The organism is Kribbella catacumbae DSM 19601 (genome assembly GCF_000372465.1).
GTDB classification, from domain to species: Bacteria; Actinomycetota; Actinomycetes; order Propionibacteriales; family Kribbellaceae; genus Kribbella; species Kribbella catacumbae.
Window position 1 is genome coordinate 56,933 of record NZ_AQUZ01000019.1, and the last position, 90,460, is coordinate 147,392.

68 protein-coding genes and 1 pseudogene (1 of these 69 only partly in view) are annotated in these 90,460 nt (G+C 66.0%); 33 read left to right on the forward strand and 36 right to left on the reverse strand.

Translation table 11 applies throughout. The annotated features are described in order from the left end of the window. Nucleotides 1–416: the 5' portion of an aconitase X gene (locus A3ES_RS0120580; protein WP_020388732.1), read on the reverse strand. The gene continues 883 nt to the left of window position 1, outside the view; the window shows 416 of its 1,299 coding nt (coding positions 1–416); it begins with the start codon at nucleotides 414–416; the stop codon falls past the left edge of the window. 197 nt (nucleotides 417–613) lie between these two features. Between A3ES_RS0120580 and A3ES_RS0120585 the strand changes: the two genes are divergently transcribed. Then, nucleotides 614–1,030, forward strand: a complete 417-nt coding sequence (locus A3ES_RS0120585; protein ID WP_020388733.1) for a DoxX family protein — start codon at nucleotides 614–616, stop codon at nucleotides 1,028–1,030. 17 nt (nucleotides 1,031–1,047) lie between these two features. Here A3ES_RS0120585 and A3ES_RS0120590 read toward each other — a convergent pair whose 3' ends face one another. From A3ES_RS0120590 to A3ES_RS0120640, 11 genes are all read right to left on the reverse strand, one after another. Beyond that, nucleotides 1,048–2,739 carry a fibronectin type III domain-containing protein gene (locus A3ES_RS0120590; protein WP_020388734.1) on the reverse strand — a complete coding sequence of 564 codons (1,692 nt, stop codon included), beginning with the start codon at nucleotides 2,737–2,739 and terminating at the stop codon, nucleotides 1,048–1,050. A 69-nt stretch (nucleotides 2,740–2,808) separates the two neighbouring features. Continuing rightward, nucleotides 2,809–3,501 carry a hypothetical protein gene (locus tag A3ES_RS51400; RefSeq protein ID WP_020388735.1) on the reverse strand — a complete coding sequence of 231 codons (693 nt, stop codon included), beginning with the start codon at nucleotides 3,499–3,501 and terminating at the stop codon, nucleotides 2,809–2,811. Continuing rightward, the gene (locus tag A3ES_RS0120600; RefSeq protein ID WP_020388736.1) at nucleotides 3,494–4,045 is read right to left on the reverse strand and encodes an RNA polymerase sigma factor; all 552 of its coding nucleotides are present in this window, start codon (nucleotides 4,043–4,045) and stop codon (nucleotides 3,494–3,496) included. The genes A3ES_RS51400 and A3ES_RS0120600 overlap by 8 nt, the downstream gene beginning before the upstream one ends. A gap of 43 nt (nucleotides 4,046–4,088) precedes the next feature. After that, nucleotides 4,089–7,778 (reverse strand): 5'-nucleotidase C-terminal domain-containing protein, encoded by a 3,690-nt coding sequence (locus A3ES_RS51405; protein WP_020388737.1) that lies wholly within the window; start codon nucleotides 7,776–7,778, stop codon nucleotides 4,089–4,091. 165 nt (nucleotides 7,779–7,943) lie between these two features. Continuing rightward, on the reverse strand, nucleotides 7,944–8,276 hold the full coding sequence (locus tag A3ES_RS0120610) for a hypothetical protein (protein WP_020388738.1): 333 nt from the start codon (nucleotides 8,274–8,276) through the stop codon (nucleotides 7,944–7,946). Beyond that, on the reverse strand, nucleotides 8,276–9,658 hold the full coding sequence (locus A3ES_RS0120615) for a DUF4331 domain-containing protein (RefSeq protein WP_020388739.1): 1,383 nt from the start codon (nucleotides 9,656–9,658) through the stop codon (nucleotides 8,276–8,278). Before A3ES_RS0120615 ends, A3ES_RS0120610 begins: the two co-directional genes overlap by 1 nt. Nucleotides 9,659–9,668: 10 nt before the next feature. Then, a complete protein-coding gene (locus A3ES_RS0120620) occupies nucleotides 9,669–9,923 on the reverse strand; it encodes a twin-arginine translocation signal domain-containing protein (RefSeq protein WP_020388740.1) in 255 nt (84 codons plus the stop codon). Between the two features lie 212 nt (nucleotides 9,924–10,135). Next, on the reverse strand, nucleotides 10,136–10,540 hold the full coding sequence (locus A3ES_RS0120625) for a hypothetical protein (RefSeq protein ID WP_020388741.1): 405 nt from the start codon (nucleotides 10,538–10,540) through the stop codon (nucleotides 10,136–10,138). Between the two features lie 66 nt (nucleotides 10,541–10,606). Continuing rightward, a complete protein-coding gene (locus A3ES_RS0120630; RefSeq protein ID WP_020388742.1) occupies nucleotides 10,607–11,695 on the reverse strand; it encodes a class I SAM-dependent methyltransferase in 1,089 nt (362 codons plus the stop codon). After that, complete coding sequence (locus A3ES_RS0120635) at nucleotides 11,692–11,919, reverse strand: hypothetical protein (RefSeq protein WP_020388743.1); 228 nt, start codon at nucleotides 11,917–11,919, stop codon at nucleotides 11,692–11,694. Before A3ES_RS0120635 ends, A3ES_RS0120630 begins: the two co-directional genes overlap by 4 nt. A gap of 41 nt (nucleotides 11,920–11,960) precedes the next feature. Further along, on the reverse strand, nucleotides 11,961–12,731 hold the full coding sequence (locus A3ES_RS0120640) for a methyltransferase domain-containing protein (protein ID WP_020388744.1): 771 nt from the start codon (nucleotides 12,729–12,731) through the stop codon (nucleotides 11,961–11,963). Between the two features lie 134 nt (nucleotides 12,732–12,865). Between A3ES_RS0120640 and A3ES_RS0120645 the strand changes: the two genes are divergently transcribed. The 9 genes from A3ES_RS0120645 (at nucleotide 12,866) to A3ES_RS0120685 (ending at nucleotide 24,747) form a co-directional block, all read left to right on the forward strand. Beyond that, a complete protein-coding gene (locus A3ES_RS0120645) occupies nucleotides 12,866–13,447 on the forward strand; it encodes an RNA polymerase sigma factor (protein WP_020388745.1) in 582 nt (193 codons plus the stop codon). Beyond that, nucleotides 13,444–13,671, forward strand: a complete 228-nt coding sequence (locus A3ES_RS0120650; protein ID WP_020388746.1) for an anti-sigma factor family protein — start codon at nucleotides 13,444–13,446, stop codon at nucleotides 13,669–13,671. The genes A3ES_RS0120645 and A3ES_RS0120650 overlap by 4 nt, the downstream gene beginning before the upstream one ends. Continuing rightward, nucleotides 13,671–14,465, forward strand: coding sequence for a methyltransferase domain-containing protein (locus A3ES_RS0120655; RefSeq protein ID WP_020388747.1), 795 nt, complete (start codon nucleotides 13,671–13,673; stop codon nucleotides 14,463–14,465). The genes A3ES_RS0120650 and A3ES_RS0120655 overlap by 1 nt, the downstream gene beginning before the upstream one ends. Before the next feature lie 166 nt (nucleotides 14,466–14,631). Beyond that, the gene (locus A3ES_RS47825; protein WP_020388748.1) at nucleotides 14,632–15,453 is read left to right on the forward strand and encodes an alpha/beta fold hydrolase; all 822 of its coding nucleotides are present in this window, start codon (nucleotides 14,632–14,634) and stop codon (nucleotides 15,451–15,453) included. A gap of 258 nt (nucleotides 15,454–15,711) precedes the next feature. Beyond that, nucleotides 15,712–17,097 carry an LVIVD repeat-containing protein gene (locus A3ES_RS47830; protein WP_020388749.1) on the forward strand — a complete coding sequence of 462 codons (1,386 nt, stop codon included), beginning with the start codon at nucleotides 15,712–15,714 and terminating at the stop codon, nucleotides 17,095–17,097. A gap of 84 nt (nucleotides 17,098–17,181) precedes the next feature. Then, on the forward strand, nucleotides 17,182–18,561 hold the full coding sequence (locus A3ES_RS0120670; RefSeq protein WP_020388750.1) for an LVIVD repeat-containing protein: 1,380 nt from the start codon (nucleotides 17,182–17,184) through the stop codon (nucleotides 18,559–18,561). 102 nt (nucleotides 18,562–18,663) lie between these two features. After that, a complete protein-coding gene (locus A3ES_RS0120675) occupies nucleotides 18,664–20,229 on the forward strand; it encodes a PQQ-dependent sugar dehydrogenase (protein ID WP_020388751.1) in 1,566 nt (521 codons plus the stop codon). A gap of 72 nt (nucleotides 20,230–20,301) precedes the next feature. Beyond that, the gene (locus A3ES_RS0120680) at nucleotides 20,302–23,235 is read left to right on the forward strand and encodes a M36 family metallopeptidase (RefSeq protein WP_026163054.1); all 2,934 of its coding nucleotides are present in this window, start codon (nucleotides 20,302–20,304) and stop codon (nucleotides 23,233–23,235) included. Between the two features lie 12 nt (nucleotides 23,236–23,247). Further along, complete coding sequence (locus tag A3ES_RS0120685; protein ID WP_157630644.1) at nucleotides 23,248–24,747, forward strand: LVIVD repeat-containing protein; 1,500 nt, start codon at nucleotides 23,248–23,250, stop codon at nucleotides 24,745–24,747. Between the two features lie 71 nt (nucleotides 24,748–24,818). Here the strand turns inward: A3ES_RS0120685 and A3ES_RS54140 are convergent, their stop codons facing one another. Continuing rightward, nucleotides 24,819–24,983, reverse strand: a complete 165-nt coding sequence (locus A3ES_RS54140; protein WP_020388754.1) for a hypothetical protein — start codon at nucleotides 24,981–24,983, stop codon at nucleotides 24,819–24,821. 83 nt (nucleotides 24,984–25,066) lie between these two features. On the opposite strand from A3ES_RS54140, the gene groEL reads away from it, so the two are divergent. The 4 genes from groEL (at nucleotide 25,067) to A3ES_RS0120710 (ending at nucleotide 29,991) form a co-directional block, all read left to right on the forward strand. Continuing rightward, entirely contained in the window at nucleotides 25,067–26,665 is a 1,599-nt protein-coding gene (groEL, locus tag A3ES_RS0120695; protein ID WP_020388755.1) for a chaperonin GroEL, read from the forward strand. Beyond that, complete coding sequence (locus tag A3ES_RS0120700; RefSeq protein WP_020388756.1) at nucleotides 26,662–27,846, forward strand: hypothetical protein; 1,185 nt, start codon at nucleotides 26,662–26,664, stop codon at nucleotides 27,844–27,846. Before groEL ends, A3ES_RS0120700 begins: the two co-directional genes overlap by 4 nt. 324 nt (nucleotides 27,847–28,170) lie before the next feature. Beyond that, on the forward strand, nucleotides 28,171–28,695 hold the full coding sequence (locus A3ES_RS0120705) for a hypothetical protein (protein WP_157630645.1): 525 nt from the start codon (nucleotides 28,171–28,173) through the stop codon (nucleotides 28,693–28,695). Nucleotides 28,696–28,911: 216 nt separating this feature from the next. Beyond that, nucleotides 28,912–29,991 (forward strand): alpha/beta hydrolase family protein, encoded by a 1,080-nt coding sequence (locus A3ES_RS0120710; protein ID WP_157630646.1) that lies wholly within the window; start codon nucleotides 28,912–28,914, stop codon nucleotides 29,989–29,991. Here A3ES_RS0120710 and A3ES_RS0120715 read toward each other — a convergent pair whose 3' ends face one another. After that, nucleotides 29,992–30,279, reverse strand: coding sequence for a hypothetical protein (locus tag A3ES_RS0120715; protein WP_020388759.1), 288 nt, complete (start codon nucleotides 30,277–30,279; stop codon nucleotides 29,992–29,994). A gap of 540 nt (nucleotides 30,280–30,819) precedes the next feature. Further along, a complete protein-coding gene (locus tag A3ES_RS0120720) occupies nucleotides 30,820–32,457 on the reverse strand; it encodes a LuxR C-terminal-related transcriptional regulator (protein ID WP_020388760.1) in 1,638 nt (545 codons plus the stop codon). A 107-nt stretch (nucleotides 32,458–32,564) separates the two neighbouring features. On the opposite strand from A3ES_RS0120720, the gene A3ES_RS0120725 reads away from it, so the two are divergent. The 4 genes from A3ES_RS0120725 to A3ES_RS0120740 all read left to right on the forward strand — a co-directional run bounded on the left by A3ES_RS0120725 (nucleotide 32,565) and on the right by A3ES_RS0120740 (nucleotide 34,563). Then, nucleotides 32,565–33,359, forward strand: coding sequence for a class I SAM-dependent methyltransferase (locus A3ES_RS0120725; protein ID WP_020388761.1), 795 nt, complete (start codon nucleotides 32,565–32,567; stop codon nucleotides 33,357–33,359). Between the two features lie 171 nt (nucleotides 33,360–33,530). Beyond that, the gene (locus tag A3ES_RS0120730) at nucleotides 33,531–33,749 is read left to right on the forward strand and encodes a hypothetical protein (protein ID WP_157630647.1); all 219 of its coding nucleotides are present in this window, start codon (nucleotides 33,531–33,533) and stop codon (nucleotides 33,747–33,749) included. 57 nt (nucleotides 33,750–33,806) lie between these two features. Next, entirely contained in the window at nucleotides 33,807–34,100 is a 294-nt protein-coding gene (locus tag A3ES_RS47835; RefSeq protein WP_083933565.1) for an SRPBCC family protein, read from the forward strand. A gap of 109 nt (nucleotides 34,101–34,209) precedes the next feature. Continuing rightward, a complete protein-coding gene (locus A3ES_RS0120740; RefSeq protein WP_020388763.1) occupies nucleotides 34,210–34,563 on the forward strand; it encodes a hypothetical protein in 354 nt (117 codons plus the stop codon). Nucleotides 34,564–34,708: 145 nt separating this feature from the next. Here A3ES_RS0120740 and A3ES_RS47840 read toward each other — a convergent pair whose 3' ends face one another. The 3 genes from A3ES_RS47840 to A3ES_RS51410 form a co-directional block, all read right to left on the reverse strand. After that, on the reverse strand, nucleotides 34,709–37,501 hold the full coding sequence (locus A3ES_RS47840; protein ID WP_020388764.1) for an AfsR/SARP family transcriptional regulator: 2,793 nt from the start codon (nucleotides 37,499–37,501) through the stop codon (nucleotides 34,709–34,711). Nucleotides 37,502–38,778: 1,277 nt separating this feature from the next. Continuing rightward, nucleotides 38,779–40,419, reverse strand: coding sequence for a copper resistance CopC/CopD family protein (locus A3ES_RS0120755; protein WP_020388766.1), 1,641 nt, complete (start codon nucleotides 40,417–40,419; stop codon nucleotides 38,779–38,781). 140 nt (nucleotides 40,420–40,559) lie between these two features. After that, on the reverse strand, nucleotides 40,560–41,327 hold the full coding sequence (locus A3ES_RS51410; protein WP_020388767.1) for a YcnI family copper-binding membrane protein: 768 nt from the start codon (nucleotides 41,325–41,327) through the stop codon (nucleotides 40,560–40,562). Nucleotides 41,328–41,547: 220 nt separating this feature from the next. On the opposite strand from A3ES_RS51410, the gene A3ES_RS0120765 reads away from it, so the two are divergent. Continuing rightward, entirely contained in the window at nucleotides 41,548–41,772 is a 225-nt protein-coding gene (locus A3ES_RS0120765) for a tautomerase family protein (RefSeq protein ID WP_020388768.1), read from the forward strand. Nucleotides 41,773–41,832: 60 nt separating this feature from the next. Here the strand turns inward: A3ES_RS0120765 and A3ES_RS0120770 are convergent, their stop codons facing one another. The 8 genes from A3ES_RS0120770 to kduI all read right to left on the reverse strand — a co-directional run bounded on the left by A3ES_RS0120770 (nucleotide 41,833) and on the right by kduI (nucleotide 55,526). Next, a complete protein-coding gene (locus A3ES_RS0120770) occupies nucleotides 41,833–47,628 on the reverse strand; it encodes a LamG-like jellyroll fold domain-containing protein (protein ID WP_020388769.1) in 5,796 nt (1,931 codons plus the stop codon). Nucleotides 47,629–47,678: 50 nt separating this feature from the next. Then, nucleotides 47,679–49,175 carry an aldehyde dehydrogenase family protein gene (locus A3ES_RS0120775; RefSeq protein WP_020388770.1) on the reverse strand — a complete coding sequence of 499 codons (1,497 nt, stop codon included), beginning with the start codon at nucleotides 49,173–49,175 and terminating at the stop codon, nucleotides 47,679–47,681. 60 nt (nucleotides 49,176–49,235) lie between these two features. Then, nucleotides 49,236–50,231 carry an ABC transporter permease gene (locus A3ES_RS0120780; protein WP_020388771.1) on the reverse strand — a complete coding sequence of 332 codons (996 nt, stop codon included), beginning with the start codon at nucleotides 50,229–50,231 and terminating at the stop codon, nucleotides 49,236–49,238. Continuing rightward, complete coding sequence (locus A3ES_RS0120785; RefSeq protein WP_020388772.1) at nucleotides 50,228–51,787, reverse strand: sugar ABC transporter ATP-binding protein; 1,560 nt, start codon at nucleotides 51,785–51,787, stop codon at nucleotides 50,228–50,230. The genes A3ES_RS0120780 and A3ES_RS0120785 overlap by 4 nt, the downstream gene beginning before the upstream one ends. Then, entirely contained in the window at nucleotides 51,784–52,785 is a 1,002-nt protein-coding gene (locus A3ES_RS0120790) for an ABC transporter permease (protein ID WP_040455122.1), read from the reverse strand. Before A3ES_RS0120790 ends, A3ES_RS0120785 begins: the two co-directional genes overlap by 4 nt. Then, nucleotides 52,782–53,867 carry a sugar ABC transporter substrate-binding protein gene (locus A3ES_RS0120795; protein ID WP_020388774.1) on the reverse strand — a complete coding sequence of 362 codons (1,086 nt, stop codon included), beginning with the start codon at nucleotides 53,865–53,867 and terminating at the stop codon, nucleotides 52,782–52,784. Before A3ES_RS0120795 ends, A3ES_RS0120790 begins: the two co-directional genes overlap by 4 nt. Nucleotides 53,868–53,934: 67 nt before the next feature. Continuing rightward, nucleotides 53,935–54,714, reverse strand: a complete 780-nt coding sequence (kduD, locus tag A3ES_RS0120800) for a 2-dehydro-3-deoxy-D-gluconate 5-dehydrogenase KduD (RefSeq protein WP_020388775.1) — start codon at nucleotides 54,712–54,714, stop codon at nucleotides 53,935–53,937. Beyond that, nucleotides 54,711–55,526, reverse strand: coding sequence for a 5-dehydro-4-deoxy-D-glucuronate isomerase (kduI, locus tag A3ES_RS0120805; protein WP_020388776.1), 816 nt, complete (start codon nucleotides 55,524–55,526; stop codon nucleotides 54,711–54,713). Before kduI ends, kduD begins: the two co-directional genes overlap by 4 nt. Before the next feature lie 168 nt (nucleotides 55,527–55,694). Between kduI and A3ES_RS0120810 the strand changes: the two genes are divergently transcribed. Beyond that, nucleotides 55,695–56,486: an IclR family transcriptional regulator gene (locus A3ES_RS0120810; RefSeq protein WP_026163057.1), complete on the forward strand. Its 792-nt coding sequence runs from the start codon at nucleotides 55,695–55,697 to the stop codon at nucleotides 56,484–56,486. A gap of 387 nt (nucleotides 56,487–56,873) precedes the next feature. Here the strand turns inward: A3ES_RS0120810 and A3ES_RS0120815 are convergent, their stop codons facing one another. The 3 genes from A3ES_RS0120815 to A3ES_RS51415 are packed head-to-tail and all read right to left on the reverse strand — an operon-like array spanning nucleotide 56,874 to nucleotide 61,524. Continuing rightward, nucleotides 56,874–57,311 (reverse strand): tetratricopeptide repeat protein, encoded by a 438-nt coding sequence (locus tag A3ES_RS0120815; RefSeq protein WP_020388778.1) that lies wholly within the window; start codon nucleotides 57,309–57,311, stop codon nucleotides 56,874–56,876. After that, nucleotides 57,308–59,014 (reverse strand): toxin TcdB middle/C-terminal domain-containing protein, encoded by a 1,707-nt coding sequence (locus tag A3ES_RS56140; RefSeq protein ID WP_237745009.1) that lies wholly within the window; start codon nucleotides 59,012–59,014, stop codon nucleotides 57,308–57,310. The genes A3ES_RS0120815 and A3ES_RS56140 overlap by 4 nt, the downstream gene beginning before the upstream one ends. Continuing rightward, on the reverse strand, nucleotides 58,906–61,524 hold the full coding sequence (locus tag A3ES_RS51415; RefSeq protein ID WP_157630650.1) for a SpvB/TcaC N-terminal domain-containing protein: 2,619 nt from the start codon (nucleotides 61,522–61,524) through the stop codon (nucleotides 58,906–58,908). Before A3ES_RS51415 ends, A3ES_RS56140 begins: the two co-directional genes overlap by 109 nt. A 309-nt stretch (nucleotides 61,525–61,833) precedes the next feature. Between A3ES_RS51415 and A3ES_RS51420 the strand changes: the two genes are divergently transcribed. From A3ES_RS51420 to A3ES_RS0120870, 9 genes are all read left to right on the forward strand, one after another. Next, complete coding sequence (locus tag A3ES_RS51420) at nucleotides 61,834–63,030, forward strand: helix-turn-helix domain-containing protein (RefSeq protein ID WP_020388779.1); 1,197 nt, start codon at nucleotides 61,834–61,836, stop codon at nucleotides 63,028–63,030. A gap of 858 nt (nucleotides 63,031–63,888) precedes the next feature. Next, nucleotides 63,889–67,125, forward strand: a complete 3,237-nt coding sequence (gene dpdE, locus A3ES_RS0120835; RefSeq protein WP_026163060.1) for a protein DpdE — start codon at nucleotides 63,889–63,891, stop codon at nucleotides 67,123–67,125. After that, complete coding sequence (gene dpdF, locus A3ES_RS0120840; RefSeq protein WP_020388781.1) at nucleotides 67,118–69,691, forward strand: protein DpdF; 2,574 nt, start codon at nucleotides 67,118–67,120, stop codon at nucleotides 69,689–69,691. The genes dpdE and dpdF overlap by 8 nt, the downstream gene beginning before the upstream one ends. Before the next feature lie 195 nt (nucleotides 69,692–69,886). Then, entirely contained in the window at nucleotides 69,887–70,543 is a 657-nt protein-coding gene (locus A3ES_RS0120845) for a hypothetical protein (protein ID WP_237745005.1), read from the forward strand. Between the two features lie 4 nt (nucleotides 70,544–70,547). Continuing rightward, nucleotides 70,548–73,565, forward strand: a complete 3,018-nt coding sequence (dpdH, locus tag A3ES_RS0120850) for a protein DpdH (RefSeq protein ID WP_020388783.1) — start codon at nucleotides 70,548–70,550, stop codon at nucleotides 73,563–73,565. Further along, nucleotides 73,562–74,248, forward strand: coding sequence for a hypothetical protein (locus A3ES_RS0120855; RefSeq protein WP_020388784.1), 687 nt, complete (start codon nucleotides 73,562–73,564; stop codon nucleotides 74,246–74,248). The genes dpdH and A3ES_RS0120855 overlap by 4 nt, the downstream gene beginning before the upstream one ends. Continuing rightward, entirely contained in the window at nucleotides 74,245–78,633 is a 4,389-nt protein-coding gene (gene dpdJ, locus A3ES_RS0120860; RefSeq protein WP_020388785.1) for a protein DpdJ, read from the forward strand. Before A3ES_RS0120855 ends, dpdJ begins: the two co-directional genes overlap by 4 nt. Continuing rightward, complete coding sequence (gene dpdK, locus A3ES_RS0120865) at nucleotides 78,630–79,148, forward strand: phospholipase D-like domain-containing protein DpdK (protein WP_020388786.1); 519 nt, start codon at nucleotides 78,630–78,632, stop codon at nucleotides 79,146–79,148. The genes dpdJ and dpdK overlap by 4 nt, the downstream gene beginning before the upstream one ends. After that, nucleotides 79,145–81,106, forward strand: a complete 1,962-nt coding sequence (locus A3ES_RS0120870; protein WP_020388787.1) for a hypothetical protein — start codon at nucleotides 79,145–79,147, stop codon at nucleotides 81,104–81,106. The genes dpdK and A3ES_RS0120870 overlap by 4 nt, the downstream gene beginning before the upstream one ends. 179 nt (nucleotides 81,107–81,285) lie before the next feature. Here the strand turns inward: A3ES_RS0120870 and A3ES_RS0120875 are convergent, their stop codons facing one another. From A3ES_RS0120875 to queC, 4 genes are read right to left on the reverse strand one after another with little or no spacing between them, the layout of a single operon-like run. Next, nucleotides 81,286–82,056: a GTP cyclohydrolase I FolE2 gene (locus A3ES_RS0120875; protein WP_020388788.1), complete on the reverse strand. Its 771-nt coding sequence runs from the start codon at nucleotides 82,054–82,056 to the stop codon at nucleotides 81,286–81,288. Beyond that, on the reverse strand, nucleotides 82,049–82,417 hold the full coding sequence (gene queD / locus A3ES_RS0120880; RefSeq protein WP_020388789.1) for a 6-carboxytetrahydropterin synthase QueD: 369 nt from the start codon (nucleotides 82,415–82,417) through the stop codon (nucleotides 82,049–82,051). Before queD ends, A3ES_RS0120875 begins: the two co-directional genes overlap by 8 nt. Continuing rightward, entirely contained in the window at nucleotides 82,414–83,049 is a 636-nt protein-coding gene (gene queE, locus A3ES_RS0120885) for a 7-carboxy-7-deazaguanine synthase (RefSeq protein ID WP_020388790.1), read from the reverse strand. The genes queD and queE overlap by 4 nt, the downstream gene beginning before the upstream one ends. Nucleotide 83,050: 1 nt before the next feature. Continuing rightward, nucleotides 83,051–83,758 carry a 7-cyano-7-deazaguanine synthase QueC gene (gene queC, locus A3ES_RS0120890; protein ID WP_202806552.1) on the reverse strand — a complete coding sequence of 236 codons (708 nt, stop codon included), beginning with the start codon at nucleotides 83,756–83,758 and terminating at the stop codon, nucleotides 83,051–83,053. 983 nt (nucleotides 83,759–84,741) lie between these two features. Between queC and dbpB (A3ES_RS0120895) the strand changes: the two genes are divergently transcribed. Genes dbpB (A3ES_RS0120895) through dbpB (A3ES_RS52700) form a run of 3 tightly spaced genes read left to right on the forward strand, consistent with a single transcriptional unit; the run spans nucleotide 84,742 to nucleotide 88,212 of the window. Continuing rightward, nucleotides 84,742–85,875 (forward strand): DGQHR domain-containing protein DpdB, encoded by a 1,134-nt coding sequence (gene dbpB, locus A3ES_RS0120895; protein WP_026163062.1) that lies wholly within the window; start codon nucleotides 84,742–84,744, stop codon nucleotides 85,873–85,875. Then, a complete protein-coding gene (gene dpdA, locus A3ES_RS52695) occupies nucleotides 85,872–87,110 on the forward strand; it encodes a tRNA-guanine transglycosylase DpdA (RefSeq protein WP_083933571.1) in 1,239 nt (412 codons plus the stop codon). Before dbpB (A3ES_RS0120895) ends, dpdA begins: the two co-directional genes overlap by 4 nt. After that, nucleotides 87,103–88,212: a DGQHR domain-containing protein DpdB gene (gene dbpB / locus A3ES_RS52700; protein WP_083933573.1), complete on the forward strand. Its 1,110-nt coding sequence runs from the start codon at nucleotides 87,103–87,105 to the stop codon at nucleotides 88,210–88,212. Before dpdA ends, dbpB (A3ES_RS52700) begins: the two co-directional genes overlap by 8 nt. 206 nt (nucleotides 88,213–88,418) lie before the next feature. On the opposite strand, the pseudogene A3ES_RS57125 reads toward dbpB (A3ES_RS52700), so the two are convergent. Continuing rightward, a pseudogene (locus A3ES_RS57125) lies at nucleotides 88,419–89,410 on the reverse strand (IS630 family transposase). A gap of 117 nt (nucleotides 89,411–89,527) precedes the next feature. After that, complete coding sequence (locus tag A3ES_RS57130) at nucleotides 89,528–89,938, reverse strand: creatininase family protein (RefSeq protein ID WP_083933575.1); 411 nt, start codon at nucleotides 89,936–89,938, stop codon at nucleotides 89,528–89,530. Here A3ES_RS57130 and A3ES_RS54145 point away from each other — a divergent pair. Next, entirely contained in the window at nucleotides 89,918–90,079 is a 162-nt protein-coding gene (locus A3ES_RS54145) for a hypothetical protein (protein WP_157630651.1), read from the forward strand. The two genes, A3ES_RS57130 and A3ES_RS54145, sit on opposite strands and share 21 nt — an antisense overlap. A 132-nt stretch (nucleotides 90,080–90,211) precedes the next feature. Here the strand turns inward: A3ES_RS54145 and A3ES_RS0120925 are convergent. Continuing rightward, nucleotides 90,212–90,460, reverse strand: a 249-nt coding sequence (locus A3ES_RS0120925; RefSeq protein ID WP_020388797.1) for an integrase core domain-containing protein, incomplete at its 5' end; no start/stop codon positions are given.

Here is a 90,460-nt window from a genome sequence, read left to right on the forward strand (position 1 = left end):
TCGCCCACTGCGGGACGCCCCGCCAACTGGTACGGCGCGCAGGTCCAGGTGGCCTTACACCCGAGCGCCAGGTACGCCGACATCAACTGTCGCCCCTTCAGTGCGACCTCCCGCTCGGCGTCGGTCTTCGTGCGAACCAGACCCGGGTGGAGCAGATCCACCGACCCGACATTCAGCGTGGTGGGCACCCGCACGGACGCGCCGAGCTCGACCAGGCGAGTGGCGAAGTCGAGGCTGACCTTGCCGTGGTACAGACACGAGTCGACATGCGCCGAGGTGACCTCGACGAGGCGCGACGCCCCAGCGGCCCGGCTGAGGCCGACCACAACCCGCATGGCCAGAGCGACCCCGTCGCCATCCGCGCCGTGCAGCATCCGCCCTTCATCGGCCGTGAGGACCAGCTGAGTCCTGGACATCCGCGTCCCATCGTCAGGTTCAGCGCGCCAGCCAGGCACGATGCTTGCGCACAGCACCCTTTTTACGCCATCCAAGTCGCGAACTGGCGGTTCGAGCGGGATCATGGGAGTTGACACCTCGCGACTGCAGCGATCGACCGTCTGGCCTGGACGCGTGTCGCGGATGCCGGCGTCCCTGCGAACACCTGGAGGTTGTCATGGATGTCGTCGTACTGATCGGGCGGATCCTGTTCGCCGCACTCTTCGCGGTCTCCGCCTACGCGCACTTCGGACAGACCGAAGCGATGACGAACTACGCACGCAGCAAGGGCGTCCCGGCTGCGAAACTCGCCGTGCTACTCGGTGGCGTCCTCCTCACGCTGGGTGCGTTGTCGATCCTTCTCGGGTTGTGGCCGGACCTCGGCGCTCTGCTGCTGGTGGTCTTCCTCGTCCCGACCGCGCTGCTCATGCACCCGTTCTGGAAGGAGACGGACGCCTCTGCGAAGCAAATGGAACAGGTCCAATTCACCAAGGACACCGCGCTGGCCGGCGCGTCCCTGATGCTGTTCGCGCTGTTCGCACAGGTCGGTGACGACCTCGGCCTGGTGATCGTCGGTCCTCTGTTCAACCTCTGATCTGCCAGCGAGTGCGGTCAGCGTCGTCGGGTCTTGCCGGTGGCCGTGTTCGAGTACGTCGAGACCTCGTCGGCGTCGAAGGCGCGGACCCGGTAGCTGTACTGGGTGTTCCGTGCCAGCCCGCCGTCGATGTACGCCGTGACATCGTGCCCGACCGTCGCGACCTGCGCGAACCCCGTGCAGCCGATGCCCTGGCAGCGCTCGATCCGGAACCCGTCCTCAGTACCCGCGTTGTCCTGCCAGGTCAGCCGAATCTGGCTGACCGACACCCCGGTCGCGGCCAGGTTGCTGGGGGCAACCAACGCGGGCGCGGCCGCTGCGGGGAACTGCAGCGTCACGATGTCGTCGGCTGTGCCCTTGGACGACAGGTAGTCGTTCCAAGAGGTACCGGTCACCACGGCGGTGTCGGCACCGTCGACGACAAGCCCGGCGACCCGGTCGTCGCCACCGACTGGGCCATTGAATCGGTGCCGCCACAGCTCCCGGCCGTCCGGGGCGTAGCGAACGGTGAGGTAGTCGTCGTTGTGCACGAAGACGTTCCTGGCGGTACCGGCCAGCGTCACCGCCCCCGTCGAATCCGCCCGGACCGACAGCGCGGAGAGCGCGTCCTCCGCGTTCACCGTGAGCGGGGTCGACCACACCCGTGCGCCAGTCGCGTCGTACCGGGAGACCGACGACACCCCCGGCGGCTCGAGGAAGAACCCAGCGAGCACGAACCCGCCGGAAGTGTCGGCGTCCACGCTCGCCCCGCCGGCCCGGATCGTCTGCAGCAGATTCCCGCTGCGGTCGTAGCGCAGTGTGATCGGCGTCGGCACGGCGTACGGGCTGGCGCTCTCGGCTGTTGTACCGGTCACCGTGATCCGGCCCGCGGCATCGAGGTCGAGGTCGGCCGGTGTCTCATGGCTTCCGGCGGTGTCGGTCCAGCGGGCCTGCCAGACGACGTTCCCGGCCGGGTCATAGGTGAGCGTCTCCAGGTCGTTCGTCAGCCCATCGCCGGCGTTCTTGGTAAAGCCGGTGACGACGAGATTGCCATCCGGCGCAAGCATCAGGTCGGCGACCCGGTCGTCGTTCGTCCCCGGTCCGCTGTGCCGGCGTTCCCACAGCAGCGCGCCTGCGGCGCTGTACTTGTGGGTCGTCCAGTCGAAGGCCTGGTTCTGGTTCTGGCCGTAGGAGAACCCGCTGACGTAGACGCTCCCAGTTCCGTCGACCGCCACCTCGGTGGCCTGGTCGAAGCCCCGGGCCGGGCCGTCGTACCGCTGTGCCCAGCGCTCGACACCGTCGGGCCCGAGCTTCACCACCAGGTAGTCGATGTTGTTGTTGAAGATGACGCCGTCGCCGGTCCATCCAGCGGCGTACACGTTGCCGGCGCCATCGGCGGTGACGGCCAGGGCGCTGCCGCCGACTCCGCCGCGGGACCCGCTATACCGGCCGGTCCACAGCACGGTGCCCTGCGGGCTCAACTTGACCACCGCGAACGTAGATCCGCCGCTGGCGCTGTCCACGGAGCCTCCGACGTACACGTTGCCGGCGGGGTCAACCGCGATCGAGTCGGCCCGGTCGTAGCCCCCGCCGTGGAAGCGAACCACCTGCGGGGTCTCGGTGGCTGTGACCTCCGAGGCGGCCATCGCCATCCCGCCGGGTACGACGCCGAGCACCATCACCGCCGCCAGCAAGAGTCGGGACACGGGCAGGTTTGGTGTACGGCGCATGGCGACCACCCCACTGTGGATGAGAGCTCCTTAGGTAGTACGGCGTGGCCGCCCGCGCGGATTGGTCGGTCAGCGGGTCAGTCGGGCCGACAGCACCAGCCGGCCGTCGCCGTCGATGATCCGCAGCAGCCTGGCGTCGTGCACGGCCACTGGAATCGCCGCGCCCCAACCGCGCGATCGGGTCAGGTCGACACCGGCGGCGAGCCGACGGGCGCTGCCGTCGCGGATCACCAACTCGACCGCGTACCCGCCGGCCGGTAGCCCCTCGGTCACCGTGACAAACATCCAGGCCGGATTGCCTTGGTAGCCGAACACCGCACCTCGCTGTACGCCGCCGAGATCGCGCAGCGCGAACGCGACGAAGTACTGGCCGTTCGCCGTCTGCAGGCTGCTCCGCAGGCCGGCCGCAACCTCCCGGTCGTCACGGCCGGACCAGTACACCGCCCCGCCGGACGCCGACGCGACCAGCAACAGGGCGGCGGCCAGTCCGAGCAGTCGGCGCTGCACCCGGCGGGGCGGGGCCGCCGCGGGGCCGCCGAGCCGACTCAGCACCGTCGTCTCGAACCCGTTCGGCGGCTCACCCGGCGGCACCAGGGTGAGCAGGTCGTCGGCGAGAGTGGACAGGTCAGCCAGATGAGACCGGCACTCCGCGCACGAGGTGGCGTGCACGAGCACGAACGCGCGGTCCTCGACCGACGCCACGCCGAGCGCCACCTCGGGCGCAAGCTCCCGCACCTGCACGCACCGCCGGGTGTCAGTCATCGCGCACCTCCAGAGCTGACCGAAGCGTGACCAGCGCAGTTCGGATCCTGGTCTTCACCGTGCCCAGCGGTACGCCGTCCAGCTCGCTGATCTCGCGGCCGGACAGGCCGTGGAACAGCGAGAGCAACAGGCACCGCCGCTGCGCCGCCGGGAGCCGATCGAGCGCCCGACGCAGCCGGTCCAGTTCGGCGGGGCTGGTCAGCTCCTCGCCGGGTGCAGGCTCGGTGCTCGGCAGCTGCAACGCGCTCAGCACCATCGGGTCGACCGGCACCGTGCGCCGCAGCCGGACCGCGTCCACCGCAAGGTTGCGGGTGATGGTCAGCAGCCAGGTGGCGACCGTTCCGCGACGTGCGTCATACACCGCCCCGTGCCGCCAGGCCCGGATGAACGCCTCCTGCGCCACCTCCGTCGCCGCCTCCCGATCCCCAAGGATCGCGTACGCCAGGCCGAACACCCGGCCCTGGAACCTCCGGACAAACGCCGCGGCCGTGTCCGGGTCGGCCGAAGCAAGGCCTGCCAGCAGCGACTCGTCGGAGAGACCCACACTGGTAGTACGCGCCGGAGGGCGCCGCGGATTCAACGGGTTGTCAGCCGGTTGGAACCGGGCAGGCGGTCGCGCCGCTCGTCGTACACACGATCCGGCCCTGGGTCGCCGGCGAGATGGTGCCTGCGGCGGCGAGATGGTCCGCGACGACCTGGTCCATGACGTCGCGAGTCGTCGCCCGGCTGCGGAAGTCGGGGTAGCCGTCGCCACCGGCGGCCATGAAGTCGTTCTCGGCGATGGTGTACGTCGATGCGGCGCTGAGGTCCAGCGTCGCGCCGCTGCACGACCCGTCGGCGGCTTGACGAACCGCGCCGATCACACGGCTGCCCGCAGGCCGGGCGATGTTGTAGCCGACGCACAGGCCCGACACCTGCGGGAACCGGCCCGACACGGCAGGCATCGCGGAGACGCCGTTCTCCAGCATGGTCCTCAGCTCGGCGCCGTTGACCTGCAGGGTGACGGCGACGTTTCCGAACGGCAGCACCCCCAGCACCTGCCCGCGGGTGATCGGGAACGGTGGCGGCGTGTACGCCGGGCAGAAGTCGTCGGGACTGTCGGTCGTCGGGCAGGTGAGGTCAGCGCGCAGACCGCCGGAGTTGGTGATCGCGAAGTCCACACCGTACGTCGCCCGCATGGCGTCGGTGACCACATTGCCGACCAGCGATTCGCAGGTACGGCCTGCCGTGTTGCCGCAGGAGTCCGTGCGCGGCACGAACACGGTCGAGTTCCCGATGATTGTGCCGAGGACGGGTCGCAGCTGGGCGTTGAGCTCGTCCAGGCGAGCCTGGATCCGGGCGTCCGGCGTCACTCCGATGTTCCATGGCTGGTGGAAGTCGGCGGTCTGGTAGACGACGTTGCCGGTGGCAACATCGATGACGAGGCGGACCCGGGTGAACCGGACACCCTTGCTGCGGTTCTCCACCACAAGAACGCCGTTGGTGCGGGTCGACACCACCTGGAAGTCGGTGTGGTCGCCGATCACGGTGTCGACCTTGCGAGCCGCGTCGGCCAGGTCGACGAGCGGACCGGACGGGCTGGTCAGCGTGCCCGAGGTGGCACCCAGGTGGCCGAGGGCAACGATCGCCTTGATCCCCTGCTTCTCGAGCTGGGCGGCGCGCTGGTTCACCGCGGCGACCGGGTCGGTGACGACGAACGGCCCGAGCGCGCCCGGCTTGGTCAGCTCGGGGATGTCGGGGTTGGAGAACCCGACGAAGGCGACCTTCACGTCGCCGAACCGGAGTACGCGGGACTTCGACCACTCTTCTGGAGTGTCACCGGTCCGGGAGTCGAGGATGTTCGCGGACACGTACTTGAAGTCGGCGAGCGGGATGAGCTGCTCCCGCAGGTACTGCTCGCCGCGGTCGAAGTTGTGGTTGCCGAGGCCGTCGAGCCCGAACCCCATCAGGTTCATCATCTCGATCGTCGGCTTGTCGCCGAAGAAGGCCGAGATCGGTGGAGTCGCGCCGACCGCGTCCCCCGCGGTCAGCGTGACGTGCCCGTTCCGGGCCTCGGCCCGGTAGGCGTCGAACCACGGCTTGAGGAACGCGGCCCCACCGATCGCGAAGGACGGGTTGCTCGCGCCGCCGCCGGACAGGGTGTCGGCCGTCTCGGAGAGCGGCACCAGCTGGCCGTGGTAGTCGCTGATGTCGAGCACCGTGACCTCGCGTAACGCCCCGGAGCCTTGGATGGCGTCATAGAGAACCTTCCCGCGCGCGTTGTGCGGTCCGGGGATGCCGAGCAGGAAGGCGACCGTGGGCGCGACGTCGATCGCCCGTACGCCGGGCAGTGGCGCGCGTGAGCGTATCCCCGGCCCTGAGGCGATGAAAGTGCCATGCATGTTGACGTTGTGCGCCAGGTCGACCAGGTTCGGCAGGTAGCCGTGCTGACCGAAGAACTGCGAGAACGAGAAGGTCTGCCCGGGAGTCGCCGCATCGGTCTGGTACGGCGGCCGGAACACCACGACCACGTCGCCGCTGCGGCTGGGGTGCAACGAGTCGGAGCCGTCGACATTGCGCAGCTCCTCCTTGCGCATCACCTTGGCGACCACCTGCTTGCCTGGGTTCTCCGCATCGCTCAGACCCTGGAAGGCCGCGACGATCTGGTCGCGCACAGCGTCGTACTGGCTGGCCGGGATCACACCGCCCGGGTCACGGCCGGCCACGCTGAGGTAGATCTGCACGGTCCCGCCGGCGTGGCACTCCTTCGCCTTGGCACCCGGCGCCGCACGGCAGTTGCTGATCTGCTCGGCGCCCAGCCCGAGATTGGCGAGCACCTTGCTGACGTTGACGGCCCTCCACTGCGGGGCGAAGCCGTGGTCGCTCGACACCACCGTCGTCGGGTCGCCACCCATCAGCGACCTGGCCAGCGCGAGCGTGTCGTCCGCCTCGCCATACGCCGACCGGATGTAGCCCTCCCGCACCGCGAGCCGCCCGTCGGGAATGCCGTCGCCGGTCACGTCGTCGAAGTACGGGTTGGGGTCGCCGTCCATGTCGGTCGGTGTCACGAGCCCCATGAACTGGTGGCTGAACTCGTCGGTCACCGGGGTACCGGCGAGCAGCAGGTCCGGCCGAACGCCGAGGTCCTCGATGATGAACCGCAGATACCCGAAATGGGCGTCCTTCCACATCAGGCCCTGCTGGACGTAAGTGTCCTCGTCGACGATCCCTGCCTCCAGCGGCGCGAAGTCGGCGGCGGTGGAGCTGGGGAACCGGGCGTTGAGCGTCTCCTCGAAGCCGCTCGGCGCCGAGCACCCCGGCGCGTAGGTGCAGCCGTTGTACGTGGCGTTGGAGCGGGCGATGGAGGTGAAGTAGATCCGGAACCTCGACAGGTCGGGCGCCAGGTCGACTGCCTTGAGGTAGAACCCCGCGGTGAGCCCGGCACGGCCGCCGGTGAGGCTGACCTTGACGTCGGCCCACTCCCCCTGACCCAGATCGGCTGCCGCCGCGTCGCCGTCCTTTCCGGCAGTGGCCGGTACGACGAGCACGTGGTCGTAGTTGGTCGTGGCGTCGTCGGTGGAGTCGAAGATGTACAGGTCGTAGAACCGGTCGACGTTGTCGGCGGACGGGAAAGCCGTGTTCGTCAGCTTGAGCCGCTCCTGCCTGGCGGGGCTGTACGACGCCGGTACGCCGGTCCAGCCGGTCGCCGCGTCAAGGTCGACCCGGTTGTAGGTGACACCGAACGCGTTCGCGCCCGCGGGCTGACCGGGCAGGTCGTAATTGAGCAACACCCCGCGGTCGGAGAAGAAGGTGCGGAAGTCGACGACCGGACCCCGCAGAGCTGGTGCATAGCTGCGAGCGCCGACCCACTCGACCGCGGCAACCGTCTTCCCGGCTCGCTCCGCCGCCTGGGCGATGGTGTCGCTCTGCAGGATCCCGGTCGCGGCGAACGACGTACGGTTGTTGAAGTTGCCCTCGCCGGTGCGGTGGAAGGTGTTGTTCGTCGAACCGTGCTCACCGGGCCAGGTACCAGTCGAGAGCGTAGCCCAGCCGACACCGGTGTTCGGCGGGAAGCCCTGCGTGAGGCCGTTGGCACCCTTCACCCCCGCCGCCTGCAGCGCCGCCATCGTCGGAACCGCGCCCTCCGCGGCGTACCGGTCGACCAGATCCGGCCGCATGCCGTCGGCGGCGAAGAGCACCACGCGGCGGTCAGCCACCTCCGCCGCGGACCGCTCCAACTGTGTCGCCCCGGCGGGCACCCCCAGCCACGAAATCGACACGGCCAGGGTCGTCGTCATAGCCATCAAGACAGCAATATTTCGGCGCATCTCCGACCTCCGCAGGACGCCCACCCCGAGCTACCCACCTACTCGTGACGGTAACCCCACCACAGACGTCTGCAAAGCCCTGGCGACCCAGCCGACCGGGCGCGCAGCCCCGCTACGGTTCTATCTCTCGTCCCGTCAATCGGGCGGACGGGCCTCTGGCCATGTTGCGTCGGTGACTTCGCCCCCGGTGACGGTTACCCGCAGCTCGACCTCGCCTGAGGGTCGCCGGTACAGCTCGTAGTCGCCTTCGGCCAGTTCTGAGAACACTGCTGAACAGACCGGCCCCGCCGGCGTCGGCCGCCGCAGTACCTCGACGTGCGGGAGATGGCCCGCAGACGGCACCATCGGGCGCGCCTCGATCTCGGTGCCCAGCAGTTCCTCGGGCATCGCGATGAGCAGCGCACCGACCTGGCCGCCGATGTCGAGCAGCACCGCGCCCTGCCCGGCGTACGGGTTCTCCTCGGACATCAGGCCGCCGGGATCCCCGGCTTGGTCTGGTACCCGCCGGCCGGCGTGCCCAGGTACGGGAAATGCGCCAGGTACGGCGCGTTCGTGTTCGACGTGCCATCCTTGATCGCGCTCGCTGCGCCGTCCGGGGTGAACGACGGGTCGACGAGCGGGATGGTCAGCCCCGCGACGGCGCGGAGCTCGACGGTCACGACGTCGTCGAAAACCCTTCTCCCATTGGGGAATCCTGCCGCGTCGCCCGCGACCAGGCCGAGCGGGTGCGGGGTCGTCGCCGGCGGTACGGCGAGATTCAGCCTGAGCATGTCCGCCTGCACCGGGCCGGTGAAGTTCTGGAAGCCGGGTACGACGCCGCTCGGGATGCCGGTGAGCAGGATCGCGGCGAGGTCGGCCCGTGGTTTGGTGTAGGCGGCCAGGTTCGGGAACACGCCCGGGTACAGCACCGGCAACAGCCCGGCCAGCTCCGGCTTGGTGACGTACTTCGCGAACTCGCTGTCGGTGTACGGCGGGAGTGAGTTCCAGCGGTCCTTGGACGCCATCGGCACGATCACCTCGTTGAACAGCGGATTGCCCAGCCGGGAGACCTGCTGGAACGGGCCGTGTCCGCTGGTGCGGCCCTTCTTCGCGTCGAAGATCCGCGACTTGTGCCGACTCGCCGTCGCCCAGACCCCGATCACCGACTTCGGGCTCAGCACGTCGGTCGGGGTCTGGCCGTCGCGGGTCAGCTCCCGCCTCGGCACCTGGATCGCGATGGTGTGCACGTTGAGGCCCTGGGTACCGTTGACGCCGACCGCGGCCGCGGACGGGATCAGGTGCAGGTGCTGGAACGGGCGCAGGGTGCCCAGGTCGAAAATGCTGCCCAGGTCGACGAAGAACCCCTCGGCCCGCTGCCCCGCGAACACTCGTCGGCCACCCGACAGGTGGTGCGTGGCCTGCGGCGTGAATCGGGCATAGTCCGGCGTACTGCGAGGGCCGATGTTCACCGGTGGCGTCAGCAGCCCGGCGCCGAGCACCTGTGGCTCGTCATCGCCGCGGGTCACCTTGGTCACCGAGTACAACTGCGGCCGGTTCCAGTTCGGATCACCGATCGAGCCGATCGGGCCGGTGTTGTACAGGAACGTGTTCTGGTTCCGGATCCGGGTGCGGAACCGGAACAGATAGCTGACGTCCGCCCGCGCGTCCCCGCGGTTGGAGACATGAATCCCGTACAGCACATCATCGCCGAACTCGTAAAAGTTCGGCCCGCCCTGCGGCGACTGGAACGGGATGAAGTTGGCGATCAGCGTGACCGTGTCCGGCCGGTCCGGGCTGACGAACGCGTAGACATCGGTGTTGTCGGCCACCGGGTCCTTCGAGATCTCCGGTGCCTCGCGATGCGACGACATCGCCGGCCCCTCAGTCCCGGCCCACAACGCGACCGGACGCACGAACGAGCCGGGCGACCAGGTCGGCATCATGGACGACGACCTCCTGCTCGCCGACCATGATCGACACCTCCGAGCGGCCGACGTTACCGACATAGGCGACGAGCGGGCCGCTCGACTCAGTGGTGAATGTCGCCGGTTGTGCGACCGCCCCCGGTGTCGCGACGGCAGCGGCACCCGCTCCCGCCATCACCAGGAAGCCGCGGCGCGTGGCATCGCTCCTCATGACTCACCCTCCCTATCGGAAGTCCTTGCCGGACCTGGCCCCTTCCGAACACCATCCACCCAACGGAGCCGGCCGTAAACCCGCCGAGCCCCTCATCTTCACGGCGTGATCGACACAGAACGCAGCGCGGTCTCTAGCTAGGCGGGCGGTTCCATGTGGCCGAGCTGAACCAGCATGCTAGTGGCGTCGTAGTAGATCGCACCTTCCAACAGTCAGCGCTGGATGGGGCACTTGAAGTCGTTGTCAGGAACGAGGCTGATCGTGACGTGACCCGCCGCCGCGGCGGCGAGCACCGCCCCTTCGGAAGTCAGCAGATACGGTGCGACGTTCCACGTGACGGCGTGGAACTTCCAGTCGCCGCCGTGGTAGCCAGCCGATCCTGGACCGACGGCGACAACCCCCTTCTGGCCCTCGACTCCGCCCATCACGGCGTAGAAGTTGTCGCGACCGGCGTCGGGTGAGGCCGCCGGCGGTACGACGGTGCGCACGACGACTCCATCCAGGTAGCAGCAGCCGTCGGGGAACACGAAGGGTGGGCGATCGGCCTGTGCGGTGGCTGGGAGCCAGAACAGGAAGACGATCACGGTGGATAACAGTGACGACACGCGGAGTTTCATAGTGCCTCTCCCCTCACGATGTGTGTGGGGCCAACGCTAGGCGCGGCGTTACTCCTGCTCCGTTGGTCATGGGTCGAGGCGGTAGAACCGCCAGAAGTCGTGCTCGATAGGTAATACGGTGGTGGTCGCGAAGCCAGCGTCATCCGCGTAGCTGCGCAGGGTGTCCGGCCTCATGACCGTTCCGGTACCGGCCGAGTCGGCCTCCGTGAGCGCTGCGGGAAGACAGTGCAGGGCACTCCAGCCGTAGTTGAACCTCTCCAGGTCGTCGCCGGGCGCTGTAAAGGACTCCGCCACCTTCTCGTCGCCCACAAGCACCGCCCCACCCGGCGCGAGCAAGGCCCTCCCGGCTCGCAACGCGGCGACCGGGTCGGCCATGTCGTGCACGGTCTCGAAGAACGTCACCAGGTCGTACCGTCCGGCCAGGTCAGGGCTGCCGGCGTCCCGGTAGCCGAAGCTGACGCGGTCCGCGACGCCTGCGGCCTCGGCGTTGTGCCTGGCCTCGGCTACCGACGCCTCGTCGAGATCGATGCCGTCGACATGTACAGCGGGATAAGCCCGCGCGATGGCGATGCTGGACCAGCCGGCGCCACAGCCGAGATCGGCGACGTGCGCGGGACTCGTCGTCAGCCGCGCCTCGATATCCGGCAGCGCCGGGATCCAGTCCGCGGCCAGCTGATGGAGGAACATCGGCCGGTTGAGCCGCGCGATGCCGCCGCGCAGATCCTCGCCGTACGCTGCGTACGGCACCCCTCCCCCGCTCCGGAACGCTTCGAGTACTGCGGGCAAACTCTGTCCGATGCTCGCGAACAGAGGCGCCAACGGCACCAGGTAGTTCAGGCTGTCGGGGTCCGTCATCACCTCGGCGACCTCGTCCGGCAACCGGTAGCGCCTAGCACCCGGGTCCTCATCGTCGGCTGTGACATCGACGAACCCGGCGACCGCCTGCTCCTCCAGCCACTCGCGTGCGTAGCGTTCGGCAATCCCCGCGCGGGCTGCCAGGTCGGCAGGGGTTGTTTCGGACGCCTCGCTCAGGGCCGTGTACAGCCCCAGCCGGTCGCCGACGTACACGTGCAGCAGCTCAAGCGCGCCGATCGTCGCCTGGAACAGTTGCTCAACAACTGCGTCCCGCCGTCCGGTCTCGACAGTCGCGGTCATGCTCCCTCCCCTCCGCGCTTCGTCAGCAGTGGCTTCAGGGCCAAGGCGGCGCCGACGACGAGAATCGCGGTGGCCAGGTAGATCAGGCCGGTGAAGTTGCGGACGAAGAAGATCACCGCGTACCCGATGGATGCCAGGCCGGCGACCGCCATCAGCGCCGAACCCATGCGCAGCGCGGGCGATTCCGCCGCGGTCGATGCTCGATGACCACCGATCGTTGCCATGATTGTTGCCTCCTTCAACTAATGAATCCGGGTTTCGTGCCTCAGGCAACGGACTTGACGGCGAGCAGTGAGATGCTCTTCACGCCGTACCGGACGCTGGCGTCCCGAGCCCGCTGAGAGATGAACTCGTAGGGATTGCGCCACATCGCGGTGACCACGAGGCCGGCCGCCTCGATCGCCTCCTGGTACGCGTCCTGTTGCGCGGCGCCGCCGATACACGCCGCCCACAGGTCGGCGTCGCAGACGATCGAGTCCGTGAGCTGTCGCTCGGTGACGATGTCCGCGACCACCAGCCGACCACCAGGCCGCAGGACCCGAGCCGCCTCGCGGAACACCCGTGCCTTGTCCGGCGCCAGATTGATGACTCCGTTCGAGACGACGCAATCCACGGTCTGGTCGCCGCACGGCAGACTCTCGATTCTGCCCTCGCGGAACTCGACCTGGTCCAGTCCGGCTGCAGCGGCGAGCCGCCGGGCTCGAGCGAGCTGCTGAGGCGTGAAGTCGATCCCGACGACACGACCCCGCGGCCCGACCGAAAGAGCCGCGTAGCAGGCATCCATCCCCGAGCCACTACCCATGTCGATCACCCGCTCGCCGGCGAGGAGACCGGCCAGACCGAAGAGATAACCGACCCCCGCGAACGACTCCACCGCCCCGACCGGTACCCGATCGAGCAGGTCCGGGTCGTACCCGAGCCGCTCGGCGAGCACCCGCCCCATCTCGAAGTGGTACGCGCCATGCGGCTCCTCGGCCACAAGGCGGTACATCTCCTTCACCTTGACTTCCAGCGTCCCAGCGTCGACGGTCACCATGTCAGGCTCCTCTCCCTTGGCTAGGTAGACGCCGACGCATTCGCAGCTATTGCATGTGGAGGACAATGCAATAAAGCGCTCACCAAAGGCGTCTACACGATGTGGCACCGCTGGATGTCAGGCCGAGGGGAACGGTGGATGACTCCCGAACCAAGCTGAGGGAGAGCTTCCGTGTGCTCGCATCCGGCCAGCTTCCCCGGCTCTACTCGATCGCCAGACGCCTCGTCGGTGACGCCGCCGAGGACGCTGTACAGGACTGCCTGCTGAAAGGCTTCGAGCGATACGGCCAACTCAAGACCGCGGAGTCCGGCCCCGCCTGGCTGACCAGCATCCTGGTGAACTGCTGCCGCGATCGCGGCCGAACCGAGTCCCGGCGACCGCAACAGATCGACTTCGAGGAGGCCGAACGGTTCTCCCTCTACCGCAAGATCGCCTACGAGGACCCCTTCCCGTACTCGGACTCTCTCCACCTGGACTTCCTCGAAGAGTTCGGCCCCGAGGATGTCCGAGCCGTGCTCCTGCGGCTACCGCCGCTCTACCGGATTCCCTTGGTGCTGGTTCACATGGACGGCTTCCTGGCCAAGGAGGTTGCCCGGTTGCTCGACGTACCGCTGGGAACCGTACTGGCTCGCCTGCACCGCGGTCGCAAGTTGTTCGAGGTCCAGATGTGGGCCTACGCCGAGGAAACCGGCCTACTCCGGAAAGGTGCACGATGATCAGCTGCCATGAAGCCGTCAGGCACCTCTGGGAGTACCTCGACGACACCCTCGACGAGGCCGATCGTGCGCTCGTCGAGCAACACCTCGCGCGCTGCCGCCGCTGCTGCGGTGAAGTCGAATTCGCCGGAGAGCTCCGGCAGGTTCTCGCCCGATCGGCCACCACTGACATCCCGGTAGACGTCCTGCACCGGCTCAACCAGACGCTCGAGGAGATGGACTGATGAACCGCGACCTGATGTACGGCGCCGAGGTGAAGGCGCTGGTCCGCGACGCCTACCGCCACGTGCCCCCCACCACCGCCGCGGTCGCGCACAAGATCTACAGCGAATCCGAACTCGCCGCCGTCCCCCGCGCGGCCGTCGACCGCGCACTCGGCGTCGCGAACCATCTACGGTTCGCCGACATCCAGCCGGGTGAGACCATCCTCGACATCGGCTGCGGGGGCGGCATCGACAGCGTCCTCGCCGCGCAACGAACCGGGCCATCCGGCCGGGTAGTCGCGCTCGACTTCCTCCCCGAAATGCTCGACCGCACCACGTCAGCAGCACACCAGGCCGGGCTATCCAACATCGAGCCACTCGAAGGGGAGATGGAGTCGATCCCGCTCCCCGACGACACCGTCGACCTGGTCATCTCCAACGGCGTCATCAACCTGTCCGCCCGGAAAGCACGGGTGATGGCCGAATGCGCCCGCGTACTCCGGCCGGGCGGGCGGCTCTGTGTCTCGGACCTGACGGTCGAACAAGACGACCTTCCCCCGGAGATCCTGACCCAGCCGGCCGCCTGGGCTGGATGCATTGCCGGCGCACTCGCCGAGGACGACTTCGTCAAACGCCTCGAGAAGTCCGGATTCAACGGGGTAGGAGTGCTATCCAGGGAGCCGCTCAGCATCGACGACTGCGCGCTCTACCCCCTCTTCTCCCCCGACGTGATCCACCTGATGCGAAACCTCATCCCGGCCGACCGGCACGCCCACGTCGCCGTCGCCGTCGTCGTACGAGCAGACCTGGCCTAGCCGAGTGTCGCGTCCAGCCGGACCGCGGGCGCGGCGTCCAGCCGTGTGGCGGCTGCCCTGTTGGCGGAGCATCACCTGCTCGCGAACAAGGGATGGGTAGCCCTACCGATGCGTGCCCCGGCGCCGCCGGAGGAGCGTGGCAGTACTGGACGAAGGAGTGGTTGCCATGACACGCACGGAGGAACCCACCATCACGCGGGTGGTGTCCCGCGACGGCACCGAGATCGCCTACTGGACGAGCGGCGACGGTCCGCCGCTCGTGCTGGTGCACGGCACGACGGCCGACCACACTCGTTGGGCACCCGTGTTGCAGTACCTGGAGCCGCACGCCACGGTGCACGCCATGGACCGCCGCGGCCGAGGTGGCAGCGGAGACGCGGCCGAGTACGACGGGGTCCGCGAGTTCGGGGACGTCGCCGCCGTGGTGGATGACGTGGCCGACACGTCCGGTGCGGCGGTCGACCTGCTCGGCCACTCGTTCGGCGGGTTCTGCGCGTTCGGCGCCGCGACACTGACCTCGAACATCCGCAAGCTGGTGCTCTACGAGGGTTGGCCCGCGCCGAACCCGGAGGCGCTGGCCATCCCTCCGGCGGTTCAGGAGCGGATGGACGCGTTGCTGGCCGAGGGCGAGCGTGAGCGGGCGCTGGAGGTGTTCTTCCGCGATATCGTGCGAATGCCCGACCACGAGTTCGAGCGGTATCGCGCCCTGCCCGCCTGGCAGGCGCGCATCGCCGCGGCGCACACGATCACCCGTGAGGACCGCGGGCATGGCGAGCGACGCCTCGATCCCGAGGAGGCGAAGAAGATCACGGTGCCGGTGCTGCTCATGGTCGGCGGCGACAGCCCGCCCGCGATGCAGGCAGACTACGAGACCGTCGCCGCCGCCCTTCCCGATGCGCGGGTCACCGTCATGGACGGCCAGCAGCACATCGCGATCGACCTGATTCCGGAGGACTTCTCGCAGCGCGTGCTCACCTTCCTGCGCTGAGACGCCGCACGTGTTCGCCGAACGGTTGCCTTGAGCCGTTGACATCGAGCGAAGGGCTGCGGATCGTCGGTAGAGGTCGCGCATCCTCGGGGGGCGTCCGGGTAGTCGAGCGATCACCGGGACATCAACTGCCCGCTGGTCAGGCCAGCCGGCGTGCTGAGGTGCAGGCAGATTCGCCGGTCGACACTCCGGCCCGATCACGGCCGCTTCACGGGCAGTGGCAACACGGCTACTGCGCGTCTCTCGAAAGGAGTGGACATGAGGCGGCACTGGCGCCTCCTGTCGATCGGGACGACGGTGGCGGGCCTGATGCTCGTCCCGCTCGCGGCGGGCGCACATGATCCGGAAGATGGTCACGGAACCCATCCGCCCACAGGCGGTGGTGCACCGGACCTGCACAGCGACAACATGACGCTGCTGAAGAACCTCCCGAAGGTCGGCACCGCGACCCAGTCCGACCTGGCGTTCGAAGGCCGGTACGCCTATGCGGGAGCGTTCACGGGATTCCGCATCATCGACATCTCGAACCCAGCGGCCGCACAGCAGGTCACGTTCTTCCCCTGTAACGGCGGGCAAGGCGACGTGTCGATCTACAACGGCCTGTTGTTCTCGTCCGTCGACACACCGCAAACCAAGCCGGCCTGCGACAGCGCCAACACCACGGCCGCGAACCCGGCCGCCTGGGAAGGCGTTCGGATCTTCGACGTGCGAGATCCGGGCAACGTCAAGCACCTCGCGTCGGTACGCACCGACTGCGGCTCGCACACCAACACGCTCGCACCAGCCGGCAAGGGCAGCTTGTTCGTCTACGTGTCGTCATTCGGGTTGACGGCGACGTCGATCGGACCGCACTGCCAGCCTGACCACGGCAAGATCTCGATCATCCACGTCCCGCTGCGGAACCCGGAGAAGGCAAAGGTCGTAGCGACCCCAGCGACGACCGGCGTGCCGGTCTTCGACGCATCCCGGTTGGAGCTCGACGATCTCGTACCGCCCGGCTTCCTGCTGGACACCAGAGGTTGCCACGACATCACGGTGCTGCAACCGCTCGAGCTCGCGGCGGCGGCATGTCTCAGCGTCGGCCAGATCTGGGACATCAGCGACCGCAGTGCGCCGAAGGTGTTGCACACCTTGACCACCGAGGAGGTTCGGGCCTGGCACTCGGCGCAGTTCACCTGGGACGGGGAGCGCGTCGTGTTCGGTGACGAGGCGGGCGGCGGCAATCTCGCGCGGTGCCGCGCGCAGGACCCACCGACGACCGGTGCCGTCTGGATCTACGACGTCGCCTCGGGCGCGGAGCTCGGGCACTACAAGCTGCCCCGCGCCGAGACGGGTATCTGCACGATGCACAACTTCAACCTCGTACCCGGTGTGAGCCGAGACATCCTGGTGTCGGCGGCCTACACGGGCGGTACGACGGTGGCCGACCTCACCGACCCGGCCAACCCGGTGGAGATCGGCTTCTACCGAGCCGGTGACCCGATCGCCGCGAACACCTGGTCGACGTACTGGCACAACGGGTTCATCTACGGAAACGACATCACCCGTGGGTTCGACGTCTTCTCCATCAACCATCCGGCGGTGGCCGGCGCGGCGAGCCTGAACCGCGACAACCCGCAGACCCAGGAAGTTCTTTTCCGCTGACGGCCGACGGTCGGCCCCGGAACCGTCGGGGCCGACCGCACCGGTCTGTGCCTGACAGCCCTATCACCAGTCAGGAGGAAGTTCATGTCACGGCACATTCGTCTTGTCCTCGGCGCGATCGTGAGCGCCGGGATCCTCGTGGTTCCTGTGACGGCGGTCGCCGACCACGCGACCGACCCGCACACACCGAACATGCATGCAAAGGGACACAGCCCACACCCGGCGACATTCCTGGGGGAACCGGACGGCGTGCGCCACATCAGCTCAGACATCGCCTTCCAAGGCAGGCTGGCATTCCACGGCAACTACGACGGCTTCCGGGTGATCGACATCGCCGACCCGGACAACCCGCAGGAACTGCTGCACCAGCGGTGCAACGGGGACCAGGGAGACATCTACGTCCGGGGCGACATCCTGGTCCGGTCATGGAACTCGAAGAAGACCACTCCTAGGCTCTGCGACGGCCAGACCGTCCCGGCCGGCTGGGAAGGCGTGCACATCTTCGACATCAGCAACCTCTCGGACCCCGCGCTCGTGGCCTCTGTCTCGCTACCGTGCGGCTCACACACCCTCACCGGCGCCGGAGTCTCCGCGGGACGGCTGATTATCTACAGCAACAACTCGAGCAGCGCAGGCTGCGTCGACGGCACGCGGGCCAACGACGACCCGGTCGGTGACTTCATGGACGTCATCGCCGTTCCGGTCGACAATCCGGCAGCCGCGAGCCTCATCCACCGCGAACCACTCGCCGGACCGACGACGAACGTGCGCACCGGGTGTCACGACGCGGGCGCGATCCTCGGCACGGTCAACAAGGTGGTCTGCGCCAGCGCCGACACCATCAACGTCTTCGACATCGGCGCGAACAGTACGCCGGGCGGCAGCCCCGAGGACCCGGTCCTTCTGCTGACCATCACCGAACCAGGCGTCGGCCAGGCCGGCACGAACGGACGCTGGCACTCGAGCATCTTCACCTGGGACGGCAAGGTCATCGCGGCCGGCTGGGAACCCGGCGGCGGTGCCGACACCGAATGCCAGACCACCGACCCAGCGGTCGACAAGAGCATGTTCTTCTACGACGCCACTACTGGCGCAAAACTCGGTCAATGGACCCTGCCACGAGGCCAGGACGGCGTCGGCGAGAACTGCACGATCCACAACTACAACATCGTGCCGCTTCGCAGCGGCCGGTACGTCGCTGTCGGTGGCCACTACCAGGCCGGCACCTGGGTGACCGACTTCACCGATCCAGCCAACCCGACCACCGTGGGCTGGTCCGACCCACCTGTCATCGCACCACCCGACCTGGGCGGGGTCTGGTCGTCGTACTGGTACAACAACTTCATCTACGAATCGAGCATCACTGAGGGCCTGAACCTCTTCAGGCTCAGCGCAGCGGTAACCGGCGGCGCGCTGCGCCTCGGCCACCTCAACCCGCAAACCCAGGAATTCTCACTCCCGTAATCGCAACCGCATCCGCCGGCCTGGGCCCGCCAACAGCACCCGGGCTCCGGCCGGCGGCCCTTACACGTTATCCCGCTGGTGTTCGATCGAGGGAGGTACCTCATGAACCGATTGCGTGCGACGGCTTCACGGCTCGTGGTGGTGGTCGCCTTGGCTGGGCTGGCAGCTTCCGTGGGAGCCGCACCGTCACCGGTGGCGGCGCAAACCGGGCCGACGGTGGTGGACCCCGATCTCGGCGTCAGGACCGTGATCAGCGGGCTGGTGACCCCGAGCACCATGGCGTTCCTGGGCCCGAACGACTTCCTGGTGCTCGAGAAGAACACGGGCAACGTGAAGCGCGTTGTCGACGGGGCGGCGCCGGGGGTTGTGCTCGACCTCGCGGTGAACTCCGCGTCCGAGCGAGGGCTGCTGGGCATCGCGTTACACCCGGACTTCCCGGACGATCCGGGTGTCTACCTGTACTGGAGCTGCACGGCTCCACCTCCGGACGCGAGCAGTCCGTTCATCCCAGCGCGCGAGCGATGCGCCGAGACTCCGGACGCGGGGGTTGACAGCGCGAACATTCTGGCCGTCCCGCTGCTCGGAAACCGCGTCGACCGCTTCGAGTGGACGGGGTCGGCGCTGGTGTTCGATCGCAATCTGGTCATGCTGCGGTCGTTCCAGCACGACGGCGCACCGGAGCCCGCCGGCCAGAACGACAGTGCTCAGCCGGCGCGCGGGAACCACGACGGCGGCTCCATAGCCTTCGGGGCCGACGGGAAGCTGTACATCCCGGTCGGGGATCTGGGCCGCCGCGGCCAGATGCAGAACCTCCCCCTGGGGCCGACGCCGCCGACGGCTGACGACCAGTTCGGCGGACCTGCTCCCGACAACGCCCACCTGAGTGGTGTGATCCTCCGGGTGAACGATGACGGGTCGACGCCTTCGGACAACCCGTTCTTCGGCGTAGGGGCCCAGGTCGGCGGGGAAGCGGGCGCGAACATCCAACGGGTGTTTGCGTACGGTCTGCGCAACACCTTCGGGATCGCGGTCGACCCAGTCTCGGGGAACCTGTGGGACCAGCAGAACGCCGACGACGCGTTCGACGAGCTGAACCGGGTCGAGCGGGGCATGAACGGCGGGTGGATCCAGACCATGGGTCCGGTGTCCCGGATCGCGCAGTTCAAGGAGATCGAGCTCACGCTGCCACCATCGGGTGGGCTCGCGGGTGCGCAGTTGCAGCAGATCAGGTGGCCGGCGACCAACACCGCGGACAGTCCGGCGGAGGCCCTGTCACGGCTGTTCGTGCTGCCCGGCTCGCGGTACAGCGATCCGGAGTTCAGCTGGAAGTTCGCCGTACCCCCGGCGGCCATCGGCTTCCTGTCGAGTCGCGCGCTCGGTCCGCAGTACGCCAACGACCTGTTCGTCAGTGCGGCCACGCCGCTGACCGTCGGCGGCCATCTGTTCCGCTTCAACCTGACCGGCAACCGGCGCATGATCGCGGTCGACGATCCACGCCTGGAAGACCGCGTCGCGGACAACAACGCGAAACACGACATCACCGAGAGCGAGAGCCTGCTGTTCGGCAGCGGCTTCGGCGTCAGCACCGACATCGAGACCGGCCCGAACGGCAACCTGTTCGTGGTGTCACTCTCGACCGGCACCGTCTACGAGATCTTCAGGAAGTAACACGATCTACGAGATCTTCAGCAAGCTGGAACGGATCCACGGTGGCAAAGGCGCCACCCGGAGGTGAGGAACGTGCGCAGATCATCCCGTGCGTTAGTGGCGGCAACCGGGTTGTTGACGGTAACCGCCCTTGCGCTTGCGGCGGGGCCGGCTGGCTACGCAGCTAGTTCCGACGCGCAAGACGCCGTACCCAGCGGCGCCATCCAGGGGGATCATCAATCCACGAAGGAGAAGGACAACAGGTTGGGCGTGGTCGCGCCGACCGCCCGCCAGCTAGCGCGCGCCGCCGCTTTGGCTGCCCGAGCTCGCTGGAACCGCCTGGGCACACCGGCCGTGCTCGCCAAGACCGGGGCGCCATTGGCCACCGGCCTCGGTGCGGACCCGGTCCAGGCAGCCAAGGCCTATGTCGCGGCCAACCGCGATCTGCTCGGTCTCACGAAGCGCGGAACGGACGCCCTCGAGGTTCTCACCGTCGCACCAATCGGCACCGGTGCGGCGGTTGTCTTCCGGCAACGGTTCGGCGACCTCGTCGCCGGTCGCGACGGCCTGCTGTCGGTGGGCGTGCGCGACGGCAAGGTGTGGTATCTGAGTTCGTCCCTCGCCCGCGACGCCGACGCACCGCAGCCGGCAACGATCTCCGCAGCCGACGCAGAGCGCATTGCAGCAACCGATGCCGGTATCTCGAACACGAGGATCATGGAGACCCGCCTGGTCGCGGTTCCAACGCCGGATCGCGGTGCGCGCGCCGCGTACGAAGTCACGCTGGGTTCTGACCTCAACGGCGCCGAGCCAGTCGCGTACACGACCCACGTCGACGCCAGGGACGGCAGCGTTCTCGTCCGGGAGAGCCTCGTCGACTCGGACAGCGACAACCCAGAGTGGCAGGTGTTCCCCAACACGCCGCCGACCGACTATTCCTCGGCCGACACCAGGCAGCGCTGGTGCTTCGCCGCCGGGCCGGGCTGTGACGAGATCGTCGGTACCTCCGCATCACCGCTCGCCTGGGACATCAAGCCCGAGAACGGCAAGCCAAGCGAGACCACGGACGGCAACAACGCCTTCGCCGTTCACAACTGGTTCACCAACAATCCGTTCAAGGTCGGGCATGAGATGGCGACGCCAAGCCCGACACGTGAGTACGTCTATCCCTGGACCAACCAATGGCTCAGGGAGAGGTGTTCACCTGCCGTCTTCGAAACGGCCGCGCGCAACGACATCGATGCTGCCCGGGCCAACCTCCTCGCGATGCACAACCGCATGCACGACTGGTCGTACCACCTCGGCTTCACTGAGACCACCTTCAACTTGCAGGACGACAACTTCAAGCTGGGCGGCAAGGCGAACGACCCCGAGCAGGGCAACGCGCAAGCCGGTGGCGTCACGGGTGGACCGCCGACGTTCGCCGCGCGGGACAACGCCAACCAGATCACGCCACGTGACGGGCATCGGCCCATCACCAACATGTACCTGTGGCAGCCGATCGCGGGCGCCTTCTACGCACCGTGTGTAGACGGCGACTTCGATATGTCGGTCATCGGCCACGAGTACACCCACGCCATCACCAACCGGATGGTCGCCGGCCCGGACATGGGCCTCAGCTCACCTCAAGGCATGAGCGAGAGCTGGTCGGACCTGATGGCGATGGAGTACCTCACCGAGCACGGCTACGCGCCGGCCGGCATCCGGGCGTTCACGATCGGCGAGTACGTCACGTCCGACCCGATCGCCGGTATCCGCAACTACAACATGAGCGACAGCCCGCTCAACTACAGCAGCGTCGACTACGACTTCGTCGGGCTGCAGGTCCATGCCTCGGGCGAGCTGTGGAGCGCGACGAACTTCGACATCCGGTCTGCGATGGTTCAGCGGTACGGCGCCGGAACACCGGCGTTGCAGAAGTCGTGCGCCAACGGCCAGACTCCGGTGACGTCCTGCCCGGGCAACCGGCGGTGGGCCCAGCTCGTGTTCGACTCGTTCCTCCTCATGGCGAACAGCGCCAACAGCATGGTCGACGCGCGGGACGCGCTGCTCGGGGCGGACCAGATCCGCTTCGGCGGGACCAACCAGGACATCCTGTGGAACGCGTTCGCCAAGCGCGGCCTCGGCGAGGCGGCGATGAGCAACGGCGCCGGTGACCCCAACCCTAGGCCCGGCTTCACCTCGCCGTTCGCAACCGAGGCGACAATCACCTTCCGTCCGGTGGACGAGAATGGACAGGCCGTACCCGGTGCGAGGCTGTACGTCGGCGGCTACCAGGCACGGGCTGTCCCGGTGGCCGATACCGACCCTGCCACGCCTCTCACCAGCCAGGTGCGGCTGGCGCCCGGCTCGTACACCTTCATCGCTCAGGCCCCCGGATTCGGGCATGCGCGACTCGGTGCGACCTCGTTCGGCCCGGGGCAGGCAAGCGACCTGGTCGTACCGATGCCGCGCAACCTCGCATCGAGCGCCGGCGGCGCCACCGCGAGCGGCGACGGGGTCAACCTGGCCAGGATCGTCGACGACGACGAAGCGACCAACTGGGCGTCGCTGGGCAGCTCGGTAGCCGGCAAGCAGGTCACCGTCGACCTGGCTGGTGGTGTCCAAGAGGTAAGGCACATCCAGGTCAGCGCGTTGCTGCGGCCGCCGAGCGCTACGGACCCCGATGCCGCGACTCAGAGCCGGTTCTCCGCACTGCGGCAGTTCCGGGTGCTGGCGTGCACGGCAGGTGGCGCGGTCGCCTGCTCTGACCCGACACAGTTCCAAGTCGTCTTCACCAGTCCAGCGGACCCGTTCCCGTCGATCGCGCCGCGGCCGCGGGCGCCGGAGCTGACGATCAGGTCCTTCGACATACCAGATGTCACGGCGACGCACCTGCGGCTCGAGGTGCTGACCAACCAGTGCACGGGCGCGCCGGAGTACGCAGGTGAGCAGGACGCCGACCCACGGGCGAACACAGACTGCGCCACCGCCAGCCCGCAGGCGCGCAACGTGCGAGTGGCCGAGTTCCAGGCCTTCGCGCAGTAGAAGGGAGCACTCATGTATGCCTCGAAACGACGGTACTTCGCGGCGCTCGTCTGCGGTGTCGTTACTGCCCTGGCCATTCCATCGTGGGCTACGGCTACGCCGCCAGACGATACGCCCGACCGCCCGCACAGCCAGAACATGCACCTACTCGGTTCCAGCCTCCGTGCAGGTGCCGTCACCGGTCCGCCGCCTGTCGGTCCTGGCGATGTTCCATGGGACACCCGGAACACCGATCTGGCGTTCTGGGGCGACACCGTGATCCAGGGGCGCTACGACGGCTTCCGGGTCATCAACGCCCGAGCACCGGGGAACCCGGTGGAACGGGCGTTCTTCACCTGCGTCAGCCCACAAGGTGACGTCGGAGTCTACGGGAACCTCGTGTTCCGTTCGGTCGATTCGCCGCAGCGAACGAATCAGTGCTCCGATGTAGCGCAGTCGGGGAATCCGCCCGACGTCGACTGCGCACCCGTGTCTGCGCCATGTACGGGCTTCGAAGGCATCCAGATCTTCGACATCAGCGACCTGAGCAACATCGAACTCGTCGCGTCGGTCCCACTCGACTGTGGATCTCACACCCATACAGTGGTCCCTGATCCAGAAGGCGACCGAGTCCTGATCTATAACAGTGTCAGCGGAGCGGGTCTCCAAGCGAATCCCGGTAAGTACGGCAATCGTTGTCCGGGCTTGCCGTTCAACCGCGAGGACATCGTCGAGGTTCCCTTGTCCGACCCGGGCTCGGCGAGCGTCATCGGCTCGTTCTCCCTTGGCCAGATGCCCGACGGCCGGGTCATCACCACCTGCCACGACCTGGGCGTGATCCTTGGCTCGGTGAACAGGGCAGCCTGCGCGGGCAACCCCGGGGTTCCGGTCTTCGATATCTCCGATCTCGAGAACCCGGTATTCCTCTACGCGACTTCGGCTCCGACGGTCACGGGCTTCCACTCCGCGGCCTGGAGTTGGGATGGCTCGATCCTCGTCACCGGCTGGGAGCCTGGCGGCGGCACGCTGCCGCGCTGCCAGGCGACCGGGACCCCGATCAGCCCGCCCACAGCCGGCAGCTCGGTACAGACGGACGAGATGAAGACGATCTTCTTCCATGACGGCGCAACGGGTGAGATCATCGGCCGGCACGTCCTGCCCCGCCCGCAGTCCCAGTACGAGAACTGCACAATGCACAACTACAACGTCGTCGCGCATCCGACGAGGAATCTCCTCGTGCATGGCTCATACCAGTCGGGCACGGCGCTTGTGGACTTCACCGACCCGGCGAACGCCTACGAGGTCGCCTGGATGGATCCCGACCCGCTCGATCCACCGTCAGACACGAGCCCAGGCGGCCGTATCAACTTCCGCGGCGGCGACTGGTCGTCGTACTGGTACAACGGGCGCATCTACGAAAGCGACACGAGGCGCGGCCTCTACATCTGGGACGTGAGCGCGCCTGAAGTCCGCGGGCCCGTGGTGAAGCTCGACCACCTCAACCCGCAGACCAACCACGTATCGATCCCCTAGGAAGCCGGGCCCCAGCTGACCGGCTTGTTGGCTCTGGGGCGCCCTGTGGGCGCCCCAGAGCCTTGCGTTGTTCAGTCGGTGGTTGGGTCGGTCAGGGCGCTGCCCCAGATGTCGGTGTTGCCGAACGTCGGCGGACAGGCGGTCGCAGGCGCCGGCCGTGCGATCGGCGTACCGGTGACCAGGGACTGCCGATAGGCGTCGATCGCCGGACAGTCCGCTGCGGCGGGCCAGGGCACTAGGCATCGGTCTTTCGTTCTGAGACGCTTGGCTGGCACAGCGCGATGGGGACGATCGTGTGGGCAGGGGTGGGGTGGCTGGAATGCCGGGAACTCAGCCTCCGGGCGAGCAGGGCCGCGGTTCCGAGCGAGGGCTGGACGCCCTTGCCGATGCGGTCAGGGTGACGCTTGGACCGACGGGCCGCGACGTGGAATTCGAGGGCCCGTACGAGAACCTCGGCGCCAAGCTGCTCGAGCAGGCCGCAGTACGGACCGATGAGGCCGCCGGCAGTGGCGGCGCCACAAGCATCGTGCTGGCCCAGGCGCTGGTTCGGGATGCGACGCGGGCCGTCGCCCGTGGCGCTCACCCTGAGATGCTGAAGAGCGGCATAGACAAGGCTGTCAGGGCCATCGTGGATGAGCTCGGTGCCGGGGCGGTAAGCCTTACCTCCAAGCAGCAGCTAGCGGCTGTGGTCAGCACCGCGCTGGCGTTGGGCCGGCCGCCCGGTGACCCGACAGATCCTCCAGAGGACCCCGACGAGGACCTGGACGAAGCCGGCGCTCAGGTCGGCGCGCTCGTCGCCGAGGCGATGGACAAGGTCGGCAAGGACGGTGTCATCACCGTCGAGGAGAGCGACACCTTCGGCCTCGAGCTCGAGCTCGCCCACGGCATGCGCTTTGACCAGGGCTACCTCTCGCCGTACTTCGTGACCGACACCGATCGGACGGAAGCGGTGCTCGAGGATCCCTATGTCCTGCTGACCAACACCACGATCTCCAGCGCCAGTCAGCTGATCCCGCTGCTGGAACGCGTGATGGGATCGGGCAGGCCGCTGTTGATCGTGGCCGAAGACGTTCAAGGTGAGGCCATGGCCACGCTGGTCGTCAACAAGATTCGTGGCACGTTCTCGGCCGCCTCGGTGAGAGCTCCCAGCTCCGGTGCCCGCCGCGTCGCAGTACTGCAGGATCTCGCGATCCTGACCGGCGGTGAGGTGATCTCTGGCCCGCTCGACACCGTGGATCTGGAGCTGCTCGGCCAGGCCCGCAAGGTCGTCGTCACCAAGGACGAGACCACCATCGTCGGGGGTTCGGGCGACGCCGACCGGATCTCCGGCCGGGTGAACCAGATCCGCTCCGAGATCGAGAATGCCGACACTGACTACGCCCGGGAGAAGCTGCAGCAGCGGCTGGCCAAGCTGGCCGGCGGCGTGGCGGTGATCAAAATCGGTGCGATGACCGATACAGGGCTGAACAAGCAGAAGCAGCGCATCGAGGCAGCTGTCCGCATCGCGAGGGCCGCCGTCGAAGAGGGCATCGTCGCCGGTGGTGGCGTCGGGCTGCTACGGGCGAGCGCGGCCGCGTTCGAGAAGCTGGAGCTCGAGGGTGACGAAGCCACCGGTGCCGCCATCGTGCGGTTCGCGGTCGAGGCCCCGCTCAAGCAGATTGCCGCGAACGTCGGCCTCGAGGCTGACGTCGTGCTGGAAAGGGTTCGCAGCCTCGCGCCCGGTTGGGGTCTGAATGCCGCAACGGGTGAGTATGTGGATCTGATGGCGACCGGCATCATCGACCCGGCCAAGGTGTCCCGTTCGGCGCTGCAGAACGCGGCGTCCTTCGCGACGCTGTTCCTGACCACCGAGGCAGCCACCGCCGATAGGCCGGAGGGTACCCGGCTGGCGAGCTCCGGGCAGGAGGATCCGGGGTGACCAGCGAGGTTTTCAAGTCGATCGCCTCGGCCAAGGGGATCGCATTCGTACTGGTCGCCTGGGGCGTCCCGGCCGCAATCGGTATGGCGGCATGGTGGATCGTTGCGCTGCCTGCATGGCAGGAGCGGCTCGTTCCGGACTCGGTCAGAGATCGTCTGGCCGAGGCCAACCTGTCGGGACTGTGGATGTTCCTGCTGGCGTGGTTGTTGATCACGCTCGTGCTCGGCCTGAACTCGACGTTCTTCTTCCGGTTGTTCGAGGGGTACTACCTGTGGAAGCCGCTGGCCGAGCGCCGGAGGACGAGCCACTGGCTCCATCGGGAGAACCTCCGGCTGGCCGAGCGGCTCACAGTGGCCGAGCAGCGCGCGAAGGCTTCCGGTACCTCCGATCCGAAGCGAGCCGACCGGCTGAGGTTGCTGCGCTCGGAGGCGGCCGAGGCGCGGAGGGCCGCCCGCGCCCGCGTCCTGCCAGTACGACGTCTGTACACCGACCGGCCGCTGGGTGGTCTGCCGAACTGGCGCGACTATCCGGCAGAGGGATTGTTGCCAACGGCCCTCGGCAACCGGATCCGCGCGTTCGAACGGTACGGGAATGCCAGGTTCGGCCTCGACATCATCATCTTGTGGTACGAGTTCGTCGGTGTGGCAGAAGACCAGGTCCGCGACCAGATCGAGGCTGCCCGACAGGAAGTCGAGGTCTTCCTCGCCGGCAGCGTGGTCTTTGCCCTGTTCACCGTGGCTACGCTCGCACCGCTCGCGAGTCCAGGCTCCTGGCCGGATCACGGCCGGCCGCTGGTCATTGCGGGCTTGATCGGCGTACTGATCTCGCTCCTCATCTACCGCCGGGCCGTCAATCAAGCAGGCGACTGGGGTGCAGCTGTCACTGCTCTGGTTAACACGCACCGGGTCGAGGTGGCCCGGGCGTTCGGCCTGGTGCTGCCGGACACGCTCGAGGCCGAGCGAAGGTTCTGGCGAGCACTCAATGGCTTCGTCCGCACCGGATCGACCGGGTGGGACGCGAAGTACGACAGCCTCACCAGGCTCCGCCCCCTGCCCGGCAACCGCGCCGAGCCGCCGGACCCCACTCTCGCCGAATCGCTGCAGACCCCTCAGGTCCTGCCGAACTCACCGATGCCAGGACTCGTCGCGATCAAAGCCGTCCGCGCGTTCTTCCGCCGCTGAGACGGCCTCGAAGGTTCCGTCAATCGCATCGGAAGGGCCGGGTCTGCCCCATAGCAGCCCGACCGGATACGCCCGCGAGCCACTGTGGAGGGCTGTCTGATCCCCGGTTTTGCGTACGAGCGTTGCCAGGTAGCTGTCGAGGATGCGGAGCTGTCGTTCAGGCGGGAAGTCCGGTCCCCCTCATCGAGCCCGCTCCGCGGCCTACCGGGCGCGCATGAATCGGGCGCCGTGCGGTCAGGGCCAGCCCTGATTCGAAGACCAGGGCCCACCCCGACGCAGGCGGACAGCGCGCGCCGGAACTCGGTTGCGTACCTGGCTATGGCCATGAGCTGCGTGGCGCTGCTGTTCTTCGCCGCCGCCGTCCGGGCCGCGCTCCGCAGGAGAGGGCGCGGCACGTCGTACTCCTGCGTGGCGTACGGCGCGGCCGTGGTGGTCGCCGCCTCCAAGGCGACCGACGCCCTGCTGCTCAAGGCGGGCCTGGACGCCGCCGAGGAAAAAGACCTGACGGCACTGCACACTCTCGCGTACGTGGGCGGCACCTCGTGGCTGCCGTGGGTCGCGGCCTCGGCTGCGCTCTACCTCGCCCTCGGCCTGGGCGGCCTGGACACCCGAGGCATTGCCCCGATGACTCTGCATCGTCACCGTCGTTCTCGGCATCTCCTGCTTGCTGGGCCCGCTCGGCATCGCACCAGCCGGATTCCGTCGCCTACCTCGCAACCCCACCGTGGCTCATCGTCACCGAAGTCGTCCTCGCCCCGAGGAAACGATCGAGCAAGTCCCGGTCGACGAGGAGGTCGTGACCAACCTCCGCGACGTCCGGCGATGAGCCCCGATCAAGGCGTCGCATGAGCCGCGCGCCGCCCCCGCACTGCTATCCACACACCGGACGATCCGCTTGGTCGGTGTGGCAGTGCTTTACTGCTGTCAGGATGTGGTGAAGGGGGTGGCGCTGTGGGCCCTGGGGAGACGCGGTCTTGGTCCTCGCGGCGCGGACGTGTTCGCCGGTTCGCCGCCGCGGTCTCGTTGGTCTTCGTGGCGGTGCTCGCCGTGGCCGGTGTGTCGACCATGGCGTCCCTGGAGGTGCCCGATCCGACGGGAGTGCATCCTGTCGGGCGCCAGCGGGTGATGCTGGTTGACCAGCAGCGACCCGAGCCGCACACAGCCGAGCTCAACGACCGACGCGAGGTCCACCTCGTGCTCTGGTATCCCGCCCGGCCAGGTACCGGCCGCCCCGCGCAGTACCTCGACAACCTCGACGTGCTCGGTCCGGGCCTGCGGGCAGGTGGGGACCTCAGCACGGTCGCCGTCCGTGGCCTGCGGTATGTACGTGACGGCGCGATGGCCGACGCCGTGATCGCCGATGCGCAGCCGTCGTACCCGCTGGTCCTGCTCTCTCCAGGTAACGCGACCAACGTCGAGTTCTATGCGTCGCTGGCCGAGGAGCTTGCCAGCCATGGGTACGTCGTTGCCGGGGTCAATCACCCGTACCAGGTGGCGGCCGTGGTCCGGCGCGACCACGCACTCGCTATCTACCAAGAGCCGCCGAGACCCGTGTCGCCGCGCGAGGCCGGCGAGCAACTGTCGGCGAGGATCGACGAGCGGACACAGGACCTCCGCTTCGTTCTCACCGAGCTTCTGCGGAGCGCGGCCGCCGGGTCGCTGCTGGCCGGAAGGCTCGACCCGACCCGGGTGGCCGTGATCGGTCATTCCAACGGCGGCGTCGCGGCGGCCGAGATGTGCCGTGCCAACCAGCGCATCGCCGGGTGCGTCAACCTCGACGGGCTACAGGCCGGAGGCCCGTTCTCGTCGCGTGCCGGTGCCGAGGCGCCCGCGCAGCCGTTCCTCTTCCTCACCAAGGAACGGCAACTGCGCGACACAGACGAAGCGGCGCTCCAGCGGGCCGGGCACGGCGCGTACAAGGTGGTCGTCCCGTCCGCGAGCCACGACGAGTTCGCGGACGGTGCACTCTTCGAGCAGGCGTGGTGGCCGTTCGCCGGCTCCGCCGACGACACCATCACGGTGACAAGAGGCGTCGTGACGGCATTCCTTCGCAAGACCCTGACCGGCGACACGAGCGACGTGTTCGACAACCTACCGGCGCCGACGGACATCCACGTCTACGGCTACCCCCTACCAGGCAAGTAATCAGGACTTGTGTGGTCCCCGGCCCACGGGCGAATTACGCCGGTCCGTCGGCGGTGGGTCGAGCCGGTCGTAGATCCGGATGATCAAGGTGCGGGCCACATCTCCGATCGGGTCGGCTCTCCGGGCCTCGATCAGGTCCTCCAGCAGATGAGTCACCACGAGCGCTTCGGCCTCCGTGAGCAGCGGCAGCCGGGCGGCATCACGCTCATCGGCCAGCAGGGCGGCAAACCGGGCCGCGCGTGCTGCCCGCTCTGCCTGCCGAGCAGCCCTGAGTCGCCTACTGATCATCAACTCGTGCCTCCCTGCTCCTTCGGGCCGGAGTCGGGAAGGAGAACCCGCGATGCTCAACGGAGTGCGCGGACCGATGCTGGAAATTCTGTTAGCAGCTCCGGCGACCCTGGGTAGGCTCATCCGAGGCCTGCCCGGGCCGGGCCCGGCACCCCACACCATGGTAGGTCGACCTGCTCGATCACGTTGCGTGCCTGGTGGCACCTTCAGCGTCAAAGACCAGGCTTGAGATGTTGATCGTCTCGCACTCGGCCAGCGGGACTGTAGCTTTCGGATCGAGACCGTCGACGACATACCATCCGTCGGCCCTCAGGGTGAGCCTGGTGCGGGGAAGATCGTCAACACCCTGCTGCTGCAGACGTTCTCGCCGAAGAGCAGTGGACCAACGTGCTGACCGACCACGACCGGCGCGGCCTGACACCCCCGTTCTGGCAGCACATCCTGCCCTACGGCGAAGTCGAACTCGACATGACCACCCGCCTAGACATTCGCGCCGACGCTCCGCCGGCCGTCCGCAAGGGGATCCTCGATCGGAGCCCTTCAGTCCCGTGTCCGCGCGGCGTAGGCGGCGGCCTCTGCGCGGGAACGGAGGGCCAGCTTTGCGAGGATGCTGCTGACGTGGTGTGCCACTGTCTTGCGGCTCAGGAACAGCCGCTCGGCGATCTCCGGGTTGCTCAGTCCATCGGCGACCAGGGTGAGGACGTCTTGCTCGCGTCGGGTGAGGACCCCGGGGTCCCGGGGTTCCGGTCCGGGGACGACGCCGAGCTCGCGGAGGAGTGCGGCCGCCGCGGCCGACTCGTCGGCCGCTCCAAGCCGCCTGAGGTTGCGGAGCGCCTCAGAGGCGTGGCCCGCAGCCGCTTCGGGATCGGCGGTGGCGAGGGTCCTGGCCAGATCCAGTCGCGTCCGGGCGGCCTCGAAGGGGAGGTCGTGCCGCTCGAAGGCGGCGAGCGCCTCGGCCAGCCGTCGTCCCGCTGTCGTCGCGTCTCCGGATGCCGCCGCGACGAGCCCCGCGCTGCGGGTCAGCTGGGCTCTGCCACGGGGGAGGGCGGACCTCGGCGGGGCGGCCCGACGACCAACCAGGGTCGCCTCGGCGTCGGGCGTGTCGCCGGCGGCTAGATACGCCTCGGTGAGGGCGGCCGCGAGCAGGTCGCCCTGCGGGTCGTCGGGATGGAGCAGCCCGAGCCCCGCGCGGAGCAGTGCCGTTGCCTCGTCTGGCCTGCCAGCGGCGAGCCGCACCTCCGCGCTGACTAGGGCGGCGGCGGGGAAGCTGGTGTCGAGCGCCTCGGCCAGCTGGGTGGCCTCGGCCAGCCGACCCTGCCGGAGCCGAAGGACAGCAAGTGCCGTCCTCGCCTCGATCAGGGGCTGGCGCCCGATGTCTTCCGACATCGCCAGGGCTCGCCGGAGCTCGGGGTCCGCAAGTGCCCAGTTGCCGGTGGCGACCAGGATCGAGCCGTAGTGGGCTCGGCATCTGGCCTGGAGGAAGGGGCAGCCGTAGGTCTGGGTGAACTCCTCGGCCACCCGGCACCACTGCGTGGCACGTCGCAGGTCGTCGGCCAGGCTGCACGCGGCGAGCATGTTGCAGCTCGACCAGACCACGATCTCGAGCCGACCGTCGTAGGCACCGAGCGCGGTGGCCATCGCTTCGTCGAGGAGCGCCATCCCGTCTTCCACCTCGCCGGCGGCTACGAGAAGCAGGCCCAGGTCGGCGAGTGCCATCGCGTGCAGCCCGTCGTCGGATGCCTCGGCCGCCAGGCGTAGGGCCTGCTCGAGCCCGTCGCGTTGCTCGGTGGCGTCGGAGGACAGGTAGGCGCTTGTCAGCACCAGCCAGCCCCGGACCACCGAGTCCGTCGTGCGCTCGGCAGCGCGTTCGGCGCGGGCCAGCCAGCCGCCGGCTGCCGCGTCGTTCTCGAGGTTTGTGAGGTACCAGATGCACAGGTCGAGGGCGGCGATGACCGCCTCGTCGTCGCGGCCGGTCTGGCGCAGGAGCGTGAAGGCACGCTCTCGGTGGCGGATCGCGGAGCGTACGTCGCCCAGCCACCAACATGCCCGGCCGAGACCGTCGACCGCGTCGGCGGACTCATCCGCGGCGGCCGCCGCTGCGAAGGCTGCCCGTGCCTCTTCCCAGCGTCCGGCCTCGGCGGCGGCACGCGCGGACGCGAGGCGTTCGGTGGTGGCCACTCGTCCATGATTGCCACCGATCGCGCCGGTGGATAGGTCAGCTGACCGATGTCCCGAACGTCCGCCCGGTCGATGCTGGTTTCCCGACTCCAGGAGGTGGCTTGGCGATGACCGAGACGTTCCAGCTCACCCGCGAGCAGGCGCAGGTATACGACGACCTGTTCGTTCCTGCCCTGTTCGGGCAGTGGGCACCCCAGTTGGTGGACTGCGCTCGGGTGCACCACGGCCAATCCGTGCTTGACGTGGCCTGCGGCACCGGGGTGGTGGCACGGGCGGCACGGGACGTCGTGGGACACGGCGGCCGCGTCGTGGGGGTGGACCTCAACCCGGCGATGCTCGAGGTGGCGCAGGGTGCGAGGCCCGACCTCGAGTGGGTGCACGGCGACGCCGAGGACCTGCCGTTCGAGAATGCCGAGTTCGACGTGGCGCTCTGCCAGTCCGCGCTGTTCTTCTTCGCGGACCCGGGCCGGGCAGTGGCCGAGATGGCGCGCGTGGTCGTTCCCGGCGGTGTGGTCGCGCTGCAGACCTACGCGCCCCTGGCTGAACAGCCGGCGTATGGCCCCTTCGTCGAACTGGTCGCCGGACACGCCGGACCCGAGGCGCGGGTCCTGCTCGGCACGTACTGGTCCCAGGGCGCTGTAGACGGCCTGATCGGGCTCGCCGCCGCGGCCGGACTGTCCCTGTTGGAGTCGCGTTCGAGCCTTGGGGTCGCCGTCTTTCCCTCCGCGGCCGCAGTCGCCCAGACCGAGATCCAGGCCACGCCCCTCGCCGAGCAGATCAGGCCGGAGACGTATGAGCGGATCGTCGCCGGCACCGAGGAACTGTTCGGCGAGTACGCCGACGAGTCCGGCCTCGTGCGCCTCCCGATCCGGGCCACTCTTCTCGCTGCCCGCCGAGGCTAGGATGGCGCCGCCGCTGCCCGTACTGTCGTCAGGCGGGCCCGCGATCGTGGTGAGATGGAGGGATGGGCCCGCCAGCCGATCTGCGGCTATCCGGCGTGCTTGCCGCGCTGTCGGTGGCGACGGACCTGGGGATGGGACAGCACCCGGAGAAGGCGGTCCGGTTCTGCCTGCTTGAGACGGGTGGAGGCGTCGCTGTTCGGGCTGGCCTACGCCTTGGCCTCGCTGGGCTGCACCATCGGCCCGTTCCTCGTCAATGTGGTCGCGACCTTCCGGACCGGGTCGACTGTCGAGGGCGTCACTCTTCGCGGCCGATGCCGCCGGCATGGGTTGTCGTTGTCGCCGCCGTGTCACTCGCCGCTGCCCTCGGCTGGCTCGGTGGTGGCCGCGTGACGGCCGTCCGCCCGGCGTGCTCCTCGTTCTGGCAGGCCTGTAGGTCGCGTAGTACGGCTGGCACGAGATCCACGTGCTGCGCGGCTTGGCGCCGCCGATCCGCCGTACCGGGTGGGGTTCACCTGGGGATTCGAAGGAAACACCTCGGTCCCGCCGGGAGCCAGCACCGTCACCATCGAACTGCACCCCGATGGCAACGGAACCAGGCTGCGGCTGGTCCACACCGGGCTTCCACATCCGATGCTCGCACCCCACGATCAAGGCTGGCGCGGCTACCTCGCGCAACTCCAGTCCGCGGCACAAGCCCGCAGCGCCCTCGCCGAGCGGATGGCTGTCGGGGCCTCAAGGTAATCCGAAGCTTCTCCGAAGCGCCAAATGTTTGAGTTGCCGCACTCGCCAGCGGCGCCCGGCCGCTGTCACCACCGCGCACGAATCAACGGCGCTGAAAAAGGAGAGCAACATGATCAAGTTGGCATCGGTTGGCCGCGTGGTCGCGGGGGCGGCCCTCGTGGGTTCGTCACTTGCGGTCGTCAACATCGGCGCGGCACACGCCATCGACTGCAGCCAGTCCTTCCCCGACCGCGACACGAACAGCGTCCTGTGGACGGACGGAGCTGCGCCCTACCACACCGGCCCGGCCGGTCAATGTGGCGTCATCGCCAACCGATCCGGCCACGCGAACATCTACTGCTACAAGCACAACGAGTTCGGCAATCTCTGGTATTACGCGAAGGACACCAGCTCCGGCACCAAGGGCTGGGTGTGGAGCGGCAATGTTGCCAGCACCGCCGGCGGCCCGCACGCGCACTGCTGACAACCCGTCCGTGGGGTGGCGCCTGACGACCCGGCCCGCTGTACGGACAAGACTACGGCTAGCTGAGCCGTTCGCCTCGCGTGGTCGTCGGTCCGCCGACGGCCACGCGAGTTGCTCAGTGCTCAGTTCGCGCGCAACGGGAATGCTAAGTGGATGTCCCAGGTGCTGGCTGGTCAGTAGCGGTCATGCGGTCGAGGAGCTTCGTCCTGGCTTGACCAACTGCCACGTGGTCGAGACTGTCCAGAACATTGAGAGCTTGCTGCCAGGTTCGCCGTGCGGCGTCGCGGTCGCCGGCGGCGAGCTGGGTCTCGCCGAGGTCGGTGAGGCTGCTCACTTCGAAGTAGCCGTGGCCGATCTGGCGCCACAGATCCAGGGCGTATCGGTAGCACGCGTGAGCTCGTTGATGATTGCCGAGCTGATGGTGCACGTAGCCAAGGGTGTCCCAGGTGGCGCCCTGACCTTTGCGGTCGCCTACTTCCTCGAGCAGGGCGATGGAGCGCTCGCCGTCACTGATGGCCTGCTGGAAGTTCCCCAGCTTGGCGTTGTGCCAGGCCATATTGCTGAGTGCGCGGCCCTGACCGGTCCGGTTCCCGACCGCCGTCTGCAGAACGAGCGCCCTGCTGCTGTGTTCGAGCGCCTCGGCATACCTGTTCTGCCGGCCCAGGTGGTGAGCGAGGATCAGGCATGTTTTGGCCTCCCCGCCGTGGTCCCCGGCGGCTCGGTACAGGTTGAGCGCGCCTTCGAGAGCGGCCGTGGCCTCGGTGAAACGGTCCAGCCGGGAGTAGGCGAGGCCGAGTCCGCGGCGGGCCAGGCCCTCGGCCGGCCGATTCCCCAGTCGCTGAGCAGCAGCCAAGCTGGCGTATTCCATGGTGATCCAGTCATGCCATCGGCCTTGCTGGTCGAGAAACGTAGCGAATGCTTCGACCAACTGAGTCACGTGGAGGTCGAATCCGCTCTTCGCCGCCAGGTCAACAGTCGCAAGCAGGACGCGATGCTCGGCGGCGAACCATGCCAGCGCAGGCCCGGCATCGCCGGGGTCCTCGGGCAACACGTCCGGTTGACATGCCGCTGGTGTGGCTGGGTCGCGGTGAGGAGCGAGAATACGCTCCGCTGCGTGAGCGGTATGGAGATAGTGATCGAGTACCCGATGGATGGCCGATTGGTCGGGCTCGGCGACAGACAGATCGGTGGCGTATGCGCGCAGGAGGTCGTGGAACGTGTACCGGCCGGGGGCGCACTCGATCAGCATGCTCGCGTAGCACAGCTCGCCCAGTAGCCGCGTAACCGCCGGCCGCGTGACGCCGGCGAGGCTGGCTGCGGCGGCGACCGAAATGTCGGGACCGGGATGAACGCCGAGCAGTCGGAACAACCGCTGCCCTGGAGGGGCCAGCGCGTTATAAGACGACACGAACACCGCCCGTAACGTGGTGCGCCGGTCGTGTGTGTCCAGGGCGTCCAACCGCTTCCGCTTGTCCGCGAGGTCAGCCGCGATGGCAGCCAGGCTTACGTATCGGTCAACCGCTGCTCGCCCGGCGACAATCGCCAGGGCAAGGGGTAGCCGTGCACAGTGCTGGACCAGTTCGGTGGTTGCCGCTGGCTCTGCGGCCAGGCGGTCGGCTCCGAGTCGCTCTCGCAGTAGCTGTTCGGCATCGGGGCCTGAGAGCAGATCAAGATGGATCGAGTGGGCCCCATGCTCAGCGACCAGCCCGGTCAGCCGGTTGCGGCTTGTCACCAGTACGAGAGATCCTGGCGCGCCCGGCAAGAGTGGACGAACCTGGTCGACATCGCGCGCATTGTCCAGCAGCACAAGCATTCTCCGCTTGGCGAGGAGGCTGCGAAACATGGCGATCTGAGCGTCCTGCTGCTGCGGGATGTCTCCTGGGGAGGTCCCTAGCGTCTCGAGGAAACCGCGGACCGCATCGATGGCCGACAGCGGCTCCGCGCCCGGATCGAAACCGCGGAGGTTCACGAAAAGCTGGCCGTCCGGAAACTGATCGGCAACGCGGTGTGCCCAGTGCAGCGCCGTGGCGGTTTTTCCAATCCCAGCTGTACCCGCGATCGCCGATATCACCACTGCGGTCGCGTTCTCCGAGGATCCGATCAGTTCGTCGAGCACCCCCAGTTCGCGTTCGCGGCCGGTGAAACAACGCGTTGAGGCCGGCAGCTGACGGGGAACGACGCGAACCGATTCGCCCTGTGCTGAGGCGGCTCCCAACCCCGGGTCCCGACGCAGAAGCCGCAGATGCAGGTCCCGCAAGTCATCGCCGGGCTCCTCGCCGAGTTGGTCGGCCAGGTACTCGCGAAGCTTCGCGTAATAGTCGAGAGCTTCAAGCCGCCGCCCGTCCACGATCAGTGCACGAATCACATAGCCGGCCAGCGGCTCGGACAACGGATAATCACCGGCGACCGCCCGCAGACCATCCACAAGCGAGGCGAGGTCACCACTTTCAAGGCGGTGCCGAGCGAGCAACAGCCAGGCCGACAGTCGTTCCTGGCTCAACGTGTCGCGAAACCGGATCACCCAGTCGCCGCTCAGGCCCGCCAGCGGCACGCCACGCCACAGCGACAGCGCCTCACCGAGCAACTCGACCGACGCAGCGGTGTCGGCTGCTTTAGCCGCGCGAAGCCGGTCACGAAAACGCACCACATCCACGCACTCCGGTGCGACCTCACATGCGTAGCCGCCGGCACGCCGTACGATTCGGGGCCCGCTGGCGTACAGCATGCCACGAAGCTGACTCAAGTACGGGTAGAGCGTCGCCGCCGGGCGAGCGGGCGGGTCCTCACCCCAGACCCGATCGATCAGCACATCGAGCGGCACGACCTGACCCGGCGTCGCTGCCAGCGCCGCTAACACCAGACGCTGCTTCGGCGAACCAACGTCCAGGCCCACACCGTCGGCTGTGACCTCGACCGCACCCAGCAGTTGAATCTCCATCAAGACCAAAGGCTAACTCAGGGATCGAGGGAACGCTGATCGCTAAAGGTCGCGCTACTTGGCTACCCAACAGTCGACCGGCTCCTGATCCCTTCGACTGTTGGTTACCCACTTCAAGGGGGTGCGCGCACGCGTCGCCAAGGACACTGACGTGGTTATCCCTATCGCGCCCTCGAACAACCGCTGCAACACATCCGGACAAAGGATTCGACGGGGTTCGAACTGCTGGAGGCGCTTGCACGTGACGGCAGAATCGACGGCAGCGGCCGGCTCGGGGCCGCGCGACGCCTTGTAAATCTAGAAGATCCGAGCGGCTTCGGACCTGCTGGAGGACTTGGCACACGACAGCGGCCTCGAAGGGCGGTACAGGGTAGAGGCTGCGGGCCGCCTGCTCTCAATCGGGACTTCGCGCGCGAGGACTCTACTCGTCCGCCTTGCACGCGACCCGAAACTTAACGGCGAAGTCCGCGAGAGCGCGGCCTGGATGCTCAGAATCAGCCGGCGACCCTACTGACAGAGGCCGTGGCGAGCTGTACCCACTCGGCCGGCCGCGGCCCGGGGACATCTACGTCAACGAGCAGCGCCAGAACCGACCCGTACCTGCGTACAGGAATCCTTCCCACCGCACCCCTTCGAGACGAGGACGAACCCGATCATGAACGGCCCTTGGTTCGCTTCGAAATGACCGAACCGATCCAGGATCGGGCGTTGACGCTGTACTCCCAGCAAGGCGCCCGATTCGCTCTCGACCCGACACTGATCCAGCTCGATCACGCCGCAGGCCTGGCCGCCGCAGCCGCGGTCGGAGCCTGCGAGCTGACACAAGAGACACTGGGTCCGGTGCCCGCCGGGCACCGGACCCAGATCGTTCTCACCCAAGGAACCGACGTGCTCTCAGCTCTGCCCCGCTCCGTGCGGACCCTGCCAGCAGCCGCCGACCTCTTGAAGGACGCGTCGTCCCCACGAGCTATACCCAGCACCCCAACCGCGATTCCGCCTACTCGCATTACCTTCGCGGAGGCCAAATCCCTTTGCCTGGAGCCTAGATCCGGTGATGTCGTGGCTGAGCGGCCATCGGTTTCCAGTTCAGATCTGAGCCAGGAACGCCACCGAGACGGAGATCAGTTTCGCGATGTCGTCGTGGCCACTGAACGTGTGACCGGCTCCCTTGACCGGCAGGAACGTTGAACGTGAACTCCTCGGCAGCAGCTCGCAGACAGGCCAACGCGGCCTTGACGTCGTCGAGGGAGTCAGCGCGTCGCGGTTCTCGGTAGCGGTCAGCCTTTGGTGACGAACTCCAGTTCGCTTACGGGGTTGGCGAACTGGCTGACTCGTAGGGAGATCTGCATTCGCCAGGCTCCGGGGGCCGGCAGGACGACTCGTGCTGTGTAGAGGCCGGGTGACACCTGTGTCAGCGGGACTTCGCCCAGGGCTACCTGGTCGGAGGACAGGCGTACCAAGGGCGGCGCGACGCCCTCGGTGGGTTCGCCGGTCGCCGTGGTCAGCTTGATGGTGACGGTGTTGGGGCCCCGAGTGAGGGGTGCGAGGGTGGCCTGTAGCTGGATCTCGCCCAGCGTCGTACTGCGGGTGCCGGGCTCGGTCTTGGCTACCGTGCTCGCCGGCGCGGGGTCGCCCTCGGGGCTCTTGTCGACGAGGAAGCCGGTGACGAGCAGGACGGTCACGAGGACCGCAGCCTCGATCGCGGTGGCACGCAGCACCGGTCGGGAGTGCGCCCGCCGGTCTTGCTGCTTGGTTGCTCGCTTGAGTCGTGGGAGAAGCGACCACCGATTCCAGGCCGCGATGGCGATGGCGACCAGCACGATGCCTATCTTGACCAGGAGAAGCTGTCCGTACGTCGTATCGAGCAGAGGGCCCCAGGAGCCGAGGATCCGCCAGGCCAGCACGAAACCGGCTGCGACCAGTGCGGCGAGCACGCCGGCCGCTGTGGTGGAGAAGCGGGTGAGTACCTCTGCCGCAACGGCGCCACGGCCCGAGAGGTCGGGCAAGGTCATCGCCAGGGCTGCGAGCCCTCCGAGCCAGATGCTGCCCGCAAGCAGGTGGAGCATGTCCACACCGACAACGAGGATCTCCGGGCTCGCCGCGCGGGTGTGCCCGGTCAGCGCGGGGGCCATGACCGCGGCCGCGGCTGCCACTACCGCTGCGCCGCGTCGCAGGCGTGGTCGACCATCGGCGCGCTCGCCGGCCGGCGGCGGCAGGCCGCGACCAAGCAGGGCTACGGCCAGCAACAACCCGGCGACGACGATCGCGGGTACGGCGTACTCGGTCAGCGGCAAGGAGGACCAAGTGCTGCCGCGGGTCAGTAAGGTCGGGCCGCCGTCGAGTAGGTAGATCCCGGTGAGCGGCAGTCCTGCCAGCCATGCCACGGCCGCGACGGCAGCGGCTGCCCGCGCGGAGACGGCGAGACGACGTCTTGCGCCGTTGACTTGCTGGTCTCCGGGTAGGAACAGTGCGGCGAACGCTACGAGTCCGGCCGCGAGGAAGAGGGCTAGGTAGCTCAGCCAGCGGGCCAGGGTCAGTGCCCAGGGGACTTCCGGAGTGCCGGCCGAGTCGCTCGGAGGTGGGGTGGCGCCGGCAGTGGGCGCGCCGACAGAGAAGGTGAGCGAGCCGCCGATGGGATGGCCGTCCTCGGAGACGACCCGCCAGACGATCACCGTCGTGCCGTTGCGCGGCGGTTTGGACAGAGCCACCTTGAGTTCAACGCCGCTGACGGTCGCGCTCGCTTCCACCGGCCCACCACTGGAGTCGAAGACTTGAACACCGTCCGGTACGCCGCGCACGGCCTCGTCGAACGTGAAGCGGATCTGCTTGGGTGCGACCTGCAGAACCGCACCTTCACCCGGGTCGGTGCTGACGAGGTTGGCGTGCGCACTCGCCGGCTGAGCAAGCCCGAACAGCATTGCCACAGCTAACGCCAGGACCAGAAGCGCGGCTGCCGCGCGGCGTCGCGCTCGCGGGCCTGGATGGCCCCGGCCGTCGCCGCCAGCCGGACGCGCGAGGCGGCCCGCAAGGTCCGGAAAGCCCGGGAGGTCCGGGCTGGTCATGTTCGGCGGCGTTGCCGAAGGAGTACTGTGCCGCCGAGAACGGAGCCGAGGACGCCGGCGGCCAGGGCGGCGTACGTCAGGGGCTTGTCATCGTTCGCCTCCGGCGCTGCCGCAGTTGCCTTGCCGGACTGTGAGTCACCGGTGGTGGAGGTGGCGCCGTGGTGGCCGCTGTCGGCTGGCATGGAGATGACGAGGGCGGGCGCGGGCAACGCGAGTTCCTTGATGTTCTGGCCGTTCTGCGGGACCTCGATCCAGGCCGACTCGCCTACCTGGCAGGTCTGGATGGTTGGGAACACGAGGTTCTTGCCTTCGGCGTCGGGCAGCTGGACCGCAAGCTCGAAGACCTCGCGCTGGCCGTCCGGGAGCGGGGTGCCGGTGCTGAACGTCACCGAGCCGACCCGCTCGACAATCTTGTTGCCGTGGGCATCGACCACGGGCGGGTCGAGCTTCTCCAGTTTCTTCTCCACCTTCCACAGCGCCGTCCGGGTCGGAGTCACCGAGTTGATCCCGGGCGGCAGCTGGATGGTGAGCTTGGTGGTCGGTGAGTTCTTGCAGCCGTGCCCGACGCTGAACTCGAGGACGGCGTGCGCGCCCGCGGCCGTCGTTGAGGGCGTGACGATGACGTGAGCGCTCGACGGGGTGGCAACGCCGGCCCAAGCGACCAGTGCGACAGCGCCGACCTGTACGACGCGCCGCGACCATGTCCGAGCTGGATCGCGAGCGGGCCGACCGACCTGGGTGTAGTCCACATCATCGCGCCACATGTCTGCATCCTCGGGTGCTCGGGGCGGGCAGGAAGTTCGCCCATGTGAACGTAGTACGAGTTGGTGAATACCGGAGTGAATCAGCGGGCTGAATCCTTGTCAAGGATGCGAACTCCTCCCCCGTCATCCATTGCGACGGCTCGCAACGACGCGCTACCGTAGCGTTCACATCAGTGAACCTTGATCGCCCATGTGGATGACTTCAGTAGAAAGGGCCGCCATGCCCAACATCACCGTCGAACTGCTCGCCGGCCGGACCCTGGAACAGCGCCGGGCCTTCGCCCAGGCCGTGGCCGACAGTGCGGTCGAGATCCTCGGTGCCCGCCGCCAGGACGTCCGGATGGTCTTCAGCGAGATCACGCCGGACATCGTGGCCAACGGTGGCGTGCTCGCCAGCGAGGACGAGAGCCGCGCCGGGGTGGTGGCCGCGCTGGACCAGGGCTGATCAGCAGCGCACGAGTAGTCAACACGGGCCCGGGGCATCCCCCGGGCCCGTGTTGTCGCGCTACCTGCCGACCTTGACGGTGCGCTCCACGTTCACCGCCTCGACCAGGTCACTTCCGAGGTAGGCCGCCGCGACTGTCAACTGACCGCCCTTGGGAATCCTGGGCCACTCGAATTCCGCCCGGCCCTCGCTGACGGTGTCGACGAGCGTCGCGCCACCATCGATCCTCACCCTGACCTCGCCGGTCACCGGTACGCCGCCGGCGGCCGACAGCTGGACCGTGATCAGCGCCCGGTTGCCGGGCAGCTTCTTCGCGGTGACCTCCATGGTCGGCACCACCTTCGCCACAACCACTTCCACTGTCGAAGAGGAGGGCAGGTGGCCGGCGTCCCCGCCGTACCGCAGGGTCAGGTCATGCGAACCGGGCAAGAGTGCCTTGGCGGGAAGCACCAGCGTCCCCTTCCCATTGGCGATCGTGGCCGTTGCCAGGACGGTTGCCCCGCGCAACAGTTCGACCTTTCCAGTAGCCTCCGCCGGGGAGACCGCGACCGACACGGTGCCGGTAGCGCCGTACGTGGTGGGTAGTGCGACACCGGCCACCGCTGTGGTCGCCAGACCGCCACCCTCGTCCTTCACCGTGATGATCACCTTCGTGGCGGCGGAGACGTCCTTCCCGTCGTTGGCCCGGTAGGTGAACACGTCCTTGCCGACGAATCCGGCGTCGGGCGTGTAGGTGAACGACCCGTTGGCAGCCAGCGCCACCGTGCCGTTGCTGGGCTGGGTCACCCCGGTGGCCGTGAGGACATCGCCGTCGCCGTCGGTGTCGTTCGCCAGGACGCCGGGCGCCGGTAGTACGAGGGGCTGTTCCTCAATGGCGTCGTAAGCGTCTTCGCCGGCGACCGGGGCGATGTTGACCGGTGGCTCCTCACCCGGCTCTACAGTGATGGTCACCGTCGTGTTCGCCGAGGCGGCGATCCCGTCGGAGGCCGTGTAGCTGAAGGTGTCCGTCCCCGAGAACCCGGCCTTCGGGGTGTAGGTGAAGGACCCGTTGGCCGCCAGTACGACGGTGCCGTTGGCCGGCTGGGTAACGCCGCCCGCGGTCAGAGCATCACCGTTGGCGTCCGTGTCGTTGGCGAGCACACCGGGCGCGTTGACCGTGAGGGGCTTGTCCTCCACGGTGCCGTAGGCGTCGGCTGCCCCCACGGGGGCGGCGTTCACCGGCGGACCCGCGTGCAGCTCGGCTACCTGCTCGGAGGTGAGCTCGTAGCCGTACATCCGGAAGTCGTCGACCAAGCCGTCGAACCTCGGGTCTCCCCAGCTCGTCCCACCGATGGAGTTCGCTGCGGTGTTGCCACCCACGCCGATGTCACCGATGCCGATGGTGAAGTCGGTGCGGGTGGCCTGCAGCTTGCCATCGAAGTAGATCTTGCCGGTCGAGCCACTCATCGTGAACACCACGTGCGTCCACGCGTTGAGAGGCAGGTCATTGCCTGCACCGAGAGTGAGTCGTTCCTGTGTCGCATTGCCGGGTGCCTTGAACGTGGCGGCGAACCCGGTGGCCCCGGCAGCCTGCGTGGAGGACTGGAGCAGGAAGAACGTGTCCGTACTACTGCCGATCTGGACCAGCGGCACCCAGTTCGGCAGCGCGTCCGGACGCGCCCACAACGACACGGTGAACTCCTCGTCCATACCGGCCTCGATGTTGTCCGGGAGCCGGACCTGGTTACCCGTGCTCGCGGCACCGCCCGGCAGCGACACCGCGCTGCCGAATCGGCCGCCGGCAACCCAGGACGTCGCGCCCTGGAGGGTTGCCGCGCCGACCGACGGATCGTTGCCTGTGTTGGCCGCAGTGGTGCCCTGACCCTCGTTGAAGGTGTAGTGGATCGGGACTCCCACGCCCGGCGGTGGACGCTGGACCGTGTGGCTCACCTTGGCCGACGAGTCGCGCCAGCCCTCGGCCGCGAGGAAGCGGACCTCGATCTCGTGCGCTCCCGGGGACAGCGTGAGCGCAGGGAACGACACGGCTCCCTCGACCACGTCCGCCGTCGAGCCGACGCTGGAACCGTCGACCCACAGTTGGGCAGTACCCTTGGCCTTCGCCGCGGCCTCGTCGGCGACGACCGCCGAGACCGTCACCGGCTGGGCGAACGGCGACGGCGAGACCGGCTCGACCTTGACCGTCGTGGTCGTGCGCAGCGCCGAACCAGCGGCGTACATCGCAGCCACGTCTGCCGCGTTCAGCGTGGACGTGTAGAGACGGACGTCGTCCATCAGGCCGTCGTACGCCGGGTCCGGGAACCCGTTGCGACCCAGCCAGTTGTTGGCGGTCGGACCGATGTCGGTCATGTCGATGGTCAGGTCGTTCCGCGACGCGATCGCCACGCCGTTGAGGTAGAGCGTGCCGACCTGGCCCTGACGCGTGAAGGCCACGTGGTTCCACTGGTTGACCGCCACATCCTTGACCGGACTGGCGTAGACCCGCTCTTGCAGAGCATTGCCCTTCGCCTTGAAGGTGGCCGCGAGCCCAGTGTTGCCCGCCGCCTGGGTCTGCATCTGGATCTGGAAGAAGCTCCCGGCGTCGCCGAGCCCGTCACCGAGGTGGAACAGACCGATCCAGTCGTTCTTCGTCTCGGGGCGCACCCAGAAGGCGGTGGTGAAGTCCGCCGCACCCTGGAGCAGGTTGTCCGGCAGGTCCACCGCGTTGGCGTTGCTGCCACCAGGCAGGTTGATCGCCTTGCCGAAGACACCGCTGTCGGACCAACTGGTGGTACCGGTCAGGGTCGCGGACCCGATGCCGGCGGCATCGCCGGTGTTGGCGGCCGTCGTACCCTGCCCTTCCTCGAACTCGTAGTGGATGGGGACGTCGGACGCGCCCGGGTCCGTGCCGATGATCACGAGGTTGTCGATCATCAGGCCGGCGCCGGTTCCCGGGGCCCGCAGGCTGAGCGTCTGCGAACGGGCCGCCGCCGTGAAGGTACCGACATAGGTGCCGAAGGCCCCTGTTGACGGGAGGTCAGTCGTGGCGGTGAGCGTGGCGTTCAGGTCAGCGACCGACAGTGCGGCCGTTGCCGTGCCAGTCCCAGCAGCCGATCTGCTGTCGCGGGCGTACCGCAGGGAGATCCGGTACTCCCGCCCCGGGTCGAGCCCCTTGAGCGTGCGCTCGATACTTCCCAAGTTGCCGAGGCCGAGGTGGTAGCCGGTGAGGCCGAGGCCACCCTGGCCGGCAGCGGTACCGCGGACCAGCTGGACCTGGCTCTTGACAGTCCACGGGGTCATCCGAGCGTTGCCCGGGGCAACATCGACGACCGGGGCCGGGTTACCGCCCCGCCAGTCGGTGGGCAGCCGCGGGTACTCGAACTGGTCGACGACCTGCGGGGTCCGCTGGTCCATTGTGACCTTCGGGTCGATGTCCACGATCTTCGCGACCGACGGGGTGCCGTCGGCGTCGAAGACGAACAGCATGTAGGCACCGGGAGGTGCGAACGTGCCGTCGACCGGCGAGGTGATGTTCACCGTTCCACCGGACTGGCTGAACTTCAGGTCCTGGAAGTTCTGGTCGTTGTTGAAGCCGTGCGTCACCGAGCCGTTGCGGACCAGCGTGACGCGCGAGACGGGACCGGACGCGGTGATCTGGAAGTCGCCGTTGTAGCCGATCTTCTTCGGCGCGTTGCTGATCACCGGCCGTACTGCGGGCTGGCTGCCGTCGAACAGGTACGACGGGGAGTAGTACTCCACGTCCGTGTAGTTCCGCGGACCAGGAGCACCGCCGCCGCCGATCATCACGCGACCATCGGGTAGCAGCAAGGCTGTGGAGTGGTAGAGCCGGGCGTGCTCGTGCGGCACGGCGACCTCGGTCCACTTACCTGTTTCGGGGTCCCAGATCTCGGCGGTCGTGGTGTAGCCACCGTTGCCGTTGTTCTCCCGGCCGCCGCCGGTCACCAGGACGTCGCCGTCGGGGAGAACTGTCGAGGTCGCCCAGTGGCGCTGGTGCTTCATCGGCTCGGTGGCCGCGATGACCGGGCCGGCCGTGCCACCGGTGATGTCGACCGTGAAGCCGGCCCGGGCGCCGTCGGGGCCGCCGCCGTTACCCCACCAACCGCCTCCGACCTGGAGGATCTTGCCGGGGCGGTACATCGTGGCCGTGGACGTCGCGCCCACCGGGTTGCCGTTCGTGCCCTGGTTGGCGATACCGGCCGGCAGCGTGCCCCGCAGGGTCAGCTGTCCCTCACCGTTGTTGCCCTGCGGGTCGAGCTCGAACATCTGCGTGCCGCTGATGTTGAACAGGTTGCCGCTGCCCGGCGCGACGAACGCCCGCGGGTACCACCAGCGGTTCTCGTCCGCACCCGGGTGATCGGCTCCGCCGTCGCCGTACGCCGCTGAACTCTTGGCGCCGTCGAGCGTCTTCCAGCCCGAGCCCTTGTCCGGGGTGTAGATCTCCGGGGTGAGCACACCGGGTCCGCCCGGTCCGCCGCGCAGACTGCCACCCTGGACGACGATGTCACCGTTGGGCATCGTGGTGCCGGTCGGGTACCACCGGGGGAAATTCATCGGCGCTTCGTTCTGCAGCCCGTTGTTGGTCGAGTAGCTGGTGACACCGATGGCACCGTCGTTGGGAGCGTTGCCTCCCAGATTGTCGTCACCGCCGACCGTCATCGTGGAGTGATTGTGAGGGCTCTGTACCTGCATGGAGCAGAACAGATCTGTATAGGTGGTGTTCGGCAGGATGCCGTTGCGGAGGTTCGCCAGAGTTCGCGGCTGTGCCGGGTCCCAGACGTCGACCTCCATCTGGCCGCCCTGCGTGATCGAGCTGTTGCCGGTCCAGTCGAACGGCGTGGTGTCGTTGCCCCAACCGCCGACGCTGCCGAAGGACTGCACCTTGCCGTCCGAGGTCAGCGCCATGTTGATCGGCATCAGCGGCCACGGCGTGACGCCGCTCCAGGCGCCTGCCTTGTCCTTCACCGGCGGCGAGCAGTCCGCGGCCAGCAGCCCGGCGGCGTACGCGATGCCGTTCTTCATCTGGGCGCGGATCGGAGCTTCGGCGTACGCCGTGCCCTCGTGACCCATGCCGGTGTACCAGGACCGCCCGGCGTCGATCTCCTGGCACCAGGTGATCGGGTGTGAGGTGCCCTGGCGACCCATCCCGTACGACGTCTCGTCGACCTCGAGCAGGGTGCGGACGTGAGGCGCCGGGTTGACGACCCAGTCGTACCACTCGTCGCTGCGGGTGAAGCTGGCCGGCAGGCCCTGCGCGAGCGGATGGCCGGTGTCCTTGACGACCACCCGGCCCGGCCGGACGGCGGGGTTCTCCGGGTGGCCCTCGGAAACCGCACCGACGAGGCGGGCGTAGAACGGGTTGACGTCGTGCTCGCTCTCACCGACCGACCAGCCGGTGTAGTGCAGGCCGAGGTAACCGCCGCCGCCGCGGATGTACGCCTCGAGCGCGGTGCGCTGTGCCGCGTTGAAGAGCACACCGCCCGTCTGCGCGAAGAGCACGGCGTCCTTGGTGGCGAGGTTCTCGGTGGTGAAGGCCGACGGGTCTTCGGTCTCCTGGATGTTCACCGGCTGGTTGTACTGCGTCCCCAGTTCGGTGGCCAGGTCACGGATGGCCTGCCGCGCCTGCACGTGCGAGGCGTGGAAGTTGGGCTTGTAGAACAACAACACGTTGAGCTGGCCATCAGCAGCGGCGGCCAGGGCGGCCGCGCCCGGGAGCGCGGCAGCCTTGGCCGGAACGGCGTCTGCTGAGGTGGCCCCACCGAGACCGACCGCCAGCGCCACGAACACGGCGAGGAAGCGGACGAACCATCGCGGGAACCGTGCGCTGAGCGGCACGGGGGCTGATTTGCTGGTCACTTTCATGGCGGCACCTTCGGTTCGGCTGGACGGCGGCGAAAATAGTGAGGTGGCGGTTAGCGGAGTTCGGCGATGACGGTCTTGAGTTCGGTGTAGTCGTCCAGGCCGAACGAGCCGAGTTCACGGCCCCAGCCGGACTGCTTGAAGCCACCGCGCGGCAGGGTGACGTCGTCGGCGTGCCACGTGTTGAGCCACACCGTGCCGGCACGCAGGCGGCCGCCGACGCGGTGCGCAGTACCGAGATCCTTGGACCAGACGCCTGCGGCCAGGCCGTAGACCGTGTTGTTGGCGGCCGCGACGACCTCGTCCTCGGTGTCGAAGGGGACCGCGGTCACGACCGGACCGAAGATCTCGTCGGTCTGCACGGCCATCTGCTCGGTGACGGAGGTGATTAGTGTTGGCGCGACGAAGTAGCCGCGGTCACCGACGGCGTCGGCGCTGCCCGCGGTGAGAACAGCACCCTCCTGCACTGCCCCGCGGATGTAGCCCAGCACCTTCTCGTGCTGCTCCTGGGAGACGAGCGGGCCCATGTGCGAGGCCGGGTCGAAGCCGTCGCCGACCTTGATCGCGCGCGCGGCCGCGGCCACACCCTCCACGACCTGGTCGAAGACATCGCGCTGCACGTAGAGCCGCGAGCCGTTGACGCAGCACTGCCCTTCGTTGAAGTAGCCGCCGAGCACCGCACCGGCGACCGCGGCGTCGAGGTCGGCGTCGTTGAAGATGATGTTGGGGGCCTTGCCGCCGAGCTCCAGCGAGACCTTCTTGAGGTTGCCCGAGGCAACGGCAGCGATCTTCTTGCCGACCTCGGTGCTGCCGGTGAAGGCGACCTTGTCGACCCCGTGGTGATCGACGAGCGCGGCACCGGTGTCACCGAAGCCCGGTACGACGTTGACGACGCCCGCCGGTAGGCCAGCCTCGAGCAGCAGCTCGCCAAGGCGGAGCGCGGTCAACGGGGTCTGCTCGGCAGGCTTGAGGATGACCGTGTTGCCCGCCGTGATGGCCGGGACGATCTTGAAACAGGCCATCAGCAAGGGAAAGTTCCACGGCACGATGCCCGCGACCACACCGATCGCCTCGCGCCGGGTGTAGGCGTGGAACTGACGGCCGGGCACGGACATCGGGATGGTCGTGCCCTCCATCTTGGTCGCCCAGCCCGCGAAGTACCGGAACAGCTCGGCGGCGGTCGCGACGTCACCGTCGCGGGCCGCCTCGACGCGCTTGCCGTTGTCGAGCGCCTCCAGTTGCGCCAGCTCGTCGGCGTGGGCCTCGATCAGGTCACCGATCCGCCAGAGCAGATGGGAGCGGTCGCGCGGGGTCATCTTCGACCACGGCGAGGGCGACTCGAACGCAGTACGCGCGGCCACGACGGCGCGGTCGACATCGACTGCTGACGCGTGCGCGACCTGGACGAGTACTTCCTCGGTGGCGGGGTTGACGGTGGCGAAAGTCCTGCCATCCTTGGCGTCCACCCATTCACCGTCGATGAGCAACTGCTTGGGCGAGGACAGGAACGAGCGGACAGCGGGCAGCAGGGCGGAGTTCTCGTGGGGCATGGTGGCCTTCCGTAGGGTGTGAGCTGGAGAACGTGCGTGATGGCATCGGATGCGGCGCGGCTATTTGATGATCAGGACCTTCGACCGGTCGAGAGTGAGCGCGACGGCGGCGACGATGATCGCGCCGTACAGGATCTGTTCGTAGGCGGACGGGACGCCGACGATCGGCAGGCCCACCCGGAGCAGCGTCACGACCAGCGCGCCGGCGAGGCTTCGCCAGACGCTGCCGTGCCCGCCGGTGATCGCGGTACCGCCGACGACGATCGCCGCGACGGCCGGAAGCAGCAGGTTGTCGGCCATGGTCGGGCTGCCGCTGAACTGGCGCGAGACCAGCATCACCGCGGCGAGCCCGGCGCAGGCACCGGAGACGCAGAACGCACCGATCTTGACCAGGTCGACGGGCGTGCCGGCCAGCCGGGCGGCCGATTCGGAGTAGCCGGTGGCGGAGATCCAGCTGTGCAGCGGGGTCACCTTGAGGACTACGGAGATCAGCACGACGACGATGACCGCCACGGTGAGCGACATCGGCACGTAGCCCCCGACGTACAGGTCCAGCCAAGCGATCGTCGAGTCGTCCACGACCCGCACGGTGCCGGCATCGGAGACGACGAGGGCGACCGCGGAGAAGATGCTCATTCCGCCCAGCGTGACGATGAAGGACGGTATCCGGAGCAGCACGTGAGCCACGCCCTGCAGCGCGCCGATCGCCGCTGCGACGAGAATGACCGCGGGCGTGGCGAGAGCGCCGAGTTCCGGCAGCCACAGAGCGAGGAAGACGGTCGACACCGAGGCGAGCGCCGCGATGGACAGGTCGATACCGCCGCAAAGGACGACAAGCGTCGCCCCCGCGGCGAGCACGATCAGGGGCGCGGCCGTCCGGGACGCCGCAGTCAGGCTTCGCTGGGTCAGGAACTCCGGGTCGGCGATGGTCAAGGCGGCCAGCAACACCGCCAGGGCGATGAGCGGCATGTACGACGTGAGCCGCTGCGCCGGGCCGGGACCACCCTTCACGGTGGCGGGCGCGGCGGCCGGCTTCGTGGTGACAGGGGTGCTCATACCATCTCTTTCACGAGGTCCAGGGGGCTCGGTTTGCCGCCGTTCGGGCAAGCGACCTCGGCCGCGACCCGTCCGTCGTTCATCACCAGAATCCGGTCGGCCATCCCGATGGCCTCCTCCAAACTGTCGGCCAGCAGCACGGTGGCCACTCCACTCCCGGCGAGCTCACGCATCAGCCGGTACACCTCCGACCTTGCCCCGATGTCGAGGCCGCGCGTCGGATGGTCGAGCAGGAGCAGCTTGATGTCGCCGCCGACCAGCCACCGGGCCAGAACCACCTTCTGCTGGTTGCCGCCGGACAGCCGCTGGATGGCGGTGTCGCGGCCCGGCGTACGGATGGAGAGCCGGCTGATCCAGCTGTCCACCAGGGTGGCTTGCTTCTTGGGCGCCACGAGAGGTCCTGAGCAGCGGGCCTTCTGCTTGGTCAAGGTCATGTTCTCGGCCACCGACATCGGGCCCACCATGCCCTCGGTCTTGCGTTCGGCGGGGACGTAGCCGATGCCGGCCGCACAGGCGGCCCGGGTACCGGGCAGTTCGAGCTTCTTGCCGTCCATCAGGATCTCGCCGGCCGTCGTCGGCTCGGCGCCGAAGAGAGCGCGGCAGACATCCTCGCGACCGGAGCCGTGGACACCGACGATCGCCACGATCTCGCCCGCCGCGACATCGAGATCGACGTCGCGGAACGACTTGCCCGACAGTCCGCGGACGGACAGCCGGGGCTGCTCGGCCAGAACAGGCGCTGCGGCGTTCCCGTGGTAATGGTCGTCGGACCCGCTGGACCCGATCATCATCCGGTGCAGCTCGCCCGGAACGGCACCGGCCGTCGCGACCTCGCCGACCGACTGGCCGCCGCGCAGTACGGTGACGCGGTCGCACACGTCCAGTACTTCGTCGAGGCGATGCGAGACGAACACGACCGAGGCGAACTCGCGCAGCCGGCGAATCTGCTCGAAGAGCGTCTCGATCTCCTTCGACTCCAGTACCGAGGTGGGCTCGTCGAGAATGATGACCGGCGGGTGCTGGCTCCGCTCCTCGATCCGCAGCACCTTCGCGATCTCGACCATCTGCCGGTCGGCGAAGCTGAGCGTGTCGGTCCGGGCCAGCGGGTCGATGCTCGAGCCGATCTTGTCCAGTTGCTCCTGAGCCAGGCGACGCATCGCGTTCCAGCGGTAGAGGCCCCGGCGTACTGCGATCCCTTCGCTGCCGAGGACGATGTTCTCGGCAGCGGTCAGGTTGGGCACCAGGGACTGCTCTTGGAAGACCATCCCGATGCCATGGTTGGCGGCCTCGACGACGCTGCGCAGTTTCACCGGCTCGCCACGGACGTAGATCTCACCGGCGTCGGGGCGGACCAGGCCGACCAACGCCTTGAGCAGCGTGGACTTGCCCGCGCCGTTCTCGCCGGCCAAACCGAGGACCTCGTGCTGGCGTACCACCAGGTCTACGCCGTCGAGGGCCTTCACGCCCGGATAGTGTTTGACGAGGCCGCGAACCTCCAGCGCCGGTACCGGAACCGGAACCGATGTCGTGGGCTCCTGGTCGACGTGAACGCTCATTTGACCACCTGGTTCCTTCGACGCTGAGGGATGACTGCCGCGGCCACGGCGGCCACGACGATGAGGCCCTGGACACCGCCCTGCCAGTAGGGGCTGACCCCTACCTGCACGAGACCGTTCGTGAGCACTACGACGAGCAGGACTCCGACGGCGGAGTGCAGGACGCCACCCCGTCCCCCGGTGAGCAGCGTGCCGCCGACGACAGCTGCGGTGATGGCCGAGAAGTCGTACCCGTCACCGGCCTGGACGAGGCCGGCGCCGAGCTGGCTGGTCACCATCACGCCACCCAGCCCGTAGAACGCGCCGGCCAGGGTGAAGACCGCGATCTTGTACGGCTGGACCCTGACTCCCGACAGCGTGAGGACCTCCTCGGCGCCGCCGATCGCGAAGGCGTAGCGACCGAGCCGGGTGTACCGCTGGATGAGCCACCCCACCACCAGGCAGGCGGCGGCGATCCAGGTGAGATGGGAGAAGCCGAGGAACCGCTCGATCGCCCAGCTCTTGAGCATGGCGTCGGAGATGTTCGGCTGTACGCCGGCGAACATCAGCGTCGCGACACCGAGCCCGACGGCCGACACCCCCAGCGTGGCCATGAACGACGGCACCTTCAAGAACACCAGGGCCAGCCCGCTCACACAGCCGAACCCGGCGCCCACCAGTACCGCGACACCGATCGCGAGGATGCCCAGATCGTTGTCGTTGCGGTTGTTCGCGACCAGGAGCGAAACGGTCAGGGCCGAGGCCCCCATCACGCCGGCCGCCGAGAGGTCGATCGACCCCATCATCAGCACGAACGTGATGCCGCAGGTGACGACGGCGAGCACCGCCGCGGCGTCCATGATGTTCTGGACGTTGTCGATACTGCGGAACTGCGAGCTCAGCGCCGCGAACACCACGAAGATGACGACCAGGGCGGCCGGCGGGCCGGCGTCCCGCCACGACATCGCTCGCCGGGGCTGAGGGCGAGACGCCGGCGCGACCCGCGTTGTCAGGGTCACGACAGGGAACCAGCCACGCGGTTGAAGACGTTGGCGCACTTGAAGTCGGCCGGGTCCGTCTTCGGCTGCAGGAAGTCGCCGACGTTGTCCTTGCTGATCAGGAACTGCTCGGCGAAGAACGCGCGGTTCTCGGCGGCGATGTCGGCCACCTTCAGCTCACCGGTGGCGACGCAGTAACCGATCGCCAGGCCGATCCCACCCTGCCACGGGCCGTCGCTGGAGACGGTGGCGGTCATGGAGCCGTTCTTGATCGCGGTGAGAGCGTCCGGAACGGCGTCGATACCGACCACTGCCACCTTGCCGGCCCGGCCGGCCTGCTGGAGCGCTTCCAGTGCGCCAAGCGCCATGTCGTCGTTGGCGGCCCAGATGCCCTTGATCTTGTCGCCGTGCTTGGTCAGCAGCGTCTTGGTCACCGCGAGCGCCTCGGCCCGGGAGAAGTTGGCGGCCTGCTGGTCGAGCAACTTCATCCCGGTGTTCTTCTTGAGCGACGCCTCGAGACCGGCGTACCGGTCCTTGGCGGCCGCCGTGTCGAGGACGCCCTGCAGCGCGATGATGCCGCCCGAGCCGCCGATCGCGGTGGCGAGCGCGTCACCGATCTGCTGGCCCGACTCGACGCCGTTGTAGGTGATGTGGCTGAGCCACTTGTCGTAGTCGGCCGGCTTGAGGTCGGCCGGCTTGTTCCACTGGGTGACCAGGTAGGCCCCGGCCTTGTCGGCGCCCTTGACGATCGGCGTGGTGTCCGAGTCGCCGTTGGGAAGTACGTTCAGGACCAGGCACTTGGTGTTGCCGGCCAGCACCTGGCTGATCTGCTCCTGCTGCTTGGTGGAGTCGCCGCCATACGTCAGCCGCTCCTGGCTGAGCCCAACCGACTTGGCGAAGGTGTCGCCACCGGCCAGCCAGGCGGCCTCGTAGGGGTTGGACTCGTTGCGGACCTGGCCCACCAGCTTGACCTCGGATGGTTCGCACTTGCCCGCGTCCGCAGCGGTGTTGCCGGAGCTGGCCTCCTCGCTGCAGCCGGTGACCGTGACGGCCGCCAGCGACAGGCAGATCAGGGCTGCGGCGGGACGAGAGGTGAACTTCATGGACGTTCCTCGATTTCTTCGGTGCCGGGGCTCCGGCGGGATGGCACTGACTGGTGGAGGGCCGGCCTCAGCGGGCCATCCAGCCCCCGTCGACGACGAGGACGTGACCGTTGACGTAGTCGGCGGCGGCGGAACTCAGGAAGACGACCGATCCGGCGATGTCGCGGGCCACGCCCCAGCGGCCGGCCGGGATGCGCTCGAGGATGGAACGGGACCGGTCCGGGTCCTCCCGCAGCGCCGTGGTGTTGTCGGTGGCGATGTAGCCGGGCGCGATGGCGTTGACCTGTACGCCGAGCGGGCCCCATTCGTTCGCCAGCGCCTTGGTGATCCCGGCGACGCCGTGCTTGCTGGCGGCGTACGACGCGACCCGGATCCCGCCCTGGAAGGACAACAGGCTCGCGATGCTGACGATCTTGCCGTGCCCGCGCTCCGCCATCGGCCGCCCGAACTGCTGGCAGAGGAAGAACAGGCCGGTCAGATTGGTGTCGACCACGCGATGCCAGGACTCGCGGCTCACAGCCAGCGAGTCGGCCCGGTCGATGATGCCGGCGTTGTTGACGAGGATGTCGACCTGGCGGTTGGCGGCCACCTCGGCTCCGACCCGCTCGACCGCGTCGTGGTCACTGACGTCGAGGTCGACGACCTCCACGTCCCGGCCGAGGTCGGCCACCTGGTCCCGGGTGGCCGACTGGCTTCCGGGCCGGCCCAGGAGGACCAGGTCGGCCCCTGCCTGGGCCAGTCCGAGAGCGACGGCCTGGCCCAGACCGCGACCGGCGCCGGTCACCACGGCGCAACGGCCGTGCAGATCGAAAGGCGAGCGGACGTCGGCGGCTGTCTGCGTGGTCACAGGTCCTCCAGCGCTACCGGGCTCACATCGGTGTAGGTGTTGTTCTCGCCGCCCATCGCCCAGACGAAGGCATACGAGCCGGTACTGGCGCCCGAGTGGATCGACCACGGTGGCGAGATGACGGCCTCGCGGTTCCGCATCACGAGGTGCCGGGTCGCGCCGGGCCGGCCCAGGAAGTGGAAGATCCGGTCGTTCTCGTCCAGATCGACGTACAGGTAGACCTCGGTACGCCGGTCGTGCAGGTGCGGCGGGAAGGTGTTCCACACGGAGCCGTCGGCGATGACGGTCACGCCGAACTGGAGCACCGACGTCTGCAACTCCTGACCCCACGCGTACCGATAGAGGCTGCGCTCGTTGGCGCCTTGCGCCGAGCCCAGCGCGACCGGCTCGATCGCCGGGTGGCTGAGCGCGGTGGTGGGGTAGGTGGCGTGCGCCGGAGCGGAGACGAAGTAGAACGCGGCGTCGGCGCCGGCGAAGACGACCTCGCTACCGCGGCCGACGAACAGTCCGTCCAGATGCTCCAGTTCGAACTTCTCGTCGTCGACGAGCACGTGCCCGGACTGCCCGACGTTGACGATGCCCAGCTCGCGGCGCTCGAGGTGGGACGCGGTGCCGAGCACGTCCCAGGCCGGCAGCCCGAGCTGACCGGCACCGGGAACCGCGCCGCCGACGACCAGCCGGTCGTCGTGCGTGTACACGCCGTGCACCTCGCCCGTGCGGAACAGGTTCTGCACGAGGAAGTTCTCCCGCAGGTCCGCGGTCGTCGCCGTTTCAACGTTGGACTGGGATGCGGAGTACCTGACTTCGATCAACGCGATCTCCTCGCTATCTGAACCACGTTCTGCTACGTGAATTCGCTAGAACGTACCCGTGGCTCCGATCACAGGTCAAGAGCGCGAAGTTAGTCCATATATGTGGACTGTGGTGTAGAGTCGTGCTGACGCGAGCACAGCGCGCAACAATTGATCGGGAGGTCTTCGGTGGGTACGGAGAACATGGGGAACGGCAGCTCCACCACCGGACAGGTTAAGTCCGCCGCGCGGGTCCTCGATGTCCTCGATGACATCGCCGCTCGTGGACCCGGCACGCAGCTGCAGCTGGCCAACCGGCTGGGCATTCCGAAGAGCAGCCTGCACGCACTCCTGCGCACCATGTGCATCCGCGGCTGGCTGGACACCGACCAGACCGGCAGCGTCTACCGGCTCGGGATCCACACCCTGACGGTCAGTTCGGCCTACCTCGACGGTGACCCGGTCCTCGCCCAAGCGTCCGCCGTCATGGACGAGATCGCGGCGGCCACCGAGGAGACCGTGCACCTGGGGCGCCTGGAAGGCCCGGACGTCATCTACACCGCCAAGCGCGAGTCCAAGCACCCGCTGCGGATGCACTCGGCCGTCGGCCGCCGCCTGCCCGCCTACGCAACGTCCCTCGGCCGGGCGATGCTCGCAGAGCAGCCGGAAGCCGTCCGTGACACGCTGATTCCGGAAAAGATCGAGCCCCTCACCTCGCACGCCACCACGGACCGGGGCACTCTGCTCGCGATCATCGAGAAGGCCAAACAGGTCGGCTACGCGGAAGAGAGCGAGGAATCGTGCCTGGGCGTGCGCTGCTTCGGCGTCGCCTTGCCCTTCTCGCGCGCATCGGTCGACGCGCTCAGCGTCGCGGTCCCGATCAGCCGCCTCGACAAGGCACGGGAGGACTTCATCATCGAGTCCCTGCTGAGTGTGAAGGCCCGCCTGTCGGCGCTCCACGACAACAGCATGCTTCGCTGAAACACCTACCCTGCCGGCGTCCCATCGTGCTCTCGCGGACGGTCAGGGAGAAGTCCGAGACGGTGTCCTCGACGACGAGGTCGGTTTGCTCTGGGCGCGGGCCAGCAGATCCGTGGGACAGAAGACCGCGTCGGGCCGAGGTCCCCTTGGTCCAGCAGGCTTTGCATCGCGATCATCCCGTCCTTGCGGTGATAGCCGGCGGTCGGCAGGGTCATCGACACGGGCGGACAGATACAACACTGGATCGCCGACGGGCTCGGCCGGCTCGGGACTGAGACGGTTGCCGCAGTATTCGCCCTACTGCTACTCGTCGCGATCGTCGTCGTCCGCCGCGCCAGGAGATCCCGGAGTGCCACCGGCCGCGGCACGCCCGGCCCGACCTGAAACTCAGCCTGGATACACCTGCCGTGTAGTTACGGCCAGCTCGCGGTAGACCCTGCGGGCCTCGGCCTGTGCGGCGACGGCATCGTGGTAGCGGTCGGCCGCTGCACGGTAGTTCGCCAGGTTCGTGTTCGCCCAAGCAGTGAGAGGCCGGTCGCCGATCGCCTGATACAGGCCGATCGCGTGCCGCGTGACGGTGATCGCCTCGTCGTACTGGACGGCACGGGTCAGATACATGCCGAGGAAGACCTCGGTCTGTGCGAGGACCCCGCGGAAGTTCGGGTCGGTGGCGGCAAGATCTGTGTAGATCGCCTGGGCCTGTTTCTGTGCCTCTACCGCTGCAGCAGGTCGTCCGGCGCGGTCGCGGATCGCAGCGAGGTTGCCAGCCGCCCAAGCTTCGCGCGATCGGTCGCCCACCTCCCGGCAGGCCGCGATCGCATTCACGGCGGCATCGGCTGCCCTGTCGTGCTGTCCGGCATACGAGAGGTAGACGCCCGTCCGAGCATGTCGAACCGCTGCGTCAGCACCTCGTTGCCACGGGCATCGGTGGTCGAGCGCTCGTTGCCCTGCACATCGAGTTCGAGCGACGTGCGGAGAATGTCGGTCTTGTTGTCGGCCAGGGTGAGATAGCTGCGACCGAGCGCATCCAGCCGGGTTGTCGTGAAGGTCCGGGCGTAGGCCGCAGACAGTTCCGCCTCTCGACTGCCAGTGTGCTCGATGTACCAGCGGCTGTCGGTCACCGTGTCTCCGGCATCCCAGTCTTGCTGATCCCAGGCGCCGATGACGATCTTGCCGTAGGTACCGTCCGGCTGATCCGTGCGGACGTTCCGGCCGAGCGGATCGTAGCGGAGGACCGGCGTGACACCGGAATGAATCAGCTCGGACTCGGTGTCGAAATCGGCCGTCGGTGCGAAGTACGGTTCGTAACGCTTGACCGGCTGACCTTTGTTGTCGTGGATCGTGCGCCCCGTGCCGACCCAGCGCGGCGCGTCGTCATCACCCGGTTCGGCCTGGACCTTGGTCAGGATGATCCGTCCGGTGCCGTCGCCGTACGTGCGCGACTCCTGGATGCGGGTGCCGCGGTGCTCCTCGCGGGCGTAGGTTCGGAAGACCACCGGCACCGCCGTGAGGTCGTACTCGAGCCAGCTGGTCGGTGCCTCCGCAGTGTCGCCCTCGCCGTTCTTGCCCTGAACAACCGTCGCAATGACCAGGCCGACCTCGTCGAACTGCACCACCGACCTGTTGCCGTTGGCATCGGTGACCGCGGAAGACTGCAGGACGCGGTAATCGAGCTCGGCGGTGGCGACGTTGCCCACAGGGTCCTCGACCCGGACCGGGACCAGGTAGCGCTCGTCGTACTCGATCCGGCTGATGGCGCCGAAGGGATCGACTGCGGCAGTCGGTAGGTAGAAGTGGTTCGGGTCGAGGATCTGAGTGCCTGAGGGTGACCACCAGCCGGGCTCGTTGTCGACCTCGACATAGCCGGCGGCCCGTAGGGCGTTTGCGCCGATGCGGTCGTCGTACAGGGCGGTGATCTGGTTGTCGGCGAACGTCTGTTGGTAGCTGCGGGCTGGGATGGCTCGGGTGCCTACTTGGTGGCGTGGGAGTTCGGTGGTGAGGTCGTCGGAGAGGTACGTCTGGAGGCTGGCGGCGAGCACCCGACGTTCGGGCGTTGCGCCGGTGATGTCCTGATGGAAGGGGATCTCGAGGCAGTTGTCGATCGCTGCGTCCAGTGCGGCGGGATCGGCGAGGAGTGGGCTTGTGACGCCGCCGATCTCGTACGACGTCTCCGCGATCAGGAGGCCGATCCGACGGGGACCGGTTGCGGCAACCTGGTTCTCGAGGACGCGATCAGTACAGGTGATGTGAGTTCGCGTCTGCTCGGCGTCGCCCGGGGTCTGCCGGCCGTAGGCGACCGATGCCGATCGCACGACGTTGCCCCAGGCATCGACTCTCAGCGTGAGCTCGTGGACGATCCGCGGGTCGGCGGAGTTCCGCTCGGTGTGAATCGAGAGGGTCTGGTCCGGCAGGCGTTCGATCACTGCGTCGCGTCCGTCAACGGCCGGTTGCAGCCTCCGGAGTCGATAGCCGGTCTCGGTGGTCTGGTACGGATCCTCCTCCAGCGAGCTGCCGTCCTCGGCGCTGATCTCCTCGCGCAGCACCGCGCCCCGGAGCGCGCGGCACGCCTCACGCTCCTCTTCTGCGGACAGCCCGGTGGGCAAGACCGTGTCCGGGAGGAGCGGTCCGGCCTGCCGGTACTCGTCGGCGAACTGCTTCGCGACCACATCGCGGCCGGCGTACCAACCCGTGTGCTGCCACTGCTTGATGACCGCCGGTGGCTGGAAGAGCTCGGAGGTTCCAGGCTGAGCGCGTCGCGTTGTTCGACGTACCCGAAGCCGCGGAACTCGCGGTCGGTGCCGTCGTAGTAGCCATGCCGATAGCGGTACGTCGTCACGGTCGTCGTCTCGGCGACGGTGTCGGTCGTGGTCGACGTACTGACGACGAGTACCGGGAATGGCAGTCGGGTGACCCAGGGAATGCCGGCCGCCTTGTCCTGCAAGTAGTACGACGTCGACGACGCGTACTCGAGTCGGGTGATCAGGCCGCGGCTGTTGTCGAGCTCGGTCAACAGGTGCGGCTTGCCGCCAGCCATCAGGTCCACGAAAAGCACCTGGTGCTCACCATCGGGACGGTCTTCGGAGATCACCAGGCACGATGTGCCCTTGCCCAAGGCATCTGCCACTTGGACCTCGCCGTTGGGGCAGGAAGCGGTGACGGTCTCGGCCGGGCTCCATGAGTTGCCAGCCTGGTTGAACCACACGCGGACCTCGTCAGGACCGACGTACAGCAGATCGGTCGGGCCGCTGCCGTCGACATCACCGAAACGCACCCGGCGCTGGTCGAAGCGGTCCGGCGTGTCGAAGACCGGGGCCGAGGCCATGGTCACCTTGGCGCCGAAGCGCCCGTGGCCGAGGTTCGGCCAGTAGGCGACCTCACCATTGCGGATCCGGACCAGATCGGTGAGGCTATCGCCGGACATGTCCGCGAGATAGACGGCTTGTTCGGGGTCCGCGAACACCAGGCGTGGACCGTGCTCCTCGTCTCCGGCAGCGTGGGCCTCGCGAGCGTGGCCGAATCCCTTGACGCCTGCCGCCTCGTACCAGGTGAGGCCGTCGTCCGCGGAGCGGAGCAGATCGGACAGACCGTCGCCGGTCAGGTCGACCATCCGCAGGTTGGGATCACCGACGGGGACGGTCGGGAGCGATTCGAAGGGCACGAACGGAGACCATCCGCTCTCGCTGCGGCCGTAGTACCCGGGGGCCGCCGTGCCGAAGTCGACAAGGTCCGCGACACCGTCTCCGGTGAGATCGATGAGCTGCCGGTCGGCGCGCAGTTCCGCTGCCGACGGCAACGGGTCGACAAGTCGTGGCGGTGCGATCGTGCCGCCGCCGAGATTGGCGCGGTAGAACCACGCGCCACCCTCCTCCGCGAGGATGCCCACGATTCCTTCGCCGTCGAGATCCGTCCAGCGTTGGCCCTTCGGAGGCGGCTCTCCCTCGAACGGCACCGGCTGCGCCGAAACCTTGCGCTCTGCGTACCCGAACCTGGTCGGCGGCATCGCCTTGGATCGGTACGCCTGACCGTCGCGGACATAGCCCTGATGTGTCACCGACGTCAGCAAGGTGAGCGCGGCGTCCTCGCCGTACTCGAGGTCGGTCGATCGGACGAGCACCGGCTGGTCGCCCAACTCACTGATCCGATGGAACATCAGCAGCCGTTGGCACAACCGGTACACCCGCTGCTCGAACCCGGAGCGGTACGTCGAGTACGGGTCGAGCCGGACTCGCCAAGGCGACGTTTCATCCGGCGTCTGTTCGTGTTCGCCGTAGTCCAGCACGAGCTCGAAGAGGAAGGCGGCGGCGATGCCGGGGCGCTCGTTGCCGTAGCGGATCCGCTTCAGATACCGATGCGCGAACGCCGTACCGTGCTGCAGCCGGTTGCGTTCCGCGGAAGGGTCGACGCCGTCGGCGTTCTCTTGCTTGTACTCGTAGAGCACGATGTTGCCGCGATCATCGGCCGACCGTTCGAGCAGCCAGCGGAACACCCGCCGCGGATCGGCCGGATCCACGATCCGCGCGGCCGGGTCGCGGCCGAAGATGCGCTCGATGTTGTCGCCTCCGGTGACCCGCCAGTGCGTGTCGCCGGTCTCTGCGTGCCGCCAACGCTCGATCCGCTCGAACGCGCCCTCACTCCGCGGACGGTACTGCTCGACGACGAAGTCGCCGTCGGTCCGCCGTACGGGCTCCCACTTCGTACCGTTCAGTTGCAAGGACGGGACCAGGTCCTCTGCGCCGGTCAGCTGGAAGACGTCGGATTCGTCGTACTTCGGTACACCGCGGTCGGTCCGGCGTGATACCGACGGCACGTCGAGACTCCACCCGAGACCGAACGGACTGCTGCCCGCACCTGAGTCGTAGCTCAGTCCCACCTGCGGGTCGACACCACCACGTCCCGGAGACATCGTCACTGGGACCGCGATGTTCGCCGTACCCGTGACCGGATTGGCTGTCGCCTTCTCGCCCATCCCCCGGATCGCACCGCCGGCCTTCGGCAGCGACAACGACGGCAGATCACGCGTAGCGGCCTGGTCAGGCATCAACGACTCCCCCAGCGTCAGGTTCCCGATCGAACACACCGAGTATCGAGTCAGTTGCGGGACGCATCAATCCCGGCGGCCCCTTGGGCCGGAACCCGTGCCCCTTCGCGCATATCTCTCGGGAAGGTCCAGATCGTCGAATCGCCCGAGGGCCGTATTCCCTTCGGTGATCGCATGCCCATTGCTCGGCCGGTTGAGTGGCCCGTCTCCAGGCAATGCCAGGCAGCCGTACAAGGTTGCCACTGGCACCTTCAGGTATTCCGAGACCTGGTTGACGTCCCAGAGGTTGTCGACTTCTGCCAGCTCTTCATGAAGGATCAGCAGGCCTTGGTGGAGGCGGAGATCAACTCGCCGGTCACGCTGGAGACCTATCGGTACCAAACGGCCAAGAACATCTTGCCGCGGATTGGCGAGCTGGCCCTTGAAGAAGCCACGACTCCTCGGGTGAATCGAGTGATCGTAGCGATCAAGGATGAGGTCGGAGCGGCGTCGGCCAAGACCTGCAAGAGCATCCTGGCCGGTTCATTCGCTCTCGCGGTCAGGTACGGCGCATTGAAGTTGAATCCAGTTCGAGAGATCGCATCCTTGGCGAATTCGACAAGGCGCAAACCGACCCGCGCGTTGGAGCAGACCGAACGAGACGACTGGTTCGAGCTGCTGCGGCAGGACGAGCGAGCGGTCAAGGCCGATCTGATCGACTTCAGCAAGTTCATGATCGCGACCGGCGAGCGCATCGGTGAGTGCCTTGCCGTTTCGTGGCGAGATCTCGACCGGCAGACCGGTGAAGTCGATTGCAGCCATCAGATCCAGAGGATCAAGGGGCAAGGGCTCATCCGGCGGCGGGTGAAGTCAGCTGCCGGCGAACGGATCCTGAAGCTTCCGGAATGGGCACTCGAGATGCTCAACGATCGCTGGAAACCGGGGACATCGCTTGACGCGCCACTCTTCCCCGATTCGAAGGGAGGCTTCCGGGACCCCCACAACGTGAGCAAGGCGCTTCGCGATGCCCGCCGACCCATTGGCAGTCAGCGACGCCGGGAGCTCGGCGCGTTGCTACGGCAGCACAGAAGGGCGGCGAATCTGACCCAGACGCAGGCCGTGGCCAAGCTGGGGTGGCCAAAGACGCGCGTGAGCCTGGTTGAGACAGGACGAGTCCGCGTGGAGATCGAGGATGCGATTGCCCTCGCAGACGCGTATCGGATACCGCGTGCCGCCCGGTCGGCGTTGCTGGAGATGACCGAACTCGCTGGCATGCGCACTGTGGCGGACGAGCTCTCGTGGGTCACCTCGCACAAGTTCCGCAAGACCACGGCGACCATCCTCGAGGATGCCGGCCAGTCGCCGCGTCAGATCGCGGATCAGCTCGGACACTCGCGCCTGTCGACAACGATGGATGACTACATCGGCCGTAAGACCCGCAATCCGGAGGCCGCGAAGCACCTCGACGACGCGATGCGGTCCATCCATGAACAGGATCGACAGGCGCCGCCAGGTCCCGACCGCTGACGAAAGGGTGTCGAGGCGAGAGCTCAAAGTCGTGAGTAAGTCGTGAGTTGCGCCCCTCGGGGACATGCCTCTATGGGCATAAGTGCAGTTCAGAGAGCCGACGAGGGGACTCGAACCCCTAACCACCGCTTCACCACCCCAGACATCTCAACGCCTGCCAACGTTGTCCGAACATGTCCTTGACCTGCACAAACGTCGATTCCCAGTTGCCGCTAGCTCGCATCATCAAGCAGTGTCTGTTGGTCAAAGCGGCCAGCAAAGCGGTCAGTGGGCCTGGCTCACATGCGGCCGCCTTGCATGGCGTCTTGTAGTTGATCAGTGGCCTGACCTCGGCGCAGGCCCGACGCGGTTCGTGGATGGGTCTTGACCCCCGAATTGGCCCACTACCGATTCAACCCTGCGATGTTGGCTCTTGACATCGGCCGCATGTGACGCTAACCGACACGAATCGCTTCATCGGCTGAGTGATCTGCGAGCCCGCGACACCCCTTTGTGCGGTAACAGAACGGCGCAACCTGCGATATGAAGTAAGTCGGGTCGCAGAGGCTGCGTGTTGGAAGAACGCGCTTGCTCGTACGAGCCGAGATGGGGGCAAGGGGACGTGAGATCAAGGTTCGTTGTGAACGTGCGGAGGCACCGAACCCGAGGACGGGCAACGATGCCAGGAGGCCTCTGGGTCGTCTATGGTGCAAACTATGCCGGAGCACAGCGTACGGCTGGAATACCAGACTGCGTTGATGTGACAGAAGATGTGCTTCCGTGTGGCGTGCTGCCCGTCGCGGCGCAAACTTCGTCCGACCACTGCGGGCGAGACATCCTTGCTAGTCAACCAGGTAGCGTGCACAGGGTGGTCACATAGTGGCGCTCGTGGTCGGCAACCTCGTCACCTTCCCTTCTGCACCGGGGATTGGACGAGTCGCAGAGATCGAGGACGCTGAAGTCAGCGTCGAGTTTTTCGAGTCGGCTGCAGAACCATCAGCACAGACCTTCTTACGCGGGAGTGCCGATGTACACCGGGTTTCCCTAGGCGAGCAAACGCGAGTCTTCGTCCTCGATAGGAACGACCGCTGGCGGGCCGGCAGGGTCGTGGGTGGCGGGCCAGACACCTACTTTGTGCGAATGCCGAACTTTCGCGGGGACGTCGACATCGCCGAGTCTCGTCTCCGCGTCCGTTGGGAGAAGCCGCCGCGCGATCCGCTGCAGGTACTGCTCTCCGGGGCCAACGAGACTCCGCGCTTCCGCGACGTCCGGGAGCCGGTCCGGCGATTGCTAATAGCCGAGCGGGCTGCAACGGCCTCGGCCACCGGAATCATGTCATCCGGTGTCCGGATGCATGCCCACCAGATCAATGCAGCGCTCCAGATCATTCGAGACCCCGTGCAGCGGTATCTCCTCGCCGACGAAGTCGGAATGGGAAAGACCATCCAAGCAGGACTAGTCATTCGTCAGATCCTTCACGACCTGCCCGGTCGCCGGGTCGGCGTCCTCGCTCCGGACGCATTAGTGGGTCAGTGGAGGGCAGAACTGCGCGAGAAGTTTCACCTCAGTGATTTCCCGACCGAGGCCGGGGAGTATCCGGTCCGCATCCTCGGCCACAGCCACGTGGAGGAGTGGGGCAGCTTCTCTGATCTCGACCTCCTAGTCGTCGACGAAGCGCACCTGTTGGCCCGCACCACCGGGCCCGACGAATCGCCGTACCGCGAACTCGCCGCGATCGCGCACGCCGCGCCACGACTGCTGATGCTGTCGGCCACACCGTTCTCGCGAGGCCCTCTCACTCACTTGGCCCTGTTACACCTTCTGGATCCGGCCCTATTCCGCTGGGAGGACCTCGGATCCTTCGAGCGTTTATTGGAGAATAGGCACGCGCTAGCCCTTGCTGTTTTCGGTCTCGACGAAGATCCGGACGTCGACAACCCGGAACTCCTACAACTCCAGTTCGACCAGATACGGGAGAACTTGCCAGCGGACGAGGTGCTCCAGGCAGCAATCAATCGCGCCATGGCTGCTTACGGCCCGGACGGCACGGCGCCGGAGGACGTGGACGCCGCGGAGTTGCGCCTCGCCGTCGCTGCGGTGCGCGCGCACGTCTCGGAGACCTATCGGCTGCACCAGCGCGTGATTCGGAACCGCCGCCACGTAGTCGAGAAGCAGAGTCTGGACGACGAGGGGATGCTGACACCGTTCGAGTTCACCGGCCGATCCCGCCCGAAGGTCGCGCGTTCGGACGACGACGAAATCCAGGCAGGAGCGGCCGCGGTCGCCGCGTGGGCTTCGCGGTGCACGGACGCCGTCCTCGACGTGGGCATCGACCCGCTGACGTACGGGCGCGCCTTGGCTGTTCTGGTCTCCCGTCTCGGTGGCTCGATCGACGATGTCTGCGCCGTCCTCGAACACCGCCTCGGCGGAGACGCTTCGTCGGCAGCCCTGCTGCTTGCTGAGACGGAGGTGCTCGATGCGGCGCCGGTCCTCCCCTTCGAAGCAGAGGTACTGGGCAACGCACGCAACGCGATTGGCGGGCGAGCGGTCCATGTGCTCGCTGACATGATCGCTAGACGCACGCCCCCGATGAGGAAGGCGGTTGTGTTCTGCGGGCGCGGCTCACTGGCGGCCGGTCTTGCTGCGGCGCTCTGCACTGACGATCGAGTCAAGTATGCGCACACGCACGTGGCGAGCCAGACCGATGACGAACGCGAAGATGCCGTGGCCGCATGGCTCGTCTCGGGCGGTGTGCTCGTCGTGGACGACACTGGCGACGTCGGAAGGAATTTCCAGCAGGCTGATCTCGCCTTCCACCTTCGACTGCCGGCGAACCCAAACGTACTCGAGCAGCGGATCGGCCGGATCGACCGCTATGGCCACGAGAGCACCGCTCAGCAGTACGTCATCGCGGACGACGACGGCGACGGCATCACTTCGGCCTGGCTCGGCGCGTTGGTTCGGGCCTTCGGGATTTTCGATACCTCCATCTCAGCTCTACAAGAGGTTGTCGACGACCTCACCGACATAGCTTGGACCGGCCTCCTTCGGGACGGCGTCGAGGCACTGGTCGACATGCAGGAGTCGATCGCCGTCGACCTGGCCAAGGAGAAACGGCGCATCAACGAACTCGACGCATTGGAGTTGAGCTACGGCGGAAACGAGAGCGGACAGAAACTCGCTAAGGCGATCGCTGAGTACGAGGCAGATGCCGTCGGGATCGAAAGGGCATTCCGGGGACTGATCGAAGGTGGAGAAGGGTTTCGGTTTGTCAGCAAGCCCAATAAGGATGGCAGCATTCACTTCCATCACAGCGAGTCCGACAAGCCGCTGCTCAGCGCAAGATTGCTGGGCAGGTTGTTGAACGTGGAGTACGCGCGTACCGGGTACTTCGACCGCTGGCGACTGGTCCCTGGTCGAGCCCTGTTCCGACGCGGAAACCCGTTCGTAGATGGACTGGAGGATCTGCTTAATCTCGACGACCGTGGCCAGGCAGTTGCGATGTGGCGGCTCGACCGGGCATGGCCACACGATCCGCTTGCGTTCTTCGGCTTTGACTTCCTCATCGAGGCGAACGTCGAGCCGATCCTGGCCGTGCTCGGCCGCGACAGAGAGGCAGTACCGATCGCCCGCAGGCGGGCAGACGCAGCCTTTCCGCCACAGCACCAGCGCATCTGGGTGCCGATCACCAACAAGAAGCCAGTGACGGACGTCCGTCTCATCGCGTACCTCGGGGAGCCCCTTCTCAAGAACCGCGACGTAAACCTCAACTCCAGCCGGATCCCAGCGCTGCATACGCTTGTGGGCGGCGGCCAGCAACTTGCCTCCGTAGCTGAGGCCTGCCTCGGAGCCGCACGGACCCGAGTGGATCAGGTTGCCGACGTCGTCGAGGCATCCAAGCGCGCCACAAAACAGGTGGCTCTAGAGACGGAGGTCCTGCTCGCGCGCAGTGGTGCGCGTGCGATGGCTTCCAGTCTTGTCACCGATCCAGAGGCTATGGAAGCCGAGGTCAAGTTGAGCCATGCCATCGAGGACGGTGTCACCTCGCCTGTTGTCGGGCTCACGGGCGTGAGCGTTGTTGTCCTGTCCGCCCAGTCCTACACCGACTATGTCTAGTCAGGACCTGGCCACGCTGCAGGCCACTATTGACCAGTGGCCCGATGTGTCCCTGCCCCCCGATGGCCAGCACCTGAGTGACGCGTGCCGGCGTGCCCTGGACGCATTGCCGGGCTTGATCGACGGCACATCTGGATGGATCGACGTCACCTCATTGCTGCGCCAGGTGCTCCTCACGAGCGAGGTCACCTACGGCGGTATGCCCTCGCTGAGGGTGCCGACCACCGACTCCTGGCCGACCGTGGACCAGTGGCGTGATGTCGCCTGCGCAGCAGTGCCTACCCCAGGCGATCGGATTCGAATTACGGCCAGCGACTGGGCCCCGCCGAGTTCGGTGGCGGGTTACGGCATCGGAGACGACCTCGCGCGGGAGCAGGTGCGGGAGGTCTACCGCGACAGGGATCGCGTGTGGCAAAACGAATTGCCCCCGGACCCGTTTTGGGCGACCGCACACCAGGGTTTTGGTGCTTATCGGGGCGAACCTCAGCGGCAGGCCGCTCGTGCAGCCGTTTTAAGCGACGGCAACTCGGTTGTAATCGCCCTCCCGACAGGCCGAGGCAAGACGGCTGTCGCGTGGTCCAAAACCCTCTTGTCGTACACGGGTGTCACTGTCGTGATTGTTCCGACGGTGGTTCTCGCACTCGATATGGAGCGACGAACGATCGAGGTCGAAAGGGAACTCAAACGGTCGCTTAGTCCGGTGAAGCGTTTCGCCTATGTCGGAGCGATGGATCCGGAGGTCAAGAAGCACCTGCGGGCCGCGGTTCGTATTGGGGCTCAGCGGATCATCTACACCTCGCCAGAGGCGTTCGTCTCTGGACTCTCCGGAGCGGTCGCACAGGCCGCCCGAGATGGCAACTTGCAGCAGATCATCATCGACGAGGCGCATCTCGTCGACCAGTGGGGTAGTGACTTCCGGCCCGAGTTCCAGACCATGCCCGGCCTCATTCGCGATGCCTATGCCCAAGCTCCAGAAACCCAGAAACCATCGGTGCTCCTCCTGAGCGCCACCCTGGCCCAACGCGCCGTCGATGTGCTTACCCGGCTCTTCCAGGTCGGAGATCGCCCGGTCGATCTAGTGTGGGGATCGGAAGTGCGTGTCGAACCGACCTATTTCTTCGGACGCCACAAAACCGAAGACGCCCGGGTGGCGGCGGTGCTCGAAGCAGTCAAGCGTCTGCCGCGCCCGCTGATCCTCTACACAACGAAGGTGGAAGACGCTGAGCAGTGGGCCGCACGGTTGCGTCAGGCTGGCCTTAGGCGTGTAGATGCGATCACAGGTAAGTCGTCTGACGAGGTGCGGCGGACCGTCATGCAGCGCTGGCGGGGGGAAGCAACGAACGGTGGAGCCGTTGCGACGACTCTCGACGTCGTTGTCGGGACGTCAGCTTTCGGACTGGGGTTGGACATGCCGAACGTCAGAACGGTGCTTCACGCCTGCCTACCCGAGACGATCGACCGCTACTACCAGGAGGTAGGCCGCGGCGGTCGCGACGGCAGACCCTCGGTCGCATATCTCGCGCAGGCGCCGGACGATCTCGAGATTGCTGTGTCGCTCAACAACGTTACGATGATCGGCGACGAACTCGGCTGGAAGCGCTGGGAGTCCATGCGGCAGAGCGCCGAAGTGGTGGGCCATTTCCGCTATCGGATCCGGAAGGACATCCTCCCGCCGTACCTCGACGTGGGCTACAAGAGATCCGCGCTATGGAATGTCCGCACCCTCACCCTACTTGCCCAGGCAGGCGTAATCGACATGCGCGCTCCGCGTTTGACGCTCGCCCCGGGCCTATCCGAGGAGGAGAAGGAAGCGCGACGGGAAGAGTTCTACGCTCAGGCCGAATCGTTCATCGAGTTCGAACTCCGTGACGGCCGGTTGCTGGAAGAGAACTCGTGGAAGGCAGCTGTCCGTGAAGTGCGGTCGGCAGTTCGTGCGGCGCAGTCTGCGGCTCTGACCTCCCTGCGACACGCGACCGAGGGTGGTTCCTGTGTCGGCCGGACGATTGCGCACCACTACAAAGTCCGGGTGCATAACGGCGTGCTCTTGACCAACGCCGCCTGCCGGGGTTGTCCCTCATGCCGACGGGATCCGTCGGGGAGTCCGGGCATCCATCCCCTGGAGCCGAGTCCGCCACTCCCGTGGCCGGACCCGTCGCGCGACAGGTTGGCACACTGGCGGAGTGGCGCGAGTTTCGTTTTCATCCACTACTCGCCTGGAGAGAACCTGAGCGCTTTGTTCACTCGCATGGCCGAGCGTCATCTCCGCGTCTGGAGGGTCAGTCGTGAGATCGCCGAACGACTGCAGCGCGACGTCGGCAAAGTGCCAATCGTCCACGACGACCCCGATGCGTCCTCCTCACTTCTCGACCTGTACGCCGGCCCGGTCGCGGTGGTGTTGACTGCGCCGGAGGTTCCCTCCGACGTATGGGCGCGGATCGGATCCGGGCTGCCTACCTATCTGATCGGGCCTGCCGGGACCATGAACCCGGACAGGCCAGGAACCCGACTGCAGGACGCGGCAGACGGGCCATGCGTGTCGGCACGTACGTTGCTGAAAGGGATGTAGATGGAGTACCTAAATCCGAGCCCGTCCCCCGCGCTTCCTCAGGCGATGTGGCTCGTATATAGCGCCGCGATGGAACGTCCGGGCACGAGGACGGAGGACCTGTTCGACCTAGTCGTTCCGACGGCTATTCGTGCAGGGACCCCGAGTGCAGGTGCGCACTTCAGGGCGGCGGTATCTGCGCTGCGAAAACTAGGCGTGCTCGATGAGAACAACGGATTGCTGGAGGCCGTGGAAGTCTCAGGGGCGCGAGCATTCCTGCGGGTGCTGCGGCACAGAATCGTGCAACCGCCGGAGTCTTTCAGCGCAGACTTCGAAGGTGCGGATGATATCCGCAGAGGTCTGATCTGGCTGATGCGACAGTCTCCCTCGAGAGCGCTCGACTATGAGGACGACGTAGCACCGAAGACCTCGGTTTTCGTGAACAGCACGCGCTGGAATACCTTCCGGACATGGTGCGATGCTCTCGGTTTCGGCCAAACCGCCCTCAGCGTAATGGCTCAGAGCAAGGCGGGAAATCATATCGTGCCCAACCCGAGTCGCGCGGTGGTCGACGCCATCGCGAATCCTTTCGGAGACGCACTCCCGCGCGGTGTCCAGTTGCCGATCGGACGACTGGTCCAGTTTTTGCGGCAGGAATTGCCAGTTCTTCCCGGGCACCCCAGCGCAACCTATGAGGGTTTAATAGAGGACGAGGACAACGCGCTCCGCGTGATCGGACTCGCCCTGACCGTAGCCGAGGAAATGAAGGTCCTCACTCTCAAATTTCAGTCCGATCCATCCGGGGTGATGGCACTCCCGGACTCCCAGCATGGCGAGACGCGGTACGTCTCCACTGTCACGATCGAGGGATGAATCGATGACCACCCAGATCAACTTCGTCTGCTGGACGAGCGCGGACGTCACTGCGACGATCCCGACGGAGGCTGCAACACCCTCGGCGGAGGTCTTGCTCGCCACCCACGCCCCGCTCCGCATCACGCGGCGAGGCGCGATGGGCGGGCACGCCGAAACGGAGATCGTCGATGAGCAGCAGGTGCTGAACGAATTCCTCACCAACGAACCGACGAACGGTGTCCTGGTCGCGCCGGTGCTCGGCGAATCGGGAACAGGTAAGTCCCACCTGGTCCGGTGGGTTGAAGCGAAACTCGACGCGGACGCACCGGGCCGCCGAATCATCTACCTCCGCAAGACCGACACGAACTTGAAGCACGTCGTCGAGCAACTTCTAGTCGGCCAAAAAGGGCCTAAGTTCGAGGAGATCCGCACAAAGCTGGATTCGCTGGGAAGCGGCATCACTCAGGAGACGATGGAAGGAAGGATCCTTGACTCACTCGCGGAGGCTCTTGAGCAGCACGAAACCTCCGGACCTGCCAAGGCATTGGTCGGTCCGAACGGGCTGGCAGTGTTCTTCCACGATCCGCTGTTCCGCAAACACCTGCGTCGCGATGGATCCTTCGTGCAACGGCGGGCGCAGCACGCCTTGTATGGGCGTAACGCTGATGAGCCGGATATCCCACTGGAGTTCACTGCCGATCAGTTGCCGCTGGATATCGTCGACTTTGCTAATATCGCGGACGCCGCAGCGGCGACGCGAAAGATCTTCACCCGACTGACAGCCAACCCACAATTGCAGGCTGACGCCGTCGCGATGATCAATGACCTGCTGCACGTGGCGATCACACGCGCGGTGGGCTTGAGCGTCGGTGACGTGGCGCAGGCGTTTCTCCAGATGCGCGCGAACCTAGTCGATGACGAGATCATCCTGCTCATCGAGGACGTCGCGCTCATCCAAGGTGTTCGGCGCGACCTGCTCGATGCAATCGTCGAGCCCGGCGTCGACAAAGGCGTCCGGAAGTACGCCACTATACGAACGATGATGGCGGTCACAACGGGTTACTACAACGAAATCTTGCCCGAAACCTTCCGATACCGAGCTGACGCGACGGGTCCGCGCTTCATCATTGATCTCGACCTGGCGAGCGAAGCGGCAGACGAGGGACTGTTCGTCGACTTCGTTGGTCGATACCTGAATGCTGCGCGCGTCGGCAGGGACAAGTTGGAGAACGCGGCGCCCCAGGTGCTGAACGCATGCGCGAAATGTGACTTCCGCCCGGCCTGTCACGAGAACTTTGGTGAGTCGAGCGACGGCTACGGTCTTTACCCCTACAACAGACCGGCCATCATGCGTGCGATCAAGACACTCGCAGACCGCACTGACAACACCAGAACATTCAACCCACGCCGCGTTCTCGCGAGGGCCGTACGAGACACGCTCGGTGACAACCAGTCCCTGATTACCTCGGGGCAGTTCCCGCCATCAGACTTCTTGACCGGGCCGGGCCAGGCGGGCCTACCGGCCCTGTCCATGGGCGTTCGGGCCCGTATCGAGGAACTGTACGGCGAGGCTGACTCGGGTCGGCTGCAGACGTTGCTTACGTTCTGGGGCGACTCTGGGCGCACTCCGATCTTGCCTGGTGTCCTGACCGCCTTCTCACACGATCCGATTCCAGCTTTCGTCGATGATGAACGGGGCCCCGATCCGGCTCCTGGGCCAGATCCCCAAACGCTGCCGCCCGCAGTGGTTGCGAAACTCGACTCCATTGAGAAGTGGTCGACCGGGAGCGCGAACCTGGCTCCCGCTTTAGCGGGCGAGTTGCGTGGCACGGTCCGCGAAGCCCTTCTAGCTCGGCTGGACTGGTTCGATCCCGTGATCAAGGATCCAGACAGTGGAGCGCTGAAGAAGGCCCTCCCGAACAATGCGGCAGGTGTCTCGATCGAAGGTGCCACCGAGAACATCCAGAACACGAACCCGGTGATCGTCGTCCCACGCAACGCACGAATGGGACAGATGTTCTCTGGCCTGGTGCTGCTCAATGCCAGATTCCCCGAGCGTGCCGGCGAGGCACTGCCGCGCTTAGACGCACTGGTGGCGCCGGCAGTGGATGAGTTGCGCCAGCGGATCGTAGGGGTTCTGGAGATCGACGATGCTTCGCTCATTGAAGCCGCGGCGTCGTTGCTGTCCGGCGCGGCCTACTGCGGCAGGGTGCCGAGCGCTCCCAAGGACGTCGACCTGCTCAATGCGCTCCTCTGGTCCGACACGAGCCATGTCAGGGCCGACGCTGCAGTTCGTCGCCCAGACTGGATGGCCGCCTACTCGAACTACGTAAATGCTCGGGTCGCTGTCGTGGAACGGTTCCTCGCCGGGAGCGGGGCCGCTCAGGGTATCAACGGCGGTGTGCATGTCCTGGACGTGAATCGTCTAGTGCCCTTGGCCCAGGTGGCCTGGAAGAAGGCGAAAGCGGGGGGGACCCCAATTCTGCCGGCCTGGTGTAAGAGCTTTGATCTGCAGGCGAACGCACTCAGACGCGCTGCCGTTCCGCAGATCGCACATTGGCAAGGGCTCGTCGACAGGGTGCGCGTGCATATGCCCCACGGGGTGAGTTACGTCGAGACAGTGGATGCCATCATCGAGGCCACCAATGCCGGAGGCGACCTCGGACTGGTGAAGGTAAACAACCTCACCCAGGTTCCCGGGATCAACGCTGCTGCTCGCGAACTCGACGCGTCCTCGATTGTTTCGGTGGAGAGACTGCTGGCCGCCATCGAGAGCGCGGAAGGCGAAGCGCGGTTAGCCTTGGTCGGCAACGAAGTTGGCGCGGATCTGGACCGAATCGTCGAGTTCCTAGAGTCGTCAGCCGAATGGGTGACTGCGGGGTTGGCGCAAGCGGAGACTGAGGGCGACGCCGCAACAGACCTCGACGCTAGTCTGGCGGACGCTGTTGCTACATGGTTCGAGATCGTAAACGAGTTCAAAGACGATTGTAGCGAGTCGCCGAAGTCCAACGGTTCGGACCAGGATGAGGAGGTGCAGTGACCATGGCGGAGGCGAAAGGTCTGCTCCACAACGCGAAGCGACTGACTACTAAAGCCCGCGTCAAGCGGGACAACGCAGCCGGTGTACAGGCCGATGCTCAGTTCTACACGGCGCTTAACAAGCTCACCTCGCAGTTCCCGGGACTGAGGGCGCACCTGTTGAACCGCGCGGCGCTGAACGCGGCGGCGATCGCAATCGAGCCAACGCCGGATGTCACTAAGTCGGTCGAACGTCTGCATAGGCAGATCGTTGAATACGGACGTCCGACTCCGCAGTTCATGAATAGTAGGTCGGCTGACCTCGCGGGCCTTATTAAGGCGTTGCAGGCACTTAACGACAAGGCCTGGAACGGCTGGTCAAGCGCGCAAGTCAGTGCGATCAGCGTGGACCCGAACCTGCTTCAGAGGCCTCGCGGTCAGGTGGTCCAAGACAAGATAACTGGCCTCGAGCAGCTATCGACTAGGCAGTTCAACACCGCCGACTTCACATTCTTCAAGCTCGGTGTCGACCAGGTGCGTGACCTGATCAGTGAACTCCGGGACCCGACGCGCACAGAAGAGGTATTCGCCCGGATCGAGGCTCGTAGCGGCAGTATGACCTTCGCCGACCTTGCCGATGAGGAGATTGATTTGCTTCGCAGTTCGCCCGAGTTCGGCTGCCGGGTAAGGCTGATCGTCCAGTGAGCGGCGACCGGTGGGCGGGGCTTCCTGAACTGCTCTCCCGCCTCGAAGACCTCGAACTGCACCTTCTCTCCTGGGGCGTCGTCGACGGTCATCTCAGCCGTGACGATGTTGATCGTGCGATCGACGCGCAGTTGAATGCGGACGTGAAGCGTATCCCCGAGGTGGTTGTGCCGACTCCCGATGAGTACAGGGAATACTTGGTCGCGCGGGGCCTCCTACACGAACTCCCCGGCACAGATAGCTACCGGACGAGGCTGGCAGAAACCCTTCGATTGCTTCGCACGCTGCGGCAATTGCTTCCACCCAGAGATGAGTCGCAAACAGGGTGGTGGCGGCACTACAACACGCTTGTCTCCGACTACCGACTGCGTGTGTCGCCACGCCGCTATCCGGCTCGCTGTATCCCGGCTGAGCAGGTCGTACAGGAACTCAGTGTGCTTGGTTCCTGGACAGCGGCCAAGGCGGACTTGGTGCGCAGGATGATCGGCGAGGATCAACTCGCCAGGTTCCAGGTAGACGCAACCCGGAGCATTCTCAGGTCGCTAGCGGACCCGCAACCGGCGGCAACGATCGTGACCGCCGGAACGGGCTCCGGTAAGACCAGATCCTTCTACCTGCCTGCCCTGATCGATATCGCCGACAGATTGAACGAGAAGCGAGTCGGGCCGCACACGCTCGCGCTCTACCCACGCAACGAACTCCTGCGCGACCAGGCGCGCGAAGCGGCACGAGTTATCGAAGCAATCGGCCCCCTTGCAGGCGGAGGATCCCGACCGGCTCGGATCGCGATGTTGTACGGCAGCACACCGACTGAGACGGAACTCAACGGCACCAAGGACGTCAAGCGCTGGCGACGGGTGGGGGCAGCTTGGGAAACGCCGTATTTCCCTTGTCTGGACGACGATTGCATGAGCGCGCTTGTTTGGACGGACGTCGATCGTGCTAACAAGGTCGAGCGGTTGACCTGCCCGAATTGCGGCGCTATCACTCAGGCTGGCGTTATTGCGATGACGCGTGAATCGATCAAGGAATCCCCGCCGGACATCCTGTTCAGTTCAACCGAGATGCTCAGTAAGCAGTCCACGAATGCTGCATTGGGTCCGGTCCTCGGCTGGCGGGGCGCGACCGGGACCAGACTGGTGTTGCTGGATGAGGTACACACCTATACCGGGACGGCTGGCGCCCAGGTCGCGCTCATGCTTCGACGCTGGCGGCACGCCAACCGGCGGAAGGGAACACCGAGCCCCGTCTTCGTTGGTTTATCCGCGACGCTGCGCGGCGCTGGGGACTTCATGTCCACTCTGACCGGTGTCGATCGCGCCCAGGTGGAGGCCATCGCTCCCGCGAGCACTGACATGCTGCCGATCAGTCGCGAATATGGCCTGGTGCTGCGCGGCGATCCCGTGTCGGGTGCGTCGCTGTTGTCGACCACGATCCAGACCACGATGCTGATCTCGCGGATCCTGGATAACCAACCGGGAATCTTTGGTTCGGTCAGCTTTGCATTCACCGACGACCTCGACGTGATCAATCGCCTGCACGACAACCTCCGTGATGCGGAAGGCCACGACCCCTACGGCATGGCCCGCGGTCGTGTGCTGGCCGATCTGCGTTCCCCGACTAACGACCAGGCTGGCGCACGCTATCCGGAGGGACAATCCTGGGACCTGCCGCAGAAACTCGACCGGATGGGTCGGCAGATGCGAATCGCACGCACCAGTTCCCAGGACACGGGCGTGGATGCTGCGGCTGACGTCATCGTCGCGACATCCTCTCTGGAGGTCGGGTTCAACGACCCCCGCGTCGGTGCGGTGATCCAGCACAAGTCTCCCCGGGACATGGCCTCGTTCCTGCAGCGCCGTGGCCGCGCTGGCCGCAAGTTGGCAATGCGACCGATCACAGCGGTCGTGCTGTCCGACTATGGTCGTGACCGCATCACATATCAGTCGTACGAGCGGTTGCTCGATCCAGAGATCTCGGCTCGTTCGCTCCCCGTTGGCAACCGGTTCGTCCTGAAGATCCAGTCCGCCCATGCACTGCTCGATTGGGTCTTTCGGCGCACCGGAGTGAACGCTCGCTGGGTGCTCACCTCGCCCGGTGAGCCATGGCAGCCGCGGCCGCGAACGGGCGAAGTAGTGGACCTGTTCGTTCGTCTTCTGGGTGACACCGACCTGCAGCGCGAGCTAAGCATGCACTTGCGATGGGCCTTGCAGATCTCCGAGGATCAGGCCAGTGCCGTTCTCTGGGAAGAGCCACGCTCGCTCATGCTGTCAGTGGTACCGACAGCCTTGAGACGCTTGGAGTCGAAGTGGAAACCGCTCGATGGCCCCGACCCCGGTGCCGAGAGTGGTGACCCGTTGCCCGAGTTCATGACCGGAGCCATGTTCGGCGCGCTCAATACCCCTGACGTGACGTTCTTCCTTCCTTTCGAGAAGAGTGAACTTCAGACGATGCCTATCGCGCAGGCACTGAGGGAGGCCGTCCCGGGCCGAGTGAGTCGCCGCTACGGGCACGCTCGGTCGGATCACGCCACTTGGCTCCCGGTGCCGGAGGACGGCTACGAACTCGCATTGAGTGACATCGTCGCCCGGGGTCATAACCTAGGGATATGGACGGTCGGTGACGAGGAATACACGGTCGTACGCCCGCTCGCACTGCGATTGATGAAGCCGCGGAAGGGGGTCGCTGCATCCTCGCAGGCATACCCGGTCTGGCGCTCCACATTTGATTACCACCCTGCAACCTTGTTCGAAGTGGATGTACCGCACCCCTCGGTTTGGTCTAAGTTCATCGACCGGGCTGGGTTCACCCTGCATGTCACAGGCGGTCCGATGCGAGTGCGTCGGCTCTCAATTGGTTCTGAAGGCGAACTGCTTATCAATGAGAACGCTCGATCCGAGCGCCGTCCGGTTTCTGTCAGATACGCCCATGCCGGATCGCCGGCAGCACTCGGCTACGAACTCGACGTGGATGCCCTCGTCGTCACCGGCGACCTCGCTCAGGTTGGGGCCAACCTCGGTAGGTTCGCTTTGACCTCGGCATGGCGAACGGCCGCGTTCCGTCAGTCGGTGTTGGAGGACCCGCGCCTTGACGGTGTCGCCAATTCCTTCCAGAGGTCCTGGTTGGTTGAGGTGTACAAGCACGCGCACGTGACGTACGGATTGGGCGGCGGCGATATCACCGGCGCGCCGGCGGCGCTCGCTGGCGGTCAATGGGCGCACGACATGTCGGCGTTCTTCGCTGCGTCCTACCGAGCCGAGCAGGGTGACATCGAGGACAGCCGACTCCTGCAGACCTTGCGGGAACTCGTAGCCCAGCCAATGGTCGGAACAGTGATCGAGGAGCACGGCCGACTGCTGATTCACCCGGACCCGGCCAGTTTGACGTCAGCCCTGCTCGATCGCGTGTTTGTGGACACTCTTGGCTGCGCCCTGCTGACCGCGGTCCAAGAATGTGTGCCGGACTCCCAGGAGAACGACCTGGTCGTCGACATTGAACTCGACGCCACCACCCGCAAGTTCAAGATCTACATCACCGAGACGTCGATCGGCGGACTCGGACTCCTCGAAGCATTGCACCGAGACTATGCGCAGGATCCACGGGTGTTCTGGGACGCCGTCGGCCGTGCATGTTCACCGACCGAGTCCGAAGAGGTCGACAGTGCGATGCATTCAATGCTGACCGATCTGGCGGGCCCTGAGTCTCAGTTTGGCCCGGCGGTGACGGCTTTCCGCGATGCCACTGATGTTGCGGGCATGGATGCTTCTCTAGACACTCTCGTCAAACAGTGGAGCGAGGCGAATGGTCCGCCCTCACACCTGCTCGTATCCAGTTTCGCGGCCCGCCTACTTCGGCCGGGCGCCAACAAAGTGATCGACCAGATCATCGCGAAGTTGGCGTCGAGTTGGGTGGAGGCGGAGGAACGTCTCGGAGTCGAGATCGATGCCCGAGCCTTGGTTTACCAAGCCACTACTGGGCGGCTCGGATTCGAACTCGCGCCGCTTACCCCCGACATGGCGTTCTCGATGCTCTGGTTGCGGGGTGCACCCGCGCGAGCGCACCGATTGGAGCATTGGCACGCGTTCCGCAGCGACGTGCTGGTGGACCGACTGATTATGTCCGGAATACTCGACGAAGGCCTTACTGTCGTCGACGTGACGAAGGCTGGGTGGCGCGAAGAGTACGTCGCTGCAGTTGAGCGAGACGGACGCGCTGTACTGGAAGCACCTTACGGTGAGCCCGAAAGCATCGCTGCGGCATTGCGCGAAGTGTCGGTGACACCGATCGATCGCAACGGTCTTAGAGTCTTCGGCCGAGTTACCGCCGTGAACCAGAGCCGAGGAACCTTCCGGGGCTCGATCTCGCTGGCGGAGACCCTGCAGTGACTGGCTCCCGCAATGTGCGCACAAGACCGCGTAACGGCCTCGCGATCACTGACCTGCTGACCTCTACGCTCTTGTCGGAGCTCTGCTGTCCGAGCGACGAGTTGTGGATCGTAAGCGGCTGGATCACCGACATCCCGATTCTGGAGAACAAGCACAGGCAGTACGACGCCGTCCTCGAAAGTGTGGCTCGTTCCAGTCTGTCGCTCACGGAAGTGCTCGCCGAACTTGCTGCCCGAGGCGCACATCTCCACGTTGCGTTGCGCTCCGTCGACCACAACACCCGTTTTCGGAACCGCTTGCAGGACCGCGTCCGGCCGGACCGCTTGAGCCTGTACGAGAGTGCCGATGTCCACGAGAAGATCATGGTTGGCAACGACTGGGTGATGAAAGGATCAATGAATTTCACCTGGAATGGAGTCCAGCAGAACGAGGAGAGTATCGACTTCTCCGTAGGCAAGGCCGCAGCATCGTTCGAACGTCTCGAACTTCGCACCCGTTGGATCGAGGCCGGATGATCACAGCGGACGAGTTCCTCCTCCGCTTTTTCGGCGAGGGTAACAGTATCTGGCCAGGCATGGACCAGAACAGTCCCGTCGCGCAGACGATGGCTCCGTTCCTGCAGGCCCTCGCTTACCCAGGGGAATGCCCCGTGATCCTGCCTCGGCGCCGACTCATCAGCCTGCCGAGCGAGATTTACGTGATCGGTAGGGACACCGCGCACGCCGGTCGCATCCGCGAATTGCTTGAGGCGAGCGTGGCCCATCACTGGGTCGCCTTCGATGGACGCGTTGCCGTTTTCGACCCGACCGATGCGCTGGACAAGGCGGTGCTTGACTTCCGCGGCCCCGGCACCACGTTTGTCTTGAAGCCGAAGAGTCACGACGCGGCCGCGGCCACGATACGGGCGCTCCGCCGATTGGTCCACGCGTTAGCCGGCCGGCCGCTGCGAACGCCCACCGCCGTTCGGCCAGTCGGTCGGATGCTCAGTGAGTTTGAGGTCGCGCTGTCGTCAGGCGCGACGGACGCTTCGGCAACACTGCTTAACGAGATCGAGAGCGTTGGCGGGATCTCACACGAGAACGTCGCCTTCCTCCGAGTCCGGCGCCTCTCCCGATTGGGTCGCGAGGCGGACCTTTTGGCCGACGGATCCCTGTCGGCCCTGGTTTATACTGAACCGCCGTATCTGATCCGGGAGGCTGTGCTCGGGGCCTGGGCGCGCACGAAGATCCTGCCTTTGCTCGCGCATGAGGGAGCGGAGGCCGCGCTCGCCGCGATCGCGGATGGCGACGCCGACATCGCCATGCTCGTCGACGACGCGATGCGGCGCACGACCGACTCCGACGTTGCTGCGGTCTGTGCGATCGTCGCGAAAGCCCGAGGTGACCAGGGGTTGCTGGCGAGCTTCGCTGATGGTCAGACGCTCACAGAGCCGCTGGTAGCCAGATCGACTTCGCGACCGCATCCCGGATCGATCGCCGGCGGGCTAGCTCGGGATGACCTCTCGCAGCGTGGGCCTGTCACTGAGCCAACAGTCACAGTTGGGCCGACGTCGTGGCTCGAGTGGGTCACAGCACTCGCAGGGGGCGCAGACATCTCGCTGGACGTTGAAACGGCGGATACTTGGAGCCCGGCATGGACAGTCGACAAGCAACTCGCCCATGCGATGGACGACCTGGCGGACCTCGCTGAGAACAACTTGCTCACTGGTACTGCGGCGCTGCTCGAGACGGACGACTTAGAGCACGCAGCGCCCGAGACCGCGGCAGCTCTGATCAATCGCTATCTCTTGTCAGAGCGGTTCGATCCGGCTGATCTCACCGCCCTGTGCGCCCTCCTGCAGATCTTCATTCGAAGCAGTCCATCGCATGCGCGCTACGACCAACTATTGGGCGACATCCGGGAGTACGCAAGGCAGTGGGTCTCCATCTCAACCGCTGTGAAGGTCCTTGATATCGCTGACGCGGTCGCATGTGGACCGCATGGCGAGCAGCGCGATAGCTTCGTGTCGGCTCTTCTGGGTCCATTGAACGCACAGAAGTCCCGACTTTCGGCGACGCTACGTGGTCTCGCGGCCGCTATCGCGGACGAACTGTCGCTTGGCCTCGACTGGACCGTCGCCGACGCCCACGGCGAGTTGCAAGCAGTCGCAGATTCCGCAGCACACCTCGACCCACGCGTGCTCATCTACAGCCTGGACCCCGGAACCTTGGTGCGTGCCAAGGCAGCGATCAACCGGCACTGGCCCAAGGCGTTCGTTGAGACATCCTCAAACAAGGTTGGTAGTCCGGATCTCAGGCAGCATGCTCGCAATGCTGATGTTATTGTTCTCGCTACCCGCAGGGCGACTCACGCGGCGACCGGTTTCATTACCATCAATGCCAGCCCAACTGCTCTGATTGGGTACGCTGACGGATCTGGATCCGCTTCCATGTTGCGCGCACTCGAGTCCACGATCGGCGAATGGTCGCCATGATTGTCGACGCAGTGAGCGAAGGCAAGTGACTGGCTAGCAACTCCACATCGTTGAGGGTTTGGATGACGTTTGCGACAGCGCCGTCGCTTACCCTGAGTAGGGAGTATTATCCGCTTGAGTGCGGCGCCTACGTACGCCGCTGCCATTGACGTCGATAGGTAATTGCGTTGCGTGGCGCATTATCTACGATCGATCAATGCAACTGCGTCGTGACTGTGTATACTCTCCAAATTTCGCACATCAACGCGATGTCGGACTTGGAGTTTATGGCAGGCGATGGACAGATCCCTGACCATATCCTCTACGAATACCGGATGGTCGAACGCCTCCATCGTGATGTACCGCTCGTCGGAGCGCTTTACTAGCGGATACACGGGAGCCGATCCTGTTGACCGAATCAACTCGACCGCTTCCGTTGCTGAGATCGGATACGGCGTGTCTGCCGTACCTACCGTCATCAGGCTCACCTTGCTTCGCTGGTTATGCGCACCATAGTCCGAAATAGCCTTCGAACACGGGCATAGACTGGTTACTTCCGACGTCACCGTCGACTGGACTTCTACCGCGCCCTCACTGAGGTCGGCCTCAAGCCGCAGGCCGTGCACCTGATAGGCGGAATGTCCGGTGACCGGCGCTGCCACTTCGGTGGCGAACTGGATTTCGGCGCGGATTCTTACCGCATGTACCTCGAGGACATCTGCGGCGGCCTTAAGAACGATCGGTAGCCTGCGCGGATCAAGTTCTGTCAAGTGATCGTGGATGAGTTCGACCATCCTGCTCATGTGCGTTCCGCGCTTGACCGAAGATAGCGCCACCGTGATATCGAAGTCAGCGATTCCGGCCTCTGTCAACTGACCGTCTACCAGCGCGACGGGATATTTCACGCCAGCGATGCCTACTTGGTCGATCGATACGCCGCGTCCGTCGGTCTCATTCTGGATATCACGCAAGGTCGACTCCTCTGTAACGGCAACCCGACGTACAGGTCTCCCGGACGACGACTTCTATAAGCCCGCTGAGCGTCAACTGGAGACGGTCCCAGATCCAGCGGGCAAGGTTCTCACTCGTGGGGTTCTCGAGCCCCTCAACCTCATTTAGGTATCGGTGGTCCAGTTGGTCATCGAGGGGCTTGAAGGCAGACTTGACATCACCAAAGTCCATTACCCAGCCAAGGTTCGGATCGACGGGGCCGGCGACCGATATCACCACCTTGTATGAGTGTCCGTGTAGCCTTGAACACTTGTGTCCCTCTGGGACATTCGGCAGTCGGTGCGCGGCCTCGAAGGTGAACTCTCGGAAAATCTCGGTCACGGAATCCCCAGATACTTGTGGGTCTGCAGGCTCAGTTGCCAGCGCGGATGCTTAAGGCAATATTCAACGGTCGCCGCCGTGTTCTGCGGTCGCTCAGGGCTATCCATCGGCTGAAGCCGGAATGACTCAAAGTCCAGATGCTCGAACTGCGCTGGGTCTCCGCCGATCTGCGGGTATACGAGCTTCAGTTCGTTGCCCCTGGTTACAACTAGATCAGCACCGATCTTTGGGCTCACGCAAAGCCAGTCAAGGCCAATCGGCGGGACCTGTGTGCCGTTGGTCTCAACGGCGATATAGAAGCCCCGTTCATGGAGTGCGGACACTGCGGCGACGTCCAACTGCAGGAGCGGTTCGCCACCGGTGCAGACCACCATGCGCTGATCGTGCGCGCCATGCGGCCATGCGGCCTCGACGGCTTGCGCCAAGTCGTTCGCGGTGGAGAACTTGCCCCCACCGGGGCCGTCGGTTCCGACGAAGTCGGTGTCGCAGAAACTGCAGATCGCCCGTGCGCGGTCCTTCTCGTGCCCGGTCCAGAGATTGCAGGAGGCGAAACGGCAGAACACGGCCGGCCTGCCCGCATGTGCGCCTTCCCCTTGCAGGGTGTAGAAGATTTCCTTGACTTTGTAAGACACGTCAGCTCGCCTGATACACCAGGGGGTCTTCGCTGCCCGCCTCGGCAAACCCCTTCAGCCGCAGAAGGCAGGAGTCGCAGTGGCCGCAGGGGCGTCCGCTGCTGTCCGGGTCGTAGCACGAAGACGTGATCCCGTAGTCGACGCCTAGTTTGAGGCCAAGTTCGACCGTCTGGCCCTTGGTCATCTCGATCAGGGGGGTGTGGATCTTGAGTTTCTGACCCTCGACACCTGCGCGAGTCGCTAGGTTCGCCATCGCTTCGTACGCCTCGATGTACTCAGGACGGCAGTCGGGATAGCCGGAGTAGTCAAGCGCGCTGACGCCAATGAACACGTCGCTTGCGCCGACAGTCTCGGCGTACGCAAGTGCGAACGACAAGAAGATCGTGTTGCGGGCTGGCACATACGTGAGCGGGATGGTCTCGTCGACATCATCCACGTCGTCGTGCTTTGGCACATCGATGTCGGCTGTGAGTGCCGATCCACCGAAAACCCTCAGGTCGATGTCGGCGATCACATGCCGGGCGACACCCTGCGCCTCTGCGACACGCGTTGCGGCTGCCAGTTCGACAGCGTGCCGCTGACCATACCGAAAGCTCAGCGCATAGGGCTCGAAGCCCTTCGAACGCGCGATCGCGAGCACCGTTGTGGAGTCCAGTCCACCGCTCAATAAGACTACCGCCGGACTACCCATCTTCTCCTCCACCGTCATGAGGGCCTGGTGCCCCCGCGAGCCACGTTCAGGTTACGAATAACTACACGCTACAGTAGATGCGACACACTGACAGTTTCCGATCGACGAGAGGGGCCGAGGATGCGGAAACTGACGATCGTCGTCACGTGCACGGACCGTAAATCGGCGCTGCCGACTCGGGACACTCTTGCGCGAACTCTGCCGATCGGTAGCCTTTCAGATCGCTCCGACATCTGGCGAACTCGACTGGCGGCGGCCGTAGATACGCGGCCCCTAAGTGCCCTCTACAAGGGAGAGTCATGGTCGCAACTGACCAGACTCAAAACTGTCGCTCGCTCGGCAGGCTTCACGTCGCGCCTACTCGTCGCGTCGGCCGGACTCGGCCTCCGAGACGTGACTTCGTCGGGTCCCGCGTATGGGGCAACGTTCACAAGACGCCAACCAGACTCCGTCGCTCAGACCTCAGCAGACAGCCAGAGTTGGTGGCGCGACCGAGTCAACGATCCCCACGCTCTTAGCCCCGCTCGAGAGTTACGCGGCCGAGTCCTTTTGGTCTTGTCCGCAAACTATGCCTCTGCTCTCGACGCAGACCTGACAGCCCTCGCCGGGCGCGGCAGTGACTGCTTGCTTGTCGGTGGCGTGCGTGACATTGACGGTATCCCACGTATCGCATCGGACAAGCGACTCCGAAGCCACCTCGGCGGAACAACGACGAGCCTCAACATCCGCACGGCTATCGCGTGGATGGAACGACTCGACGGATCTAACCTGCACTCTCAGCCGTTGCAGAGTGCCTGGCACAGTTGGGCATCGACCGTGCTGCAGCCAGAGCGCTACGACAGGAAACCCATGTCCGACGAACAGGTTCTGGCCTATGTCGACGAGGCTCGGATGAGTGATCCTGGGATCTCACGTACTCGCGCGCTGAGAATGCTTCGAGGGAGCAACTTCGCGTGCGAGCAACAACGCTTCGCCCAACTCTTCGCGCGCGGGGTATCGCGGTGAGGCCCGAACGCCTCGAACGTCGCGCGCTACGCATCGTGCAGAACGAAGCGGCTCCTCTCTACCTCTTCGCGCTCGCAGCCGAGGAGGTTGACTTCGTGGCCGACGTTGCTCGTATATCGCGCGACGAGGCCGGCAAGCTAATTGGCTACCAGCGTCCGGAGAAGAGGAGTCATGTGCGTCAGATACTCGAATACCTCGACTCCGGCGAAGTCCTATTCCCGAATGGCCTCATTCTCGCGCTACCAGACACCGTGAGGTTCAAGTCGAGTCGAGGGCCAACGACTACCGACGGGCTCGCGACCGCAGGCACGCTGACCATTCCACTGTCAGCAGACCCAGACGGCCCCCGGCCAGCTTGGATTGTTGATGGCCAACAACGAAGCTTGGCGCTAGCCCAAACGAAGAACACAAGACTCCCGATACCGGTGGCCGGCTTCGTCGCAGACACACTCGAACTGCAGCGCGATCAATTCCTGCGTGTGAACACCGTCTCGCCTTTGCCGGTTAACCTCGTGACTGAACTGCTCCCCGAGATCGTGAGCGCGCCGTCGTCGCGCTTATCAGCACGGAAACTTCCGTCTGCACTGGTAGACATGCTAAATCGGGACCCGGCCTCACCGTTCCACAATCTAATTAAGCGCGCGTCGGCGGACCCGGCCGCCCGCAAGCAGTTGGTGGTGACCGACAACAGCCTCGTCGAGGCGCTAAAGGAATCCGTCGAGTCCCCGTCAGGTGTTCTGTTCCCATACCGCAACATCGCTGCTGGCACGACCGACACCGAGGGCATTCGACGGGTACTCCTGGTTTACTGGACAGCCGTCCGTGATACTTTCCCCGAAGCTTGGGGCCAGCCGCCCTCGAAGTCGCGACTCATGGGCGGTGTCGGTATACGCGCGATGGGCCGCCTGATGGACCGGGTGATGGCTCACGTCGACGCGAGCGATGCGGATGCCCTCGCTCAGACCAAGATTGAACTTGCAAGAATTGCACCGCTTTGTCACTGGACTCAGGGGACCTGGCCTGAGCTACGTCTATCCTGGAATGAACTGCAGAACATGCCTCGCCATATCAGCGCCCTGTCGAACCTACTCGTTCGAAGCTACCTAAATGCTCGGAACGCTGCGCGATGAAATTCTACTTTCCCGACAGTCAGGACCTTGTGAGTCCGACGTATGATTTCGAGCGCGATGAATACTCACCATTTCGAGTGCGCCAACGGGACGATCTTTATGCGCACGAGGTACTCGAATCACCTCCCTATGACGGGATCCTCGTCAGCAAGGCAATCGTCGATGGCTCCGTCAGTGGAGCGGGAAAGTACTCCGCACCGCAACGCGCTCGTCTCTACCGTCTTGGAGTGCGAAAATTCTTCCGACTTCCTCTGGGAATTGAAACGCTGGGCGATAACGGTGCATTCAACTACATTGATGAACGTGTTCCGCCGGTGACTGTTGAGGAAGCGCTCGACTTCTATCATGAGTGCGGATTCGATGCTGGCGTGAGCGTCGATCACGTCATCTTTGGCTACGAACCTGATGCGGGTCTAGATTCTGCAAATCCAGAATGGATCGAGCGACGTTTGATCACGCTGCGACTGGCGGCTGCGTTCCTCGAGGCTGTTGAGGGCAATCGATCGAAGATTCAGCCAGTCGGAGCTGCGCAAGGGTGGAGTCCAGAAAGTTACGCCGACAGCGTGCGGCAGTTGCAGTTGATGGGATACCGCCGCATTGCCCTCGGGGGTATGGTGCCTCTGAAGACGCCGGATATTATTTCCTGCCTGGAAGCAATCACCGAGATTCGGAGCCCTGGGACGCAACTTCATCTACTCGGCATTACGCGGATCGAGTCCATGGAGGAGTTTGATCGCCTGGGGGTCACGAGTTTCGATAGCACATCTGCATTTAGGCAGTCATTTATGGACGACCGCCGAAATTATCACGCTGCTGATGATGATTACCTCGCAGTACGCGTTCCGCAGGTGGAAGGAAACAGTACCCTCAAGCGCAACATTCTTGGCGGAGTCGTGTCGCAAGCCGACGCCATCAAGGCCGAGAGGGAGTGTTTAAGGCGGCTGCGCGGGTACGACGCGGGTGCGTGCACGCTCGACTCAACTCTGGATGCGCTTGGTCAATATGAGGCCATCACGAAGAGTAAAAAGAGCTATCTCGAGGCGTATCGAAAGACTCTGAGTGATGCGCCCTGGAGAGCGTGTGGTTGCGCACTCTGTAAGAAGCACGGTATCGAAATTGCAATCTTTCGAGGAACCGAGCGAAATAAGCGCCGAGGTTTTCACAATCTTTCGGTTCTTTCAAAGAAGATGAAGAACCTCACTCTCAACCCTAGAAACGGGAGCCTGCGTGGCTGACAAGTATGAACTTCGTCTACCCGCCCTGCGGATTCAGCAGGGACAGCACTATGTCTACTGTTTCGGAGTCGACGGTAAGCGCGTACATGAATTCACTACGGTGTCTCGAGTTCGGCGCGAGGGAGAGGATCTACAGGGCTATCAGCGTCCAGAAGTTCTTAGCCACATCAACGCGATTAGAGCGTATCTCGAGTCAGACGGTGCGATGTTGCCGAATGCCATCGTCCTTGCCTTCGATGATCGGGTAAAGTTTACGGCATCGAAAGGTGGTTCCTCCGCGGGATATACCACGGTCGGTGAACTTGTAATCCCCGTTGATGAGACTTCGCCGGAGAATGACCGGCCAGCTTGGCTGGTTGATGGCCAGCAGCGTAGCGCTGCTATTCGTGATGCAGATCTCGCTGAGTTTCCGATCGCCGCAGTCGGATTTATCGCTGACGGTCAAGATCATCAACGCTCGCAGTTCATCCTCGTGAATAACACGAAGCCCCTTCCGAAGGGTTTAATCCACGAACTCCTTCCTGATACATCAGGGCATCTGCCGGCAAAATATGCGCGACGGCAACTTCCTGCCAGAATCATGGCGCGCCTGAATAACGATGTTTCAACGCAAAGGGACGCCGACAGTCCATTCCGTGGCCTAATTGCCACCCCCACGATGCCTGACGGCTATATCAAAGACAACAGTGTCCTCAAGATGATCGAGAATAGCCTATATGAAGGCGCTCTCTATCAGTACCGGGATCCGAGCGACGGGTCTGGGGATGAAGAGGCAATGCTACTTCACCTGAAGATATTCTGGGGACTTGTCAAGGCCACGTTCCCAGAGGCTTGGTCGTTGCCTCCGCGCAAGTCCCGTCTTAGTCATGGTGTCGGAATTCAATCGCTGGGGTACGTCATGGACCATCTCACGGACGGTGTGCCAGCCCATGAATTGCCGACACTTGACCTTGGCGGGCCCCTAGCGAAAGTCAAGTCCACTTGTGCGTGGACGGCAGGCATCTGGGACTTTGGTAATGGTGAATCGCGCCGCTGGAACGGGCTTCAGAATACGCCTGCCGATATCCGCCTGCTGACTAATCATTTCCTGAGGTCGATTTGACCTCGATGTTGAATGGCGATAGCGGATGCTCTCATTACTTGCGGGAGTGCTAGTTTCTACAGGTCGCTGGCCAGGACATCCTGAGCCAGGGTTTGTAGGCGCGGTATCGTCCACTGATTCGGTCGTGGGCTCGGCGGACTCGCTGGCATCGCGCCCGCGGTCAGCCCGATCAATTGCGGGCGCGGACGGTCAGTTATCTAGTACCTCTAGTGTCGCGTGTTTGAAGTTGGTTTACGGTTGATCTTGGTGAGGATGGTGTCGGCGGTTTTGGTCCAGGTGAAGGGTTTGGCGCGGTCGTTGTAGGCGTCGATGAAGTCGCGGATGGCGTCGTGGAGGTCGGCGACGGAGGTGAAGGTGCCGCGGCGGATGGCTTGGCGGGTGATGATGCCGAAGAAGATCTCTACCATGTTCAGCCACGAGCAGCTGGTCGGGGTGAAGTGCAGCGTGATCCGGGGGTTCTTGGCCAGCCAGGCCTTCACGTTGGGGTGGTTGTGGGTGGCGTAGTTGTCGCAGATGACGTGCAGTTTCACGCGCGGGTGGGCTTTCGCTACCTGTTTGAGGAAGCCGAGGAACTCGACGTTGCTGTGGCGGGGGTAGCAGGCGTCGGCGCTGATCTTGCCGGTCGCGACCTCGAGTGCTACGAACAGTGTGGTGGTGCCGTGGCGGACGTAGTCGTGGGTCTGCCGCGCTGGTCTGCCGGGTAGCAGCGGCAAGCCGAGCTGGGTGCGGTCCAGGGCTTGGATCTGGGACTTTCGTCGATCGAGACCACGACGGCGTTGGCCGGCGGGTTCAGGTAGAGGCCGACCACGTCGCGGATCTTGGGTTCGAGTTCGGGGTCGGTGGAGAACTTGAACGTCTCGATCCGGTGCGGCTGGATGTTCCACTTCCGCCAGATCCTGGCCACCGAGGCGAACGAGATCCCAAGGCGGGCGGCCAGCAGCCGCGACGACCAGTGCGTCACCCCGAGCTCGGCCGGTGGCTTCCCCTTGTCTGCCAGGGTTTCGGCGAGCACCTCGATCTCATCGATCTCCGGGGCACGTCCTGGCCGCGGCAGATCACCGAGGCCATCGATGCCTGCCTCGGCGTAATGGTTGCGCCACTTCACCACCGTCGGCCGCGACGACGAGGTCCGCTCCGCGATCTCGGTGTTGGGCACCCCGTCGGCGGCCAGCAGTACGATCCTGGCCCGCTGCACCACCCCTGCCGGCGCCGTCGACGCACGCGTCACCGCCTCCAGCCGCGCACGGTCACCGTTTCGAAGCTGCAATGCCTGGGCCACATACATGGCCCGATTCTCCCCGAACCCAAATGTAAACTAATCAACGACACGCGACACTAGGTGATCAGCGAATGAAACAGTCAGGCTGTCAAGTACGGCTCGGCCCTTCGACGCCGTCGCCAGCGAGGGTCTGCCGACGATGCCGGTGTCGGTATACGCGCGTAGCCCTGTGGTGAGGAGATGCGGCCGATGATCGGTTTGGTGGTCTGCGGTTCGGAACGAGCAACGTACCAACTCCGGGCAGGCGTGTAGCAGGATTGGCGTCTCCAATTGGCCGCCGTACATGTCGGCGCTGTTGGTGCTCTCCATGCCGGCGTGATGCCGGGCGGCGATCCAGTCGTCTCGGTGCGGGTAGCGCAGCACGCGCGGGGCTGGAGACGTTCGCTTGCTGCGCGACGTTTGCTTTGCTAGAACGTAGTTGCCGCCGTGGCCGTTGATGAGGGCCAGGTGCTGAACGACGTCGGTGCCGGCTTGCGCTCATACCGCGGCGGCGCATCCGAACTCACCGCCTTGATCACCATAGTCCGCGAGATCCCCAGCCGCTGCGCGATCCGTGCCTTCGGCACCCCTCAGCAGCCAACCTCCTGATCAGCGCCCAGTCCTCCAAAGTGATCACTCTCCAATCGTCGAGTGCTCACTTTTCACCGCCGAAAGTGTTCAGTTTTCGAGCGCCGCCGACGCCCGGGGGCCTTACCCCCGGTTCATGGACACGGTGGTGGATTACGCCGCCGACGGGAGCGTAGCGGGGTAGAGGGTTTCGTAGGTGTTCGGGGAGTGGTAGCGGCACCAGGAGTGCCGCCTGCGGGTGTTGTAGCGGGTGACCCAGCGGAACACTTCGCGGCGGCAGGTGGCCTCGTCGGGCCAGGAGTTGTGGTCTTGGAGGATCTCTCGCTTGAGGGTCGCGTTGAACGACTCGGCGAGTGCGTTGTCGGCGCTCGTGCCGACCGCACCCATGGACTGGGTCACGCC

Bases quoted from the DNA above. Each gene is read 5' to 3' on its own strand.
- A3ES_RS0120585 (WP_020388733.1), top strand. From the start codon at position 614: ATGGATGTCGTCGTACTGATCGGGCGGATCCTGTTCGCCGCACTCTTC.
- A3ES_RS0120590 (WP_020388734.1), bottom strand. From the start codon at position 2,739: ATGCGCCGTACACCAAACCTGCCCGTGTCCCGACTCTTGCTGGCGGCG.
- A3ES_RS51400 (WP_020388735.1), bottom strand. From the start codon at position 3,501: ATGACTGACACCCGGCGGTGCGTGCAGGTGCGGGAGCTTGCGCCCGAG.
- A3ES_RS51405 (WP_020388737.1), bottom strand. From the start codon at position 7,778: ATGACGACGACCCTGGCCGTGTCGATTTCGTGGCTGGGGGTGCCCGCC.
- A3ES_RS0120610 (WP_020388738.1), bottom strand. From the start codon at position 8,276: ATGTCCGAGGAGAACCCGTACGCCGGGCAGGGCGCGGTGCTGCTCGAC.
- A3ES_RS0120615 (WP_020388739.1), bottom strand. From the start codon at position 9,658: ATGTCGTCGCATCGCGAGGCACCGGAGATCTCGAAGGACCCGGTGGCC.
- A3ES_RS0120620 (WP_020388740.1), bottom strand. From the start codon at position 9,923: ATGAGGAGCGATGCCACGCGCCGCGGCTTCCTGGTGATGGCGGGAGCG.
- A3ES_RS0120625 (WP_020388741.1), bottom strand. From the start codon at position 10,540: ATGAAACTCCGCGTGTCGTCACTGTTATCCACCGTGATCGTCTTCCTG.
- A3ES_RS0120630 (WP_020388742.1), bottom strand. From the start codon at position 11,695: ATGACCGCGACTGTCGAGACCGGACGGCGGGACGCAGTTGTTGAGCAA.
- A3ES_RS0120635 (WP_020388743.1), bottom strand. From the start codon at position 11,919: ATGGCAACGATCGGTGGTCATCGAGCATCGACCGCGGCGGAATCGCCC.
- A3ES_RS0120640 (WP_020388744.1), bottom strand. From the start codon at position 12,731: ATGGTGACCGTCGACGCTGGGACGCTGGAAGTCAAGGTGAAGGAGATG.
- A3ES_RS0120650 (WP_020388746.1), top strand. From the start codon at position 13,444: ATGATCAGCTGCCATGAAGCCGTCAGGCACCTCTGGGAGTACCTCGAC.
- A3ES_RS0120655 (WP_020388747.1), top strand. From the start codon at position 13,671: ATGAACCGCGACCTGATGTACGGCGCCGAGGTGAAGGCGCTGGTCCGC.
- A3ES_RS47825 (WP_020388748.1), top strand. From the start codon at position 14,632: ATGACACGCACGGAGGAACCCACCATCACGCGGGTGGTGTCCCGCGAC.
- A3ES_RS47830 (WP_020388749.1), top strand. From the start codon at position 15,712: ATGAGGCGGCACTGGCGCCTCCTGTCGATCGGGACGACGGTGGCGGGC.
- A3ES_RS0120670 (WP_020388750.1), top strand. From the start codon at position 17,182: ATGTCACGGCACATTCGTCTTGTCCTCGGCGCGATCGTGAGCGCCGGG.
- A3ES_RS0120675 (WP_020388751.1), top strand. From the start codon at position 18,664: ATGAACCGATTGCGTGCGACGGCTTCACGGCTCGTGGTGGTGGTCGCC.
- A3ES_RS0120685 (WP_157630644.1), top strand. From the start codon at position 23,248: ATGTATGCCTCGAAACGACGGTACTTCGCGGCGCTCGTCTGCGGTGTC.
- groEL (WP_020388755.1), top strand. From the start codon at position 25,067: ATGCCGGGAACTCAGCCTCCGGGCGAGCAGGGCCGCGGTTCCGAGCGA.
- A3ES_RS0120705 (WP_157630645.1), top strand. From the start codon at position 28,171: ATGAGCTGCGTGGCGCTGCTGTTCTTCGCCGCCGCCGTCCGGGCCGCG.
- A3ES_RS0120710 (WP_157630646.1), top strand. From the start codon at position 28,912: ATGGCGTCCCTGGAGGTGCCCGATCCGACGGGAGTGCATCCTGTCGGG.
- A3ES_RS0120715 (WP_020388759.1), bottom strand. From the start codon at position 30,279: ATGATCAGTAGGCGACTCAGGGCTGCTCGGCAGGCAGAGCGGGCAGCA.
- A3ES_RS0120725 (WP_020388761.1), top strand. From the start codon at position 32,565: ATGACCGAGACGTTCCAGCTCACCCGCGAGCAGGCGCAGGTATACGAC.
- A3ES_RS0120740 (WP_020388763.1), top strand. From the start codon at position 34,210: ATGATCAAGTTGGCATCGGTTGGCCGCGTGGTCGCGGGGGCGGCCCTC.
- A3ES_RS47840 (WP_020388764.1), bottom strand. From the start codon at position 37,501: ATGGAGATTCAACTGCTGGGTGCGGTCGAGGTCACAGCCGACGGTGTG.
- A3ES_RS0120755 (WP_020388766.1), bottom strand. From the start codon at position 40,419: ATGCTGTTCGGGCTTGCTCAGCCGGCGAGTGCGCACGCCAACCTCGTC.
- A3ES_RS51410 (WP_020388767.1), bottom strand. From the start codon at position 41,327: ATGTGGCGCGATGATGTGGACTACACCCAGGTCGGTCGGCCCGCTCGC.
- A3ES_RS0120765 (WP_020388768.1), top strand. From the start codon at position 41,548: ATGCCCAACATCACCGTCGAACTGCTCGCCGGCCGGACCCTGGAACAG.
- A3ES_RS0120770 (WP_020388769.1), bottom strand. From the start codon at position 47,628: ATGAAAGTGACCAGCAAATCAGCCCCCGTGCCGCTCAGCGCACGGTTC.
- A3ES_RS0120775 (WP_020388770.1), bottom strand. From the start codon at position 49,175: ATGCCCCACGAGAACTCCGCCCTGCTGCCCGCTGTCCGCTCGTTCCTG.
- A3ES_RS0120780 (WP_020388771.1), bottom strand. From the start codon at position 50,231: ATGAGCACCCCTGTCACCACGAAGCCGGCCGCCGCGCCCGCCACCGTG.
- A3ES_RS0120785 (WP_020388772.1), bottom strand. From the start codon at position 51,787: ATGAGCGTTCACGTCGACCAGGAGCCCACGACATCGGTTCCGGTTCCG.
- A3ES_RS0120795 (WP_020388774.1), bottom strand. From the start codon at position 53,867: ATGAAGTTCACCTCTCGTCCCGCCGCAGCCCTGATCTGCCTGTCGCTG.
- A3ES_RS51415 (WP_157630650.1), bottom strand. From the start codon at position 61,524: ATGCCTGACCAGGCCGCTACGCGTGATCTGCCGTCGTTGTCGCTGCCG.
- A3ES_RS51420 (WP_020388779.1), top strand. From the start codon at position 61,834: ATGAAGGATCAGCAGGCCTTGGTGGAGGCGGAGATCAACTCGCCGGTC.
- dpdF (WP_020388781.1), top strand. From the start codon at position 67,118: ATGTCTAGTCAGGACCTGGCCACGCTGCAGGCCACTATTGACCAGTGG.
- dpdH (WP_020388783.1), top strand. From the start codon at position 70,548: ATGACCACCCAGATCAACTTCGTCTGCTGGACGAGCGCGGACGTCACT.
- A3ES_RS0120870 (WP_020388787.1), top strand. From the start codon at position 79,145: ATGATCACAGCGGACGAGTTCCTCCTCCGCTTTTTCGGCGAGGGTAAC.
- queC (WP_202806552.1), bottom strand. From the start codon at position 83,758: ATGACGGTGGAGGAGAAGATGGGTAGTCCGGCGGTAGTCTTATTGAGC.
- dpdA (WP_083933571.1), top strand. From the start codon at position 85,872: ATGAAATTCTACTTTCCCGACAGTCAGGACCTTGTGAGTCCGACGTAT.